The sequence below is a fragment of the Dactylosporangium sp. NPDC051484 genome (assembly GCF_040689395.1).
Lineage (GTDB): Bacteria > Actinomycetota > Actinomycetes > Mycobacteriales > Micromonosporaceae > Dactylosporangium.
Map to the genome: position 1 here is coordinate 1 of NZ_JBFAZX010000028.1, position 97,164 is coordinate 97,164.

At 71.4% G+C, this 97,164-nt stretch carries 83 protein-coding genes, 3 pseudogenes and 1 riboswitch; of the genes and pseudogenes, 29 read left to right on the forward strand and 57 right to left on the reverse strand.

The genetic code is table 11. The annotated features are described in order from the left end of the window. Positions 1–171: an integrase core domain-containing protein gene (locus tag AB0367_RS31170; RefSeq protein ID WP_366230128.1), complete on the forward strand. Its 171-nt coding sequence runs from the start codon at positions 1–3 to the stop codon at positions 169–171. Positions 172–205: 34 nt separating this feature from the next. Here the strand turns inward: AB0367_RS31170 and AB0367_RS31175 are convergent. Continuing rightward, positions 206–973, reverse strand: a pseudogene (locus AB0367_RS31175) (transposase); the annotation flags it as partial. Positions 974–1,343: 370 nt separating this feature from the next. Here AB0367_RS31175 and AB0367_RS31180 point away from each other — a divergent pair. The 4 genes and pseudogenes from AB0367_RS31180 to AB0367_RS31195 all read left to right on the forward strand — a co-directional run. Next, entirely contained in the window at positions 1,344–1,631 is a 288-nt protein-coding gene (locus AB0367_RS31180; protein ID WP_366230051.1) for a hypothetical protein, read from the forward strand. Next, the gene (locus AB0367_RS31185) at positions 1,628–1,822 is read left to right on the forward strand and encodes a hypothetical protein (protein ID WP_366230052.1); all 195 of its coding nucleotides are present in this window, start codon (positions 1,628–1,630) and stop codon (positions 1,820–1,822) included. The genes AB0367_RS31180 and AB0367_RS31185 overlap by 4 nt, the downstream gene beginning before the upstream one ends. After that, positions 1,819–1,944, forward strand: a pseudogene (locus AB0367_RS31190) (recombinase family protein); the annotation flags it as partial. The gene AB0367_RS31185 and the pseudogene AB0367_RS31190, both read left to right, overlap by 4 nt. Before the next feature lie 74 nt (positions 1,945–2,018). Beyond that, positions 2,019–2,219, forward strand: a pseudogene (locus AB0367_RS31195) (recombinase family protein); the annotation flags it as partial. 522 nt (positions 2,220–2,741) lie between these two features. Here AB0367_RS31195 and AB0367_RS31200 read toward each other — a convergent pair. The 5 genes from AB0367_RS31200 to AB0367_RS31220 form a co-directional block, all read right to left on the reverse strand. Then, entirely contained in the window at positions 2,742–3,905 is a 1,164-nt protein-coding gene (locus tag AB0367_RS31200) for a hypothetical protein (protein WP_366230053.1), read from the reverse strand. Next, positions 3,902–4,438 carry a SigE family RNA polymerase sigma factor gene (locus AB0367_RS31205; protein WP_366230054.1) on the reverse strand — a complete coding sequence of 179 codons (537 nt, stop codon included), beginning with the start codon at positions 4,436–4,438 and terminating at the stop codon, positions 3,902–3,904. Before AB0367_RS31205 ends, AB0367_RS31200 begins: the two co-directional genes overlap by 4 nt. Before the next feature lie 335 nt (positions 4,439–4,773). Continuing rightward, positions 4,774–5,397, reverse strand: a complete 624-nt coding sequence (locus tag AB0367_RS31210; protein WP_366230055.1) for a hypothetical protein — start codon at positions 5,395–5,397, stop codon at positions 4,774–4,776. Beyond that, positions 5,382–5,642: a hypothetical protein gene (locus AB0367_RS31215; RefSeq protein ID WP_366230056.1), complete on the reverse strand. Its 261-nt coding sequence runs from the start codon at positions 5,640–5,642 to the stop codon at positions 5,382–5,384. Before AB0367_RS31215 ends, AB0367_RS31210 begins: the two co-directional genes overlap by 16 nt. Positions 5,643–5,778: 136 nt before the next feature. Further along, positions 5,779–5,976 carry a hypothetical protein gene (locus AB0367_RS31220; protein WP_366230057.1) on the reverse strand — a complete coding sequence of 66 codons (198 nt, stop codon included), beginning with the start codon at positions 5,974–5,976 and terminating at the stop codon, positions 5,779–5,781. A gap of 23 nt (positions 5,977–5,999) precedes the next feature. On the opposite strand from AB0367_RS31220, the gene AB0367_RS31225 reads away from it, so the two are divergent. Beyond that, a complete protein-coding gene (locus AB0367_RS31225; protein ID WP_366230058.1) occupies positions 6,000–6,629 on the forward strand; it encodes a hypothetical protein in 630 nt (209 codons plus the stop codon). A gap of 353 nt (positions 6,630–6,982) precedes the next feature. Here the strand turns inward: AB0367_RS31225 and AB0367_RS31230 are convergent, their stop codons facing one another. Next, entirely contained in the window at positions 6,983–7,639 is a 657-nt protein-coding gene (locus tag AB0367_RS31230; protein ID WP_214408707.1) for a response regulator transcription factor, read from the reverse strand. Beyond that, entirely contained in the window at positions 7,627–8,910 is a 1,284-nt protein-coding gene (locus tag AB0367_RS31235) for a histidine kinase (RefSeq protein WP_366230059.1), read from the reverse strand. The genes AB0367_RS31230 and AB0367_RS31235 overlap by 13 nt, the downstream gene beginning before the upstream one ends. A 186-nt stretch (positions 8,911–9,096) precedes the next feature. Between AB0367_RS31235 and AB0367_RS31240 the strand changes: the two genes are divergently transcribed. The 3 genes from AB0367_RS31240 to AB0367_RS31250 all read left to right on the forward strand — a co-directional run bounded on the left by AB0367_RS31240 (position 9,097) and on the right by AB0367_RS31250 (position 11,035). Continuing rightward, positions 9,097–9,597: a hypothetical protein gene (locus AB0367_RS31240; RefSeq protein ID WP_366230060.1), complete on the forward strand. Its 501-nt coding sequence runs from the start codon at positions 9,097–9,099 to the stop codon at positions 9,595–9,597. Between the two features lie 61 nt (positions 9,598–9,658). Continuing rightward, positions 9,659–10,465, forward strand: a complete 807-nt coding sequence (locus tag AB0367_RS31245; RefSeq protein WP_366230061.1) for a methyltransferase domain-containing protein — start codon at positions 9,659–9,661, stop codon at positions 10,463–10,465. Between the two features lie 354 nt (positions 10,466–10,819). Then, positions 10,820–11,035: a hypothetical protein gene (locus AB0367_RS31250; protein ID WP_366230062.1), complete on the forward strand. Its 216-nt coding sequence runs from the start codon at positions 10,820–10,822 to the stop codon at positions 11,033–11,035. Between the two features lie 347 nt (positions 11,036–11,382). Here the strand turns inward: AB0367_RS31250 and AB0367_RS31255 are convergent, their stop codons facing one another. The 5 genes from AB0367_RS31255 to AB0367_RS31275 all read right to left on the reverse strand — a co-directional run bounded on the left by AB0367_RS31255 (position 11,383) and on the right by AB0367_RS31275 (position 15,681). Beyond that, positions 11,383–12,648 (reverse strand): RNA polymerase sigma factor, encoded by a 1,266-nt coding sequence (locus tag AB0367_RS31255; RefSeq protein WP_366230063.1) that lies wholly within the window; start codon positions 12,646–12,648, stop codon positions 11,383–11,385. Positions 12,649–12,650: 2 nt separating this feature from the next. After that, positions 12,651–13,073, reverse strand: coding sequence for a YciI family protein (locus AB0367_RS31260; protein ID WP_366230064.1), 423 nt, complete (start codon positions 13,071–13,073; stop codon positions 12,651–12,653). 50 nt (positions 13,074–13,123) lie between these two features. Continuing rightward, positions 13,124–13,465: a DUF1801 domain-containing protein gene (locus AB0367_RS31265; RefSeq protein WP_366230065.1), complete on the reverse strand. Its 342-nt coding sequence runs from the start codon at positions 13,463–13,465 to the stop codon at positions 13,124–13,126. Between the two features lie 78 nt (positions 13,466–13,543). Continuing rightward, positions 13,544–14,089, reverse strand: coding sequence for a dihydrofolate reductase family protein (locus tag AB0367_RS31270; protein ID WP_366230066.1), 546 nt, complete (start codon positions 14,087–14,089; stop codon positions 13,544–13,546). A gap of 644 nt (positions 14,090–14,733) precedes the next feature. Continuing rightward, positions 14,734–15,681, reverse strand: a complete 948-nt coding sequence (locus AB0367_RS31275) for a hypothetical protein (protein WP_366230067.1) — start codon at positions 15,679–15,681, stop codon at positions 14,734–14,736. 493 nt (positions 15,682–16,174) lie between these two features. On the opposite strand from AB0367_RS31275, the gene AB0367_RS31280 reads away from it, so the two are divergent. Next, on the forward strand, positions 16,175–16,321 hold the full coding sequence (locus AB0367_RS31280; protein ID WP_366230068.1) for an SGNH hydrolase domain-containing protein: 147 nt from the start codon (positions 16,175–16,177) through the stop codon (positions 16,319–16,321). A gap of 698 nt (positions 16,322–17,019) precedes the next feature. Here AB0367_RS31280 and AB0367_RS31285 read toward each other — a convergent pair. The 9 genes from AB0367_RS31285 to AB0367_RS31325 form a co-directional block, all read right to left on the reverse strand. Further along, on the reverse strand, positions 17,020–21,273 hold the full coding sequence (locus AB0367_RS31285; protein ID WP_366230069.1) for a choice-of-anchor D domain-containing protein: 4,254 nt from the start codon (positions 21,271–21,273) through the stop codon (positions 17,020–17,022). A gap of 123 nt (positions 21,274–21,396) precedes the next feature. After that, positions 21,397–22,932, reverse strand: coding sequence for a glycosyltransferase family 39 protein (locus tag AB0367_RS31290; RefSeq protein ID WP_366230070.1), 1,536 nt, complete (start codon positions 22,930–22,932; stop codon positions 21,397–21,399). Next, positions 22,929–23,939, reverse strand: coding sequence for a glycosyl hydrolase (locus tag AB0367_RS31295; RefSeq protein ID WP_366230071.1), 1,011 nt, complete (start codon positions 23,937–23,939; stop codon positions 22,929–22,931). The genes AB0367_RS31290 and AB0367_RS31295 overlap by 4 nt, the downstream gene beginning before the upstream one ends. Further along, positions 23,936–25,393: a cellulose synthase catalytic subunit gene (locus tag AB0367_RS31300; RefSeq protein WP_366230072.1), complete on the reverse strand. Its 1,458-nt coding sequence runs from the start codon at positions 25,391–25,393 to the stop codon at positions 23,936–23,938. Before AB0367_RS31300 ends, AB0367_RS31295 begins: the two co-directional genes overlap by 4 nt. A 361-nt stretch (positions 25,394–25,754) precedes the next feature. Then, positions 25,755–26,909, reverse strand: a complete 1,155-nt coding sequence (locus AB0367_RS31305; protein WP_366230073.1) for a glycosyl hydrolase — start codon at positions 26,907–26,909, stop codon at positions 25,755–25,757. Positions 26,910–27,093: 184 nt separating this feature from the next. Then, on the reverse strand, positions 27,094–28,068 hold the full coding sequence (locus AB0367_RS31310) for a carbohydrate ABC transporter permease (RefSeq protein ID WP_366230074.1): 975 nt from the start codon (positions 28,066–28,068) through the stop codon (positions 27,094–27,096). Continuing rightward, positions 28,065–29,063, reverse strand: a complete 999-nt coding sequence (locus AB0367_RS31315; RefSeq protein ID WP_366230075.1) for a sugar ABC transporter permease — start codon at positions 29,061–29,063, stop codon at positions 28,065–28,067. Before AB0367_RS31315 ends, AB0367_RS31310 begins: the two co-directional genes overlap by 4 nt. Positions 29,064–29,164: 101 nt before the next feature. Further along, a complete protein-coding gene (locus tag AB0367_RS31320; protein ID WP_366230076.1) occupies positions 29,165–30,562 on the reverse strand; it encodes an extracellular solute-binding protein in 1,398 nt (465 codons plus the stop codon). Positions 30,563–30,690: 128 nt separating this feature from the next. Next, on the reverse strand, positions 30,691–32,352 hold the full coding sequence (locus tag AB0367_RS31325; protein WP_366230129.1) for a glycoside hydrolase family 13 protein: 1,662 nt from the start codon (positions 32,350–32,352) through the stop codon (positions 30,691–30,693). Between the two features lie 612 nt (positions 32,353–32,964). Then, positions 32,965–33,091: riboswitch (TPP riboswitch) on the reverse strand. Between the two features lie 244 nt (positions 33,092–33,335). Between AB0367_RS31325 and AB0367_RS31330 the strand changes: the two genes are divergently transcribed. Further along, positions 33,336–33,578: a hypothetical protein gene (locus AB0367_RS31330; protein ID WP_366230077.1), complete on the forward strand. Its 243-nt coding sequence runs from the start codon at positions 33,336–33,338 to the stop codon at positions 33,576–33,578. Between the two features lie 38 nt (positions 33,579–33,616). Here AB0367_RS31330 and AB0367_RS31335 read toward each other — a convergent pair whose 3' ends face one another. Both AB0367_RS31335 and AB0367_RS31340 read right to left on the reverse strand, forming a co-directional pair. Continuing rightward, entirely contained in the window at positions 33,617–35,440 is a 1,824-nt protein-coding gene (locus AB0367_RS31335; protein WP_366230078.1) for a glycoside hydrolase family 15 protein, read from the reverse strand. 69 nt (positions 35,441–35,509) lie between these two features. After that, positions 35,510–35,941 (reverse strand): helix-turn-helix transcriptional regulator, encoded by a 432-nt coding sequence (locus AB0367_RS31340; RefSeq protein ID WP_366230079.1) that lies wholly within the window; start codon positions 35,939–35,941, stop codon positions 35,510–35,512. A 244-nt stretch (positions 35,942–36,185) separates the two neighbouring features. Here AB0367_RS31340 and AB0367_RS31345 point away from each other — a divergent pair, with 244 nt between their 5' ends. After that, the gene (locus tag AB0367_RS31345) at positions 36,186–36,449 is read left to right on the forward strand and encodes a hypothetical protein (protein WP_366230080.1); all 264 of its coding nucleotides are present in this window, start codon (positions 36,186–36,188) and stop codon (positions 36,447–36,449) included. A 25-nt stretch (positions 36,450–36,474) separates the two neighbouring features. On the opposite strand, the gene AB0367_RS31350 is transcribed toward AB0367_RS31345, so the two are convergent. Then, positions 36,475–37,293 (reverse strand): DNA-formamidopyrimidine glycosylase family protein, encoded by an 819-nt coding sequence (locus tag AB0367_RS31350; protein WP_366230081.1) that lies wholly within the window; start codon positions 37,291–37,293, stop codon positions 36,475–36,477. Positions 37,294–37,327: 34 nt separating this feature from the next. Here AB0367_RS31350 and hrpB point away from each other — a divergent pair, with 34 nt between their 5' ends. The 4 genes from hrpB (at position 37,328) to AB0367_RS31370 (ending at position 42,300) form a co-directional block, all read left to right on the forward strand. After that, entirely contained in the window at positions 37,328–39,646 is a 2,319-nt protein-coding gene (gene hrpB / locus AB0367_RS31355; protein WP_366230082.1) for an ATP-dependent helicase HrpB, read from the forward strand. Positions 39,647–39,725: 79 nt separating this feature from the next. After that, the gene (locus tag AB0367_RS31360) at positions 39,726–41,006 is read left to right on the forward strand and encodes a DUF1254 domain-containing protein (RefSeq protein WP_366230083.1); all 1,281 of its coding nucleotides are present in this window, start codon (positions 39,726–39,728) and stop codon (positions 41,004–41,006) included. A gap of 74 nt (positions 41,007–41,080) precedes the next feature. Further along, a complete protein-coding gene (locus AB0367_RS31365) occupies positions 41,081–41,656 on the forward strand; it encodes an NADAR family protein (RefSeq protein WP_366230084.1) in 576 nt (191 codons plus the stop codon). Next, on the forward strand, positions 41,653–42,300 hold the full coding sequence (locus AB0367_RS31370) for a hypothetical protein (RefSeq protein WP_366230085.1): 648 nt from the start codon (positions 41,653–41,655) through the stop codon (positions 42,298–42,300). Before AB0367_RS31365 ends, AB0367_RS31370 begins: the two co-directional genes overlap by 4 nt. Before the next feature lie 43 nt (positions 42,301–42,343). Here AB0367_RS31370 and AB0367_RS31375 read toward each other — a convergent pair whose 3' ends face one another. Next, positions 42,344–43,819, reverse strand: a complete 1,476-nt coding sequence (locus AB0367_RS31375) for an amino acid permease (RefSeq protein ID WP_366230086.1) — start codon at positions 43,817–43,819, stop codon at positions 42,344–42,346. Positions 43,820–43,924: 105 nt separating this feature from the next. Here AB0367_RS31375 and AB0367_RS31380 point away from each other — a divergent pair, with 105 nt between their 5' ends. Continuing rightward, complete coding sequence (locus tag AB0367_RS31380) at positions 43,925–45,232, forward strand: FAD/NAD(P)-binding protein (RefSeq protein WP_366230087.1); 1,308 nt, start codon at positions 43,925–43,927, stop codon at positions 45,230–45,232. Here AB0367_RS31380 and AB0367_RS31385 read toward each other — a convergent pair. Genes AB0367_RS31385 through AB0367_RS31400 form a run of 4 tightly spaced genes read right to left on the reverse strand, consistent with a single transcriptional unit; the run spans position 45,191 to position 48,993 of the window. Next, the gene (locus AB0367_RS31385) at positions 45,191–45,769 is read right to left on the reverse strand and encodes an ATP/GTP-binding protein (protein WP_366230088.1); all 579 of its coding nucleotides are present in this window, start codon (positions 45,767–45,769) and stop codon (positions 45,191–45,193) included. The two genes, AB0367_RS31380 and AB0367_RS31385, sit on opposite strands and share 42 nt — an antisense overlap. Then, positions 45,750–46,133 (reverse strand): DUF742 domain-containing protein, encoded by a 384-nt coding sequence (locus AB0367_RS31390; protein WP_366230130.1) that lies wholly within the window; start codon positions 46,131–46,133, stop codon positions 45,750–45,752. The genes AB0367_RS31385 and AB0367_RS31390 overlap by 20 nt, the downstream gene beginning before the upstream one ends. After that, entirely contained in the window at positions 46,120–46,542 is a 423-nt protein-coding gene (locus AB0367_RS31395; protein ID WP_366230089.1) for a roadblock/LC7 domain-containing protein, read from the reverse strand. The genes AB0367_RS31390 and AB0367_RS31395 overlap by 14 nt, the downstream gene beginning before the upstream one ends. Continuing rightward, complete coding sequence (locus AB0367_RS31400; protein ID WP_366230090.1) at positions 46,543–48,993, reverse strand: nitrate- and nitrite sensing domain-containing protein; 2,451 nt, start codon at positions 48,991–48,993, stop codon at positions 46,543–46,545. A gap of 167 nt (positions 48,994–49,160) precedes the next feature. Between AB0367_RS31400 and AB0367_RS31405 the strand changes: the two genes are divergently transcribed. After that, a complete protein-coding gene (locus AB0367_RS31405) occupies positions 49,161–49,553 on the forward strand; it encodes a hypothetical protein (protein WP_366230091.1) in 393 nt (130 codons plus the stop codon). Positions 49,554–49,581: 28 nt separating this feature from the next. Here AB0367_RS31405 and AB0367_RS31410 read toward each other — a convergent pair whose 3' ends face one another. Then, positions 49,582–50,589, reverse strand: a complete 1,008-nt coding sequence (locus AB0367_RS31410) for a PfkB family carbohydrate kinase (RefSeq protein WP_366230092.1) — start codon at positions 50,587–50,589, stop codon at positions 49,582–49,584. 67 nt (positions 50,590–50,656) lie between these two features. Here AB0367_RS31410 and AB0367_RS31415 point away from each other — a divergent pair, with 67 nt between their 5' ends. The 4 genes from AB0367_RS31415 to rpsT all read left to right on the forward strand — a co-directional run bounded on the left by AB0367_RS31415 (position 50,657) and on the right by rpsT (position 55,924). Further along, the gene (locus AB0367_RS31415; RefSeq protein ID WP_366230093.1) at positions 50,657–51,766 is read left to right on the forward strand and encodes an FAD-dependent oxidoreductase; all 1,110 of its coding nucleotides are present in this window, start codon (positions 50,657–50,659) and stop codon (positions 51,764–51,766) included. An 84-nt stretch (positions 51,767–51,850) separates the two neighbouring features. Then, a complete protein-coding gene (locus AB0367_RS31420; protein WP_366230094.1) occupies positions 51,851–54,268 on the forward strand; it encodes a PAS domain S-box protein in 2,418 nt (805 codons plus the stop codon). Positions 54,269–54,318: 50 nt separating this feature from the next. Further along, positions 54,319–55,539: an Ig-like domain-containing protein gene (locus AB0367_RS31425; RefSeq protein WP_366230095.1), complete on the forward strand. Its 1,221-nt coding sequence runs from the start codon at positions 54,319–54,321 to the stop codon at positions 55,537–55,539. 115 nt (positions 55,540–55,654) lie between these two features. Beyond that, complete coding sequence (gene rpsT / locus AB0367_RS31430; protein ID WP_366230096.1) at positions 55,655–55,924, forward strand: 30S ribosomal protein S20; 270 nt, start codon at positions 55,655–55,657, stop codon at positions 55,922–55,924. A 286-nt stretch (positions 55,925–56,210) separates the two neighbouring features. Here the strand turns inward: rpsT and AB0367_RS31435 are convergent, their stop codons facing one another. The 9 genes from AB0367_RS31435 to nadD form a co-directional block, all read right to left on the reverse strand. After that, the gene (locus AB0367_RS31435) at positions 56,211–57,491 is read right to left on the reverse strand and encodes a hypothetical protein (RefSeq protein WP_366230097.1); all 1,281 of its coding nucleotides are present in this window, start codon (positions 57,489–57,491) and stop codon (positions 56,211–56,213) included. Next, positions 57,488–58,465 (reverse strand): DNA polymerase III subunit delta, encoded by a 978-nt coding sequence (gene holA, locus AB0367_RS31440; protein ID WP_366230098.1) that lies wholly within the window; start codon positions 58,463–58,465, stop codon positions 57,488–57,490. The genes AB0367_RS31435 and holA overlap by 4 nt, the downstream gene beginning before the upstream one ends. Before the next feature lie 4 nt (positions 58,466–58,469). Beyond that, positions 58,470–61,073, reverse strand: a complete 2,604-nt coding sequence (locus AB0367_RS31445; protein ID WP_366230099.1) for a ComEC/Rec2 family competence protein — start codon at positions 61,071–61,073, stop codon at positions 58,470–58,472. Continuing rightward, positions 61,070–62,038, reverse strand: coding sequence for a ComEA family DNA-binding protein (locus tag AB0367_RS31450; RefSeq protein ID WP_366230100.1), 969 nt, complete (start codon positions 62,036–62,038; stop codon positions 61,070–61,072). The genes AB0367_RS31445 and AB0367_RS31450 overlap by 4 nt, the downstream gene beginning before the upstream one ends. A 105-nt stretch (positions 62,039–62,143) precedes the next feature. Next, positions 62,144–63,007 (reverse strand): DegV family protein, encoded by an 864-nt coding sequence (locus tag AB0367_RS31455; RefSeq protein WP_366230101.1) that lies wholly within the window; start codon positions 63,005–63,007, stop codon positions 62,144–62,146. 70 nt (positions 63,008–63,077) lie between these two features. Beyond that, complete coding sequence (locus tag AB0367_RS31460) at positions 63,078–63,497, reverse strand: hypothetical protein (protein WP_366230102.1); 420 nt, start codon at positions 63,495–63,497, stop codon at positions 63,078–63,080. A gap of 276 nt (positions 63,498–63,773) precedes the next feature. Beyond that, a complete protein-coding gene (locus AB0367_RS31465; protein WP_366230103.1) occupies positions 63,774–64,373 on the reverse strand; it encodes a histidine phosphatase family protein in 600 nt (199 codons plus the stop codon). A gap of 79 nt (positions 64,374–64,452) precedes the next feature. Then, the gene (rsfS, locus tag AB0367_RS31470; RefSeq protein ID WP_366230104.1) at positions 64,453–64,836 is read right to left on the reverse strand and encodes a ribosome silencing factor; all 384 of its coding nucleotides are present in this window, start codon (positions 64,834–64,836) and stop codon (positions 64,453–64,455) included. 80 nt (positions 64,837–64,916) lie between these two features. After that, positions 64,917–65,510 carry a nicotinate-nucleotide adenylyltransferase gene (gene nadD / locus AB0367_RS31475; RefSeq protein WP_366230105.1) on the reverse strand — a complete coding sequence of 198 codons (594 nt, stop codon included), beginning with the start codon at positions 65,508–65,510 and terminating at the stop codon, positions 64,917–64,919. A 136-nt stretch (positions 65,511–65,646) separates the two neighbouring features. On the opposite strand from nadD, the gene AB0367_RS31480 reads away from it, so the two are divergent. After that, complete coding sequence (locus tag AB0367_RS31480; protein WP_366230106.1) at positions 65,647–65,865, forward strand: DUF397 domain-containing protein; 219 nt, start codon at positions 65,647–65,649, stop codon at positions 65,863–65,865. Between the two features lie 23 nt (positions 65,866–65,888). Here AB0367_RS31480 and AB0367_RS31485 read toward each other — a convergent pair whose 3' ends face one another. The 11 genes from AB0367_RS31485 to AB0367_RS31535 all read right to left on the reverse strand — a co-directional run bounded on the left by AB0367_RS31485 (position 65,889) and on the right by AB0367_RS31535 (position 79,392). Further along, entirely contained in the window at positions 65,889–66,485 is a 597-nt protein-coding gene (locus AB0367_RS31485; protein ID WP_366230107.1) for a hypothetical protein, read from the reverse strand. Beyond that, complete coding sequence (locus AB0367_RS31490; RefSeq protein WP_366230108.1) at positions 66,485–66,655, reverse strand: hypothetical protein; 171 nt, start codon at positions 66,653–66,655, stop codon at positions 66,485–66,487. Before AB0367_RS31490 ends, AB0367_RS31485 begins: the two co-directional genes overlap by 1 nt. A 133-nt stretch (positions 66,656–66,788) precedes the next feature. Next, the gene (locus tag AB0367_RS31495; protein WP_366230109.1) at positions 66,789–67,946 is read right to left on the reverse strand and encodes a hypothetical protein; all 1,158 of its coding nucleotides are present in this window, start codon (positions 67,944–67,946) and stop codon (positions 66,789–66,791) included. Between the two features lie 255 nt (positions 67,947–68,201). Continuing rightward, the gene (gene obgE / locus AB0367_RS31500; RefSeq protein WP_366230110.1) at positions 68,202–69,653 is read right to left on the reverse strand and encodes a GTPase ObgE; all 1,452 of its coding nucleotides are present in this window, start codon (positions 69,651–69,653) and stop codon (positions 68,202–68,204) included. 92 nt (positions 69,654–69,745) lie between these two features. Next, positions 69,746–70,003 (reverse strand): 50S ribosomal protein L27, encoded by a 258-nt coding sequence (gene rpmA / locus AB0367_RS31505; protein ID WP_366230111.1) that lies wholly within the window; start codon positions 70,001–70,003, stop codon positions 69,746–69,748. Between the two features lie 11 nt (positions 70,004–70,014). Beyond that, the gene (rplU, locus tag AB0367_RS31510) at positions 70,015–70,329 is read right to left on the reverse strand and encodes a 50S ribosomal protein L21 (RefSeq protein WP_350556814.1); all 315 of its coding nucleotides are present in this window, start codon (positions 70,327–70,329) and stop codon (positions 70,015–70,017) included. A gap of 142 nt (positions 70,330–70,471) precedes the next feature. Continuing rightward, positions 70,472–73,342, reverse strand: a complete 2,871-nt coding sequence (locus tag AB0367_RS31515; protein WP_366230112.1) for an Rne/Rng family ribonuclease — start codon at positions 73,340–73,342, stop codon at positions 70,472–70,474. Positions 73,343–73,515: 173 nt separating this feature from the next. After that, a complete protein-coding gene (locus tag AB0367_RS31520) occupies positions 73,516–74,352 on the reverse strand; it encodes a TIGR03936 family radical SAM-associated protein (RefSeq protein WP_366230113.1) in 837 nt (278 codons plus the stop codon). Beyond that, positions 74,345–76,303, reverse strand: coding sequence for a TIGR03960 family B12-binding radical SAM protein (locus AB0367_RS31525; RefSeq protein WP_366230114.1), 1,959 nt, complete (start codon positions 76,301–76,303; stop codon positions 74,345–74,347). The genes AB0367_RS31520 and AB0367_RS31525 overlap by 8 nt, the downstream gene beginning before the upstream one ends. Before the next feature lie 15 nt (positions 76,304–76,318). After that, positions 76,319–78,664 (reverse strand): glycoside hydrolase family 65 protein, encoded by a 2,346-nt coding sequence (locus AB0367_RS31530; protein WP_366230115.1) that lies wholly within the window; start codon positions 78,662–78,664, stop codon positions 76,319–76,321. After that, a complete protein-coding gene (locus AB0367_RS31535; protein WP_366230116.1) occupies positions 78,661–79,392 on the reverse strand; it encodes a beta-phosphoglucomutase family hydrolase in 732 nt (243 codons plus the stop codon). The genes AB0367_RS31530 and AB0367_RS31535 overlap by 4 nt, the downstream gene beginning before the upstream one ends. A 66-nt stretch (positions 79,393–79,458) precedes the next feature. Here AB0367_RS31535 and AB0367_RS31540 point away from each other — a divergent pair, with 66 nt between their 5' ends. Then, positions 79,459–80,319 (forward strand): hypothetical protein, encoded by an 861-nt coding sequence (locus AB0367_RS31540; RefSeq protein ID WP_366230117.1) that lies wholly within the window; start codon positions 79,459–79,461, stop codon positions 80,317–80,319. A gap of 85 nt (positions 80,320–80,404) precedes the next feature. On the opposite strand, the gene AB0367_RS31545 is transcribed toward AB0367_RS31540, so the two are convergent. Then, positions 80,405–81,931, reverse strand: coding sequence for a glycosyl hydrolase family 18 protein (locus tag AB0367_RS31545; protein ID WP_366230118.1), 1,527 nt, complete (start codon positions 81,929–81,931; stop codon positions 80,405–80,407). 411 nt (positions 81,932–82,342) lie between these two features. Here AB0367_RS31545 and ileS point away from each other — a divergent pair, with 411 nt between their 5' ends. Both ileS and AB0367_RS31555 read left to right on the forward strand, forming a co-directional pair. After that, positions 82,343–85,471, forward strand: a complete 3,129-nt coding sequence (gene ileS, locus AB0367_RS31550) for an isoleucine--tRNA ligase (protein ID WP_366230119.1) — start codon at positions 82,343–82,345, stop codon at positions 85,469–85,471. A 276-nt stretch (positions 85,472–85,747) separates the two neighbouring features. Continuing rightward, positions 85,748–86,449, forward strand: coding sequence for a lysophospholipid acyltransferase family protein (locus AB0367_RS31555; RefSeq protein ID WP_366230120.1), 702 nt, complete (start codon positions 85,748–85,750; stop codon positions 86,447–86,449). A 19-nt stretch (positions 86,450–86,468) separates the two neighbouring features. Here AB0367_RS31555 and ndk read toward each other — a convergent pair whose 3' ends face one another. After that, positions 86,469–86,882 (reverse strand): nucleoside-diphosphate kinase, encoded by a 414-nt coding sequence (gene ndk / locus AB0367_RS31560; RefSeq protein WP_366230121.1) that lies wholly within the window; start codon positions 86,880–86,882, stop codon positions 86,469–86,471. Between the two features lie 135 nt (positions 86,883–87,017). On the opposite strand from ndk, the gene AB0367_RS31565 reads away from it, so the two are divergent. Then, entirely contained in the window at positions 87,018–89,540 is a 2,523-nt protein-coding gene (locus AB0367_RS31565; RefSeq protein ID WP_366230122.1) for a VOC family protein, read from the forward strand. Here the strand turns inward: AB0367_RS31565 and AB0367_RS31570 are convergent. The 4 genes from AB0367_RS31570 to AB0367_RS31585 all read right to left on the reverse strand — a co-directional run bounded on the left by AB0367_RS31570 (position 89,515) and on the right by AB0367_RS31585 (position 94,934). Then, positions 89,515–90,507: a YafY family protein gene (locus AB0367_RS31570; RefSeq protein WP_366230123.1), complete on the reverse strand. Its 993-nt coding sequence runs from the start codon at positions 90,505–90,507 to the stop codon at positions 89,515–89,517. The two genes, AB0367_RS31565 and AB0367_RS31570, sit on opposite strands and share 26 nt — an antisense overlap. Beyond that, the gene (locus AB0367_RS31575) at positions 90,507–90,863 is read right to left on the reverse strand and encodes a DUF4233 domain-containing protein (protein ID WP_366230124.1); all 357 of its coding nucleotides are present in this window, start codon (positions 90,861–90,863) and stop codon (positions 90,507–90,509) included. The genes AB0367_RS31570 and AB0367_RS31575 overlap by 1 nt, the downstream gene beginning before the upstream one ends. Further along, positions 90,860–92,128 carry a folylpolyglutamate synthase/dihydrofolate synthase family protein gene (locus tag AB0367_RS31580; protein ID WP_366230131.1) on the reverse strand — a complete coding sequence of 423 codons (1,269 nt, stop codon included), beginning with the start codon at positions 92,126–92,128 and terminating at the stop codon, positions 90,860–90,862. The genes AB0367_RS31575 and AB0367_RS31580 overlap by 4 nt, the downstream gene beginning before the upstream one ends. Before the next feature lie 187 nt (positions 92,129–92,315). Further along, on the reverse strand, positions 92,316–94,934 hold the full coding sequence (locus AB0367_RS31585) for a valine--tRNA ligase (RefSeq protein WP_366230125.1): 2,619 nt from the start codon (positions 94,932–94,934) through the stop codon (positions 92,316–92,318). Positions 94,935–95,310: 376 nt separating this feature from the next. Between AB0367_RS31585 and AB0367_RS31590 the strand changes: the two genes are divergently transcribed. Both AB0367_RS31590 and AB0367_RS31595 read left to right on the forward strand, forming a co-directional pair. Continuing rightward, the gene (locus AB0367_RS31590; RefSeq protein ID WP_366230126.1) at positions 95,311–95,973 is read left to right on the forward strand and encodes a hypothetical protein; all 663 of its coding nucleotides are present in this window, start codon (positions 95,311–95,313) and stop codon (positions 95,971–95,973) included. A 145-nt stretch (positions 95,974–96,118) separates the two neighbouring features. Further along, entirely contained in the window at positions 96,119–96,751 is a 633-nt protein-coding gene (locus tag AB0367_RS31595) for a hypothetical protein (protein ID WP_366230127.1), read from the forward strand. The last annotated feature ends 413 nt before the right edge of the window (positions 96,752–97,164 follow it).

Below are 97,164 nucleotides of genomic sequence, written 5' to 3' on the forward strand. Positions count from 1 at the left end.
CTGCAAGGCCGCCGCGCGTTCACCGACGAACGCGAAGCCCGGCTGACCGCGTTCCGCTGGCTGCACCGCTACAACACCGTCCGCCGCCACTCCCGGCTCGGACAGCAATCCCCGATCAACTACGAAAACAACATCCGAACAGCACCAGCTACGCTAGCGGCAGCCGCATAAACCCCGTGTCCAGGATCAGGGGTCAAGCCCCGGTGCCGCGGTAGCGCAGTTTGCGGCAGCGGCCTTTCGGGCCGATGAGCCAGGCGATGGAGCGTTCGACCATGGGCCGGTGGCGGCGGTAGGTGGTGGCCAGGGCGGGGTTGGTGGTCCAGTCCCGGCGGGCGGCGCGCAGCAGCGTGTCGTGCGGGTGCAGGGTGATCGACCGTCCGTCTTTGGCGGTGGTGCATTGCACGCGCAGTGGGCAGCCGCGGCAGCCGGCGCCGAACGTGGCGGTGCGTTTCGTGCTCAGCCGTCGGGTGAGCCCGCCCGGGCAGGTGACGGTGCCGGCCTGCTCGTCAACGGTGAAGTCGTCGATGGTGAACCCGCCGGGCACGGCCGGGCGCAGCGGGCCGGGTCTGATGATCGGAGTGTGGCCGGACGCGGCGAGGGCGGCGCGGGCGTCGCCGGTGCCGTAGGCGGTGTCACCGAGCACCTCCAACCCGCTGCTGTCGGTGGCGGTGTGGTGTTCGTGGTCCTGGTGGAGCAGGGCCAGGCCGATGACGGCCTCGTGGTTGGCCTCGCCGGCGGCCTCGGTCAGCGTTGCGCCGGTGAACAGGCCGGTGTCCGGTTCGATGATGACGTGGCCTTTGAACCCGTCCTGGCGGTGATGAACGGTTTTGTGCACGTGCCGGGCCTGCGGGTCGACGGTGGAGATCACCCGTTCCGGGGCGACCCGGCGGGCGATACGCCATCGGCCGTCGGTGCCGTCGGAACCCTCGGCCGGTTCGACGTCCTGCCCCGCGACCAACGCCAGCAGCGCCAGGACCTGCACGGCCGGCTCGGCCTCGCCACCGCCGTGGTCACCCTCGTGGCCACCATCCGCGCTTGCCCGCGCCCACGTCGTCGGCGCCGGCACCGCTAGATCGCCGAGGGTTGGCCGCGGAGCTGTCTATCCACGGCCAACCCCCGCACTCCGGGCCCACACCACACCGTGTCCACCGGCCCGCGTCACCCTGCGGGGTGGCAGCCGCCTCGGGGCGGGGCAGTGCGGCCGAGAAACATGGCGGACCAACCCCCGATCGGGCGATCTTGTGACAAATAGTCCTGTACGGGATCAGCCCGCTGACCTGGCGGCGCCTGGAGGGGATCCCGCCGCCACCACAACCGCCGAGTGCAGAGGACGTCGAACATCCGTGCACACGAGTTCGGACATCGACAGCCGGGTGACCGCGGCCCGGGATCAGCTGACTCGCGCGCAGAAAGACGGGAGCGCGGCCAGGATCGCCGCGGCCGCCCAGCGGCTTGCCGATCGCCGGAACGAGGCCGAGCAGCTCGCGGACGCCGGGATCGCGGAGATGCAGCACCTGATCGGCGGCGGGCTCGACAACACCGGCGCCCTGCTCGATCAGATGGGCCGGGTCACGGACGCCCAGGCCGCGGTGACCGACACCTTCCTTGACCGGCCGGCGGCCGGCTCGTGAGCGGGCGAGCGCCGTGGCGGGCGCGGATGATCGGCGACCTCGACCACGGCCGGGTGCCGCAGGGCGCGGTCCTGCTACTGGTCGCCGCCGGACACGAACCTGAGGACGCCGCCCGCCAGCGCGTCGCCGCGGCGACGGCGGGACAACTCCCGCTCGACCTCTCCACCGCGGCTCCGGGAGGACACCGATGACGGCCGCGATCGAGCCCACCGACTTGCTCGCCCCCGCCCCGGCCTTCCTCACGGAGATCCGGATCGGCTACGCCCGGGTCTCGACCGGCAGCCAGAAACTCGAGCGGCAGCTCGACGCGCTGCGCGTCGCCGGCTGCCGGCGCATCTTCGCCGAGAAGGAATCCGGCAAGGACACCGACCGGCCCGAGCTGGCCGCGTGCCTCGCGTTCGTCACCGCCGGCGACACCCCCTGGTCGTCCCCGCGCTCCACCGGCTCGGCTGGTCCCTGCAAGACCTCATCACCACCGTCGGCGGTCTGCGTTCCCAAGACGTCGGGTTCCGCAGCCTGCACGAGAGCCTCGACACCACCACACCGGGAGGGCGGCTCATCTTCCACGTCTTCGCCGCCCTGGCCGAGTTCATCCGCGAGCTGATCGTCTCCGGCGCCCACGAAGGCCTCGCCGCCGCCCGCGCCCGCGTCGGCGGCCGACCCAGCGTGATCAACCCGGAGATCAAGCGCGCCACCCGCGACATGCTGCCCAACCCCGAGGCCAGCGTCGCCTCGATCGCCAAACTGCTCGGCGTCAGCCCCGGCACGCTCTACAACCACATCCCGAGCTGCGCGAACTCCGCGCCGCTGGCCGGGCCCGGACCGCAGCGGTCACGGCATGATCCGGCTGCAGCCCGACCTGGTCGAGTACACCGGCTTCGGCTGGTTCCCCCGCACCAAGCCGACCAGCTGGCCAGACGGGCAGACCGACCCGCACCTGGGCCGGGCCCCTGGCCAAACTCGACACCCGCATCACCACCAGCGGCGACCCGGCCGGAGGGACACGCCATGCCGGCCGGTGACCCGGCGCGGCCGCCCGCGCCGCGCAGGAGCGCCGACGACCGCCATCAGCGGGTCGAGCAGTCTCGTCCGGTCAGCCACCGACGCACTTTAACCGCCTTTGCAGGTGTACCGCAGGAGCCCGCGATCGGTCCTGATGAGCAGGACGCTGCCGTCGTCGCTCAACCCCTCGGGCTGCTGCACCCTGGAGGTGCCCGGCAGCGGACCGACCCGGGTGCCGTCCCAGAGCTGCACGCCGGCCATCATTGAGAACAGCACCACTCGGCCGTCGCGGGTGACACCGGTAGCCGAGACGTATTCGCCCGGGATGCGCTCGACCGTGCCGTCGCGCAGGTTCCAGCGGGCGATCGCCATCTTCTCGGTGCCGACCAGGGTGCCGTCGGACAGAGTGCGCGAGCGGGCGAGAAAGTCGATCGTGCCGACCACCCACTCGCCGGTGATGTACACCGCGACGCCGCCGGGCATCCCGTCGGGCACAGGCAGCGGGCGGCCGTGCCCGTCGGCCGCCGACCACAGGTACGGCTGCTCGTAGCCGCCGATCGCGCCGGTGATCCGCCCGTCGTCGCTGATTCGTGCCGCCGTCGACGCCTTGCCCGACGGCGTGTCGAGCAGCACCGGCCGCAGCGGGTCGGAGAAACGCCAGAGCACGGCCCGCCGCTGGTTGCCGGCCAGGTTGACGACGCCGACGATGTCGCCGCCGACGTTGACCCCGCCCGCCTGGCCCGACACGGCGCCGGTCGGCAGCGGCAGCGTGGTGACGTGGCCGTCGCGCCACGAGATCGGCCGCTGCCGCTGCTCGAGATCCTGATAGCCGACGACGGTGCCCGCCGCGCTGACGGCGGTGGCAACGATGACGCTGGGCTGGGTGACGGTCCTGACCGCCGTGCCGTCCTTGAGCAGCGTGATGGTCTGGCCGGTCTGGTCGCCGACCGCGATCCACTGACCGGTCGGGTCCATCGCGATCGAGCTGGCGCCGTCGGCCCCCGTGACCTCGGCGCCGGTGCAAGTGACCGGGCCCGTCGAAGGACTGGGGCCGGGCATCGCCGGGGCCGGCTTCGGGCGCCGGTCGTCGCGGCTCACGGCGAGCGCGGTGCCGCCGGCCACGACCACCAGCACCGCGACCGCGGCGGCGACCGTCGTGACCGCCCGGCGGCGGCGCACCCGGGTGCGCCCGGCGTGCAGCACGCGGCCCGCGTCGAGGCGGGTCGCCGGGACCGGCTCGTCCACCAAGATCTGGAACGGGTTGTCGTTCACGCCACACCTTCCGGGATGTTCGCCAGGGTCACGTCGTCGCCGAGAGCCCGGCGCAGTGCCTTCAGACCGTTGGACGTCTGGCTCTTGACCGTGCCCTCGGACCGGCCGAGCAGCACGGCTACGTCGTGCACCGGCAGATCGCACAAAAAGCGCAGCACGAGCACGGTGCGCTGCCCGTCGGGCAGGTCGCGCAGCGCCTGGCGCAGCAGCATGCGCTGCTCGACCAGGGGAACGCCGGACGCGACCGGCACGTCGGGCGTCGCGTCCCACAGCCGCACCCGCGACCACCAGCGGCGCCGTTCGGTCAGGCACTGCCGGACCACCATGGTGTGCACGTAGGCGTCGAGGTTGTGCACGTCGTGCCGGCTCTTCCAGCGCAGGTAGAGGGTGGTCAGGGCGTTCTGCACCGCATCGTCGGCCCGGTCCCGGTCTCCCAGGAGCTGGTAGGCGATGCGGTGCAGGCGTGGGATCCGTGGACCCACGAACTGGGTGAACTCGTCGTCGGCGTCGTGGCGCACACGAGATAGATGCATGCCGGACACCGCCGGGTTGAGGCTGCGGTCAGGAATGTTTGGGCTGCTTCATCCACCACTCGGTGAACTCGCGGCACTGGCCGACCTCGTCGAGGCGGATCACCCAGAAGTTGAGGCAGACGCGACAAGCACACGGCGCGTCTGCTCCAGAGCCATGTCCTCGTCCCAAGCACTTCTGCCCGTTCCTGACGCGCACGACCACCGCCCTGGGCCGCACAAATGCCGTGCGGCGCGGGCGCTCCCGCGAAAGTTAGGGTGCATCAAGGGGATGGCCGGGCTGCGGCGTCGACTTCCTGATCGCCTCGCCTCGCTCCGACCCCACTTCGATACAGACTCTAACCACGTGCGACGGCGATGGTGGTGGCGCCGGCCAGCATGCTCGCCGCGAACGTGGCCGAGGCGAGCGCCGCGGCCGGACCCGCGCCGATGCGGGCCCGCGCGAGCGCCGCGACGTCGACGACCCGGTTGCCGCCCTGCCACGCTGCCGCGTCGTCGCCCAGGGTGAAGTGCAGGGCCTGCGGCGGCTGGGTGATGCGGATGCCGGTGATCTCCGAGGCGAACTGCACCAGGACGGTGTCGGCCGACAGCAGCACCGTGCGGACTGGCAGCGAGCCGTCCGGCGCGGTGATGCGCAGGTCCGGCCAGCCGGCCACGGCGTGGGAGCGCAGCAGGAACCCGCTGCGGCGCTGCGGCGCGCCCGGATGCAGCAGGTACGAGGCCCACGCCCCCGCGTGCGGGGCCAGGTCCGCGGCGAGCGTGGCGTCCATGCGCAGGTCTGCGGGGGTGACCCGGCCGAGGCTGAGCGCCCCGTCGAGCAGCGCGGCCATCCACCCCTCGGCGACGGAGAAGAACCGCAGGCTCTCCCCCGCGGCCTGGGCGGCGTCGGGCACGAGGTAGTTGAAGGGCACGCCCTCCAGGTCGGCGAGGCTGTCGAGCCACCCGGTCACGGCGTCGGGCACCGGGGGCAGGGTGGTGTCGCCGGACTTGCGGCGCTGGCGCGCAGCCGCTTCCAGCGGAACAGCGCCGCCGCGAACGGCTTGCTCTGCAGGGCCAGGAGCCGCCCGAGCTGCCAGGCCGCGGCCAGATGGGCCGGCAGGACGGCCACGGTGCCGGGCAGCGCCGGGCGCTCGCCGTCGGGCTTCGGGGCGAGCGGGCCGTCCCAGACGGTCACCACCGACTGCGCGAGCAGCCCGCACGACGGCAACTATCTGCAGGGTGTGCAGATGCTGTACGACGGCAGCGCCACGCTCGGGGCCGACGCAGGGCCTGCCGACCCAGACGAACGCCCTGACCGACGCCACGGGTACCACGCTGGCGTTGACGAAGCAGGGCCGCTCGACCTACGACCAGAACGGCCGGTTGCAGGACAGCTTCGACGCCCTCGAGCACAAGAGCATGACCCGCCACACCCCGAGCTCGGGCGGTCCGGTGACCACGACGACCGTGACCAACCCGCTCGGCCACGTCCAGAACACGACCGTCGAACCGGGCCACGGCACCGCGACGACCGTCGTGGACGCCGACAACCAGACCACCACTGCCCAGTACGACCTTCGACGGCATGCTGGGCCATCTACGGATCTGGGCCCGACGACTTGGCCTTCTCCGCGGACAGCGCAACCGAGCGATCGAGCAGGCGATCGCCAACCTTCGAAACCTCGCCGCGCACCCGGGTCACCACTTGACCACCCCGGTCGACGCGGCCGGAACGCTGAGCGATCTCACCGAGATCATCAACCACCTGTGGGGTGCGCCGACCCCGGGCGGCCGCCTGTACCCGGCTCCGATCCGACGTGAAGCCGTCGTGCTGGCGTGGAACGCGGCCAGCACGCGGCTCTACACCGCCCTCGCCGACACCCTGCCGACATGGGGAGATCCCGACGACGAGCCATTGCAGTGCGTTATCGTGCACGCTGTCTGCCGCCCCGGACATCACGTCCCCGACCCCGGCCTGCGTCAATTCGACTCCCGCTGCGAGGTAACCCAGTACCCGGCCGACCTGCTGTGGGGGCCGGGATCGATCTCCGACGCCGCCGCCTGGTATGCGGTACATCAACCAGGCCCCGACGAACGCGACTACCTCGACCGGACGTTCGTCGTCCGCCACGACGGCGCCGAGCTGCACCTCCCGATGCGGCCCGAGGTGGCGGCTGCTCTGCCCGCCACAGAACAGTCCGGTCAGTGGCCATAAGGACCGATCACCCAAACGACGCCTTCCATCACGCACGCAACCTCCTGGCCGGCGTCGACTGCGCTCCAGACGGGCCGTGCCCCAACTGCCACGCCGAGACCCTCCGCATCGACAGCTTCCAGCCGGTCATGTCGGCCGTCATTGATCCGGCTGTCCCTGCGCCACCGCCGCCCGCGGACGTCTCCACGCCGTGGGCCATTCCACGCTTCCGGACAATCACCTAGCGCAGGGTCAACGCATCACCACCATGCGAATCCCCGCAGCACGCCGGAGAAACGAGAAAACCGCAGGTGGGGGATCCACCTGCGGTTCTAGCCCCCGCGCCGCGGCGCGGGGGCCGGGCGCCTCACGCTTCACACGGTCGGCGACGCGCTCTCCAGGAATCGCAGCACGGCCAGGACCCGCCGGTGATCGCCCTCCGAGGCGGGCAGGTCGAGCTTGGTGAAGATGCTGTTGATGTGCTTGGCCACGGCACTCTCGCTGACCACGAGCTTCTCCGCGATCCCGGCGTTGGACCGCCCCTCGGCCATCAGCCCGAGCACCTCCCGCTCCCTCCCGGTGAGCCGGTCCAGCGGGGTGTTCTGCCGTCGCACCAGCAGCTGCGCCACCACCTCGGGGTCCAGCGCGGTGCCGCCCGCGGCCACCCGGCGCAGCGACTCCAGGAAGACGTCCACGTCCGCGACCCGGTCCTTGAGCAGGTAGCCGACGCCGGTGGTGCTCGTGGAGAGCAGGTCGGCGGCGTAGCGCTCCTCGACGTACTGGGACAGCACCATGATCGCCACCTCGGGCCACTGCCGCCGCACCACCAGGGCGGCGCGGATCCCCTCGTCGGTGAAGGTCGGCGGCATCCGCACGTCCGCGATCACCAGTTCCGGGCGGTGCCGCTCCACCGCGGCCAGCAGCCCGGCGGCGTCGTCCACCGCGGCGGCCACCTCGAAGCCGGTCGTCTCCAGCAGCTTGGTCAGCCCGGCGCGCAGCAGCACCGAGTCCTCGGCGATCACAGTTCGCACGGAAGCTCCACCATTATCGTGGTCGGCCCGCCGACCGGGCTGACTATCTCGAACCTGCCGTCCACCGAGGCCGCGCGCTGTGCCAGGCCGGTCAGCCCGGAGCCGCGGGCGGCGTCGGCGCCGCCGATCCCGTCGTCCGCGACGGACAGCCGCAGCAGGGCGCCGTCCAGCCACACGTCCACCCGGGCCGCGGACGCCTGGGCGTGCTTGGCCACGTTGGCCAGGGCCTCCGAGACCATGAAGTACGCCACCGCCTCGACCGTCGGCGGGACCCGCCGGGGCACGTCCACCGCCAACCGCACCGGGACCGGGGAGCGGGCCGCGATGCCGGAGAGCGCCGCGTCCAGGCCGCGGTCCTCGAGGACCACCGGGTGCAGGCCGCGGACGAGGTTGCGCAGCTCGCCCAGGGCCTCCTTGGCCTCCTCGTGCGCCTCGGCCAGTGCGGTCCGGGCGTCCTCGGGCAGGTCCTTCAGGGTCGACCGGGCCAGGCCCAGGTTCATCGCCAGGGACACCAGCCGCTGCTGGGCGCCGTCGTGCAGGTCGCGCTCGATCCGGCGGCGCTCGGCGTCGGCGGCGTCCACCACCGCGGCCCGGCTCTCGGTCAGGTCGGTCACCCGGCGGGCCAGCCGCTCCGCCCGGCTGGGGCCGAGTAGGCCGGTGGCGAACTTCAGATCCCAGCGCACCGAGGCCATGACCAGCCAGGGCGTGAGGTAGACCACTACCAGGCACACGAGCGCCCCCCAAAGCGCCAGGGACGTCGCCATGGACAGCCACTTCCAGTTCGGGCCGAAGGCGATCGCCGCGCCCAGCCAGCCGAAGCAGATGAGCCCGCAGACCCACATGGTGCCCGCGATCACGCCGACCAGGTTGGCCGCCGGTCCCGCGATCAGGTGGTAGCAGGCCTGCCGCCAGGTGCGCGGGTGGCGCAGCCGCGCGCGCATCCGCGAGAGGAACGGCGCGTCCGCGGACGCGGCGTCCCGGGCCGTGTGCGGGGCCCGGGGGATCTGGGCGCCCCGGATCTTGTAGTACGCGGACCGGCGCAGCGTCGTGAGCTGCGGGCCCAGCAGCACCGCCGCCAGCAGCGGGAGGAAGGCGCAGGCGAGGATCGACGGCAGGTAGATGGGGGCGAAGAACGCCCACGGCAGCCCGATCAGACCCAGCGGCAGCAGGCTCAGCGCCGAGGAGAGGATCACGAACCACAGGTCGCGCCACGCCCGCCCGCGCCAGGGCGCCAGCAGGAAGCGGCCGATCGGCGCCAGGACGGTGTCCATGGCCCCTACGGTATTCGGCCACGTGACCGGCGCTCCATGGCGCTGGCGCCCGCTTCGGCCTGTATCTGGCACCACCCCCGGAACGGAAAGCCACACTACTGATTCGCCGGGCCGCGGCGGCCAGAGTGGTGATCGTGCCCGGCGCACCACCAGACGCCGACGCCGGGCGGAGAGGGGACGACCGCCATGCTCGCCGTCACGGACCGCCTCGACCGCGACCCCGTCCTCGGCCGGATCGGGTCCGAGCCCGGGCCCCGGCCGGGGCGCGGGCGTCCGGACGCCCGCGCCGACCGCCCTGGCGGACGCCGGCCGAGCGCGCTCGGTGCCGCCTTCGTGCTGGCCGGGCTCGCGATGATCCCGTGGGTGTTCTACCTCTCGGTCACCCTGCCGGCCAGCGCGCGGGACGCGCACTGGCCGCTCGCCTGGGTCGGCCTGGACGGCTGCGAGGCGCTGGCGCTGTTCGCCACCGGTGGGTTCCTGCTGCGGCGGGACAACCGGTGCGTGCTGACCGCGGTCGGCAGCGCGGTGCTGCTGCTCGTGGACGCCTGGTTCGACGTCACCTCGGCGGCGCCCGGCCCGGACCTGGCCACTGCGATCGTCATGGCGGTCTTCGCCGAGATCCCGATCGCGCTGGTCTGCGCCGTGCTCGCTGCGCGCGTCCTGCGCACCCCGTTCCCGCGCGGCTGACCGGCCGCCGCGTATCCGTTCCGTCCGCGCCCTGTCGCGCGTCACCGAGAAGAGAAGACCGATGCCGCTCATCAGCCGTCCCTCGCGCAAGACCGTCCTCGCCGCCACCACCGGAGCCGCCGCCGTCGCTGCGGGTGCATGGTGGTTCAGCGACCGCGCACCGTATCCGTATTCACAGCGTCGCCTGTTGGATCTGGAGCTGCCCTTTCTGGGGCTGTCCGATCTGGACGCGGTGCTCCGTCCGCGGACGGGTGAACGGATGCTGGAACTCGGTCCGGGCACCGGTCTGCAGGCGCTGCACGTCGCGCCGCAGCTCGGTCCGGACGGGCGCCTGGACATCGTGGACGTGCAGCAGGAGATGCTCGACCACGTGATGCGCCGGGCGAAGGAGGAGGTGCAAGCGGGTAGGAACGCGGCGGCAGCGATCGTGCCGCACTGCTCGGACGCGCGGGAGCTGCCCTTCGACGACGGCGTGTTCGACGCCGTCTACCTGGTGACCGCGCTCGGGGAGATACCGGAGCCGGCCCGCATGCTCAGCGCGGCGGCGCGGGTGCTGAAGCCGGGCGGGCGGCTGGTGGTCGGCGAGTTCTTCGACCGGCATTGGATCCCGTTCGGGCGGCTGCACCGGCTGGCCAACGGGCAGGGGCTGCACCTCGCCGAGCGGCGCGGGCCGAGCCTGGCGTACCTGGCCCGGTTCCGGCCCTGCGGCCGCAGCGGTCTGAGCTTCGGAGCAGCCCCTAGGCCACCGTGCCCACCGGAGACGCGCCGAGGCCGCTCACCGCTACCTCGCGTGATCATTGGATTCCTAGTTAACGCGAACTTACCACCACTTCGGATACCACCTCAGGATCTCCTCCGCCGGTCTTGACTCTCTTTCGGGAGCCCACCGACTGAGACCACGCGCCCGCAGAAAGGCGAAAGGTAGAGCACCCAGCCCACAACAGCTGATAGCCTCCGGAGCCCCGCACGGGTCATGACAGGATGATAGGTCGGTTGATCAAGCAAGCGAGATACAGCGATGCAGGCGTACAGCAACCGACCGGACCGACCCCAACCCGGTCCTGCCCGTGATCGTTGCAGCGCAACGGGTCCGACGACACCGAACCCATCGCCGGGACTCCCGTGTTCGCGGGTCGAGTCCGCTTGCGGTTCGGGCACGACAGCGAACGCTCCGCGCTCGCGGACCTGAGCCGATCCGGTCTCGTGCGCTAAGGTGCTCGCTGTGATCCGGCAGACCATGGCGGCCTCTGTAGATACGGCAAACGAGGTCGAGGCGGCTGAGGCTTGGCTGAACGCCAACCGGGACGCTCTAACCTACGCCGAAGAGAAAGGTGGCTGCGGCTGCTGCGTCCGGGTGTGGAAATTGGAGGGACCTGCCGAGGTTCTGGCGACAATTCCCTACGAGGTCTCGGCCTCCTCCGCCTGGGATTCGGCCTAGCCTCCGCGGCGCGGGGCAAGGCAGGCCGAACGCTCGGACCCATCCCGACTGTCGCCCCTCGACTACTAAGACCGACTGCGCGAGAAGGGCCGACTCTCCGGCGTCTAGGACGACAGCAACGCTCCGAACAGCGACCATCGACCGCCAGCGGCCACAGACACCAGGAAGGTATGGGGGTATCACCCATGCCAGGTCGGCCTCAGCGCGTGCCTGGCGCCACTGGCGTGCCCGGTGCGCTGCCCGCAATGCCCCAGCTGGCCGGGCGGGTGTACTTGGTGCTGCGCGATGTCCGCATCGAGTTCGCCGCGGGTGTGGCTACGACCGACACTCGTCGTGAATCGTTGGAGTCAATGTGCGGTGTCGGCGGCCTTGCCGGCGAGGGCGTCGGCCATCCGCCTGCGGAGCAGTTGCCGCTCGTGGCGCGTCGGCGCGAGGTCGGCGGCGTGTTCGAGCTCTTCTGCGGCCTCGGCCGCCCGACCCAGGCGGATCAGGATGTCGGCGCGGACGGCGCCCAGCAGGTGGTAGCGGGCCAGGCGCTTGTCGTCCCGGATCGCGTCGATCGCCGCGAGGGCCGCCTCCGGCCCGTCCGCGTAGAGCAGCGCGACCGCACGGTTCAGGTCGACGATAGGTGAGGGGGCGACCTGGGCGAGTGCGTCGTACAACGCGACGACCCCGGCCCAGTCGGTCTCGGCGAAGGTCCTCGCGCGGGAGTGATGGGCGGCGATCGCGGCCTGGATGGCGTAGGGCCCGAGCGGCCGGCCGAGCTTGGCCGCGCGGTCGAGCATCGACAGCCCGTGGGCGATGAGTATGCGGTCCCAGCGCGACCGGTCCTGGTGGTCCAGCAGGACCGGTGTTCCGTCCGGCTCGGCGCGGGTGGCGAATCGTGACGCATGCAGCTCCATGAGCGCCAGCAGCCCGAACACCTCCGGCTCCGTCGGCAGCAGGCCCGCCAGCACCCGGCCCAGCCGCATCGCCTCCTGGGCCAGGTCGCGGCGGACCCAGCCGTCGCCGGAGGACGCGGAGTAGCCCTCGTTGAAGACGAGATAGACAACCTCGAGTACAGCGCCGACCCGGGCCGGCAGCGTGTCGGCGCCGGGTGGTTCGAACGGAACCTGCGCCTCGCTGAGGGTGCGTTTGGCCCGCGAGATCCGTTGGCCGAGCGTCGTCGAGGGAACGAGGAACGCCCGGGCGATCTCGTCGGTGCTGAGACCGCCGATGAGCCGCAGGGTCAGCGCGACCCGCGCCTCCCGGGGCAGGATCGGGTGACAAGCTATGAAGATCAGCGTAAGTACGTCGTCGGAGATCGGGTCGGGCAGGTCGTCGGCGACGTCGGGCGTGTACGGCTGCGCTTCCACCGCGATCAGTGCGGCCTTGCGACGGCCCGCTTCCTCGCGGCGCGCCCGGTCGATCGCCTTGTGCCGGGCCGTGGCCATCAGCCAGGCGCCGGGCCGGGGCGGGATGCCCTCGGCCGGCCACTGCTCCAGCGCGGCAACGAACGCCTCGGAGGCGAGGTCCTCGGCGACCCCCACGTCCCCGATCTGGCGGGCGAGGGTGGCGATCAGCCGGGGCGCCTCCATCCGCCAGAGCGCCTCGATCGTACGCCGCACGTCCATCGTCATCCGTCTTCCCGGGGCGCCGGGCTCTCCTCGTCGGCGCTGGCGGCGGCGAGAGTGGCATCGAAGTCTGCCATTTCATAGAACGGCCGGATCTCGAGCACCTGATCCGCGCCGTACCGCGGGTCATACGGACATCTCTTGGCCCACTCGACGGCCTCCTCCAGCGAGCGGACCTCCCAGATCCAGTAGCCGGCGATGAGCTCCTTCGACTCCGCGAACGGCCCGTCGACGACCGACGTCCCGGTCTCGGTGAAGACCACCTGTGCGCCCTTGGCGCTGGGCTGCAGTCCCTCGCCGCCGAGCATGATGCCGGCGTTGACCAGTTGCTCGTTGTACACCCTCATCTGCTCGAACATCTCCGCCGTCGGCGTGCCCTTCTCCTCGTCGGCGCCGGCGCCCTTCGTCATCACCAGAACTCGCATGTCGTCTCCTCCTGTCTCCGCGCTTCCGCCTGCTCCGCGTAACGCTAGCGCTACCGGGCGCTGGTCCTGGCCAGGACGTCGGCGAGAAGCTCGAAGTCGACCGCCTGCCCTTCAGTGATGTCAGCGGTCTTCCGGTCGCCGTTGCCCAACGACCGCAGAACGCCCTTGACGGGATCGATGCCGCTGGCATTGAAGATTAAGAATGAGATCTTGCCCCGCGCGACGTGGATCGCTGCCACGTGCCGACCGTCGCTGGCGAAGTGCGGCTTGCCGTACTCCAGCCGCTCCTCGACGTCCGGGACCGTCCGATGGACGAGCTGCCGAAGCTTCTCGCACACCTCCACCTGCCACGGCAGTCCCCGGTTGATGTAGGTCGTTACGTCGTCGTTCATGTCGATCTCCTCTGGTATCGGTCCTCGTCATCGTGCGGGCTAGTGCGTCACCGACACGCTCCGGTGCGACTCGTCAGATCAGCTGATCGAGCGGTAGGTGATCACGACCACGCCTTTGTCGAAAGTGGTGCAGTCGACGAGCTCCAGTGCGGTGGCGCTCTCCGGCCGGAACAAGGGCTCGCCGCTCCCCTTGATCACCGGGTAGATCCAGACCCGGTACTCGTCGAGCAGCCCCGCCGCGGCGAGCGCGTCGGTCAGGCGGCCAGTCCCCCAGACGAGGATGTCCCCGCCGTCCTGCTCCTTGAGTTGCGTGACCTCGGCGACGAGATCGTCCCCGGCGATGACCGTCGCGGGTCCCCATGCGGCGGTGTCCACCGGCCCGTTGGCGACCACGTACTTCGCGATGGAGTTGACGTGGTCGGCGTAGGGGTTGCCGCCCATGCTCGGCCACGCCTGCGCCATACCTTCGTAGGTCACCCGGCCGAGCAGCAGGGAGTCCGCCTTGAGAGTCATCGTGAACGCGTACTGCTGAGAGTGCTCATCCGAGTACTGGAACGTCCACTCGTGGGGGTTGTCGATGTAGCCGTCAAGGGTGGCGTAGGTCGAGGCGATGATCTTGCGCACGGAACTCTCCTGCGGGTGTCTGTCCGGGCTGGCCGGGGTCGCGGGGTTCGCTTCCGTACAGACTTCGAACAGGACAGGGCGGCTTCGACAACCGGCCGACAAGTTTTTTCAAGAGCTCTACGAGCCACCCCAGGACGGGGCCGACGGCGTACGGCCCCGTCCAGCCGCTGTCGTGGGATGTGCCGGAAGCGCTGCCTGCGGTACTCCGAGGCGCCGCTGGTCGCGGCGGACATCGTTCTGTGACGCGCCCCGGCAGGGAACCTGCGCTAGATCCCTGATTCGACCGGCCCCCTGCTGGGAAATCACGCCCCCGCTTACCCCCGAAAACCCGTCGTCGGGGTTGACCAAGGGCGACAAACGTTGACTAGCAGTTGGCGGCGTTCGCGCAGGTCAGTGGTAAGGCGTGACAACCAACGACAACCCCGAACCCGCGAGGGTGTGTAACTGCGAGTGGCCGAGGATGTCCATCACCACCCGAGGCGACACGCCACCGAACAGAAGCAGCGTGGCACGTGTGTGCCGGAGGTCATCGAACCGAATCGACCGGACCCCCGGCACGACTGATGAGTCGTTCGTACGTGGTACTGAGAGTGGGCGGGCCCTTTGGACACGGCAAAATCGGGACCGCCTTCGGCCGGCTCAGCTCACACGGGCAGGCGCAACCAGGCGGACTGGCGCTTGCCGCGGAAGACGGCCAGTGCGTTCAGCCCGGCGGTGCCGACGTGGTCTTCCCAGGGGTGCTCGGTGGCGTAGCCCCGCAGAAGCTTGAAGTGTCGGTTGGCGCGGCCGGGCTCGCGGGTCAGCATGAACCAGGCAGCCGCGTAGTTGTGGGCCAGGAACTCGTCCGGGGTCGCGCAGGGCCCGGTCGGCAGCCGCTCGGCCGCGCGATGACCCTCGGCACGCACGTCCGCGTCTCGGACGAAGCCGCGCCCCTCCCGCAGGAAACGCTGGTATTGGACGACGAAGAACAGCGCCGGCAGGGTCGAGCCGGCTGGGGCCGAGGTCAGCCATTTGCGGATGTGTTCGAGCGCCAGCTCCGTCGAGCCGCCCCACATCGGGCCCAGTGCGATGACCGCGTGCAGCTGGGAACCGAGGTGCTGCGGCGCCCGCGCCTCGAGCTCTTCGCGGCGGCGCAGCACCTCGTCGGTGTCGACCTGCTGGCCGCGCGCCATCATGAGCAGGTATGCCCAGGGCGCCGGGTCGCGCGGGTCGGCCTGCGCGGCCGCGCGGCAGTAGTTCTCGGCCTGGCCGAGGACGGCGATGAAGTCCCGCAGCCGCTGCTGCTGCGTATGGCCGGCCAGGTCGCCACCGCGGATCTCCCAGGCCCGGTCCACCTCGACGCCGCCGCGCACCGCGAGGGCTGTCGGGTTGCCCGGCTCGGCCCGCACCCAGTCGTCGAGGCCGGCGGGCACCGAGGCGCCGGTCCGCGCCGTCAACGTGCTTACCGCGACCCGTATCCGGTCGAGCCGGTCGTGCGCGCTCGTCAGCCCGGCGGTCAGCGCCGCCCCGAGCACCCGCAGGTCACCGCGCTTGGCGGCGTCGCGGACGGCCGCCAGTTCCGGGCGGCCATAGGTGATGTCAATACGAGCCATGGCGGTGCTCTCCAGACCTGGGGGGAGGTGGACGATACATAATCACCCATCGTCCGGCGAGGCCGAAGCCGGGTAGCGCGGCCTGCTGGCCACCCGAATCCGGTCGTGGGCGACGAACACTCCAACCCTGTTGATCATGACTCCTGCGTACCGGAAGGTCGGGTCGGTCAGCGCGTCACAGCGGCTGCGTGCCGCCGAACGGCGCGGCCAGTGTGGTGATCAGGGCGATCCGCGTTGCCCGAATTGTCCGGGTCAGTGCTTCGACGCGCTGGGCATCTCCCAGTCGCCGATGGTCTGGCCCGGACTGAGTCAATCGTGGACAGGATGGCTTCCAAGCGGTTGTACGTCGGGCAGATCACCGAGACCGGGGTCGTCCATGCGGTCAGGCGTCCAGTAGTGGCAGGCGCAGCGGGCCCTGGATGGCGTCGGCGGCGAGGATCACGCCGGCCGCTCCGGAGCTGAAGTCCATCGACATGCGCAGGTTGTGGTCGCCGTGCCCGACCCGACCGAGTGGTTCTGCACCGACACGCTGTGCCCGGCAATCATCGGCAACGCCCTGGTGTACCGCGACGGCAGCCACGTCACGACCAGCTACATCAAACTCCTGACGCCACTACTGACCGCAGCACTGACCGACTGATGACCGGTGAGATCCACTGCCGCAGGACGGCAAGCCCGCAACGCCGGCCGCGTGAATGGCAAGCTCGACGGTCCGGCTCGACGGCAGCCTCCCCACACAACGGTCTGCGATTTACACACCTTCCAGTCGCCATTGTCGATATTATCCGCGAAGCCGGCAGAGCGCGAACATCGCGAGCCAACGACAACCGCGAAGGCCGGTTCGGGGCCGAGACGTATTTATCGTGGCCAACTCTCGGAAGATTGCGAAAAACACCGTCACCGTGCCAAGCTGACTTCATATCGCTCGAATATGGGGGCCGACGCTTGACTTCCTTGCCCGGCAAGCGCTGGCTTCCGGCCGTTGCTTCTTTTGCCGCATGCGTGTCACTCATCTGGTTCGCCAGCCGATCCAGTGGCACTGAGGCCATCGTCCTGCTCGCCGCCGCGGCAATGCCCGCCGTTTTGGGCATCAGCCTGCTGTCACACAAGTAGTCGCGTGAGCAATGGCGAAGCTTATTTGAGTAAGGCGATTTCGCGTCTATGCCGTCGTCGCCGAACCTGGCGGCCGGCTTTGGGTGCCGCCCTGCGGCGAGTGGGCGCCGACGAAACAGCGCCGCGGCCCAGTTGACTCACCGGGCGCGCCGTGCCCTACGATACGGCGCGCCCGCCTGGAGTAGCGCAGAGACCCTATGGGCGGTGCTGCGGATACGTGGATATTCAGTAACGGATCGAAATGTTGCTCGCGGCATGAATATCGGTCATCCCGCCGGTGCCTCCGGAGAAACCGGCCAGCGCGTACGCCGGAATGCTGACCTTCGTGTTGAGTACCTGGGTGCCGTCGAGGCTCACCACCAGGTTGCCGTTCACCACGGAGACCTCCACAGCGTGTGTTCCGCTGCGCAGTAGCGGGATCGCCGTCGAGGAGGAGGCGTAGCTGATCGCTCCGCCGGCGGTACTTGTCGCGATGCCGATGAAGTTCGTCGAGTTGACGCCGGGCTGCGGGTACGTGACCAGTGTGACGGCGACCCCGGGTAGGGTCGCGAAGCCCAGGCCGCCGCCCTTGGTGCCGAGCGAGGTCGGGCTCGCCTGGGCGGCGTCGAGCAGCATGAACGTCATGCCGTCAGCGCCCGTGCCGCCGTTGAGCTGCGCGGTGAACTTCGCGTTGAGCCGGGCGGTCGGGATCGGCTGGCCGAAGATCGCCGTGCCGGCCTTGTTGACGTCGGCCGGGGTGAGCTGGAGCGAGCCACCGCTGATCGTGGCCGCGCCGTTGGCGGTCCAGCCGGCAGCCGGCGGGGACGGCACCAGTGAGGCACCAGCCACGATCTGCGCGCTGCTGACCGCGTGGACGTCGTTCATGCCGCCGTTGCCAGCCGTGAAGCCGGCGAGGGCGGTGGCCGGGAGCCCCGGCACGTCCTTCGTGAGCACGGTGTTCCCGTCGACTTTGAGCGTGATCGTGGTACCACTGATCGAAATATTGATGCTGTGCGTGCCGACCCGCAGTTGCGGTACCGACGTGGTGCTCGCCAGCAGGGTCATCGCGCCGCCGGCGGTACTTGTGCCGATGCCGACCCAGTTGTACGAGTTGACGCCGTACGCGGCGAACGTGTCGAAGACGACCGCCACGCCCGGCAGGCCCGCGAAGCCCAGGCCACTGCCCTTCGCGCCGACGCTGGCCGGACCGGCCGGCGCCTGCGCCGGATCGATGAGCGCGAAGGTCGCACCATCGGCGCCGCTGCCGCCGTTCATCCGCAGCGTGAACGCCGCCGTCATGCCGTCGGTGGCGATCGTCTGCGAGTAGAACGCCGAGCCGGCCTGCATGTTCGTCGCCGGCGTCAGAACTGCCTCGTTGCCGGCCATGGCGGCGCTGCCGTTGAAGATCCAGCCAGTACCGGGCTGCGGCAGCAGCGTGGTGCCCGACGAGATCGTCACGTTGCGCACCCAGTGCTCGTCGGCGGAGCCGCCGGTGGCGCCGGTGAACGCGGCGAGCACGCTGCCCGGCAGGCTGACCGCCGCCGACAGCACCTGGGTGCCGTCGATCGTCACGTCGACGTTGCCGGTGGTGGCCTTGACCACGACGTTGTGGGTGCCGGTACGCAGGGCCGGGATGTTCGTGGCCGTGGCCACGTAGGTCAGCTGACCGGCCACGGCGCCGGTCGTCAGGCCGATGAAGTTGTTCGAGGGGTCGTTGCCACCCTTGTAGGTATCGAGCGTGACCGCCACGCCGTTGAGGCCGCGGAAGCCCAGGCCACTGCCGGCCTGACCGAGGCTTGTCGCGGTCGCCGACGCCGCGTCGAGCATCGCGAACGTCATGCCGTCCGCGCCGCCACCGGGGCCGAGCTGCACCTGGAACGACGCCGTGAGCCCGGCCGAGGGCAGCGGCGTCGCGTAGACCGCGGAGCCGGCCTGGTTGGAGGTGGCCGGGGTGAGCGACAGGTCCGAACCGGACATCTTCGCCGAGCCGTTGAACACCCAGCCGCCGCCGAGCGACGGCAGCGGCGTGCCGCTGGGCGGGTTCGTCGAGGAGCCCGTGACCGGAACCGCGTGCGCGCCGTTGCCATCGTTGGAGCTGATTGTGTACACGTTGTTGTACGTGCCGGGCATGGAAGGCGCGAACGTCACCTGCACCTGGATGGTGTCCCCGGGCGCGAGCACCTGCCCCTCGGGCAGCGGCGTATTGACCACGTACGGCAGCGCGGGCGGCGCGGCCTTGGTGACCGTCACGGCCAGGTTGCCGGTGTTGGACACGGTGAGTGTCTTCGTCGCCGACAGGCCCACCGGGACGCTGCCGAAGTTCACCGACGCCGGCGTGATGGACAGCTGGGCGACGCCGACGACGGCCGTGGCCTGCAGCGCCATCGTCGCGGTGCCGTTGCCGCTGGTCACTGTGATTGACGACGTGTTCGTGCCGGCCGCCGTCGGCGTGTAGGTCACCGAGACCGCCACCGACTGGCCGGCGGCGACCGTCGCGCCAGCGGCAGGCAGACCGGTCACCGTGAACGGCCCGGACGGGCCGGTCACCGCGCTCACCGTCTCATCGGTGATGCCCGTGTTGGTAAAGCTGGCGCTGAGCGTCAGGTTGCCGCCGACCGGCGTCTCCTCGAACTGCAGCGTGGGCGGCGAAGCGGCCAGGCCCGGTTTGTACGCGTTGCCCTGCAACCCGGTCGGCAACAGCTGGTCCATGCCGCCGTCGATGAGGTTGAACGACAGCACGCCGGGCGTGGAGCCGGGCGCCGTCGGCGTGAAGGTCGCCGGGACGTCGATGCTCTCGCCGGCGGCCAGCGACAGGGGCAGCGCGGGCGGGGTCACCGCGAACGGCGCGGACGTGGTGATCGCGTTGATGGTGATCGGCCGGGTGGCGGTCACCTTCACCGTGGTAGTGCCGGTGGTACCGACGAGTGTCTGGGCGAACGTGTTCTGCGCCGTGGTGAGGGCTGCGGTGGTCGGCTGGCCGAAGCCGAAGACCTTGCCGTCGCGGGTGCCGACGTAGACGCGGCCGTTGGAGGTCGCCGGGGTGGCGAACTTCACCGCGGTACCGATGGGGAAGCAGCGCAGCAGCGGCAGCAACTGGTTGACCGGGATCGCGTTGTACGCGCACAGCTGCCCGTTGGCGCCGGTTGGTCCGTCGACCCGCTGGACCCACACGACCGCGGAGCCGGCGTTGGTGCCGTTCGAGGTGACGACCGGGGAGCCGGACGTGTAGCCGAAGGACTCCGTGGAGTTGCCGGCGAGGCTGAGCGCCGGCTTGCCAGAGCCGTCGACGCCGTACTTGAACGCGAGCATCGACTGCTGGTTCTGCACGATGTAGAGGTAGCCGCCCTCGCCGCCGTAGACGGCGGGCCTGCCCCACACGCCGCGGTACGGGCCACCGGTCTGCACGACGGCGTCGGTGCCGCCGGCGCCCTGCGCCTTGCCGCCGAGGTTGTCCCGGTTGAGAAGGAAGAATCGACCGTCCTTGCCCATCTGGAACATCAGGTTCGGGACGGCGGCCGTGCCGAAGTACTGCGACGGCAGCGCCACCGGCCCCCCCGAGCCGAGGTCCTGGTCGTTCTGGTCCAGCGTCGCCGCGTTGGTCGGGCTGAAGAAGTCCTTGGCGCTCAGCGTGCCGTCGGCGGCCACACCGAGCCGCACCACCGACTGGGAGAGCTGGTTCGGCGGGTTGGTGCCCGGTCCGTTCGGTGGCGTGATGCCGTTGCCGGTGGCCAGGAAGATCCGGTCGGCGCCGTCGGAGACGAGGCCGCTGCCGCTCTGCCAGATGCCCGCGCCCCGGCTTGTCGCGCCGGATTCGTCGGACCAGATGTTCATCGCCTTGGTGCCGGTGTTGACGCCGACCACCCAGCCGACGTACGTGCCGTAGTCGCACTGGGCACCGAAGGCCATGTAGACCACGCCGCCCAGCAGCAGCAGGCCGGGCCGCTGGTTCACGTCGTAGCCGACGAACGGGTGCGACGGATCGTTGCTCGGCGTGCCCGCGATCTTCACCGGCCACCCGGTGCGCTCGGCGCCGTTGGTGACATCGACGGCGTGCAGATACCAGTTCGGGTGCTGCGCGTCGGGGCCGTCATTGACCTTCGTGGTCAGGTAGTACGTCTGCGTCGCCGGGTCGAAGACGCCGGTCGAGGTGTTGCCGAGGTTCGGCGTCAAGTCGGCGCAGCCGGTCGTGCTCGCCGGCCAGGGCGCACCCAGGCTGCGGGACCACTTGGTCGCGCCGGTCACGGCGTCGAGGCCGTAGATGTAGTTGTTCTCGGTGCTCACCAGCACGGTGCTACCCACGACCAGCGGCTGCGCGTACACCTGGCCGTTGACCTGCGTCGAGAAGAGCTGGCCGAATCCGCTGCCGGTGACGGTCGCCGGCGGGAGGTTGGGCTCGGCCGAGTCCCAGCCGCTGCGGAGGCTGTCCTGCGAATTGGTGAAGACGTCCGCGGCGGCGTTGGACAGCTGGAAGCCGCCCAGTATTCCCGCGAGCAGGGTCATCGCGAGCGCGATCCGGAGGGGATTGCGGCTGGCGCGACGATGCCCACGCAGGCGATGCCGGCTGGCGGGCCGATAGGGCTGTTCGTGACTGGGCACGATGCTTCCTTCGATTCGCAGGGAGGGTTAGTGCGGGGACTTGCGAACCAATTCGACGACGCGGACCTTCTCGAACCGTTCCAGATGCTTGACCGTGAAGGCGCTTTGCAGCAGATTCGCCCGGCTCGGCGGCAGACCCTCGAACTGGTTGCCGATGTGACCGGTCTCGATGAGCCAGACCCGCTGCGTGTCGCCCAGGCAGGTGACCTGGTCCGCGCACTCGAGCGCGGTGAGCCAGCCGCGGTCGCGCGCCGCCTGGGCCAGGAACACGTCGCGCGGACGGGTCGCCGCGCTCTGGTTGCGGAACTGATAGTCGGTCGCCTTGCGGGCGAGGTCGGTGGGCCCGCCGAAGCCGTCGTTGAAGGCGACGCCGTCGCCGGGCTGGGCATGCTCGGCGATGTAGCGGGTGGCCGCGACGTAGCTGGGCTGGCCTTCGAGCGTGCTGGTGCGGATCGTGCGCTGGGCCGGGAGGCCGGCGAAGGCGAGCCCGGCGACGACTGCCAGGCCGACCGCGAGGCCGGCGGCGGTGGCGACCGGGCGGGCGACGAGCCGGCCGGAGTGGACGGCGCCGAACGCGACCAGCAGTGCGACCGCCGGCACCGTGAACAGGAAGTACCGGGCCATGAACAGGTGCAGCAGCGTGAACGTCGCGTAGCCGAACACCGGAGGCAGCACGGCCCAGATGACCAGCATGAACACGGCCGGTCGCCGCTGTGCGGCAAGCGCGGCGCCGAGCAGCAGGAACAGCACGACGACGGCGAGCATCGGCACGCCGCCGACCAACTCGGCGAAGACCTTGCGCACGGCGGTCCAGTCGCCCTTGATCCAGGAGATCTGGCCCGACTGGCCGCTGGCGAGCACCAGCAGCGGCAGCACGAACAGTGTCGACGTGCCCGTGACGGTCGTCCACTGCCAGCGCCGATCCGGCCCGCCGGCGGTACGCCAGACGTAGAAGAGGTGGCCTGCGAGCACCAGCAGCGCGACGAAATGCAGCCAGCCGACCGCGACGATGCTCGCGCCGTAGAGCCACCAGTGCCGCCGCGCCGGCCGCTCCAGCGCTCGAAGCAGCAGCCACGTCGCCAGCACAGCACCGCACGTCACCAGCGCGTATGAGCGGGCCTCCTGCGCGTATCGCGAGGTCACCGGCAGGGCCACGTAAACCAGCGCGGCAACGGCGCCGACGGCGCGGTCGAACAGCCGGCCGCCGAGCACGACGATGAGCGCGGCCGTTGCGGAAACGGCCAGCAGCGACAGGAACCTTAGCCCGGCCGGCGAGTCACCGGCGAAGACCATCCAGCCCCGGACCAGCAGGTAGTAGAAGCCGTGGACCAGGTCGATGTTGCCGATGAACATCCGGGCCTGGTGCGCCGACAGTGTGGCGCCGTGCCAGGTGGCGAACTCGTCGTTCCATAGGTCGCGCTTGCCTAGGTCGACGAAGCCGACCACGAAGGCGGCGGCTGCGCCGAGTAGTGCCAGCGCGGGCGTGACCCAGTCGCGCACGGCGCCGAGCGGTGTGGCGGGCCGGTCGGCGACGGATGCCGGCGGGTCCAGCGTCACGATCATTTGATCGTCCCGACATCGAAGCCGAACACGTCGGCGCCGGCCTGCTTCGCGAATGCGCGTTGTGAGGCCGAGTCGTCGAGCTTCCAGTCCTTGGTGGCGTTGAGGTTGAAGTACGCGCAACCGATGACGTCGGCGCTGTCGGCCACCGAGGTGAGCAGGTTCTCGATCTGGCCGGGTCGCGCCGTGCCGGGCTCCATGCCGGTCTCGACGATGAGGATGGGTTTCTTGGTGATCGCGCGCACCTCGGCGATCGTCGGCGCGAAGAGGTCGGTGTACGTCTTGGGGCCGTGCTGCGAGTAGTAGCCGTCGAGGCCCAACCAGTCCACGTAGTCGTCACCCGGATACAACGGGGCCAGCTTGACCTGTTTGAGATAGGTGACGACGTTGGGCGTCCAGGTCCACAGCACGTTGGTCGCCTGCTGCGCGACGAAGATGTCATGGACGTGCCGCCAGGCGGCGACGAACTGCGCGGGCGTCGTGCTCTTGGTGCCCCAGGTGTACCAGTTGCCGTTCATCTCGTGCCCGAAAGTCAGCGCGATCGGCAGGTTGAGCTTGCGCACCGCCTTAGCGAATGTCACGACGTACTGGTCGTACTTGCCCGCGGCGAGATCAGCCATCGGGACGCCCTTGGGTTCCCAGCGAATCATCGCCAGGCCGCCGTACTCGTACACCTTGCGCACCTCACTGGCCGCGAATCCGTCGTTGAAGCTCTCGAAAACGGCGACCAGGTTGGGCTTCTTGCCGATCTGCTTCGCGAACGAGTCGATCGCGGGAGTGTTGACTCCCCCATCCACGGTCACGCCGAGGTACTTCTTCGCGGGCCGCAGCAGCGGGGCGACATCGTAGGTCTTCGGCGGCTGGGATGCGCCCGGCTCGGCCTTTCCGGTCACCGTGGCGATGGACGGAGTGTCGGCCGGCACGTGGATGTCGACGGTATGCAGCACCGTCGCCTCGGCGAACGCGATCGCGCCGATCGCGACCAGCGCGACGAGGTGGCGCGTTCTCAAAGAACGACCTCGATGTCCTGCTCCGGATTGACCAGCACCGCCTGCAGCGCGATGGTCAGGAAGAACACCGCGCCGAAGAACGCCGGGACGAAGGGCAACGGGTCCTCGGAGGTCACCATCCGCCACGCCGCGAGGCCCGTCCACACGACCCCGATCCCGGTCGTCCAGTACTTCACGCCCAGCCACAGCCGGCGCGTCTTGCTCTTCTTGGCGGTGCCACCGGTGGGCTGCCAGCCCATGCTGCGCCCGCGGATCAGGTCCGTGATCGCGAACGCGTGCGCCCAGCCATAGACCATCTTCACCGTCCACGCCTCGAGCCCGTACGAGGCACGGTGCCACAGCGGGAAGACGACGAAGTTGTAGATGACGCTCGGCAGGATCAACAAGTAGTTGACGAAGCGGATCTCGTGGGCGAAGAGCGTCAGCATCAGCACCGGGATGACGGGGCCGACGAAGGTGAACAGCCCGGTGTGGAAGTAGTAGCAGAACCCGGAGATGTAGCTCAGCCGGGCGCGCGCGGACAGCTTCGTCGCCCAGAACTTGCGCGAGGTCAGCAGGCTCATCGAGCCGGCACACCAGCGGTACTGCTGGGTGAAGAACGAATCGACGTTGGTCGGGCACAGCCCTGCGGCGAGCACGACCGGGATGTATCGCAGCTGCCAGCCCTGCGTCCGCAGGTCGAACCCGGTGTGCACGTCCTCGGAGTGCTCGATGAGCGTGGAGCCGCCGATGGAGTCCAGCGCGGCGCGGCGGTAGATCGCGCAACTGCCGACGCAGATCGCGGCGCGGTGGGCCTGCCGGGACACCTGGACCGAGCGGTAGAAGAGTTCCTGGACCGCGCCAGCGCCCCGCTCGACCCAGCCTTGGCCCTTGTGCACCCGGAAGTACTGCGGCGACTGCACGATGCCTACGTCGGGTTCGGCGTCGAAGTACGGGAGCATCTGGTCGAGCATGTCCTTGCGCGGGCTGAAGTCCGCGTCGAGCACCAGGATGAAGTCCGACAGCGTGCGCTCGAAGGCGTAGCGCATGTTGCCGGCCTTCTTGAACCAGCCCCGGTTGGGCCGGCGCTGGTAGACGAAGCCGAAGGCGAGCGCCATCCGCTCCATGTCCTCGGTCGGCGAGTCGTCCAGCACGTAGACCGCGACCGAGCCGGGGTAATAGCGCGCCATCTCGCGGACGCACTCCCAGGTGTTGCGAAGCACGTGCGGCGGTTCACCGCAGACCGGCAGAAACATGTCGACCGTCGGATACCGCTGCGGCCGCCAGTTCTTCACCAGCTTCTCGTGGTCGGCCATCCGGAAGTTCGGCGTGAACGCGTTGACGATCAACGAGACGATGTAATAGACGATCGTGAAGACAAGAAGTGGCGCGAGCAGCCAGAGCCATGGCGAAAGGCGCATGAACAGCGTCTGGCTGTACACCAGCGCACCGAAGCTGACCAGGCTCGGGAGCATCAGCCACCCGAGGCCCCGCCTGCGGTAGAGCTTGAGCTCCTGGTCAGTGGGCGGTAGCGGAACCGTCGCGTAGGCGGGCCGGACCCCCTCCGTCGCGCCCTTTTGGCCACGCCGTCCGGCAGATGCCCTGCGTAGCTGGCCTGGGATACGGAATTCGGCAGTGGGATCAGCGACAACCACCGGATCGGCAGTGGCCGGCGCACCCAACTGGCTCGCACTCCGCACGTAAAGATCCGAAACCACTGCGTCGCTGCTCGATGCGCTAAGCGATGGCAAATTCACGAAATCACTATCCCCCGAATTGCCGCACCGAGCGTTGAGGTTCGGCGGCGCGACGCTCCCGAAGATAGGCCACGCTGTATCAGGATGTCAATGCGACATTTCTGGTAAATCGCCCATATCCGGCACTTCTCGGCGGCTGCCGCCTGTCCGCATCGCTACCGAAATCAGCGGAATCAGTTGATGCCACAAGCCGCCGAAAGCGCGCGGCGGCCAGCGGAAATACCGGCGGATCCAGGGCCATCCGGTGCTCGTTGAGGCCGCCACTCAACGGCGCCTCGGCTTCGAAGTACATGGCGAACGCCGGCCGGTTGGCCGGGTCGGCCAGGAACGCGAGCATACGCTCGATGAAGTACGGATTGTCGCCGCCGCCGTGACCGTCCGTACGCTCGGACAAGCCCCACTCGGGTATGACGGGGCGCTTGCCGTGCGCGGCGGCGTACCGCATCCAGTACCGCAGTCCCCTGCTGCCATCCAGGATGGTGCTCCACACGGCTTCGCGCACCGCGGCGCGCCGCTCGGCGCTCGTGTCCGCCGCCACCGGGTATGTGCCGCGCACCCATGACGTGTCGTAGACGTCGATGCCCACGAAATCGATGTAGCCATCACCCGGGTACGCCGGCTCCGCCGCGGAGAACTCCGTGCCGAGGACCGGGTTCCAGAGAAACGCGAAATGCTGTCCGTACACCGCTCGCATGGCGTCGACAACGTGCCGGAAGCACGCGACATAGGCGGATTCCTGGCCGGCGGAGGCCCAGCCGTACCAGTTTCCGTTGAACTCCCAGCCAGGTCGTACGACGGTATCGGCCAGCCGGTGCTCGACAAGATTGCGAGCGAGTGCGCTCCAGTGCCCGTCATAATCACCGGCAGCGCACTCCGACAGATTTCCCTGTGCTTTCGGGAACAACGGCACGGAATAGATCAGGCGGCGCCCGCTGTCCGCCCACGGCGCGAGCTGCCAGTCGCCGCCCTCGATGAGGGTCCAGGAGTCGGCCGGCGCGAAGTCGAGGGCGAACCGGGTGCGGACCCCCGACCATGCCTCCCAGTCCCGCAACCGTTCGACGCCCTTCGCGCCGGGCCCCGTGTACGCACCGACGAACGGCCACTTCGGGTCGACCCGCGTTGAGGAGGAGGCGGGGGGCGCGGGCACACTCGCGGCGATGCCGGGATACCGGCGCTTCTCGGCTCCGACCGTCACTGCGTAGGCCGCGACGGCACAAGCGATGGCGACCGCCAACGCCGCGGACAGTGTCACGACCGCCGGCGGCCGGCTCCGAGAGCTTGTATTCGACACGGACCTATGATTCCTGCGACCTGCGACAGCAAGCGCATCAGGTCGCTTCCCGGCAGTCCGGAACGGGGCAGGGGACGCCCGGCCCCGTGGACCCGGCGTCCCCAGGATCTGGCCAAGGGTCGTGAACTCAGCCCTTGACGGCGCCCCCCAGGCCAGCGCTCGAGAGGAACAGGCGCTGGAAGATGAGGAAGAACACGACCGGGATGAGCGTCGAGATCGCAAGGGACGCGAGGAACACGCCCAGATCTGTCTGCTGCGCGATCGCGGGCAGGCGCACCGACAGCGGCTGCTTGGCCTGGTCCTTGAGCACGAGCAGCGGCCAGAGGAAGTCCTTCCAGCTCGCGATGGCCGCGAACACCGACACGACGCCGAGGATCGGCTTGGACATCGGCAGGACGACCGACCAGAACAGCCGGAACGAACTGGCGCCGTCGACCTTGGCGGCCTCGAACACCTCACGCGGGAGGCTGTCGAAGAACCGCGTCACGATCACGACGTTGAACGCGCTTGCGCCAGACGGCAGCCACACGGCGAAGAAGCTGTTGATGAGCGACGTGCCCACAAGCGGCGGATTGAGGACCGTGAGGTACAGCGGCACGAGGAGCACGACGGCCGGCACGAACAGGGTCGCGATCACCAGAGCGTTGACAACCTTGGCCCAGGCGGGCCGCAGGACAGAAATGACGAAGCCGCCCGTGGTCGCGACGAGCAACTGCACGAACCAGGAGCCGGCGGCGAGCCAGATCGTGTTGAGGAAGTACCTGCTGATCTTGACGTCATTCCACGCCTCGGTGATGTTCTCCCAGCGCACACCGTGCGGGAAGACCGCCAGCGGCGTGCGGATGATGTCCTGCGTGGGAGTGATCGCGTACTTCGCGAGGAGCAGCATCGGCCCGATGCCGACCACCAGGAGCAGCACCAGCAGAGTCCCGTGCAGGATCTTCATGGTCACGTTGACGCGGGGGTTACGCCAGTCCTGCTCGGAGACGTAGCCGCGGCCGCCGTCGAACTGGGATGCCTTGCGCTTGCGGACCGGTCGCGCAGCCCTCGACGGGAAGGTCATGGTGGTCTTCTTCCCCTCGGGGATGTATTGGCCGGTCACTTCTTGCTCCAGCCGGACGTAAGCTTGAAGTACACCAGCGACAGGATCGCCAGGAACGCGGCGAGCATGACGGACAGGGCCGTCGCCGCCCCGTAGTTCCCGCCCAGGGACCGGCCGAATGCGTAGTCGTAGATCATCAGCAGGATCGTCAGCGTGGCGTTCGCCGGGCCGCCGCCGGTGAACAGGTAGGGCTCCAGGAACACCTGGACGGTACCGATGATCTGCAGGATGAACGTGATGAGCAGCACGCCGCGCAGCTGCGGCATGCTCACGTGCCACACCTTCCGCCAGATGCCGGCGCCGTCGACCTCAGCGGCGTCGTACAGCTCGTCCGGAACGCTGATGAGCGCGGCCAGGTAGATGATCACGGTCCCGCCGGCCGCGGCCCACGTCGCTTCGATGACGAGGGACGGCATGGCCAGGGACGGACTCGACAGCCAGGTGTACGGGCCGAGCCCGAACCAGTGCAGGATCGTGTTGAACACGCCGTCCGAGGAGCCGTCGTAGAAGAACTTCCACAGCAGGACGGCCACGACGGGCGGCACCACGACCGGGAGGTAGGCGAGCGCGGAGTACACGCCCTTGCGCCGCCGGACCGAGCTGATGAGCACCGCCGTCACCAGCGGGATCGGGAAGCCGATCACGAGGGCGAGTACCGCGAAGTACAAGGTGTTGAGGATCGCCGTGGGCAGGTCGGGATCGGTGAGCACGTACTCGAAGTTGCGCCAGCCGACCCACGTCGGCGTCCCGACGAGGTTGGTTTTCTGGAAGCTCATGATCACCGACCGCACGATCGGCCACCACGAGAAGACTCCGAAGATGACCAGGAGCGGCAGCGCGAATACGACCGAACTCAGCCCGCCGCGCTGGGCCCAGCTCACTGGGTCGCGCCGGCGAACCCGTCCCCGCCCGCCCCGGGGCCCGCCCGTCCCCGGCTTGTGGTTGCCACCGGCGGCGGCGTCGCCGGTCTGCCGCAGCGTGCCCGAAGCACTCACGGCACATCACTCCTCGTCCTGGTTTCGGGGGCAGAGCCCCCGGGGTGGGCCGCCGGTCTACCGGCGGCCCACACCTAGCGGGTTGTTGATGATGGTGAGTGTCAGCCCGCCGCGTCGATGGCGCGCTGCGCCTTCGCGTTGGCGTCGTTGAGCAGCTGGTCGATGTTGGCGTCCTTGTTCGTCAGGACGGCCTGCACCACCGTGTCGAGCGACTTGTAGACGTCCTGGGTGGCGATGGCCGGCTCGTTGACGAGCTTGGCGTCGAAGACCTTGCTGGTGAACGTGCTCATCTGGTCCAGCGGCACGTTGACGTAGGACTTGATCCACTCCTGGTACTGCTGGTACTGCTGCTGGGAGAAGATCGGCAGCTCGGGGGTGCCCACGGGCTGCTTGCTCGCCACCTGGGTCTCCGCGTCCTTCGACGCGGCCTCCTTGCTGGTGTACTTGCGCAGGTAGTGGAAGTCGATCCACTTGATCGCGGCGGCCTTGTCGTTGTTGCTGGCCTTGCTGGACACGGCGGCCATGGTGCCGCCACCGAGCACGCCCGAGTCACCACCGGAGAGCGGGATCATCGTCAGGCCGTACGTCTTCGGGTCGATGTTGTTGTTGCGCACCAGGCTCGTGTAGACGTCCTGGCCCGAGGTGTACATGCCGAGCTTGCCGGCCGCGAACGCCTGGTTGATGCCCGACCAGTCGTAGTCGAAGTTCGCGCCCATGGAGTTGTCGGTCCAGCGCAGGTCCTTCAGGAACTGCAGCGAGGCCTTGGTCGCGTCGTTGGTGAGCGTCGCCTTCTTGCCGTCCTCGACGCGCCCGCCGCGGGCGTAGGTGTCGACCGTCAGCTGCCAGCCGCCGGTGCCGTCCTTGGACATCTGGGCGAAGCCGGCCACGCCGGTCTTCTCCGCGATGGCCTTGGCCGAGGTGCGGACCTCGTCCCAGGTGGTCGGCGGCTTGTTCGGGTCAAGGCCGGCCTTGGTGAACAGGTCACGGTTGTAGTGCAGGCCGACCGCGTAGATGCTCTTCGCGGGAATGGCGTAGACGTGACTGTCCGGGCCCTGGCCGTACTGCAGCAGGTTCTTGTTGAAGTTCGCCCCGTACGACAGCTGGGCCAGGTACGACTGCATGTCGCTGATCTGCGCGTTCGCGATCAGCGTCTTCGCGTCGGTGAAGGGGATCTCGAACACCGTCGGCAGCGTGCCACCCGCGAGGTCGGCCGCGAACGTGGTGGCCTTCCACTCGTAGTCGTGCGTCTTGACCGTGATGTTCGGGTTTTCCTTCTGGAAGTCCGTCACCTCTTGCGCGAGTGCCTGCTGCGCCTCGGGCTTGGCACCGGGGAGCAGACCCACGACGTTGAGCGTGACCTTGGTGTTCGGGTCGAGCGTCGTCGAACTCGAGTCGGCGCCCTTGTTGCTGTCGTCGCTCGAGCCGCACGCGACGAGCGTGCTGCTGAGCGCGAGCGCACCCGCGATGGCGAACGCCATCGTGGTACGTGTGTACTTCATCGTCGCTCCTTGTTGGGGTGTGGAGGAATCCGACCCTGCATGGTGCTCATCGACGGGGATGTGCCCATGTGGACGGTGGTTCGGTTGTGGGTCGGATGGAGGGACTCGTTGGGGCGAGGAACTAGCCGTCAGAGCCGGAGCCAGACGGCGGTGTCCGTGGGCAGTCGGCCATCGGGGAGGTCCCCGCTGGCCAGAAGCACCGCGGAATGCTGTGGCAACGACACCGGCTCGGCGCCGAAGTTCACGACGCAGCCGATGTCGCCACGAGTGAAGGCGAGGACACTGCTGGCCGCGCCCGGAATGTCGAGCCAGGCGAACGGTCCGTCGCACAGCCCGGGTTCGCCGCGCCGCGTGGCGATGACCGCGCGGTACAGCGAGAGCATCGAGGCGGGGTCGACCGCCTGCACGTCGACGGCGTGGTTCCCCCACCAGCTGGGCAGGGGCAACCAGGGCTCGGCGGTGGTGCCCTCGGGTCGAGGGGCCGAGAACCCGTGAGCGTGGGCGGGGTCGCTCGTCCATGGCAGCGGAACGCGACAGCCGTCGCGTCCGGGGTCGACGCCGCCCGAGCGGAAGTGCATCGGGTCCTGGATGACCCCGAGCGGCAGATCCTCGTTCTCTGGCAGGCCGAGTTCGTCGCCCTGGTACAGGTAGAGGCAGCCCGGCAGGGCCGCGGTCAGCAGCGCCGCCGCGCGGGCCCGGCGGGTGCCGAGCTGACCGTCGGTCGGTGTACCGAAACGCTTGGCATCAAACGCGAACGACGTGTCTTCGCGTCCATAGCGGGTGACCGGTCGCGTGATGTCGTGGTTGGACAGGACCCACGTGGCGGGTGCGCCGACGAGCGCGTGCGCATAGAGCGTCGTCTCGATCGACTCGCGCAACTCCTTGGCGTTCCACGGCCTTACCATGAAATCGAAGTTGAACGCGGTGTGCATCTCGTCGGGCCGCAGGTAGTCCGCGAACCGAGGAATGTCCGGGAGCCAGATCTCGCCGACGAGGACGCGCGGCTCCTCATACGAGTCTGCGATCGCTCGCCAGCTCCGGTACACCTCGTGCAGCTCGTCCCGGTCCATGAACGGGTGCCCGCCGCGCGGCGGGTCGGCCGGGACCTCGGGCAGCTCCGGATCCTTGATCAACAGCGCGGCGGAGTCGATGCGGATGCCGGCGACGCCGCGGTCGAACCAGAAGCGCAGGATGTCCTCGTGCTCGCGGCGCACATCGGGGTGGTTCCAGTTCACGTCGGGCTGTTCGGGGGTGAACAGGTGCAGATACCACTCGCCGGGCGTGCCGTCCGGGTTCGTGGTGCGGGTCCACGTGCTGCCCTGGAAGCTCGACACCCATCGCGTGGGGATCTGCGAGCCGTCGTCACCCTTGCCCGGGTGGAACCAGAAACGCTCGCGCTCGGGCGAGCCGGATCCGGCCTTGAGCGCCGCCTTGAACCAGTCGTGCTGGTCGGAAATGTGGTTCGGGACGATGTCCAGGATGGTCCGCAGGCCCAGCGCGGCGGCCTCGGCGATGAGCGTCTCGGCTTCCTCGATGGTGCCGAAGGCGGGGTCGATCACCCGGTAGTCCGCGACGTCGTAGCCGCCGTCATCTAACGGGGAGAGATACCACGGCGTGAACCAGATCGCGTCGACGCCGAGGTCCTTCAGGTAGGCGAGGCGCGCGCGAACTCCCGCGAGATCCCCGGTGCCGTCGCCGTTCCCGTCCGCGAAGGAGCGCGGGTAGATCTGGTAGATGACAGCATTACGCCACCACGATGAGGGATGTGCCGCCGTCCCGCTCGGGCTCATGCTCACTTGCGGACTCCTTGTTGCCGAGCCTGCTGGGTCGGGGTGTGCCGTAGTAAACCTGCGATGCAGCGACGGTAGCTATTCGACAGCAACTGTGCAAGAACCAGACGGCCCTGTTACCGAAACGCGATCCGTGTTTGCGGAATCCGGCGGGGCACTTGCGCCGAAAACGTCGTCCACGCAGGTCACACAGCATGCTGATACTCGTGGAGACTGCCGCACGGGTGATCGCGTCCTCATACGTTCAGGCAGGCGAACTCGTCCGGGTCGGCGACCAGCACCGGCAACGGGTGCGGCGGGCAAGCGTTGGCGACGCCTTGGCGCGGACGCGCACCCAGCACTCCATGATCAAGTTCATGTGGGCCCAGGGACTCACAACGCGGCGGTTGGCATGCGGCGCCGGCCCAGGTGGCGGGGGCAAGTTCCGGCGATCGCGGGTCATGTCGCCGTGGCGGGGCGTGCCCGTGCCACGCGCGCGTGAGTTCGCGGCCGCGTTGATGCGATGCGGCGACACCGCAGACGATGAGCTGCGTGCTGTGGTCGCGGAGCAGGCGCCGAGCGTGGTAGCTACAGAGGCGCCCGCCGGGACCGGCGCGAAGAGGGCGCGATAAAAGACCTACGAGGCGGTTTCCCTTCGCCGGCATTGCCCGGATCAGGTAGTGGGGATCGCCGTTCAGCCTCTCGGTTGTTCAGCCTCTCAGCTCAACTGTCATCCAGTTGGGCTCTCCCGCACGTCTCGTAGGCCCACATCCCAAGTTACCCCCGTGGCCACGCGGCGCGGGGTGAGCCGCCGGGTGATCACGGGTGATCGCGTGGTGAGGACGCGCGGGGTGATCCGAGTTGAGGCGGGCATGACCGCCAGCAGGTATCCGCTGGTGCGGAAACCCGCAGCCGGAGAATCCCGCTGGCGCCGAGGTGGTCGCGGCCCGGTACGAGCGAACGTGGACTCAACGCCCACGCCCCCGTTGGACAGGTGGTCCACCATGACGACCCACACCGTTGACCCGGTCCTGTGCATGGCACTGTTCGTCTCCGACGCCCCCAAGTCGAGCGAACTCGACGACGCCGCGATTCGCGAGACCGTCGACCGCACGCTCGAACGACTCGGGCCCGACGAGTGCTACGCCCGCGCCGCGGAAGCGTTCGGCGACCGTCCCGAGACGGCGCTCGACCGGATCCAGTGGGCGCGCGAGCTGTGCACCCGTGCGATGCCGGCCGCCGTGTAGGCCGTCGCAACGTGGCCTGCTGGCACCGGGCGAACAGGTCAGCCGAGAGCCCGGTCGAGGTTGAACGCGGCGCTGATCAGCGCGAAGTGCGTGAAGGCCTGCGGGAAGTTGCCCTGTTGCTCACCGGTGCGGCCGATCTGCTCGGCGTACAGGCCGAGGTGGTTGGCGTAGGTCAGCATCTTCTCGAACGCCAGCCGCGCCTCGTCGAGCCGCCCGGCGCGGGTGAGGGCCTCGACGTACCAGAACGAGCAGATCGAGAAGGTGCCCTCCTCCCCGCGCAGGCCGTCCGGGCTGGCGGTGGGGTCGTAGCGGTACACCAGCGAGTCGGACACCAACTCCGCGGCGAGCGCGTCGAGGGTGGCGAGCCATTTCGGGTCGGTGGGCGCGATGAACTTGGTCAGGGGCATCATCAGGACGGCGGCGTCGAGGACGTCGTTGTCCTCCTGCTGGACGAACGCCCGCCGGGTGGTGGACCAGCCGCGACGCATGATCTGCCGGTAGATCGCGTCGCGGGCCCGGCCCCAGTGCGGGATGTCGGCGGGCAGGCCGCGGTGGTTGGCCATCCGCATGGCCCGTTCGATCGCCACCCAGCACATCAGCCTCGAGTACAGGAAGTTCCGGCGCCCGCCGCGCGTCTCCCAGATGCCTTCGTCCGGCTGGTCCCAGTTGTCACAGACCCAGTCCACCACGGCGGAGACCGCATCCCAGAGGTCGCTGGAGATGGGCTGTCCCCACTTGTCGTAGAGGTAGACCGAGTCGATGAGCGCGCCATAGATGTCGAGCTGGAGCTGGTCGGCGGCGGCGTTGCCGATGCGCACCGGGGCGGATCCCTGGTATCCGTCGAGGTGGTCCAGTTCGCGTTCGGGAAGTTGGGTACGGCCGTCGATGCCGTACATGATCTGCAGCGGGCCGGACGGACTGTCGGCCTGCCGGGTGATGCGATCGGCCAGAAACGTCATGAAGGCCGCGGCCTCGCCGGTGAAGCCCAGTCGCAGCAGCGCATAGGCGCAGAAGGCGGCGTCGCGGATCCACACGTACCGGTAGTCCCAGTTGCGCTCGCCGCCGATCCGCTCGGGCAGGCTGGTCGTCGGCGCGGCCACGATCGCGCCGGTCGGTGCGTAGGTGAGCAGCTTGAGGGTCAGCGCGGAACGGTGCACGGTCTCGCGCCACCGGCCGCGGTACCGGGAGGCGGACAGCCATCGCCGCCAGAACGCCACCGTGGCGTTGAACTCCTGCTCGGCCTCGGCGTGCGGGCACCCGCGGGGTTCGACGTCGTCGCCGACCCGGTCGAGCGCGAACACCGCTGACTCGCCCTCCAGGAGCTTGAACGTCGCCGTCGCGTCCAGGGCTTCGTGTTCGACCGGCACCGTGGCGGTCAGCGCGAGCGACAGGTCGGCGGACTCGAAGCGTGTCTGCCCGGCGTGCCACCGCACGGTGTGCGGCTGCCTGGCGTAGTCGAACCGGGGGGCCACCCGTGCCCGGAACGGGATCGCGCCGCGCACGCACAGGACACGCCGGATCAGCCGGTGGCGGCCCGCCTCGCCGGACTCGCCGGCGACCGGCATGAAGTCCTGGACCTCGCCGACGCCGTCCTCGGTGAAGAACCGGGTGATCAGCACGTTGGTGTCGGGGAAGTAGAACTGCTTGGTCCGCGCCGGCGCGTCGGCGGCCAGCTCGAACGACCCGCCCCGGTCGGCGTCGAGGATCGAGCCGAACACGCTCGGGGCGTCGAAGCGGGGACAGCAGTACCAGTCGATGGTGCCGTCGGTGCCCACCAGGGCCACGGTGCGCAGATCGCCGATCAGGCCGTGCTCGGCGATCGGCAGATAGCCGGATGCCGCCGGCTCTCGCCCGCCGTTCATACCTGGGTACTTCCCCGATTCGGGGGCCGCCTAACGAGCGGCCACCTGTTCCCGCGGCGTCCCGGCGGACTAGCCGGCCGGAGCGATCGTCCGATTCCGGATCGGTCGCATGACCTGCTTGGCGACGCACGCGGGGATGCCACCGGCGTGTTCGGCGGCCAGGCGGCGATACCTGCTCGGCGACATGCCGACCAGCTCGGAGAACCGCGTGCTGAAGGTGCCCAGTGACGAGCAGCCGACCGCGAAGCAGACCTCGGTGACCGACAGGTCGCCGCGTCGCAGCAGGGTCATGGCGCGCTCGATGCGCCGGGTCATGAGGTAGCTGTAGGGCGACTCGCCATAGGCGGCACGGAACTCCCGGCTCAGGTGTCCGGCCGAGAGATGGACGCCGCGCGCCAGCGCCTCGACGTCCAGCGGCTGCGCGTAGTCACGGTCGATCCGGTCGCGGACGCGGCGCAGCAGGGCGAGGTCGCGCAGGCGAGGGTCGGGTCTGCTGGTCACAGCTGACAGCCTGCCCTGAGAACCGCCTCGCCGCCTAGGGCGGCTAGGCCTTACGGGCATAAAAGTACCCATAAGGGGCGCTCCTGCCCCGAGGGTGATGCTTACCGAGGCGGGCATACCTGCCAGCAGGTATCCCCTGGTGCGGAAACCCGTAGCCGGAGAATCCCGCTGGCGCCGAGGTCGTGGTGCGACGGTACGAGAGACGGTGGAGTCAACACCCAGACCCGTTGAACAGGTGATCACGATGACGACCACGACTTGCCCGGTTGACCCGGTCCTGTGCATGGCTCTGTTCGTCTCCGACGCCCCCAAGTCGAGCGACCTCGACGACGCCACCATCCGCGAGACCGTCGACCGCACCCTCGAACGGCTCGGGCCCGACGAGTGCTACGCCCGCGCCGCCGAGGTGTTCGGCGACCACCCCGAGGTCGCGCTCGGCCGCATCCAGTGGGCGCGCGAGCTGTGCACCCGCGCCATGGCGCCGGCGCTCGCCGGCGCCGCCGCCTGACGGCCGCGCTCCACCTCGCCGATGCCTAGGACTGTTCGCGCGAACACCACCAGGTCGTCCGGCCGCCGACCGTGCCGCGCCGCATCGGCGCCCCGCACCTCGGACAGACGGCGTCGGCTCGCCGGGCCGGGACGACCGACAGCGCGTGGACGCCACCGCCGTCGAGGGCCGCGGCGACGGCGGCCCGCAGCCCGCGGTGGAGCCGGTCGACCTCCGCGCGTGACAGGCCGCCGACCGTCCGCGCCGGATTGACCTTGGCCAGCCAGAGCGTCTGATCGGCGAGCAGGTTGCCCACCCCGGCGACCGCCTCCTGGTCGAGCAGGCGAGCCTTGACCGGCGCCGTGCCCCGCGCCATCACCGCCCGGAACTGGGCCGGGGTGATCTCACCGGCATCCGGCCCCAGCCGTTCGACCGGTGGGTCGAGGCGCACGCGGCCGAGCCGCCGGGGATCCAGCAGCAGCAGGCTCGTGCCGTCCTCGAAACCGAGCGAGAACCGGGTGAACCGGTGATCTCCCTGTGCCCGCCCGCGCCGCCAGTAGTCACCGCCGTCCACCTCCAGCCCGTCCCCGCCGGCGAACACGACCTTGCCCGACATGCCGAGGTGGATGCCGAGAGCCGGGCCGGCCACCCGGGAGCCGCGCAGGCCCGAGGTCTCGCACCACATGCTCTTGCCGCGCCGGTTGGCCTCGGTCAGCCGCCGCCCCAGCAGGGCCGCGCGAATCTCGCCGGGCAGATGGGGGCGGCACACGTAGGTGTCCGCGTCGTCGACGTCAACGATGAGGCGCCCGAGCGCGTGCCGCCGCAGGACGGCGCGGGCCGACTCGACCTCGGGAAGCTCCGGCACCCTGGCGAGGTTAGCGCCCTGCGAGGATGTCCGCGTGGGAGAACCGGAGCTGCCCGTCGCCGCGGTGCTCGACCGGGTCGTCGGGGCCGTGGAGGCGGGTGCGGCGGTGCTCGTCGCGCCGCCCGGGACCGGGAAGACGACGCTCGTGCCGCTCGCGCTCGCCGACGGGCTCGACGGGCGGATCGTCGTGGCGGAGCCGCGGCGGATCGCGGCCCGGGCCGCGGCGCGGCGCATGGCCGAGCTGCGCGGCGAGCCGGTGGGCCAGACCGTCGGGTACTCCGTGCGCGGCGATCGCCGGGTCGGCCGCGACACCCGGGTCGAGGTGGTCACGACCGGGCTGCTGGTGCAGCGGCTGCTCGCGGACCCCGAGCTGCCCGGCGTCGGCGCGGTGATGATCGACGAGTGCCACGAGCGGCACCTGGACACCGACCTCGCGACCGCGTTCCTCATCGAGGCGCGGCAGACGATCCGGCCCGACCTCGGGCTGCTGGCCGCCTCGGCGACCGTCGACGTGCGGCGGTTCCGGGAGATCCTCGACGCCGCGGTGATCGAGGCCGACAGCCCGCCGTTCCCGCTCGAGGTGCGCTGGGCGCCGCCGCGCCGGCCGCACGTCGGGGCCGAGCCCGCGTTCCTCGACCATGTCGCGCAGACGATCAGGGCGGCCTGGCGGGAGACGGAGCACGACATCCTGGCGTTCCTGCCCGGCGTCGCGGAGATCGAGGGTGTACGCCGCCGAATCCCCGAGATCCCGACCGTTGCGCTGCACGGACGGCTCCCGGCGGCGACGCAGGACGAGGCGCTCACCCAGCGGGGCGGACGGCGGGTGATCGTGGCGAGCGCGGTGGCCGAGAGCAGCCTGACCGTCCCGGGCGTGCGGGTCGTGGTCGACGCCGGGCTCGCGCGGGTGCCGCGCACCGACCTCGCCCGCGGGCTCGGGTCGCTGGCGACCGTCCGGGTCTCCCGGGCCGGCGCCGCGCAGCGGGCCGGGCGCGCCGCGCGGGAGGGGGCCGGGGTGGTGTACAAGTGCTGGTCCCCGGCGGACGACGAGCGCCTCCCGGCACGGCCGGAGCCCGAGGTACGCACCGCCGAGCTGACCGGGTTCGCGCTGGCGCTGGCGTGCTGGGGGCGGCCCGACGGCACGGGGCTCGCGCTGCCGGACGCGCCGCCGGAGGCCGCGCTGCGGGTGGCCCGGGAGACGCTGCGGGCGCTCGGCGCGGTGGACGAGCGCCTCGATGTCACCGAGCGCGGGCGGCGCATCGCCCGGGTCGGGGCGCATCCGCGACTCGCCCGGGCGCTGCTGGACGGGGCGCCGATCGTCGGGGCGCGCAACGCCGCCGAGGTTGTGGCCGTGCTGGCGCAGGACGCCCTGCCGACCGACGACCTGGCCGCGGCACGACGGACCACTGACCGGTGGCGGGCGGAAGCCGGCCTGCTGTACCGCATGATCGAGAACCCGGTCGAGCGCGACACGAACGCGGACCGGGCGGCGGGCATCATCGCCGGCCTGGCATACCCGGAGCGCATCGCCCGGCGTCGCCGCGACGGCTACCTCATGGCCGGCGGCACCGAGGCCGAGCTCGCCGGCGGCTCGTCTCTGCAGGGCCATCAGTGGCTGGCGATCGCGGCCGCGGACCGGCCGGCGGGGCGCGTCAACGCACGCATCCGGCTCGCCGCCGCGATCGACGAGGACATCGCCCGCGAGGCCGGCGCGGCGCTGTTGTCCACCGCGGACGAGGCGAGCGCCACCGGGGTGCGGCGGGTCGAGCGGCTCGGCGCGATCGTGCTGTCGCAGCGGCAGATCGGCGCGGCGCCCGCGGAGCTGGCCGAGGCGGCCCGGCGGGAGCGGCTGCGGCGCGAGGGCGTGCCGTGGACCCCGCTGCGCCACCGCCTGGACTTCCTGCACCGCGCGGTTGGCGCGCCGTGGCCCGACGTGCGTGACGAGGCCGTCATCGAGTCTATGGCGGACGGCACGGACCTGCACACCGCGCTGCAGGCGCGGCTGCCGTGGCCGCAGGCGAAGGACCTGGACCTGCTGGCGCCGGAGCGGCTCGCGGTGCCGAGCGGGTCGGCGGTCCGGCTGGACTACGCCGACCCGGCGGGGCCGGTGCTCGCGGTCAAGGTGCAGGAGATGTTCGGGCTGGCGCGCACGCCGGAGGTCGGCGGCCGGCCGGTGCTGCTGCACCTGCTCTCCCCCGCCGGACGCCCGGTCGCCGTCACCCGCGACCTGGCGTCGTTCTGGCGCACCGGCTATCCGCAGGTGCGCGCGGAGCTACGCGGCCGCTATCCGCGTCATCCGTGGCCCGAGGACCCGACGACCGCACCGCCAACACGGCGGGCCAACCCGCGCCGCTGACCCAACACCCACCCCCGGCCTCACCCGATCGTCACCGGCCCGCACCGGACGCTGGAAGGCAGGACGAGGGAGGCTGCCTGTGAGAGACGACCTGCCCGCGCTGGCCGCCGAGGCGTACGGCTACGGCTATCCCCTGCTGCAGGACCTGCAAGCCGTCGGCACCGCATCCGTCTTCAACGCGTTCGTACACCAGCGGAGCGTTCCTGACACGCCCAACGCCAACCCCGACCTGCTGTACTCCATCGCCCAGCTCGACCTGTCCGGCGGCCCGCTGTGGCTGCGCGTGCCCGACACCGGCGGCCGCTACCACGTGGTCCAGTTCGTCGACGCGTGGACGGACAACTTCGCGTACGTCGGCAGCCGCACCACCCCCGACGAGGAGCGCGAGTTCCTGCTCGTGCCGCCCGGCTGGGCCGGCCGGGAGGCGCCCGCTGCCGAGGTCATCCGGGTGCCGACGATGATCACCACGCTGATCGCCCGCTTCGGCGTCGGGCCCGGCGTGCACGCCCTGCAGGACGCCCTCACCATCGACCGGATGTACCCCCGCGTGTCCCTGGACGGCCTGCCCCATCCGCAGGCCGGCGTGCCGGACGAGCTGATCTTCCTCGAGACGCTGCGGCGCAGCCTCGCCGCGTTTCCGCCCTCCCCCGCCGAGCGGCGCTTCCAGCGCCGGTTCGCGCCGCTGGGGCTGTTCGACGGCGGGAACTCGCCGTATCCGACCATGCCGCGCGAGCAGCGCGCCGCGATACGCGAGGGCCTCGATCGCGGCCGCGAGGCGCTCGAGGAGGCGGCCACGACCGAGCACGCCGCGCTGGTCAACGGCTGGACGAACGACCTGCACACGTTCGACTACAACCTCGACTACTTCGAGGTCGGCACCGTTGACGCCCCACAGTGGACGCTGCCGGACCGCGACACGGCGCACCACGTGCGCGCGGTCGCGGCCCGCACCCGGCTGTGGGGCCACCATGCGTACGAGGCCGTGGACCCCACCGTCCACAAGGACCGCGACGGCGTTCGGCTGGCCGGCGACCGCGCGTACACGCTGCGCCTAGACCCGCCGCCGCCGTCGGCCGGGGGCTGGTCCCTGGCGATGTACGACGGGCCGGGCTCCCGCCTCGTCCCCAACGAGCTGGACAAGCACTCGGTCGGTGCCGGCACGCCCGGCCTGCGCACCGACCCCGACGGCTCGGTCACGATCCTGATCCAGCACGACCGCCCGGACGATCCGGCGGCCCTGCCCAACTGGCTGCCCGCGCCGTGGGGCGAGTTCCACCCGGTACTGCGCGTCTACGCGCCCGCGGACGCGATCCTGCGCGACGAGTACCACCTGCCCCCACTCGTGGAAACCGTGCGGTGACGGGTGATCTTGCCCACCGCCGGGAGCAGTGATTCCCGACATAACCGGTGGCGAGGGTCGGGCAGACTCGCTGCATGTCCGCGCCACCGTCCTGCACCCCCGAGCTGCTCCGGCTCATCGAGTCTGGATCCCTCGTCAAGTACCTGCACTTCTGGGGCCATCGCCCGCGGCCCGACGGGACGATCGGGGCGAGCTGCCTGAGCCAGTGGTGGCCGGCCGCGTTCGAGGTGGACGGTGTCGGGTTCCGGTCCGCCGAGCACTACATGATGTGGCGCAAGGCCAAGCTCTTCGGCGACGACGCCATCGCCGCGCGGGTGCTGGACGTTTCGCATCCGAACGAGGCGAAGACCCTCGGCCGGCGCATCGCCGGGTTTGACGAGGAGACCTGGGCGCGGGAGCGGTTCGGCATCGTGGTCGCCGGCAGCATCGCGAAGTTCGCCGCCCACGACGACCTGCGCGCCTTCCTGCTCGGCACCGGCGACCGGGTGCTCGTCGAGGCCAGCCCGCTGGACCGGATCTGGGGCATCGGCCTGGCCGCCGGCGACGCGTCCGCGGACGAGCCCGCCCGCTGGCGCGGCCTCAACCTGCTCGGCTTCGCCCTCATGCGCGCCCGCTTCGAGCTGGCGGCACCGGGTCTGGCGCGCTCATGAGCGCCAGGGACGAGGTCGAGCCGCTGCCGGGATGGCTGGCCTGGCCGATCCGGGTGCTGGCGGTCATCTTCGTGGTGCCGTTCAAGCTGGCCTGGGACCTGCTCACGATCGTCATGCGCTTCCTCTGGCGATACGTCGGGGTTCCGATCTGGCGGTACGTGCTGTACCCGGTCCTGTACTACGGGCTGTGGGTGCCGATCCGCTGGATCACGGTGCACGTGCTGTGGCGGCCGCTGGTCTGGGTGGCCGAGCACATCCTGGCCCCGCTGTTCACGGCGCTATGGAACGGGCTGGTGTGGTTCGTCCGCGCGCTCGGCCCGTTCTGGCACCTGCTGGGCCGGGTGCTGCTGGAGATGGCGAAGGCGGTCGGCTGGGCGCTGAACCTGCTGTACCGCTACCTGCTGCGCCCGATCGGATACGTCCTCGCGTTCATCGGGATCTACGTCGTGGTCCCGGTGGCCAAGGCGGTCGCCTGGGCCTGGAACCACTCCGTGGTGCTGCTGTGGCGCTACCTCATCGTCATCCCGGTGTCCTGGGCCTGGCGGACGCTGGTGGTCCCGCCGGCCAGGTGGGTCCGCTCCGCGGTGCTCCGCCCGATCGCCGAGACCACCCGCCGTGTCCTCGCGACCCTGGGCCTGCGCTGACCGCTATCGGCCGGCAGGCACCAGCTCGACCCCAACGCGAGGGCTACGACGACGGCGTCGCCGACCGGTTCTGCGACCGCTCGGCGGCCAGGTTGGCCCGGCGCATGCCGTAGGAGAAGTACAGCACCAGCCCGGCCACCATCCAGACGAGGAACCGCGCCCAGGTGATCACGGGCAGGTTGAGCATCAGCCAGACGCTCGCCAGCACGCTCGCGGCGGGCAGCCACGGCACCAGCGGGGCGCGGAAGGCGCGGGGCAGGTCGGGATGGGTGCGGCGCAGCACCGCCACGCCGATCGAGACGACCGCGAACGCGAACAGCGTGCCGATGCTGGTCAGCTCGGACAACTCTGACAGTGGCACGAACGCGGCGAGCACCATCACGACCGCGCCGGTGATCGCGGACATCACCCACGGGGTGCCGTAGCGGGGGTGGACCTTCGCGAGCACCGGCGGCAGCAGCCCGTCGCGGGCCATCGCGAAGGAGACCCGGGCCTGGCCCAGCAGCAGCACCAGGATGACCGAGGTGATGCCGCAGACCGCGCCGAGGGAGATCAGGGCGGCCGCCCAGCCCTGCCCGGTCAGGTCGAAGGCCTTGGCCAGCGGTGCGGCGGTGTCCAGCTCGCCGTAGGGGACCATGCCGGTGACCACGAACGACACGGCCATGTACAGCACGCCGCAGATCACCAGCGAGCCGATGATGCCCCAGGGCACGTCGCGCTGCGGGCGGCGGGTCTCCTCGGCGGTGGTCGCCACGACGTCGAAGCCGATGTACGCGAAGAAGACGATCGACGCGGCCGCGACGACGCCGAACCAGCCGAAGTGCTGCGGCGTAATGCCGGCGAGCACCTGCAGCAGCGGCGCGTCGCCGCCGGACTCCTTCGCCGCGGGCCGTGCCGGCGGGACGAACGGGGTGTAGTTCGCCGCCTTGACGAAGAACAGGCCTAGGCCGATGACGAAGAGGACGACCGCCACCTTGATGATCACCAGCGCGCCGGTCACCCGGCCGGAGAGCTTGGCGCCGAGGATGGCCACGACGGTGAGCGCCACGACGATGAACGCGGCGCCGAGGTCGGGCCGGGCCAGGTCACCGGCGAGCCAGGTCGGCAGGTCGAAGAGCGCCTGCAGATACGCCGACCAGCCCCGCGACACCACGGCCGCGCCGAGCGCCAGCTCCAGGCAGAGGTCCCAGCCGATGATCCACGCGATGAACTGGCCGAGGGTGGCATAGGAGAAGGTGTACGCCGACCCCGCGACCGGCACCGTCGAGGCGAACTCCGCGTAGCACAGCGCCGCGAGCGTGCACACGACGCCGGCGAGCGCGAACGACAGCACAATCGCGGGCCCCGCGTTGCGCGCCGCCTGCTGCCCGGTGAGCACGAAGATGCCGGTGCCGATGATCACCCCGACGCCGAAGACGGTCAGGTCGAAGGCGGAGAGGTTCTTGCGGAGCCTGCGACCGGGCTCGTCGGTGTCCCGCATCGACTGCTCGATCGACTTGGTGCGAAAGAGGGACGACATGCCCCTCGACATGCCCGCAGGACCACCCTGCTACACGTCCGTGGCTTGTCGCAGTACCATTAAACCTATCTCTTAAATAGGATTTGAACCGAAGGGCGGTGAACGATGGGGCGGACGGGCACCACCGTCGTGGTAGGCGGCGGCTGTAGCGGGGCGCTGGCGGCGATCCACCTGCGCGACGACTCGGCGCGGGAAGTAGTGATCGTCGATCCGGCGCCGTCGCATGGACTCGGCCGCGGCGCGGCGTATCGCACCACGGACCTGGCTCACCTGCTCAACTCGCGCGCTGCGGCGATGAGCGCGCTCGCCGACGCCCCCGACGACTTCGTCGAATGGTGCCGCGAGCAGGAGCTTTCCATCGGCCCGGCGGACTTCGCGCCGCGCGCGGTCTACGGCGACTACGTGCACGACCGGCTGCGCCGGGTGCCGTTCGTCCACATGCGCGCGGTCGCGACCCGGGTGCGGCCGGACGGCGCGGTTCTGCTGCGCGGCGGCGGCGAGATCGCCGCCGACCAGGTCGTGCTGGCGCTCGGACACGGCGCGCCGGCCGGCCCGCTGGCGATCACCTCGGCGGTGCGGACCCACCCCTACTATGTGGGAAACCCGTGGACCCCGGGCGCGCTGGACCGGGTGCCGGGCGATCTGCCAGTGCTGCTGATCGGCACCGGCCTGACCGCGCTCGACGTCGCCCTCACCCTGCATGGACGGGGCCGGCGGGCGCCGTTGCTCGCCGTCTCGCGCCGCGGGCTGCTACCGCAGCCGCACCTGGAGCGTCAGCCGGCCGGGGACGCCGCGTTCGCCTATCACGGCACCGGGTTGGCCGGGCTGCTGCGCGCGGTGCGGGAGTATGCCGCGACCCAGCCGGACTGGCGCTCGGCCGTGGACGCGATCCGGCCACAGATCGACCACCTGTGGTGGCAGCTGTCGGTCGACGCCCGGGGCCGCTTCTTGCGCCACGTGGCCGCGTACTGGGAGGTGCACCGTCACCGCATGGCGCCGCCGGTCGCGGAGAAGATCCGCAGCCTGCGCGACAGCGGCGCGCTGACGGTCCGATCGGGCAAGATCCGCGCGATCCGCCGTGGCGAGCGCGGCTTCGTGGTCACCGTCGACGACGCGGCGATCCCGGTCGGCGCGATCGTGAACTGCACGGGCCCGGGCGGCGCGGCGACCGGCACGCTCGGGCGGGCGCTGCTCGACGACGGCCTGGCCCGGCGCGACGCCACCGGCATCGGCCTGGACGTGGACGGGCTGGGGCGGCTCATCGACCGTGACGGCGAGCCGGTCGAGAACCTCTTCGCGGTCGGGCCGACCCGCCGCGGGGCCTGGTGGGAGACGACCGCGGTGCCGGAGATCCGCGCCCAGGCGAGGGATCTAGGCCGCTACCTGCTTACGCGTCATCACGTGCTCAACTAACGCGATCAGCACGTCCTTGGCCGAACGGCGGTCGCGGGCGTCACAGAGCACGACCGGCACCTCCGGGTCGAGGTCCAGCGCCTTGGCGACCTGCTCGGAGTTGTGCTTCTGCACGCCGTCGAAGCAGTTCACGGCGACCAGGAAAGGGGTGTTGCGCCGCTCGAAATAGTCCACCGACGGGAAGCAGTCGTCCAGTCGCCGGGTGTCGGCCAGCACCACGGCGCCGAGCGCGCCCAGGGCCAGCTCATCCCACAGGAACCAGAACCGGTCCTGGCCCGGGGTACCGAAGAGGTAGAGGACGATGTCCTGGTTGATGCTGATCCGGCCGAAGTCCATCGCGACGGTCGTGGTCCGCTTGGCCTCGACGCCGTGCACGTCGTCGATGCCGACGCCGACGTTGGTGAGCACCTCCTCCGTCTGCAGGGGACGGATCTCGCTCACCGCGCTGACGAGCGTGGTCTTGCCGACGCCGAACCCGCCCGCGATGAGGATCTTCACCGCGAGGGGGACGTGACCGTCAGAGCGCTCGGAGGCCATTGACAACCGCCTTGAGGATGCGATCGTCGGGCCGCAGCGGCCCGACGGACTGGTCGTACTCCGGTTCGTGCATCTCGATCAGCCCCTGCTGGAGCAGGTCGCCCAGCAGAACGCGCACAACGCCGAGCGCGAGATCGAGATAAGAGGCGAGCTCGGCGACGGACACCGGCTCGTTGGTGCGCGCCAGGATCGCGCGCTGCTCGGGTAGCAGGTGCCGCTCGCCCGAGCCGTCGACCCTGCTCACAACGAACGCGACCAGGTCGAAGGCGCCGACGGCGGGCTTGGCGCGGCCGCCCGTCACGGCGTATGGACGCACCACCGGGCCGGCGTCGGAGTCCAGCCAGTCGTGTTCACCCTGCGGCATCATGCGAGACGCCCGGTCGTGACGGCGCGGTGAGGTACTGCCCGACCCTGGTCACCAGCATCGCCATCTCGTAGGCGATCACGCCGATGTCGGAGTCGGCGGCGCTGAGTACCGCTAAGCACGCACCCTGTCCCGCGGCGGTGACGAACAGGAACGCGTCGTCCATCTCCACGATGGTCTGACGGACGGCACCACCCTTGAACTGCCGCCCCGCGCTGCGCGCCAGGCTCTGAAACCCGGACGCCACGGCCGAGAGGTGCTCGGCGTCGTCGCGGCCGAGCCCGTTTGAAGCGCCCATGAGCAGCCCGTCGGCGGAGAGCACCACGGCGTGCTGCGCCGACTCGACCCGCTCGACGAGGTCGTCGAGAAGCCAGTCGAGTTTGCCGGTCCGGCTCGTGGAGTGCGTCACCTATTCGTCCCTTTCCGGTGTGTTCATGGCCGTGTCGTCGATCGGGGTCTGCCCGGCGTCGCGCCGGCCGCGGGTGAACCCGGCCTGCAGCGATGTCATCATGGCGCGGGTCTGCTCGGGCGAGCGCCCGCCGACCGTGGTGGTCGCGAACTGCGCCGCCGGGATGCCGTCCACGGTCAGCTCCTCTGCGGCCCGCTCGCGCAGCTGCGGCGCGAGGCTCGCCTGGCGGCGGCGGCGCGGCAGCCCGTCGTCGGTGAGCGCGGGCACCTTCGTCCGCGCGTCGTCCGGTTGCCGCTGCGCCGGGATGGCAGGCGGCGGCGCGGCCGCCGCCGGCACATCGACCGGCTCGGGGGTGACCGGCTCGGGGAGCACGACCGCATCGGAGACCACGATCGCGTCGGGAACGACCGACAGGTGCGGCGACCGTCCGGCGTCGGCGAGCGTCGGGCGCACCATGTCCGCGGGCTCCAGCTCCAGCACCGTCTCGGCGACCACCCGGTGCTCCTGCGCCGGCGTCGGCGCGGTGAGCTCGTGCGTCGCGCCGGTGATCAGGTGCGGCGGGACGAGCACGACCGAGGTGATGCCGCCGTATGCCGAGGCGCGCAGCGTGACCCGCACCCCGTGCCGCGCGGCGAGCAGCGCCACGACGAACAGGCCCAGCCGGGCGCTGTTGGCCGGGTCGAACTCCGGCGGATGCAGCAGCCGCTGGTTGGCCTCCTCGATCGCCCCGGGCGCCATGCCCAGGCCGCGGTCCTCGATCTCGATCGCGTATCCGTTCGGGACCAGCTGCCCGCTGATCTGCACCCGGGTGTGCGGCGGCGAGTAGGCGGTGGCGTTCTCGATGACCTCGGCGAGCAGGTGGATGACGTCGGCGACGGCGCGGCCGACCAGCGACGCCTCCGGCAGGGCGAGGAACCCGACCCGCGCGTAATCCTCCACCTCGGAGACCGCGCCCCGGATCACGTCGACCATCGGCACCGGGTTGCGCCAGCCCCGGCCGGGCGCGGCGCCGGCCAGGATGACCAGGTCCTCGGCGTGGCGGCGCATGCGCGTGGCGAGGTGGTCGACGCGGAAGAGGTCCTCCAGCTCCTCCGGGTCGGTGGTGCGCCGCTCCATGCGGTCCAGCAGGCCCAGCTGGCGGTGCAGCAGCGTCTGGCTGCGCCGCGCGATGTTGAGGAAGACCTCGTTGAGCCCCTGCCGCAGCTGGGCCTCGTGCGCCGCGGACTGCACGGCGGTGCGCTGCACGGCGCTGAACGCGTTGCCCACCTTGCCGATCTCGTCCGTGCCGTACTCCAGCGGGGGCGCCGCGGCCACGACGTCGACCTGCTCGCCCTTGCGCAGCCGGGCGACGAGCTCGGGCAGGCGCACGTCGGCGAGATCCTGCGCGTCCTGGCGCAGGCCGACGAGGCGGCGGATCAGCGATCGGCCGATCCGGATCGACAGCAGGATCGAGACCAGCACCGCGATGAGGCCGAGCACGCCTGCGGCGACCAGGCGCAGCACGATCGCCATGCCGACCGGGCCGGCCCCCGCCACGATCAGCTCGCCGAAGCGCAGGTCGAGGTGGCGCAGCTGCTCGAAGAGCTTGTCATAGGCCTCGCGCCAGGCGTTCACGTCGATCGGCAGCGCCGCGCCGGGCCGCGCGTCCGACATGATCTTGTTCTCGAGCTCCTGCACCTGCCGGTAGGAGACGCTGGCGGCGATCGGGTTCCAGAGCTCCAGGCCCTTGGCGGGCAGCTCGGCGACCGCATCGGCGTAGGCGAGGCGTTTGGCGCCGATGACCGCGATCAGGTCGGCCGACTCGGTCTTCTGGAACTTGCCGGCCGCCGCGGCACCGTTGATCAGCGCGTCTTCGCGGGAGAGCAGGTCACGGCCGCGGCTGGTGGCGATGTCCGTGCGGGCGTCGCGGTTGAGCTCGGTGTCGCTGATGCCGGGCAGGGCGTTGTACCAGCGGTAGATCGCGTCGATCGGCCGGTTGTACGCCTCCATCGCCTCGGCGCGGTCCTCCTGCCCGAGCGAAATGGCGGTGCGGTCGTTGGTGAGCTTGTCGAACGCGGCGATCACCTCCTGCAGCCGGCCGCGGGCCAACTCGGGGAGCGCGTCGCGCAGGCTGGAGTCGTCGGCGCGCTGGCGGAAGTCGGCAAGCACGCCGTCGACCTTGGCCCGCTGGTCGTTGAGCGCCGCGGTCTCGGGCCGGCCCTCCGGGCGCCCGGTGGCCAGGAACACCTGCGTCAGCTTGCGCTCGCGCTGCAGCTCGACGATCACGTTCTCGGAGGGCTTACCGCTCAGCGCGTAATACGTCTGGCTGTTGAACAGTTCCCCTGCGGCGCCGGCGGTCAGGGTCGTCGCGAACACCCACATGACCACGAGCGAGGCCAGCGGCGGCAGCAACAGCGTGATGATCTTCGTGCGGATCGACCAGGTGCGGATTCTCCACGAAGGACTCTTCATGCGGTCGGTTCCTCGGTGCGTCGCGGACAGAGGATGGCGCCTCGGGCATGATACGGACACCAAGCGCCGGAAGTCACCAGTAAGGTGGTTCGGGCTAGAAACCGGTCTCGTCCCCTATCTCGCCCTTTGCCCGGTGTGGGCGACCCGTCCCAGGGCAACCCGGCGGCATGCGGGTTGCACGTTGGGTGCTGGCGATCACGGCCTGGACCATCTGCGCGGTGGCGCTCAGCGCGTTCAGCCTCGGCCGGGTCAGCGCGGCCCGCGAAGCGCTGATCAAGGCCACGCGACCGGCGCCCGGTGTGAGCCCACCGGCCTCGCCGTCACCGTCCCCGGGCTCGCCGACGCTCCTGCGCACGCCCGGCGGCAACGTCATGGCCGGGTGTGACAAGGGCCAGGTGCGGGTGGTGTACCTCCGCCCGGCGGCCGGATTCCACATCGTGAGCGCGGACCGGGCGCCGGCGCCGCAGTCCCGCGTCACGTTCAAGACCGACGGCCGTGAGGTGCGGGTGGTCGTGACCTGCGCCGACGGCGAGCCGCACGCCGAGACCACGCTCGGCTAGCTCCTCGAGCAGCGGCATCCGCCGGGAATCAGTCGAGCTCCCGCTGCGGTACACCCAAGTTCTGCGGCACCACGGCCGTGCCGACGCCCCGGATCGCCATCGAGGCGCAGCGCTGCGCCACGTCCGCCGCCTCGGCCAGCCCGGCGCCGGCGAGCCGGGCCAGGACGAACCCGGCCAGATAGGCGCCACCGGCGCCGGCCGCGTGTGCGACGCGGGCCGGCGGCGCGGCGGTGGCGACCGTCTCGCCGTCGAGGCCCATGACGACCGATCCCTCCGCGTCGAGCGTCACCGCGACGACGGCCGCCCCGGTGTGCCGCAGCAACTGGCCGCGGTCTCGCTCCCGGTCGAACTCGGCGCTGGAGCCCTTGGCGGCTTGGCCCGGCTCGCGGCCCATCACCCGGCTCACCTCGTCCCGGTTCGGCGTCACCAGGTCGGGGCCGACCGCCGCCCACGGCGCGAGGTCGTGCGCGTCCACGGCGAGCAGCGGCATGTCGAGGCGGCGCGCGGCCAGCAGCGCGCGGACCTCTCGCCCGAGCGCGCCGATGCGGTGGTCACAGACGACGACCGCGTCCGGGCGCGGGTCGGTCCGCAGCGCCTCGTCGAGCCGGCGCACGAGCGTCTCGGCGGCGATCGGGCTCAGCGGGCCGGTGTCGCCGTCGTCGAAGCGGACCAGGACGTAGCCGTCGGCGACCACGCGCCGCTTGGTGACCGTGCGCCGGCCGACCGCGGTCACCAGGCGGTCGGCCACGCCGCTGTCCCATACGCAGGTGCGCAGGCGGGCGCCGGCGTCGTCGTCGCCGACCGCGCCGATCAGGGTGGCCCGCGCACCGAGGGCGGCGAAGTTCGCCGCGGTGTTCGCCGCGCCGCCGCACACCTCGCGGGTGGTGTCGAGCGCGATCACGGGCACCGGGGCCTCGCGGCTCAACCGGGTGGGGGTACCACAAAGCCAGCCGTCCAGCAGCGCGTCCCCGACGACGAGCACCGAAGCGTCGCGCCAGCCGTCGGCCAGCGCGGCGAAGTTGCCTGAGGTTTGCACCGGCCGCCGGTACCCTGCTCGGCGCGCTTCATTCCCTGCGACAATCGGGGGTATCGAACGCGCAGACGTGGCGATCATCGGCGGGGGCATCGCCGGCCTGGCCCTCGCCGCCGAGCTCGCCGAGCTGGATGGCCGGTTGGTCGAGCGGTCAGGCGGCGCCCGGCCGCAGTCGCGCATCGTGCTACTCGAGCGGGAGAACCAGTTCGCGTATCACACGACGGGCCGCTCCATCGCGGCCTTCGCCGAGAGCCTCGGCAGCCCGCAGACTCGCGCCGTCACCCGCGCGTCGCGCACGATCCTCGACGCGCTCGGCGCCGAGTCGGGCGCGCCGCTGCTGCGCACCCGGCCGGTCGTGTGGGTCGCCGACGAGGAGCACCTCGACCGCCTCAACCGGCTGCTGACGGGCAACCCGGCGCTGCGGGCGGTCGACCCGGCTGCCGCGCGGACCCTGTGCCCCGTGCTGCGCGAATCGGCGGCGGCCCGGGCCGCGGTCGAGCGCACCGCCCAGGACGTCGACGTGGACGCGCTGCAGCGGCAGTACCGCGACCGCGCCACCGCCGCCGGCGCCGTCCTGCGCACCGCGATCGGTCTCGAGGCCGGCACCCGCGAGCCGGACGGCTGGCGGCTGGCCACCGACCGCGGCGAGCTGCGCGCCGGCCGAGTCGTGAACGCGGCCGGCCCGTGGGCCGACGCCGTGGCCGGCCGCCTCGGCGCGGCCCCGGCCGGCCTGACCAACCTGCGCCGTACCGTGGCGATCGTCTCGGCCGAGAGCATCAGCCCGGCCTGGCCCCTCGTCATGGACGTGGGCGAAGGCTTCTACTTCCGTCCCGAGCACGGTGGCCTGCTGGTCTCCCCCGCCGATGAGACCCCGTCCCCACCGACCGATGCCGTGGCCGTGCCCCGGGACGTCGGCCTGGCGGTGGAGCGCGCGACGACCGCCACCACGCTGCACCCGCAGCGGGTCCGCACCAGCTGGGCGGGCCTGCGCACCTTCGCACCCGACCGCGACCCGATCGTCGGCCCGGACCCGCGGCACGAGGGGCTCTACTGGTTCGCGGCCCTGGGCGGCACCGGCATCCAGACGGCCCCCGCCCTGGCGAGGCTGGCTGCCGCGCAGCTGCTCGACGAGCCGTACGAGATCCCCGGCCTGCGGCTAGAGGCACTGCTGCCCCGCTGAGCGCCACCCAACTGCGGCTTTAGCAGCGTTTTGCACCTTTTCGCGGGTACGATCGGTATCACGTTCTTGCGGGTTGGGGGTGGTATGCCGCAACTCGACACCGGCGTGCTCACGCACCCTGAGCGGCTCCGCGCCCTGCGCCGCGCGCGTCTGCTGCTGACCTCGTCACCGGCCCCGGTCGACGGCCTGGTCCGGCTCGCCGCGCGCTCGGTGGCCGCCCCCGTCGGCCTGCTCACCCTCGTCGACGACGAGCGCATCCACGTCGTCGGCCGGCACGGCCTGCCGCCGGACCTCGACCGGGTGGGCGCCGAGCCGGCGACGAGCTCGTTCTGCCAGTCCGTGGCCAGCGAGGACAGCCCGCTGGTCGTCCGCGACGCCCGTAAGGACCCGATGCTGCGCGACCTCGGTGTGGTGCCCGGCCGGAACATCATGGCGTACCTCGGCCAGCCCGTCCACGACGTCAGCGGCCATGCGCTCGGTGCGGTCTGTGTCACCGACTCGGTGCCGCGGCACTGGACCGACGACGACATCGCCGCGATCGCCGAGTGCGCGGGCCTGCTAGAGGTCCTGCTCGCCGCCGAGACGTCCCGCGAGGACATCGCGCTGGCCGCGGCCGAGACCGACGCTGTGCTGGAGACCGCGCTGGAGGCGTCCGTCTCGATCGAGCTGAGCGGCGAGATCACCCGCTGGAACCGGGCCGCCGAGCGCACCTTCGGCTGGTCCGCCGAGGAGGCGATCGGCCAGCACGTGCACGAGCTGATCATCCCCGAGCGGTTCCACGCCGCGCACCGCGCCGGGCTGGCCCGGCTGGCCCACGGCTGCCCGCCGCGCCTGATCGACCAGCGGCTGCGGCTGTACGCCGTGCACCGCTGCGGCACCGAGTTCCCCATCGAGCTGACGCTCAACGTCGTCGACAGCCCGCGGGGCCGGCACGCCCACGCCTTCATCTACGACATCAGCGAGCGGGTCATCGCCGAGCGGCAGCTCGCCCACGAGCGGCACTTCCTCAGTGTCCTGCTCGACAACCTCGACGCGGGCGTGGTCGCCTGCGACGAGCGCGGCCGGCTGATCCTGTTCAACCAGGCCATGCGCGAGATCACCGGCCACGACGCGAACTTCTCGACCGCCGAGGCGTGGACCGGGGAGCGCGGCGCGACCGGCGGCGGCACGATCCTCGGCGAGGAGATGCCGCTGACGCGGGCGTTCCACGGTGAGCACATCCGCGACGATGAGTTCGTCATCCACCCGCCGGACCGCCCGCGCCGCTCGTTCACGGTCAACGCCCAGCCGATCCGCGACTGCGACGGCACCCGGCTGGGCGCGGTCGCGGCCCTGCACGAGGTCACCGAGCGGCACCGGGCGCGACGGCTGCTGGAGTGCGAGCTCACCGTGTCGCGCATCCTGGAGAACGCGGCCACGATCGAGGAGGCCGGCCCGGAACTGCTCGAGACCGTGGCCCGCACGCTGCACTGGCCGCACGCCGAGATGTGGCTGGTCGACCAGGTCGGCAACGCGCCGCGCAACGCGGCGATGTGGACCGAGCCGGGCTACGAGATCCCGCCGTCCGACCTGCTCGCCCCGGGCAAGGGTCTCTCGGGCCTCTCGGGCCTGGCCTCGGAGGCCTCGCAGACCGGGCAGCCCACCTGGGTGCCGGACATCCGCGCGGTCGGCAGCCGGCTCCACGTGCCGTCGCTGGCCGAGCACGGGCTGCGGGCCGGGCTGGTGGTGCCGATCCGCGACGGCACCGGGGTCACGGGCACGCTGAGCTTCTTCGGCGACGCCGCCGAGCGGCCGGAGCAGTCCCTCATGGCGCTGCTCTCCGGCATCGCCTCGCACGTCGGGCAGTTTCTGCGGCGCCGCCGGGCCGAGGACCTCGCCAAGCGGCTGGCCCGCGCGAAAGCCGAGTTCATCGCGTTGGTCGGCCACGAGCTGCGCACGCCGCTGACGTCCATCTCGTCGTACGCCGAGCTGCTGCTGCGCGACCACGACGACGAGACCACCCGCACCCGGTCGCTGGCCGACATCGCCCGCGACGCGGAGAACCTGCGCGCGATCATCGACGACCTGCTCGACCTGGCCGGCCTGGAGAGCGGCTACGTGACGATGCGCGAGCGCCCGCTCGACTTCGCCGCCGTGGTGCGCGAGGTCGCCGACGCCAACGCGCAGGCGGCCTGGGAGAGGGATCTCGACATCTGCGTCCGGCTGCCCGGCGGCGCCGCGCCCGTGTCCGGCGACCTGCCCCGGCTGCGCAAGGTCGTCGACCAACTGGTCACCAACGCGGTCACGTTCACCCCGGCGAGCGGCCGGGTGGAGATCCGCCTCGACAGCGACGCGGCCGGCGTGACGCTGCGGGTGGGCGACCAAGGCGGGCCCGACGCCGGCCTCGGCCTGGCGATCAGCCGCACGGTCGTGGAGCGGCACGGCGGCACGATCACCGTCACCGACCACGGCGACAAGCCCGGCACGACGATTGTGGTGCGCCTCCCCGCGTACCGCCCCTGACTTGTGTCCTTGGAACCGTCGGGCAAGCTGGATGCATGCGCGTTCGATGGATGACATTGCTCCTGGTGAGCGGGCTGGGACTCAGCGCGTGCTCCGGCTCCGGCACGGCATGGAAGAGCCCCGGCGGCGACGGCTCGAAGGCACCCTCCTCCGCCGTGCACATCACGTCGCCGGCGGACGGGGCGAAGGACGTCCCGACCGCGCTTGACCTCGTCTTCTCGGCCCCGTCCTCGGCGACGGTGACGCTGAAGGACGACTCCGGCGCGGCGATCAGCGGTTCGCCCGCGCCTGCGTCCTCCGTCACCGCCTCGTCCTCCGCCTCGTCCGCCGCTTCGGCTGCCGCTTCGTCGTCCCCAGCGGCGGACAGCGTTCGGTGGATTCCCGATAAACAGCTCAAATGGGGCACCGACTACACCGCCACCGTCACCGCGGGCGGCGCCACCAGCAGCGTGAAGTTCACCACCATGACCAAGCCCACGAGCACGACACGGGTGATCAGCCAGGTCGGCGACAAACAGGTCGTCGGCGTGGGCATGCCGATGATCCTGCAGTTCGGGATGGACATCCCGAAGGACAAGCGGGCCGAGGTACAGCGGCGGCTCTTCATGTCCTCCGACCCGCCGCAGGAGGGCGTCTGGAACTGGTTCAGCTCCAAGGAGATCCACTACCGCCCGAAGGAGTACTGGCAGGCGGGCACGAAGCTGACCCTGCGCGCGGCGCTCGGGGGCGTCTCGTTCGGCGGGCAGCCCGGCAAGGAGACGTACGGCGAGAGGGACCTCACCGTCGACGCCACCGTCGGCAAGCGGCTCATCATGGAGGTCGACAACGCCACCAAGCAGATGACCGTGACCGAGGACGGCGTGCTGCTCAAGACCATGCCCGTGAGCCTGGGCAAGCCGAGCAGCCCGTCCGACAGCGGCAACTTCATCGTGATGGTCAAGAACGAGTGGGAGTGGTTCGACTCCTCCACCTACGGCGTGCCGGTGGACTCTCCCGGCGGCTACCGCACGAAGGTCCAGTTCCCACAGCGCATCACGTGGAGCGGGCAGTACATCCACGCCGCCCCGTGGTCCGTCCCCGACCAGGGCAAGCGCAACGTCTCGCACGGCTGCGTGAACGTCTCGCTGGAGCTGGCCCAGTGGCTCTACGGCGTCACGCACATCGGCGACCCGGTCATCGTGAAGGGGACCGAGGAGCGCGTGAAGTACGGCGACGGCTGGACCGACTGGGAGCTGCCATGGGAGCAGTACGTCAAGGGCAGCGCTCTCTAGAGCCCAGTTTTGGCTGGCCGAGGGGGACCTGGTAGCCTGATTTATCGCGCACGGTGACGCGTCGTTGTTCCATGCGCCAAGAAACCCAACCGAGCTATCAAGACGAGGCTGTCGCGTGGCGAACATCAAATCCCAGATCAAGCGCAACCGGCAGAACGAGAAGCGCCGCCTGCGCAACAAGTCGGTCAAGTCGTCGCTGAAGACGGCCATCCGCAAGTTCCACGAGGCGAGCGCCGCCGGCGACAACGAGACGGCCACCGCGCTGCTTCGTGACGCGTCCCGCAAGCTGGACAAGGCCGCCAGCAAGGGCGTCATCCACAAGAACCAGGCCGCCAACCGCAAGTCGGCGATCACCAAAAAGCTGAGCGCGCTGACCTCTGCCTGACGGCTCCGCCGCCAGCGCTGCCACACTGCGAAAAGCGCCGCCCACCCAGGTGGAGCGGCGCTTTCGCTGTGCTCACGACCCGGCCGCCGACCTTGCGGCCTCGCCGCCGTCGCTGCGGGCTTTCGTCGTGCCCGCCGCCGTCGCGGCCGGTTCAAATTCGCGAGTTGGCCCGCTTCGGTTCCCTCCCGGGGCACAGGCAAAAGTGACCTTGGAAGATCCCGGCGAGGGTGCTTCCAAGGTCACAGCACCGGCACTCGCATGCCGGATGAAGTTCTGACTACTCCCGTCAGGCGAATCGGCCCTGGTTCAGGCCGCCCGTACGCTGGCGGGCCAGGTCCTCGTCCGAGCGCCGCTGCCGCTCCGCGTGCCGCCCGGTCGCGAAGTGGCTCGACGTGACGTTGTCGGTGTCGTCCGAGCGGCGCCGACCCCGGGGCTGCTGGTGCCACGCGTGCCGGCCGTCGGACTCACGGCTCTGCGGGCGCCCCTCCCCGTCCCCGGTGTGCCCGTCGTCGAACCAGCGGTGCTCGCTGCCAGCGGTGTCCTCGTACCAGCCGTGATCCCTCACCGCTCCGTCGAAGCGCCCGTAGCCGCCCGCGGCGTCGTCGTAACGTCCGTAACCGTCGGCGTGCTCCTCCGCCGTGCGGTACGCCTCATCGTGTGCCGCCTGCTCGTGGCTCGCCTGGCCGAACACCGGCCGTGTGCCGGCGTGCTCGCCCGTGTGACGGGGCGCGACGCTCTCCCAGCCGTACGGGTCCCACGAGGGCGGCGTGCCGTACGGCGAACGGGCGCTCCCCCACGCCGCCTGGTCCGCCCACCCGGTCTCGTCGGCCCAGTTCGCCTGTGCGGTGGCGCCCGCCGCCTCGGTGCTCCACGCGGCCGAGTCGCCCCAGCCGCCGGTCTCGCCTCGCCAGTCCGCCTGGGCGTCGGGCGCGGCCGGGCGGGCCGGTTCGGCGCCGTGCCCGGCCCACGGGTCCTGGGCGGGCTGGCCGCTCCAGCCCGACGGGTGCAGGGGGCGCGACCGCTGGAACCCGTGCGCGTCGATGTCCGTCCACTCGTCCCCGGCCGCGCCGACCGGCTCCTCGGCCGCCGGGGCGGGGACGGCCGGGGGCGCGTCCGAGGCCGCCGGGATGGAGACCTTGACGATGCCGACCTTCTTGCGCTGCGACGGCGGCTCGACGCGAGCGATCTCTGCGCGGTCCAGCGCGGTCGCGGTACGCCGGGAAACCGATGGTGCCTCGCCGGTTCGGGCATCCGGATCCAGCCTGATGGCCGACGCTCGATCGGATGAATCACGCTCGGCAGCCCGGACCTGGACACGGGCCTGAACGTGCGCCGGGCGCCAGTCGCCGACCACCGTGTCGTTGACCTTCACCATGATCGCCACGACGGCCGGCAGGACCGCCACCCCCCACCAGTTGACCAGCTCGGCGAGGGCCAGCAGCACCCCGACGGCGATCATGCACTCGAACAGCAGGAAACTCACGAACCCGTCCACGTGCAGGTGCCGAAGCCGCAGCACACGGACGTACAGCGGTGCCTGGTGCGCAATCCCGTTGCTCGTCGTCATCGTCCTATTCCTCCACCGCGCGCAGCGACCACTGCGAACACCGCCCGTTCGAGCGCGTAACCGCGGTCATCAGCTCCACCCTTCACGGCGGCATTGCACTGCGCAGCCGCCCGCATGGCATCAACGAGCGCCTCGGCCGTCCAGCCACGGGCTTGGCGCTGCGCGCGTTCGACCTTCCACGGAGGCATTCCCAAACTCCCGGCGAGCTGGTATGCGCTGCCCTTCCCGGCGGCGGCGACTCGGGCGACGGTACGGACCCCATCGGCGATGGCGTCGGCGATCGGCACCGGGTCGACGCCGACGTGCAGGGCCCACCGCAGCGCCTCCAGCGCACCGGCCACGTCGCCGACCATCACCGCGTCGGCGACCGTGAAGCCGGAGACCTCGGCGCGACCCTTGTAGTACTGCGCGATGGTCTTCGCGTCGATCCGACCCGCGGTATCGGCCATGAGCTGCGAGCAGGCGGCGACGATCTCCCGCAGGTCGTTGCCGACGGCCGCGAGCAGCGCCTCGGCCGCGTCCTCGCCGATCTTGCCGCCCTGCCGCCGGATCTCGTTGCGCACGAAGTCGACGCGCTCGCGGTGCTTGGTGATCTTCACGGCCGGCACGACATCGGCGCCGGCGGACTTGAGGCCGTCGGCGAGTGCCTTGCCCTTGGCCCCGCCGGCGTGCGTGACCACGAGCACGACGTCGTCCTCAGGGTTGCCCGCATACGCGACCAGCGCCGCCGACACGTCCTTCTTCCCGTCCTGCCCGTTGTGCACGACGAGCACCCGCCGCCCGCCGAACAGCGAAGGGCTCAGCATCTCGGCCAGCTCCCCCGCGACGAGCTCGCCGCCGGGTCGCTGGCGCACCTCAGTGTCCGGGTCTTCGGCCCGGGCGGCGGCAATGGTCTCGGCGACGGCGCGGGCGACGAGCAGCTCCTCGTCGCCGATCACCAGGCGAAGGCGGGGAAGGTTGGACACGCCAGCCATCGTGTCACGCCTTGCGGACCGCGACCGCCAGGCGACCATCGCCGTCGCGCAGCACGGCCAGGTCACCCTGCAGGTCGGTGCGCAGCACCCGCGCCCCGCCCCGCTCGAGCCGAGCCAGCAGCACCGGGCTGGGATGCCCGTAGTCGTTGCCGACCCCCACGCTGACCAGCGCGATCCGGGGGACCACGGCCTCCAGGAACCCCTCGTCTTGGAAAGCCGACCCGTGATGGGCGACCTTCAACACATCCGCCCGCAACAGCCCCGGATCGTCCGCGGCGCGCAGGCTGAGCTGCTCCTCGGTCTCCGCGTCGCCGGTGAGCAGCAGCCGGAACCCATCCGTCGCCACGGCCAGCACCAGCGAGTTGTTGTTCGGATCCGATCGCGTGCCCGTCATGGGTCGGACGGGGCCGAGGACCGCGATGCGGACCGGGCCGACGTCCAGCACCGCACCGGCCGGCCCGGCCACCCTGGGCAGGCCGCGCCCGAGCACGGCGGCCCGGCCGGCCGCGGGCTCGGCGAAGTCCGGGGCGAGCAGGGCGTCCACCCGCCGCCCGCGCAGCACCCCGTCGAGGCCGCCGATGTGGTCGGCGTGGAAGTGGCTGAGCACGAGCAGCGGTACCCGCCGAACGCCGAGTCTGCGCAGGCACCCGTCCACCGCGTCCGGGTCCGGTCCGGCGTCGACGACCACGGCCGCGCCTGGCCCCGCCGCCACGGCGAGCGCGTCGCCCTGCCCGACGTCGCAGGCCACGACCAGCCACCCCGACGGCGGCCAGCCCGCGGCGAGCAGGCGCACCGGCGCGGCGCCGAGCGCGGCCGCTACGGCCGTGACGAGCGCCCAGCGGCGTATGACCGGCCGCCCGGCCGCGAACAGCATCGCGGCGACCAGCACGCCCAGCAGCAGCCCGCCCCCGGCCCCGCCGGGCCACGGCAGCAGCCCGGCCGGCACGTCCGCGCCACGATGGGCGACGAAGACCAGCCAGCGGGCCGGCCACGACGCGAGCCAGGCCGCGAAGGCCGCGGCGGACGGGGCGAGCGGCGACAGTACCGCCGCGAAAATGCCCAGGATCGTGGCCGGCGCGACCACGGGCTCCGCGAGCAGGTTGGCCGGGACGGTGGTCAGGCTGACGCTCGCCGAGATCGCCGCGATGACCGGCGCGCACGCGGCCTGCGCCGCGGCCGGGACGGCGAGCGCCTCGGCGGCCACCCGCGGCCAGCCCCGCGCCCGCAGCGCCTCGGTCCACCGCGGCGCGATCAGCACCAGCCCGCCGGTGGCCAGCACCGACAGCGCGAACCCGGCGTCCACCGCCAGTTCCGGATCGACCACGACGAGCGCGAGCACCCCGGCCGCGAGCGACGGCACCGCGGCCCGCGGCCGCCCGAGCGCCAGCGCCACGAGTGCCAGCCCGCCCATCGCCGCCGCGCGCAGCACGCTGGGCGACGGCCGCACCAGCACCACGAACCCGGCCAGCGCCAGCACGCACACCACGGCGGCGACCCGCGGCCCGGCCCGGCACCACCGAACGACCGCGAGCATCAACCCCACGACAATCGCCAGGTTGGCCCCCGACACGGCGGTCAGGTGCGTCAGCCCGGTCGTCTTGAAGTCGTCCGCCAGCGCCGGATCGAGCCGGCTGGTGTCGCCGACCACGAGCCCCGGCAGCAGCCCGCCCGGCTCCGCCGGCAGGCCGAGGCAGGCCCGCTGCAGCCCGGTCCGCAGCGTCCCCGCAGCCCGCTGTACGAATGGTGCGCCCCCGGCGAGCGCGGGCGCCCCGGCGACCGAGACGAGCGCGGCGCGCAGGTCACCACCGTCCGCCGGCGCCAGCCGCCCGTCGGCCTCGGCCGCCTGCCCCGGTAGCAGCCCGAGCCAACCACGGTCGCCGGCGAGCACGAGCACCCGCGCGGAGACCGCGATCCGCGCGCCGTCGGCGGTCGACACCCAATCCAGCTCGGCCGGCACGACGACGGTGGCGTCCCGCCCGACGCGCGCCCGCCCGAGCCGCGGGTCGTCGGTGATCCGCAGCCCTACCCGCACCGTGGCGTGCCGCGCGGCGAGCCCGCGCAGTGGCTCCGCGTCACGCTCCCCGACCCGCGCCGCGGTGGCTGCCGCGCCGCACGCGAGCCCGGCCGCGACCGCCGCGACAATCCATCTGGTACCGCGAATGCCCCGCCCGACCGCCCAGCCCCACCGCGGCTCGGAGATCGGCCCGGAACGCAGCCCGGCATGGGTGCCACGCCCGTCCACCGGTCCCCGTCGCGGCCCGGTATGGGTGCCACGCCCGTCCGCCGGGACCCGTCGCGGCCCGGGGGTCGGCCCGGAACGCAGCCCGGTATGGGTGCCACGCCCGTCCGCCGGGACCCGTCGCGGCCCGGCGGTCGGCCCGGAACGCAGCCCGGCATGGGTGCCACGCCCGTCCGCCGGGACCCGTCGCGGCCCGGGGACGGGTCCCGGCCGCCGCCCGGCGCGGGTCGTCGCCGCGGGCCAGGCCACGGCCACGAGCAGGGCCACCCCCGCGATCGCCCAGCCGGCCCCGGCCGGGACGAACAGCGCCGCGATCGCCGCGAACCAGCAGCCCAGCGCCGCCCCGGCGAGCCGCATGTCCGCGCTCACACCGTCACGCGGTCCTTGAGCTGCTGGAACTTCGCGTTTCCGATCCCCTCGACCTGCCGCAGGTCGGTCACCGCCCGAAACCCGCCGTGCCGGTCGCGGAACTCGACGATCCGCTGCGCGAGCACCTCCCCGATGCCCGGCAGCGTCTGCAGCTCGGCCACGGTCGCGGTGTTGAGGTTGACCGGCCCCGTGCGGCCCGCCCCGCCCGCGCCGCCGGTGTTCACGCCACCCACCGCCCCCGGCGGCGGCGTCACCCCGATCGCGATCATCTCCCCGTCGACGAGCTTGCGGGCGAGGTTGACCCCGGTGAGATCGACGCCCGGCACCACCCCGCCGGCCGCCTCGATCGCGTCCGCCACCCGCGATCCCGCGGGCAGCCGCACCAGCCCCGGACGATGCACCCGCCCGGCGACCGAGACGACGAGCATCGCGGGCGCGCTGGACGTTGCGGCGACCGGCGGCGCCGAGCTGACCTGCGGCACCGGGGTGACCCGGGGCCGCGACCACCACACGAGCCCGGCCGAGATGCACACCACCAGCCCGGCCACCACCAGCAGGACCCGCACCCCGCGCCGGCCGGGATCGAACGCCGCGAACGCCGACCGGCGCCTCGGCTCCAAGACCTCCTCGAACGCCGGCCGCCGCCCCGGCTCGAACGCCTCCTCGAACCCGGCCCGCCCGCCCTGTCCGCCAGCCTCGAGTTCGTCGCCCCGCCGTTGCTCTTTCGCCGGTCTTCGCCGTCCGCGGAACGTCCGGTCCCACGGATAGGCCGTCTCCGCGTCCTCCGGCCATTCCCACGATCCGGCCGCCGCACTCGGCGACGTCTCCCGCGAGCCGGCCGCCGCACCCTCCGGCGTCGCATCCGATATTTCCGAAACATCGGGTTCGTCGGGTGGCAGGGCCGTCACGCGAGCCAGGCGGGTCGAGGCCGTCGAGCCGTCGTCGTAGTCGTCTGAGCGCCACATGACCCGGCAGGTTAGGCCGGACGCGGGGTGTCGCGCTCGGCCCGGACGCCGAATCTGTGGATAACCGGCCGCTTGTGGATAACCCCCGAAACGACGGTTGATCTGTTATGCGACCCGGTGGACCACCACGGCGACCATGCCCGGCCCGACGTGGGCGCCGACCACCGCACCGACCTCCGTCAGATACGCCCCGCGCAGCCGCTCGCCCAGCCGCTCCTTGAGCGTTGTCAGCAGCGCGTCGGCGCGATCCGGGGCGGCAAGGTGGTGCACCGCGATGTCCGCGTCCGCGTCGCCGGCGGCCTCGACGGCGATGTCGACGAGGCGGGCGAGCGCGCGACTCGCGGTGCGGACCTTTTCCCGCACCACCACGCCCTCCTCGGTGGTGTGCAGGATCGGCTTCACCGACAGCGCAGTCCCCAGCAGCGCCGAGGCCGCGCCGATCCGGCCGCCCCGGCGGAGGAACTCGAGCGTGTCGACATAGAAGAGGGTGGTGGTACGCGCCACCGCGTCCACCGCCGCCTGCCGGACCTCCGCGAGCGTCCCGCCGGCCGCGGCGGCATCGGCGGCGGCCAGCGCCGGGAAGCCGAGCCCCATCCCGGTCGACCGCGTGTCGATGACCTCGACCTTGCCGTCGAACTCGGCGGCGGCGAGCATGGCGGCGTCGTACGTCCCCGAGAGCCGCGCCGACAGGTGAACCGACAGCACCGCGTCCGCGCCGGAGTCGAGCAGTTCGCGGTACACCTGAGCAAACGCCTCGGGGGACGGCCTGGACGTAGTCACGGCGACCCGCCGGGCGTTCAGCGCCTCGGCGACCGCGGCGGAGTCGATGTCGACGGTCTCCAGGCCGGGAACGCCGTTGACGACCACGGCCAGCGGCACGACGGTGAGTTGCCCGCCGGTGGCGGGCAGCGGTGGCAGATATGCGGTCGAGTCGGTGACCACGGAGACGGCGGAATGTTGGCCGGTCATGACCGCACCGTAGCCGATTCCGGCCCATCCCGGCCCCCCAGAGCCGTGCCGTCTCAGCGCCGCCTCACCCTCAGTGCTCGATCCTGGTCACCTGGAACGGCGTGCCCTGCTGGCAGGTGGTCATCATGTCGGGCTGCGGCGTACCGTACACGGTCACCTGCGCCCCGCTCTTCAGCGCCGCCCGGTCGCCGCCGACGAGCAGATACGTCTTGGAGTCGGTGGCGAGCAGCACGCAGCCGGGCTCGACGCCGTCCTTGATCGTGCCGCGGAGGGCCATGGCCGACCCGGACGGCATTGGATCACCGGGCCGGATCGACGCCCCGGCGGAGGGCGGCGCCGAGGACGGCGGGACGACGGACGGAGCGATGACGGACGGAGGCGGGGCGGTGACCGGCTTCGACGAACCGGACGAACCGGACGAGCCGCACCCGGCCAGCCCACCCAGCCCGATCCCGGCGAGTACGAACAACGCGACGAACCGAACTCTCATGATCCTCTGACGCTAGCGCCCCGCCCCGGGTTCCGCTGCCCCAGCCCAAGATCCGGCCGGCACCCCGTCACCCACCGTGCGCAGAGGACACGCTCGCCATGATCACGGAGCGCTCGTGTACTCCCTGGTACACGAGCGCTCCGTGATCATGGCGAGCCCGACATCCGAGCGGCAAGCGCGGGCCGGCGGCAAGCGCGGGCCGGCGGCAACCGCGCGGGCCGGCGGCAAGCGCGGGCCGGCGGCAACCGCGCGGGCCGCAAGCCCGGCGGGCGGCGATCAGGGCACGTTGTGGGCCTGCAGCGTCCAGCCGCGCACCGGGTCGTGGCGCAGGTGGGTGGCGTGGCAGTTGTGCAGCGCCCCCAGCGTCGATACCAGGTCCATCGGCCAGCCGAGCAGTGCGACCGTCGCGTATCGGGCCGCCGCGCCGTGCGTCGCGGCCACGATCACCGCGTCGGGGGCGGCCACGTCGACCGCCTCCTGCAGCGCCGCGACCATCCGCTTCGCCACCGCGTCGATCTCCTCGACGCCGGCGTCGCCGACCTCCTCGCCCCGGCGCCAGCGGGCGAACGACTCCGGCCAGCGCTGCGTCACCTCGGGGTGGGTGTGGCCCTCCCATTGGCCGAAGGTCCGCTCGCGCAGCCGTGAATCATGCGTCACCGGCAGCCCCGACACCTCGGCCAGCGCCGCCGCCGTGGTGGCCGCCCGCGTGAGGTCACTTGCGACGAGCGCCGTCGGACCGAGGGCGGCCAGGCGCGGCGCGCTTTCTCGGGCCTGCTCGACCCCGACCGCGGACAGGGGCGTGTCGGTCTGCCCCTGAATCCGCCCTGCCGCGTTCCACTCCGTCTGCCCGTGCCGCCAGAGGATGAGCAGCGTCACGCCGCCACCCCCGGCAGGACACACGAATACGCGGCCGGACATGGCATCACGCCACGCGGACGCACAACCAAACGCAGCGTCATGCGGACGCGGGCAGGTCGCGGTCGACGAACTCGATCTGCGGACAGTCCTTCCACAGCCGGTCGAGGGCGTAGAACTCCCGCTCCTCGGTGTGCTGCACGTGCACGACGATGTCGGCGTAGTCCAGCAGCACCCACCGCCCGCCGCGCTCGCCCTCACGGCGCACCGGCTTGGCCTTCTCTGGCAGCTGGACGAGGCGCTCCTCGATCGCGTCCACGATCGAGAGCACCTGGCGCTCGTTCGGCGCGGAGGCGAGCAGGAACGCGTCGGTGATGACCAGCTGGTCGGCCACGTCGAGGATGACGATGTCTTCGGCCTTCTTGTCGGCGGCCGCCTGTGCAGCGGTGAGCGCCAGCTCGCGGGCACGCTCAGTGGCGGGCACCGGACTCCTTTCGTTGGACCTTCCCGGCCAGGTTCACCGGGCTGGTTCCAGCCTCTCACGCGGGTACGACATTTCGCTCCTCAGTTGTTGCCGACTTTTCGGTACAAACCACGCTTTGCGATGTACTGCACCACGCCATCCGGTACCAGATACCAGACCGGCTTGCCCTCCTCGACCCTCCGCCGGCAGTCCGTGGACGAGATCGCCATCGCCGGGACCCGCACCAGGCTCGCCTTGTCGGGCGGAAGGTGCTCCGCGTTGAGCTCGAAGCCCGGCCGCGTCACGCCCACGAAGTGCGCCAGCTCGAAGAGGTCGGCGGCGTCCTTCCACGAAAGGATCTTGCCGAGCGCGTCCGCCCCGGTGATGAAGAACAACTCGGCGCCGGCGCCGTAGAAGGTCCGCAGGTCTCGCAGCGTGTCCACGGTGTACGTCGGCCCGCCGCGGTCGATGTCCACCCGGCTGACCGTGAACCGCGGGTTGGAGGCGGTGGCGATGACGGTCATCAGGTATCGGTCCTCGGCCGGGCTGACCGCGACCTCGCTCTTCTGCCAGGGCTGCCCGGTCGGGACGAAGACCACCTCGTCGAGACCGAACAGGTCGGCCACCTCGCTGGCCGCCACGAGGTGGCCGTGGTGAATCGGGTCGAACGTCCCGCCCATGATGCCCACGCGCATCACCGCATCGTAGTGATCAGGGAGACCTCCGGCGTACACCCCCGTCCACCGGCGCCGCGGCGGCGATCACCGTGCGTCACTCGACCGGGCGTGCCGTGCGCCGTCTTCGCCGGGCGGTAGCGGTAGCGTGACGCCCATGACGCCGTCCCACCCCAAAGGCGAGTTCGACCGGTCGCGTGCCGTCTGGCACTCGGCCCCCGGCGACAGTCACAGCAGCCGCGTCGAAGTGGCGTTCGTCGACGATCTGATCGGACTGCGCAACGGCGCCGACCCGGACAGCCCCGTCCTGGTGTTCACCGAGGCCGAGTGGGTAGCGTTCGTGGCGGGCGCCAAGGACGGCGAGTTCGACATCTGACGCCCGCCCGAACTCCTGCCGCTTCAGCAGAGCAGCGCCCGCAGCGGTGCCATGCGTTCCAGCCGCGGCCGCAGCTCGCGCACCCGCAGGGTCAGCGTCACCGCCTCCATGGTCGCCTCGTCGTCGAGCGGCGCGTAGCCCCGCCGCGCCGCCAGCCGCTGCGCGACCTCGGTCCAGTCGTACACGGGCCGCCGCGGGTGCGGATGGACGGGCTCGGGAAGATCCCAGGACCGCACCACCCCCGCGGGCCGCTCCAGCCGCTCGCCGATCGTCTCCAGCGTGACGATCGGATCGTCGGCGACCGCCGCCGCGACGGCGAGCCCGGCCCCGTCGAGATCGCGCACCCCCGACACGACCGCGTCGATCAGCGTCGGCGCCACCCGGTCGAAGGCGACCCAGGCGACCCGTCCGCCGGGATCCGCCGGCGCGAGGCCGCCCGGCAGCCCGTCGAACGCGCGCGGCGCCCGGCCCTCGGCCGGTGACGACCCGGCGGCCCCGGGCGGGGCGTAGGACGGCGGCAGCACCTCCACGCACGCGTCGTCGGCCCGGTCGAACAGCGCGTCCGCCGCGGACTCGGCCGGCTCGCCCACGATCAGTAGCCGGAACTGCCGCAGTCGCATCACAGCCCCCGCCCGCACGCCCGGTGCCGGTGCGTGAACGCGTCGATCCGCCGCGCCACGCGCTCGGCCGGCAGCCCGCGCGGCACGTCCGCCGGCACGCCGAGCCAGCCCCGGCACACCGGGCACTCCAGCCGCAGCCAGGCCCGTTCCTCGTCGATGTTCCGATGCACAGGTTCCTCCCCCCGTCGATCCCTTCCCGGGAACCAGCCAACACCAGAAAACGCCGCTTGGGAGGGGCCAGCGGGGACCCGTCGCCGACACCGTTGGCAACGAAGAAAGACCGGTGTATAAGCGAAAAAGACCTCACCAGCGGACGGCGCGCTCCCGCAGGTAGCCCAGCGAGGCCGGCGACGGCGACGGCACCACACCGAAGCGGGCCGGCCGGTAGTCGATCTCCTCGATCAGCAGATCGGCCTCGGCAAGCAGTGCCCACGGCACCTGGAAGACCCGCTCGCCCGGCACGGACACGCCCACCAGATCCACGGCGGGCAGCAGCGTCGGCGTGCCGACCGCCCAGGTGGCCGTCGTGAGCGCCGACCCGTCCGGCCGGGCGGCCAGGGCGGCCTCGGCCAGCCGCTGGTCGCCCAGCGTCCGCCGCTGGTGCTCGGCGACGTCCACCGCGAGCCGGCTGGCGGCCCGGGCCGCGGCCGGGTAGGCGGGATGCCCGCGATCCGGCCGGAACGGCACGACCCGCCCCTCGTCGTCGGTGGTGTACGCCATCGGCGACAGGGGCCGCGGGGTGCGCTCGTACTCGTCGGACGCGAGCTCGTACAGCTGCTCGACCAGGCGCGGCTCGTCGGCGCACACGAGCAGCATCAGCGTGCTGGGCAGGAAGGCGACCGCCCGCCCGCCGACCTGCTCGTCGAGCTCGGCCAGCCAGCCGTCGAGCAGGACCCACGAGACCAGCTGCTCGCCGCCGTAGTCGGGCACGTGCAGTACCGAAGGCCCGAAGAATCCCGCCGAGGCGGGCAGCTCCGCGCGGGCCAGCGTGCGGTGATGGGCCGCGGCGAAGATCTCCTCCGCGCTCACCCCCCACCGCGCCGGGCTGTCGATGTCCAGCGGCACCTCGCCGGCGAGGACAACCTCGTCGAGGTGCGGCAGCGCCGGCCGGCGCAGCGTGCGGGTGCCCCGGGCGGCGTGGCGCAGGGCGAGACGCAGGTCGGGCAGCGCCTCGGCGAACGTCGCCGGCTGTGCGGGCGGGGTGAGGCTGTGCGCCACGAACTCCCGCACGAACTGTTTGCGGTCGCTGGGACTTCGGTGGCCGCGCTGGTACTGCGTGAAGGCCTTCGACAGGAAGAGCGTGCTGTACGCGTCCTGGCCGCATTCGCACACGATGGCGAACTGGTTCGGGCGGAATTCGGCGTCGGTGAATCCGAGTCTGCGCAGCTCGGCCAGGACCTGGTCGGCGAAGCGCTCCCGTGGTGAACGGGTCGGTCGGGTCAGCCGCTCGAGGATGCCCACCGACCAGACACTAGCCTCAGGTGAGCTCGGACGCGATGGGCTCGGGACCAATCACAAGTTTTTCGTAGCACAGGCCGAGCGGGCTGTGTACAAACGGCCCATGCGAAGAAATCGGTCGATAACCGGCAGATCCGCACAATCGGATGGAGCCGGGCCGTCGAGCGCCGGCGTGACCAGATGGCGGGCGGCCGGGTCCACCGCGTACACATGGCTTTCCCGGCCACCATCCGACCTGCTGGTCGACGAGCGCGACGGTTAAAAGTCCTCGTCGTCGTCGCTCGTGGATGAGACTTCCAGCTCCTCGTAGGGCCTGCGGCGGGCGGCACGCATGGCCTTGCGCTCGGCCGCGCCGACGCGCTTGGCCGAATCCTCCAGGCGATAGTCGGTGCCCCGGTTGCCGGGGACGAACTCCTCCTCGACGAAGAGGTTCGGCTGCCAATCGAATTCACGAACGCCAATGCGAACCGGATCGCCGGGCTGCGCGCCGGCCTTCTTCAGCGCCGCCTCGACGCCGAGCCGGGCGAGCCGGTCGGCGAGGTAACCGACGGCCTCGTCGTTGTCGAAGTTCGTCTGGCGCACCCAGCGCTCCGGCGCGCCGCCGCGCACCACGTACACGCCCTCGGCGTCGCGCTGGATGGTGAACCCGCTGTCGTCGACCGCGGTCGGGCGCAGCACGATCCGGGTGCGCTCCGGCGTCGGCGCGGCCAGCCGGTGCTGCTTGACCAGCTCGAACAGGGCGAAGATGAACTCGCGCAGGCCCTCGTGGCTGACGGCGCTGACCTGATGCACCGCGTAGCCGCGCGCCTCCAGCTCGGGGCGCACGATGTCGGCGAGGTCACGGCCGTCGGGCACGTCGATCTTGTTGAGCACGACGAGCCGCGGCCGGTCCTCCAGCCCGCCATAGGCGACGAGCTCCGCCTCGATGGCGTCGATGTCGGAGAGCGGGTCGCGCTCGGTCTCCAGCGCGGCCGTGTCGACGACGTGGACGAGCACCGCGGTGCGCTCGATGTGCCGGAGGAACTCCAGGCCCAGGCCCTTGCCGGTGGCGGCGCCCGAGATGAGCCCGGGCACGTCGGCGACGGTGAACGTGTCGTCGCCGGCCTGCACCACGCCCAGGTTGGGCACCAGGGTCGTGAACGGGTAGTCGGCGATCTTCGGCCGGGCCGCCGAGATGGCCGCGATCAGCGACGACTTGCCGGCCGACGGGAAGCCGACCAGGCCCACGTCGGCGACGCTCTTGAGCTCGAGCACCACGTCGAGGTTCTCGCCGGGCTCGCCGAGTTCGGCGAAGCCGGGCGCCTTGCGGCGCGTGCTGGCCAGGGACGCGTTGCCACGCCCGCCGCGGCCGCCGCGGGCCAGCTCGAACTGGGTTCCGACGCCGACCAGGTCGGCGAGGATCTCGCCGTCGGGGGTCTGCACGACGGTGCCGTCGGGCACCCGCAGCGCGAGCGTCTCGCCGTTGGCGCCGTCGCGGTGGTTTCCGGCCCCGCCGTTGCCGTTGCGGGCCTTCTGGTGCGGGTGGAAGTGGAAGTCCAGCAGCGTATGCACGCCGGGGTCGACGATCAGCGTGACGCTGCCGCCGTGGCCGCCGTCGCCGCCGTCCGGCCCGCCGAACGGCTTGAACTTCTCCCGATGGATCGACACACAACCGTGACCGCCGTCGCCGGCCCTCACGTGCAGCACGGCCCGGTCAACGAACGAGGTCACCGCGAACTCCCCATCAAGCAACTACACAGCGGAAACAGCAACGGCGGGCCGGAGGCTCGCATGCCCCCTGCCCGCCGCGCTTACGAACGAACTCAGCCCTCGGCCAGCGTGATGCTGACCGTCTTGCGGCCGCGCTTGGTGCCGAAGGTCACGTGACCGGCGGCGAGCGCGAACAGCGTGTCGTCGCCACCGCGGCCGACGAGGTCGCCCGGGTGGAACTTGGTGCCGCGCTGGCGAATGATGATCTCGCCGGCGTTGACCAGCTGGCCGCCGAACCGCTTCACGCCGAGCCGCTGGGCGGCGGAGTCGCGCCCGTTCCGCGAGCTGGACGCACCCTTTTTGTGTGCCATCGCGCTTAGCCCTACTTCCCGGTGGAGATGCCGGTGACCTTCACCTGGGTCAGCGGCTGACGGTGACCCTGGCGCTTGTGGTAGCCGGTCTTGTTCTTGAACTTGTGGATCCGGATCTTCGGACCCTTGGTGTGCGCGACGACCTCAGCGGTCACTGCAGCGCTGGCAAGCGCGGCCACATCGGTGATGAGATCCTCGCCGTCGACAAGCAGGACAGCGGAGAGCGTCAGCGCATCGCCCGGCTCGCCCGCGAGCTTCTCGACCTCGATCACATCGCCCTCGGCGACCTTGTACTGCTTGCCGCCGGTCTTGACGATCGCGTACATGGGACGCGGACTCCTGTCGTAGCTACTGGCGGGCTGGTTCGGGCTGCCGCCTCCGCCGGAATCCCGGCAGAGGCACGCGAAAGACCCTGCGCACGAAAGTGCGCTTTAGAGAGCGTACGCCATGGCCGGCGTACTCCCCAAATCAGGGGCGGGTCCGGCGGCGGATGCCACCCCGGCGAGTCCGGCGCCGGGCGCCGTTGCCCGCGGACTCGTCCTCGTCGTCCTCGACGTTGTCAGGGTCGTCCTCGGAGGCGATGGGCGTGTACTCCGCCTCCTCCTGGACGTCCTCGACCACGTGCGGGGCCTCGAAGGCCCCACCGGCGCTCTCCTCCTCCGCCGGGGCCTCCTCGACCACCGCGGTGGCGCCGCGGCGGCCGCGCCGCCGGCTGCGCGGAGCGGGCACGTCGGCCTCCTCGACGCCGGTGGTGACGCCGGCCCCCCTCGACGAGTCCCCAGCGGTGGCCGAGGCGACCTTCGCCACCGCCTGGCCGTGTCCGCCGGCGCCGCCACCACGCTTCTCCGGGATCGGCTCGGTGTGGATGATCAGGCCGCGGCCCTTGCAGACCTCGCAGGTCTCGCTGAACGCCTCGAGCAGGCCCTGACCGACCCGCTTGCGGGTCATCTGCACCAGGCCGAGCGACGTGATCTCGGTGACCTGGTGCTTGGTCCGGTCCCGGCCCAGGCACTCGGTCAGCCGGCGCAGCACCAGCTCGCGGTTGGACTCGAGCACCATGTCGATGAAGTCGATCACAATGATGCCGCCGAGGTCGCGCAGGCGCAGCTGGTGGACGATCTCCTCGGCCGCCTCAAGGTTGTTGCGGGTGACCGTCTCTTCAAGGTTGCCGCCGGCGCCGGTGTACTTGCCGGTGTTGACGTCGATCACGGTCATCGCCTCGGTGCGGTCGATGACCAGGCTGCCGCCCGAGGGCAGGAACACCCGCCGGTCGAGCGCCTTGATCAACTGCTCGTCGATGCGCAGGTCGCCGAAGACGTCGCCGGTGCCGGTGTAGCGGCGCACCCGGTCGACGAGGTCCGGTGAGACATGCGACAGGTAGGGCTCGACCGAGTCGTAGGCGTCGTTGCCTTGGATGACCAGCTCGCGGAAGTCCTCGTTGAACAGGTCCCGGACGACCCGGACGACCAGCTCGGGCTCCTCGTAGAGCAGCGCCGGGGCGCTGCTGCCGGAGGACTTGTCCTGGATGGCCTCCCACTGCGCCTGCAGACGCTTGACGTCGCGCGCCAGGTCGTCCTCGGAGGCGCCCTCGGCCGCGGTACGCACGATCACGCCGGCGCCGTCGGGGACCAGGTTCTTGAGCACGTCGCGCAGGCGCTTGCGCTCGACGTCGGACAGCTTGCGGCTGATGCCGGAGGCGTTGCCGTGCGGCACGTAGACCAGGTGCCGCCCGGACAGCGCGATGTGGCTGGTCAGGCGGGCGCCCTTGGTGCCGATCGGGTCCTTGGTGACCTGCACGAGCACGGAGTCGCCGGACTTCAGCGCCTGCTCGATGGTGCGCGTGCGCCCCTCCAGGCCGGTGGCGTCCCAGTTGACCTCACCGGCGTAGAGCACCGCGTTGCGGCCCCGGCCGATGTCGACGAACGCCGCCTCCATGCTGGGCAGCACGTTCTGCACCCGGCCGAGGTAGACGTTGCCGACCATCGAGCTCGACGTCGCCCGGGTGACGTAGTGCTCCACGAGCACCTTGTCCTCGAGCACGGCGATCTGGGTGCGGTCGTTCTTCTGCCGGATGACCATCGTGCGGTCGACGGCCTCGCGGCGGGCCAGGAACTCCGACTCGCTCAGGATCGGCGGGCGCGTGCGGCGCTGCTCGCGGCCGTCCCGGCGGCGCTGGCGCTTGGCCTCCAGCCGGGTCGAGCCGGAGACGCCCTGCACCTCGTCGCGGTCGCGGGTGACGGTGCGCGGCTCACGGATCTTCACGACCACGTGCGGGTCGTCGCCGGCCTCGGCGTCGGCCGAGCCCTTCCGGCGGCGGCGGCGCCGGCGGCGGGTCAGCCCCTCGCCGTCGTCTTCGCCTTCCTCGTCGGCGGACGCCTCCGCCTCCTCGTCCGCGGCCTCCGCCTCGGCTTCGGTGTCGGCCTCCGCCTCGGCCTCGTCCAGCTCCTCGCCGGCGGGGCCCCGGCCACGGCCACGGCCACGGCGGCCACGGCGGCGACGACGGCGGGCGCCGGCCTCGAAGCCCTCGTCGTCGTCCTCGTCCTCGTCGGCCTCCGCCTCGTCGGCCTCCGCCTCGTCGGTCTCGGCCTCGTCGACCTCGGCCGGGGCCTCGACGGCCACGTCGAGCGGTGCCTCCGTGAAGACCTCCTCGGCGGCGGTCCGGCTACGGCGCCGGCGACGGGCGCGGCCGACCGGCTCCTCCTCGGCGGGCTCCTCCTCCTCGGCCAAGTCCGCGCGCTCGGCCCGGGCGGGTGCGGCCTGCTCGCTCGGCGACATGAACAGCAGCTGGACGGGGGCAGCGCGGCGGCCCCGGCGGGCCGGCGGCTCCTCGACGACCAGCGGCTCGAGCTCCTCCGGCGTTTCGGCGACCTCCTCGGGCTCCTCCGTGGGGAGCTCCTCGGCGACCGGCTCCTGTGCCGCCGGCTCGACGACGAGCGGCTCCTGCACGACCGGTTCCTCGACGGGCGGCTCTTCGGCGGGCGGCGCCTCGACGACCTTCGCGCGGGTGCGGCGGGCCCGGGTGGCCTTGACCGGGGCGGGTGGCGCCTCGATCGGCAGCTCCTGCTGCCCGGACTCGCCCGATTCGGCTGGTTCGACCGGTTCGGCGCTCGCCGTCGCCTTCCGCCTCCGGCGAGTGGTGGCGGGGGCGGTCTCAGGCGCGGCGCTGACCTCTGCCGCGGCCTCGGTCTGGGCCTCGGCCGGGGGCTCCTCGGCGGCAGCCTTCGTTGCCCGGCGGCGCGTGCGCCGGACGGGGGCGGTGCTCTCTGCCTCGCTGGCTGCGGCAGCAGCCACCGGCTCCGCGCCGGTGGTGTCGCCGCTCGCCGACTCGTTGTCGAACATGCGGACGTTCTCCAGTTCTGGCGCTCCCGGGCGCGTAGCAACGCAGCCACACGGGGGCACCGCATATATGTTGTGCCGGCGGAGGTTTCCGCTCGCGCGGACGATCCGCCGAAAGTCTGCCAACCTCGCGCCCGGGCGACCGGCGCTCCGCCACCTGGCGGATCACCCGTCGTCTACAACGACGAAGTCCCCACGACGGCCACCGGCCGATCCCCAACGCCAGCCTGGGCGAGCGGATCGACGAGGTCGCCCTGCTCGGTCAGCATTCCCTGAGCCAGTCGGGTCGCACGGGGCGGTACCGGCGGCTCCAGGTCGGCTACAACGCGCAGACCGGACAGCACATCGTCGGGTCGCACGGTCGGGGTTACCTGCCGCACGACAAGGTCGAGTATCGCACACGGTGCGTCGGTGACCTCGGAAGGTATGTCACCGGCGACGGAATCCGACAGTTCTTCGCGCCCGGGACCGCCGCCTGAGCAGGCCAGCCGCACCACTGCGGCACGCGTGTCGAAGGTTCGCCGGCCCTGCTTGGTGAGGCGCTCGACGAGCACCTCGGGCGTGTCGAGGAACGTGCGCACGGCGGCGGCGGCGTCGTGCGCGGCGATTCCGGGCAGCTCGATCCGCCAGCTCGACGCGTCGATGAGGTCGGCCAGGCTGCCGCCGCCGTTGAGCGGCGACTCGACCGCCTCGATCACGTCCAGGCCAGGCGAGAGGGCCGCGTCGAGCGCCACCCGCAGTTGCGCCGGGTCGACCACCGCTCGCAGGCCGATCTCCAGATACTCCGCCTCGCTGGCCACCCCGGTCGGCGCGGCCGAGGCGTAGGAGACCTTCGGGTGCGGCGTGAACCCCTGCGAGTACGCGATCGGCACGTTGGCCCGCAGCAGCGCCCGCTCGAACGCGCGGGCGAAGTCGCGGTGGGAGGTGAAGCGCAGGGGGCCGCGTTTGGCATACCGCAGCCGGATGCGCTGGACGACGGGCTCCTGGTTGCTCTCCGGCTGACGCTTAGGCATGCGGCACCCCTTCCGGAATCCGCAGCCCGGCGACCGGCGTGAGCGGGAGCAGCTTGCGGCCGGTCGGCCCGATCTGGATCTCGGTGTCCTGGCTGGGGCAGACGCCGCAGTCGAAGCACGGCGTCCAGCGGCAGTCGTCCTGCTCGTAGCCGGTCAGCGCGTCCTGCCAGTCCTGCCAGAGCCAGTCCTTGTCCAGCCCCGAGTCCAGGTGGTCCCAGGGCAGGACCTCGTTCTGCCCGCGCTCGCGGGTGGTGTACCAGGCCAGGTCGACACCGAACGCGGGCAGGACCTCGGCGGACGCGTCGACCCAGCGCTGGAACGAGAAGTGCTCCGACCAGCCGTCGAACCGGCCGCCGTTCTCCCAGACCCGGCGGATCACCGCGCCGATGCGCCGGTCGCCGCGGCTGAGCAGGCCCTCGACCTGGGAGGGCTCGCCGTCGTGGTACCGGTATCCGATCGCCTTGCCCAGCGACCGGTCCGAGTTGATGGCCTCCTTGAGCGCCTTGAGCCGCCGGTCGATGACCTCCGGCTCGGCCATCGGCGTCCACTGGAACGGGGTGTGCGGCTTGGGCACGAACCCACCGATCGACACCGTGCAGCGGATGTCCCGCGACCCGGTGGCGGCCCGGCCGGCCTTGATCACCTCGTGCGCGAGCTTGGCGATCTGCAGCACGTCGTCGTCGGTCTCGGTGGGCAGGCCGCACATGAAGTACAGCTTCACCTGGCGCCAGCCGTTGGTGTACGCCGTGACGACGGTGCGGATCAGGTCCTCCTCGGTGACCATCTTGTTGATCACCTGGCGGATCCGCTCCGATCCGCCCTCGGGCGCGAAGGTGAGGCCGGTGCGCCGCCCGTTGCGGGAGAGCTCCTGGGCGAGCGTCACGTTGAACGCGTCGACCCGGGTCGAGGGCAGCGACAGCGAGACGTTCGTCCCCTCGTACTGCTGCGCGAGCCCCGAGCACAGGTCGCCGATCTCGGAGTGGTCGGCCGAGGACAGCGACAGCAGCCCCACCTCGTGGAAGCCGGAGAACTCCAGCCCCTCCTTGACCATCTGCCCCACGGTCGTGATGCTGCGCTCCCGCACCGGCCGCGTGATCATCCCGGCCTGGCAGAAGCGGCAGCCACGGGTACACCCGCGGAAGATCTCCACCGCGTAGCGCTCGTGAACCGTCTCGGCCAGCGGGACCAGCGGCCTCTTGGGATAGGGCCACGCGTCGAGGTCCATCGTGGTGCGCTTGTGCACCCGGAACGGCACGTCGGCGCGGTTGGGCACGACCCGCTGGATGCGCCCGTCGGGCAGGTAGTCGACGTCGTAGAAGCGCGGCACATACACCGACTCGGTGCGGGCCAGTCGCAGCAGCAGCTCGTCGCGGCCGCCGGGCTCACCCTCGGCCTTCCACTGCCGGACGATCCCGGTGATCTCCAGGACCGCCTCCTCGCCGTCGCCGAGCACGGCGGCGTCGATGAAGTCGGCGATCGGCTCCGGGTTGAACGCCGCGTGGCCGCCGGCGACCACGATCGGGTGCCGCTCGTCCCGCTCGCGCGCCTCCAGCGGGATGCCGGCTAGGTCGAGCATGGTGAGCAGGTTGGTGTAGCCCAGCTCGGTCGAGAACGACACGCCGAACAGGTCGAACGCGCCGACCGGCCGGTGCGCGTCCACGGTGAACTGCGGCACACCCTCCTCACGCATGAGCCGCTCGAGGTCGGGCCAGACCGCGTAGGTGCGCTCGGCGAGCACGTCGGGCTGCTCGTTGAGCACCTCGTAGAGGATCTGCACGCCCTGGTTGGGCAGGCCGACCTCGTAGGCGTCGGGGTAGGACAGCGCCCAGCGCACGGTGACGGCGTCCCAGTCCTTCACGACCGCGCCGAGCTCACCGCCGACATACTGGATCGGTTTGCTGATCCGTGGCAGCAGTTGCTCGAGTCTCGGGAAGACGCTCGTCACACTCACGGATAACCAGGGTACCTATCCCTCCCGCTTCCGCCGACCCGGCGCCCGGCCGCTCGGCTGCGACGGGGCCGGGGTCCCCGGGTGCGGCGCGGGAATGCGCAGCGTGACCGGCTCTCCGGCGCGGACGGTGACCTGGTCGCCGTGGTGGCGCAGGGTGACCTCGCCCCCATCGACGGCGTAGGTCGCGTGGCCGTGCTCGACCGTGACGCGCAGCACCTCGCCGCGGACGGTGACCGCGAAGCGCAGCCGCTTGAGCTGGCCCGGCAGCCGCGGCACGAACGACAGCTCACCGCCGTAGTCGCGCATGCCGCCGAAGCCGTCCACGATCGCCAGCCAGGTGCCCGCCAGCGACGCCATGTGCAGCCCGTCGCCGACGTTGTGCTGCAGGTCGTAGAGGTCGACGAAGGCGGCCTCGCCGAGGTAGTCGTAGGCGAGATCGGTGTGCCCGACCTCGGCCGCCATCACCGCCTGCGTGCACGCCGACAGCGAGGAGTCACGAACGGTGCGCTCGTCGTAGTAGTGGAAGTTGCGGGCCTTCTCCTCCGGCGTGAACGCGTCGCCGCGCAAGTGCATCGCCAGCACCAGGTCGGCCTGCTTGACCACCTGGCGGCGGTAGAGGTCGAAGTAGGGGTAGTGCAGCAGCAGCGGATAGTTCTCCGGCGGGGTGTTCGCGAAGTCCCACTCCTGGTGCTGCGTGAAGTTGATCGCCTGCTGGTGCACGCCCAGCTCCCGGTCGTAGGGCAGGTGCACCCGCGCCGCCGCGTCCCGCCACGAGGAGATCTCCTCGTCGTCGACCCCGAACGTGCGGGCGAGGTCCGGGTGCCGCTCGGCGGCCTCGGCGGCCGAGTGCAGGTTGAGCTGCGCCATCAGGTTCGTGTAGATGTTGTCGTCCGAGATCGCGCTGTACTCGTCCGGGCCGGTCACCCCGTCGATGTGGAACACGCCGTGCCGGTCGTGGTGGCCGAGCGAGCGCCACAGCCGGGCGGTCTCGACCAGCAGCTCCAGCCCCGCCTCGGCCTCGAAGCGGAGGTCGCCGGTGGCCTGCACGTAGCGGACCACGGCCGCGGCGATGTCGGCGTTGACGTGGAAGCCCGCGGTGCCGGCCGGCCAATACGCCGAGCACTCCTGCCCGCGGATGGTGCGCCAGGGGAAGGCGGCGCCCTTCAGGCCGAGCTGCCGGGCCCGGTCGCGGGCCAGGTCGAGCGTGTCGTGCCGCCAGCGCAGCCCGTCGCGGGCCACCTGGGGATGGGTGTACGTCAGGACCGGCAGCACGAAGCTCTCGGTGTCCCAGAAGACGTGGCCGTCGTAGCCGCGCCCGGTCAGCCCCTTCGCGGCGATCGGCCGGGCCTCGGAGCGCGCGCCCGCCTGCATGAGGTGGAACAGCGCGAAGCGCACCGCCTGCTGGATCTCCGCGTCGCCGTCGACCTCGACGTCGGCCTGGCTCCAGAACTGGTCGAGGTACTTGCGCTGCGATTTGACCAGCCCTTCCCAACCGCCCAGCCGGGCGCCGGCGATCGCGCCGTGCACCTGGTCGCGGATCGCCTGCCGGGAGCGCTGGCTGGACCAGCCGTAGGCGAGGTACTTCACGATCCGCAGCCGCTGCCCGGGCCGCAGCTGGCAGGCGAACGTGGTGCGGGCCCAGTCGTCGGTGGTCTCGGTCTGCGAGTTCACCGGTACGGGCGCGTCGACCTCGTGGTCCATCTCGGCGCCGAGGCGCAGGCCACTCGCGTTGGTGCGGTGCAGCAGCTGGGCGTTGAGGTCGCGGGCGTAGTGCCCCTCGGCGACCAGCGCGTGCCCGAGCGCCGCCGCGACCCGCGGGTCCTTGCTCGGCGCCGGCACGTCCTCGTTAGCCACCAGCTCGGACTGCACGATGATCCGGGCCGGCCGGTCGAGGGGCTCGACCTCGTACAGGAAGGCGGCGACCGAGCGCTGCTCCAGCGAGACCAGCCGGGTCGTGCGCAGCTTGATCCGCTGCCCCGCGGGCGAGGACCACTCCACGTCGCGCCGCAGCGTGCCGGCCCGCAGGTCGAGCACCCGCTGGTGGGAGTGCAGGTTGCCGTATCGCACGTCGAACGGCTCGTCGTCGACCAGCAGCCGGAACACCTTGCCGTTGGTGACGTTGAGGATCGACTGCCCCTCCTCCGGGAAGCCGTATCCGGCCTCGGCATAGGGCAGCGGCCGCTCCTCGTAGAAGGAGTTGAGGTAGGTGCCGGGCAGGCCGAACGGCTCGCCCTCGTCCAGGTTGCCCCGCAGCCCGATGTGCCCGTTGGACAGGGCGAACAGCGACTCGGTCTGGGCCAGGTCGCCGAGGTCGAGGCGGGGCTCGCGCAGCGCCCACGGCTCCACCGGGAAGGCGGTCATGACTCCTCCTCGAGCAGCTTCCCCAGATCCGGTACCACCACGTCGGCGCCGCTGCGCCGCAGGCCCTCGGTGTGCTCGCCGCCGAGCCGGTCGACGCCCACGACGAAGAACCCACCGGCCCGTCCCGCCGCTACCCCGGCCAGCGCGTCCTCGAACACCGCCGCGTGGGCGGGCTCGACGCCCAGCTCGCGGGCCGCTTCCAGGAACGTGTCCGGAGCCGGCTTGCCGCTGAGCCCGCGCTCGCGGATCGTCACCCCGTCGACCTGGACCTCCAGCAGGCCGGCCAGCCCGGTCGAGGTGATCACCTGCAGCGTGTTGGCACTCGAGCTCACCACCGCGCGGCGCAGCCCGGCCCGCTGGGCCCGCTGCAGGTATGTCACCGAGGACGGGTACGGCTTGAGCCCGCCCTGGCGCAGCAGCTCCAGCAGCAGGTCGTTCTTGCGGTTGCCCAGGCCGTTGACGGTGTGCGCGTCCGGCGGGTCGTCCGGCGTCCCCTCCGGGAGTGAGATGCCGCGCGATTCGAGGAAGTCGCGGACGCCCGCCGCGCGGGGCTTGCCGTCCACGTAGTCGTTGTAGTCGTGAACCGGGTCGAACTCCCGCAGGCCCCTGGCCCGGAGGAACTCATTGAACGTCGCGGTCCAGGCCTTGTTGTGGATGACCGCCGTCGGGGTCAGCACACCGTCGAGATCGAACAGGCACGCGCTCACGTGATCCGGTAGACCCAGCACGTATGCGACCGTATCCTCGCTGGGCGAACTCCGCCCGGCATGCGCGCGGTGGTTAGCCTTCCAGGTGTGACGCAACCGCCGGACGAGTCGCCCACCCAGCGGCAACCGGCCTCCCCGACGTGGGTCGGCTCCGCCTCCGTGCCGGCCGGCGGCTCCCGCCGGCGCCGGCAATGGGAGGACACCCTCGACCTGCCCTCCGCGCCGCGCACCCTGGACCTGCCGGTGCCTCCCGCGCAGCCGCAGCCCCAGCCGCCGCTACAGCCCCAGCCACAACCCCAGATCCGGTACGTCCCGGTCGTGCCGCCCGGATATGGTCCGCTACCACCCGGCTACCGCCCGGGGCCGTTTCCGCCGCCCCAGTACCGCCGAAGGCGGCGCAAGTGGCCGTGGGTGATGCTGGCCCTGTTCGCGCTGTGCGCGGGCTGCTGTGGCGGCGGCTACGCCTGGGCCCGCCCGTGGTGGGTGCAATACCCGGCCAGCGTGCGCGTCGATGCCACCGTGCCCGGCCTGACCAGGCTGAACGACGCCGCGTCGACGAAGGCCGCCGAGCAGTTGCGGACCTCGCTGGCCTCCGAGCACCTGGACGAGTCCGGCTTCACGGCCGTCTACCAGGACGACAAGGACAGCCGGCAGCGGGTGCTGCTCTTCGGCGCGACGCGGTTCATCACGAACCCGTCGCGGGACCTGGACGCGAGCCTGCGCAAACTCGGGCAGAAGATCCAGGTCCAGGACGTGCGCGAGGTCGACCCGGGGATGGCCGGCGGCGAGCAGCGCTGCGCCGCGTCGCGCTACAACGGCCGCGCCGCCACCGTCTGCGGCTGGGCCGACCACGGCGTGATCGCCATCGCCGTCTTCACCGGCAAGTCCCTGGATGCCGCGTCGACCTCGACGCAGAACCTCCGCGCCGCGATCGTCACCCGGCACTGAGCACCCGGGGAAGGAAGAGTGCGGGAAGACCGGGAGCTGGGTACACCCGATCTCCCCGCACTCTGTTGGTGGAGGAAAGTTCTGGTTACGGCAGCGTGGCCAGGCGTGGGGCGACCGTCTTGGCGAAGTTGTTGCCGTTCTTGACGTCCCAGTTGATCGACCAGGTCATCGCGCCGCGGATGCCCGGGTACGTGTGCGGCGGCTTGAAGGTGCCGCAGTTCGTGCCCAGGGCCAGGCACTCCAGCGCCTGGTTGACGACCGACGGGGAGACCACGCCGCCGCCCGCCGCGCCGGCGCTGGCCGGCAGGCCGAGGGCCACCTGGTCGGGGCGCAGCCCGTTCTCCAGCTGGATGCAGGCCAGGGCGGTGATGAAGTTGACCGTGCCCTGCGAGTACGCCTGCATCTGGTCGCAGCCGAGCATGCTGCCGGAGTTGTAGTACTGCGTGTGGACGACCGTCAGGATGTCCTTGATGTTGAGCGCCAGCGCGAAGTAGCCGCTGCCCGTGGACTGCATGTCGATCGTCTGCGGCGCCATCGTGATGATGAGGTTCGCGCCGGCCTTGGCCCGCAGCGAGCGCAGGGCCTGCGCCATGTACGTCGGGTTCAGGCCGTTCTCGAAGTCGATGTCGATGCCGTCGAAGCCGTACGCCTGCATGATCGACCAGGCGTTGTTGGCGAAGTTGGTCGCGGCGTTGGCATCGCCGACGCTCACGCTGCCGGTCTCGCCGCCGACGGACAGGATGACCTTCTTGCCACGCGAGTGCAGCGTGGCGACGTCGGCCTTGAAGTCGGCGTCGGAGTAGCCGCCCAGCGCGTTGGACAGGCCCGAGTCGACGCTGAACGCCAGCCCGCCGGGGGTGGAGGTGGCGGTGGCGAACGCGACGGCGATGAGGTCGTACTCGTTCGGCACGTCCCGCAGCCGCAGCGGCGTGGCCGGGTTGGTGAAGTCCTGCCAGTACCCGGTCAGGAAGTGCTTCGGCAGCGGGCCAGGGGGCGTCGAGGGCGACGTCGAGGGCGAGCTTGATGGCGAGGACGAGGGCGACTTGGAGGGGGACGCGGACGCCGAGGGCGACGCCGACCGCGAGGGCGACGCCGACGGGCTCGTGGGCCCGGTCGTGGTCGGGTTGCCGCCGGGGCCGCCCAGCGAGAAGTCGTCGGCCGTGTACGCCGGCTGGCCGTACCAGCCGTGCACGTAGACGACGGCCGAGGTCTGGCTCGCGCCCGTGGTGAACGAGACGGTGAGCTGGGAGTACGCGCCGCCGGTGCCCGGCGTCCAGGTGCTCGCGTCGACCCCGCCGGTGACGCCGACGAAGACGTAGGAGCCGTTGACGTAACCCGAGAGGGTGTACTTCGTGTTGGGCTGCACGGAGACGGTCTGGGAGCACTGCGCGGTGGTGCCGCCGGGCGTGCCCGCCAGCTTGTACGTGCCCGAGCGCGCGGCGCCGGAGGTGACCGACGCGGACTCGCAGGTCCAGCCGGACGTGGAGCCGGTCTCAAAGCCCGGGTTCGTGAGCAACTCCGCGGCGGAAGCGGGCATGGCGAGCACGACCCCGGCGAGGGTCAGTGCCGCCGCGCCGGCACCCGCGAGCAGGGTGACATGGCGTGGACGCATGGATCGCTCCAGGTGGGGGGCTCTGGATAGGGCGACGTCGATGGGCGTCAACGTCGTCCTCCACGGTCCACGCACCGGAATTTAATGTCAAGGTTTCTTTACTATTTATTATGGCGGCACCGAAACCCGGTTCGGGCCTGACCAGCGGCCGCGCTATCCTCATGTGCACAGGCGTCGACCCGGCCATCACCGGCGAGCCTCCGGAAGAACGGCCGGCTGGCCAAGATCAAAAAGGCCGGCCTACTAGACCCGGACGGGTCCGGCCCGTGACAGCCGGCCAACGAGCGGCCGCCGGGCGCACCACCCGACGGCAAGCGGGGTGGTACCGCGGATCGGGCGACCGGTTCGTCCCCGTGTGGAGTCGAGACAGATGCGTCGAGACAACCGACCACACGAGGAGAGCGACCACCGATGGCCTACCCGATGCACCGCTCCGGCGCCTCCGGGGTGCCTGCCAGCCCCAACCTGCCCGAGGTCGAGCGCGAGGTCCTGGACTACTGGTCCGGCGACGAGACGTTCGTGGCCTCCGTGGAGCAGCGCCCGGCCGGCGACAGCGGGTCGAACGAGTTCGTCTTCTACGACGGGCCCCCGTTCGCCAACGGCCTGCCCCACTACGGGCACCTGCTGACCGGCTACGCGAAGGACGTCGTCCCGCGGTACAAGAGCATGAAGGGCTTCCGCGTCGAGCGCCGCTTCGGCTGGGACTGCCACGGCCTGCCCGCCGAGGTCGAGGCGGAGAAGCAGCTGGGCATCACCACGAAGGCCGAGATCCTGCAGCTTGGCGTCGACAAGTTCAACGCGGCCACCAAGGAGTCGGTGCTGCGCTACACCAGCGAGTGGGAGCGCTACGTCACCCGCCAGGCGCGCTGGGTCGACTTCACCAACGACTACAAGACGCTCGACCTGGACTACATGGAAAGCGTCATGTGGGCCTTCAAGACCCTGCACGACAAGGGCCTGGTCTACGAGGGCTTCCGGGTCCTGGCCTACTGCTGGCGGTGTGAGACCCCGCTGTCCAACACCGAGCTGCGCATGGACGATGACGTCTACCGCGACCGGCAGGACCCCGCGCTGACCGTGGCGTTCCGGCTGGAGACCGGCGAGAAGATCCTGGTCTGGACCACCACGCCGTGGACCCTGCCGTCCAACCTGGCGATCGCGGTCGGCCCCGAGATCGAGTACGCGGTGTTCGAGGAGGAGGGCGCCCGCTACATCCTCGCCGACTCGCGGGTGGGCGCCTACGAGAAGGAGCTGGCCGCCGCGACCCGCGTGGGCACGGTGCTCGGCTCGGAGCTCGTCGGCCGGCGGTACACCCCCCTCTTCGACTTCCTCGCGGACACGCCGAACGCCTTCCAGGTCATCGGCGCGGACTTCGTCACGACCGAGGACGGCACCGGCGTGGTCCACATGGCGCCGGCCTTCGGCGAGGACGACCAGAACGCGTGCGCGACGGTCGGCATCCCGACGGTGGTGACCGTCGACGAGCACACCCGGTTCACCTCGCTGGTGCCGCCGTACCAGGGGCTTCAGGTCTTCGAGGCCAACAAGCCGGTCATCCGCGACCTCAAGGCCGCCGGCGCGGTGGTGCGCCACGACACCTACACGCACTCGTACCCGCACTGCTGGCGCTGCGACACCCCGCTGGTCTACAAGGCGGTCTCGTCGTGGTTCGTCGCGGTGTCGACCTTCCGCGACCGGATGGTGGAGCTCAACCAGCAGATCACCTGGACGCCGGAGCACATCAAGGACGGCTCGTTCGGCAAGTGGCTGGCCAACGCCCGCGACTGGTCGATCAGCCGGAACCGGTTCTGGGGCTCGCCGATCCCGGTGTGGAAGTCGGACGATCCGCAGTACCCGCGCGTGGACGTCTACGGCTCGCTGGACGAGCTCGAGCGCGACTTCGGGGTGCGCCCGGCCGACCTGCACCGGCCCGAGATCGACAACCTGACCCGGCCCAACCCGGACGACCCGACCGGGCAGTCCGTCATGCGCCGGGTGCCGGAGGTGCTGGACTGCTGGTTCGAGTCCGGCTCGATGCCCTTCGCGCAGGTGCACTACCCGTTCGAGAACGCCGACTGGTTCGAGCACCACTACCCGGGCGACTTCATCGTGGAGTACATCGGCCAGACCCGCGGCTGGTTCTACACCATGCACGTGCTGGCCACGGCCCTGTTCGACCGCCCGGCGTTCAACAACTGCGTCAGCCACGGCATCCTGCTCGGCGAGGACGGGCGCAAGATGTCCAAGAGCCTGCGCAACTACCCGGACGTGTACCGGGTGTTCGACGATTACGGCTCGGACGCGATGCGCTGGTTCCTGGTCTCCTCGCCGGTGCTGCGCGGCGGCGACATGCCGGTCACCGAGAACGGCATCCGCGACGCGGTCCGGCAGGTCCTGCTGCCGCTGTGGAACGTGTGGTACTTCTTCTCGCTCTACGCCAACGCCGACGGTTACACGGCGCGGCGGCGCACCGACAGCGCCGACCTGCTGGACCGCTACGTGCTGGCCAAGACGGGCGAGCTGGTGTCCACCGTCGAGCGGCAGCTGGACGCCTACGACCTGTCCGGGGCCTGCGCCACGGTGCGCTCCTACCTCGACGCGCTGACCAACTGGTACGTGCGCCGCTCGCGGGACCGCTTCTGGTCCGGCAGCGCTAGTCCTACAGGCACTGACGCGTTCGACACGCTGTTCACGGTGCTGTCGACGCTGACGCAGGTCGTCGCGCCGCTCGCGCCGCTGACCGCGGAGGAGATCTACCGCGGCCTGACCGGCGAGCGGTCGGTGCACCTGACCGACTGGCCGTCGGCGGAGCAGTTCCCGGCCGACCACGAGCTGGTGGCGAACATGGACGCGGTGCGCGACGTGTGCTCGGCGGCGCTGTCGCTGCGCAAGGCCCGCGGCCTTCGGGTGCGGCTGCCGCTGTCGGTGCTGACGGTGGCCACGCCCAGCGCGGCGGCGCTGCGGCCCTTCGCCGCGCTCGTCGCCGACGAGGTCAACGTCAAGCGGGTCGACTTCACCGATGACGTGGCCGCGCACTGCACGCGGGTGCTGACCCTGGTGCCGCGGGTGCTCGGACCGCGCCTCGGCAAGGAGGTCCAGCAGGTCATCAAGGCCGTCAAGGCCGGTGACTGGGGCCTGACCGGCAGCGCCGTGGTGGCCGGCGGGGTGGAACTGCAGGATGGCGAGTACGAGCTCAAGCTCGTCGCCGCCGACCCGACGCAGTCCGCGCCGCTGCCCGGCGGCGACGGCGTGGTCGTGCTCGACAGCACGGTGACGCCGGAGCTGGCGGCCGAGGGCCGGGCCCGCGACCTGGTCCGGGTGGTGCAGCAGGCGCGCCGCGACGCCGACCTCAACGTGTCGGACCGGATCGTCGTCGTGATCGACGGCCCGCCCGCGGTCGCCGACGCGCTGCAGGCGCACGCGGCGTTCGTGGCCGGCGAGACCCTGGCCGACTCCGTCTCGCTCGGCTCGGCCCCGGACGGCTTCGCCGGGGAGATCGGCGAGGGCGAGGCCGTGCGCGTCGAGGTCCGCAAGGTCTAGCGCCGGTCCAGCTCGCCGGTCGGCATGACGACCACCATCGCAGGACCGCCTCCACCGCGCCGCAGTTCCGGTACCGGTGGGGGCGGTCCTGCGCGCTCATCCTCGTCGCGTCGTAACCCTCGCGGGGGTCGCCGCTAACCCTCGGGTGATCTCGCCGCTCCAGGCGGTGTAGCCCTCGGGTGGTATTGCCCACCTTGAGAGCTCCCCGGCCATCCCCGCCCAACTCGGCCGTTAGAGTGTGCGGGCAGCGTCGAGGTCCAACCTGGTGGAGGGCATTTGTCCGCGCTCTATGCGGTCGGCAAGATGGCGATCGCACCCCTGGCTCGACTGTTCTGGCACCCCAGGATCATCGGACTGGACAACGTCCCGAAGACCGGCCCGGCGATCCTCGCGAGCAACCACCAGTCGGTCCTCGACTCGGTGATCATGGGCGCGCTCGCCCCGCGCAACGTGTACTTCCTCGCCAAGGATCAGTACTTTCTGGGCCCCGGCATCAAGGGCGCGGCACTGCGCAACATCATGTATGGGCTGAACCAGATCCCGGTCGACCGCTCCGGCGGCCGCGCCAGCCTCATGGCGCTGGACGCCGCGCTGCCGGTGCTGCGCGCCGGGCACGTGCTGGGCATCTTCCCGGAGGGCACCCGCTCCACCGACGGCCGGCTGTATCGCGGCCGCCCGGGCGTGGCCAAGCTGGCCCTCGACGCGCCCGCCCCGATCATCCCGATCGGCCTGATGGGCTTCGACAAGGTCATGCCGGTCGGCGCGTCGCTGCCGAAGCTGGGCCCGAAGGTCGAGGTGCGCGTTGGCGAGCCGCTCGACCTGAGCCAGTGGCAGGGCGGTGGAGAGGTCGACAGCCGGGCGCTGCGCGAGGTGACCCTCAAGCTCATGAACGCGATCCAGCAGCTCACCGGGCAGGAGTACGTTGGCCGCTACGCCCCCAAGCGCCCCGACCAGCTGCCAGACCCCGCAACCGACTGAAGCCCGCGGCCGGACAGCGCTAGAGCGCCAGCTCCGGGAACCAGAGCGAGATCTCGCGCTTCGCGCTCTCCGGCGAGTCGGAGGCGTGGACCAGGTTTTCGCGGTTGGACAGCGACAGGTCGCCGCGGATGCTGCCCGGCACGGCCTTGCGGCCGTCGGTGGCCCCGATCAGGAGGCGTACCACCGTGATGGCCTCGTCGCCGGAGACGATCAACGACACGAGGCTGCCGCCCGTCATGAAGTCGCGCAGCGGCGGGTAGAAGTCGCGCTCGACGTGCTCGGCGTAGTGCTGGTCGGCCAGCGCGACGTCCATCGTGCGCAGGGCCAGCGCCTCGATGGCCAGGCCCTTGCGCTCGAACCGGCCGATGATCTCACCCACCAGGCCGCGGCGGACGGCATCGGGCTTGATGAGAACGAGCGTGCGCTCCGACACGAGACTCCTCCAGGTTTCGCGGTACTGCCGCGAAGCCTACCCAGCGTCACCACACACGCCCCCTCAGGGTGCCGGAGGCTTCCGTTTCAGCGATGATCGGGCATAGCCTGATGTCAGTCGTCTGGGGAGGTCGACTTGCCGTCCAGCAACCGCGCGTCATCGTCCAGCGGCCGGAACCTGGTCATCGCACTGCTGATCCTGATCGGCGCTTTCCTGGCCTTCTGGGGCCTGGGTGAGTCAGAACCGCTGATGATCGGGCTCGGCGTGGTCATCGCCGCGGCCGGGCCCATCATGATCATGGTGCTGAACTCGCGCAGCAAGGTCCGCATGTACCTTCAGGCCACCGCCGTCGTCGAGGGCATCACGCCGCGGCCGTCGGGCGGCGGCACCACCGGCCGCGGGCGCCTCAAGCTGACCGTCACCACGACCGGCATCCGCGGCACCTCGGTGACCGGCACCGACCCGGCCATCCCGCTGGACAAGTGGCCCGAGCCGGGCGCCGTGCTGCCGGTCCGCATCCTCAAGGGCACCCCGCGCAAGTTCACGGTGCTCTGGGACCGCGTGCAGACCCATCAGGAGGTCGTCCTCGCGGAGCACCAGCGGGCCGGCGGCTCGGCCGACGACGACCACGGCTACACCCTCGACGGCGACGACTACGGCCCGGCGTCCGAGGACGCGTACGGCAACCGGTTCCCGGGCGACGACACGCCCACGCTGACCAACCTCCCGCCGATCGACGCGGGCATCGACGAGCCGGTGGGAGCCCGGTCCGGGACCCGCGCCGGCACCGCGGTGGCCGACCCGGTCGTGGTCCCCGCCGAGCAGATCCCGGACGCGGCCCGCCGCTCGGCCCGCCCAAGCGCCCCGACGGCCGGGCCCGGCCGGCCCCGTCAAGCGGTCACCGACCCCGCGCACCACCCGGCCGAGCCGCTCGGCGCCGCGGCCACCGCGGTCGCCTTCGCAGAGTCCCCGGCTGCTTCCCCGTCGGCCCCCACGGCCGCCTCCCCGGCGGCTCAGGCCGATGTCGACGCGCACCAGACCGACCCGGGCACGACGGTGAACGCGGTCGCCACGCCCGCGGCGAGCCCGGGTGCGGCCCCGACGGTCTCCACCACGGAAGACGCCGAGGAGCAGGCGAAGGCGGAAACCGCCGACGCGGTCGAGGTCGTCACGGAGGCGAAGACGGGCGAGCCGGCCGAGGTTGCCGCAGAGCCGAAGCCCGGCGGCGCGGCCGAGGCTGCCGCGGACGAGGAGAACGCGAGCGACGCGGGCCCGACGACGACCGAGGGCCCGGATCGCGTGGCGGCGCCCGTGGCGTTCTTCGGCACCGGCGCGGGGCAGACCGTCATCGGCGATGAGGACGAGCCGATCATCATGCGGCTGCGGTCGACGCCCCGGCCCGGTGGCCCGCACCGCCGGCCCAGCCCGCATCCGCGCTCGGGCGCGCACGACCGGACCCGCCGCCCCCGCACGGACCGCGCCCGCCCCGGGGGCGAGCCGCCCGCCATCCCGGCCACCGACCCGGCTACCGCGTACGGGCGCGCGACCGAAGAGATCACCGATGGTCACGACCTGATCGGCACGGTCGCGGCCCCGGAGGAGTACACGATTCCGGAGGGCGGCTCCCTGATCGCCGCGACGGAGGTGGACCCCTGGGCCGCGTGGCAGACGGTGGCGCCCGGCGCGTCGCGGACACCGCCGGCCGAGGCCGCGCAGAGCCCTGTCCCGGCCGCGTCGCACTCCGAGCGGGAGACGGATCAGCCACCGTCCCGCATCGCCCGGCTCGACCAGCCGCCGCTCCCGGCGGTCATCGAGGGCGAGGCCGCCCAGGAGGCGCTGCCCGCCGCCGAGGAGCCCACGGCGCGGACGCTCGAGCCGGTGATCGCCGAAGCGGAGGTCCTCGAACCTGAGACGGCCGAGTCCGAGATCCTCGAACCCGAGACGGTCGAGGCGGAGGTCCTCGAACCGGAGACGACCGGGACCGGGGCCACCGAGCCGGAGAGGGTCGAGGCGGAGATCATCGAGCCGAAGCGGCCCACGGGATCCGCCTGGTCGATGAACGGGCGGGCGCCGGTCGGCGCGGGCCTGTACAGCGCGCCGCCGATCCTGCGGACGCCCAGCACCCGGGCCGCGGATCTGGACGACGAGGACGAGGCGGTGACGCCCAACCCGTACGCGACCGAGCACTACCTGCCGCCCGAGGACCAACTGGAGGAGCAGCCGCTCAGCGAGGGCGCGGTCGCCGAGTTCCTGGCCACCGCGCCGCGGCAGCAGGCCATGCCCCTGGACGGGGTCAACGGGGTGAGCGTCACGCTCATCGTGTCCGACCTGCAGCGCTCCCGCCGGTTCTATCGCGACACGCTCGGGCTGACCGAGGTGGACAGCGGGGAGACGAGCGTGGTGCTGGAGACCGGGTCGGCGCGGGTCGTGCTGCGGCGGGTCGCGGACATGCCGCCGGTCGACCGCCGCGTGGTGCACCTCAACCTCGACGTCCCCGACGTGTACGAGGCCTACGAGCGCCTCCGCGAGCAGGGGGTCGACTTCGTGCACCGCCCCCGAGTGGTACCGCAGGGCGAACAGCTGGAGCTGTGCTCGGCCACGTTCCGCGACCCGGACGGCCACGCCATCGCCCTCACGCGCTGGGAGCTGCGTCGCTAGGGGTGTCGTAGCGCCGGAGCGTCTCCTCGGCCGTGGCGCGCATCAGCTCGCGCAGCTCCGGCGGCTCGAGCACCTCCACGTCGGGCCCGAACCGGCCCAGGTCGATCCGCGTGTGCTCGAACGACTCGATCGGCATCACCACGCGCAGCCAGCCGTCGCCGTCGGGCTCGCCGGTCTCGCGCAGCGCACGCTCCGCGACCGGCCCGAGCATCCACCACATGCGCGCGGCGCGCGGCGCCAGCCGTACCGTGGCGAAACCGCCGCTGTAGAGCGTCTGCTGCAACCGGTCGGACCATTCCAGCCAGTACCGCCGCAGATCGAAGTCGGCGGGGCGCTCGAAGGCCTCGTCGCGCACGGCGATCTCGTCGATGCGGGAGATCCGGTAGCCGTTGACGCGCGATCGGCCGCGCGCGATGAGATACCAGGCGGTGCCCTTGAGCACCAGCCCGAGCGGGTCGAGCGTGCGCTCCACGGAGGTCTGGTCCCATTTGCGGTACCGGATGTCGATCCGGCGCTGCTCCCAGACCGCCGTCGCGACGGCGTCGAGGTGGGGCGGGGCCTCCGGGTCGCGGAACCATCCGGGCGCGTCGACGTGGACGCGTTGCTGGATGCGCCCCGCCATCGAGCGCTGCTCGGCCGGCAGCGAGGCGAGCAGCTTGAGCCGCGCCGCCTCCAGCGTCGGCCCGAGCCCGAGGTCGCCCGCGGTCGCGCCGCTGCCGGCGAGGAACAGTGCGGCGGCCTCGTCGGTGGTGAGGCCGGTGAGGCTGGTCCGGTAGCCGTCGAGGAGCTGGAAGCCGCCGGCCGGGCCGCGGTCGGCGTAGACGGGCACCCCGGAGGCGGACAGCGCCTCGATGTCGCGGTACACCGTGCGGACGGACACCTCGAGCTCGTCCGCGATCTGCTGCGCGGTGAGCCGGCCCCGAGTCTGCAACAGCAGCAGCGTCGACAGGAGCCGGCTCGCCCGCATCAGTCGGGCTTGTTCGAAAAGACGGACCGGCGCACGTAGAGCACGTAGAGCCAGGCGGGGCCGAACACGATCCCGAGGGCGAGCAGCGACCAGTGCAGGAAGCCGCCGGCGAGCAGGACGACCTGCACGACAAGCCCGGCGATCCAGGCCCACGAGTGCTTCAGCAGCCCGCAGAGTCCGAAGCACACGACGGCGAGGACGGCGCACACCCAGATCGCGGCGGTCGTGTCGCCGTGGCCGAGCTTGGCCAGCGGCAGCAGCGCCAGCAGCAGCACGACGCCCTCGACCACGAGCCCGGCGGCCCCGACGCCGCGGACCGCGGCCCCGGGGTTCTTCAGTCCGGCCGGCGAGCTCATCGCTTCAGCAGCCCGCGGGCGTCGGCGACGGTCACGACCGAGCCGGTGATGAGGACGCCGATGGTGCCGGGCACCGCGTTGTCGGATTCGGCCAGCGTGACCGCGGCTTCGATGGCGCTTGGCAGGTCCGGCACCACGTGCACCCGGTCGGGGCCGAACAGCTCCTCGGCGAGCGCGCCGAGCTGCGCGACCGGCATCGCCCGCGGCGAGCTGTTGCGGGTCACCACGACGCTCTCGGTGATCGGCTCCAGCAGCTCCAGCATGCCCTCGACGTCCTTGTCGGCGAGCGCCGCGACGACCGCGACAAGCCCGCTGAACGCGAACTCCTCGGTCAGCGCCCGGACCGTGGCGGCCATGCCGTGCGCGTTGTGCGCGGCGTCGATCAGGATCGGCGGCGAATTGCGGATGCGCTCCAGCCGGCCGGGCGACGTGACGCGGGCGAACCCGTCGCGGACCGCCTCGGCGTTGAGCACCCGCTCGGCGCCCGCGCCCAGAAACGCCTCGACCGCGGCGAGCGCGATCGCCGCGTTCTGCGCCTGGTGCTCGCCGTGCAGCGGCAGGAAGATGCCCTCGTACACCCCGGACAGGCCCTGCAGCGTCAGCACCTGCCCGCCGACGGCGAGGTCGCGGTTCACGACGCCGAATTCGCGCCCCTCGCGGGCGAGCGTCGCGCCGACCTCGGCGCAGCGCTCCAGGATCGGGCGCATCGCCTCCTCCGGCTGCAGCGCGCAGATCAGCGTCGTGCCCTTGTGCACGATGCCGGCCTTGGCCCAGGCGATCTCCTCCAGCGTGTCGCCCAGCCACTCGGTGTGGTCCAGCCCGATCGGCGTGATGACCGTCGTGTGCGCCTGCAGCACGTTGGTGGAGTCGTCCGCGCCGCCGAGGCCGACCTCGACCACGGCCACGTCGACGGGCGCGTCGGCGAACGCGGCGAACGCCATCGCGGTGGTCATGTCGAAGTACGTCAGGGGCTGGTCGCTGCGCGCGTCGAGGAACTGCGCCAGCGGCGCCACCTCCTCGTACACCTCGACGAACTTCTCCTCGCTGATCGGCTCGCCCTCGATGCTGATCCGCTCGGTGATGCTCTGCAGGTGCGGGCTGGTGTATCGGCCGGTGCGCAGCCCGTGCGCGCGCAGCAGCGCGTCGATCATCCTGGCCGTGGACGTCTTGCCGTTGGTGCCGGTCAGGTGGATCGCCGGGTATGCCCGCTGGGGGCTGCCGAGCGAGTCGAGCAGCCCCTCGATCCGCCCCAGGTCGAACACCATGCGGGTGAACCCGCGGGCGTTCAGCTCCTGGTCGATCTCCGAAAATGTCGTCACGCCGACTCCTCGCTTCGCTCGGCGGCGGCGTATAAGGACTGAGCCTCCTGGTGACCGGCCCCAACACCCAGTCTGGCTCGGTAAGGCTTCGCGCTGCCCGACCCAGACCAGGCGCCGCTTCGCTCCGGACCGGTCACAGCGCTTCCAGCTGGGTGGAGATGCGGGCCAGGTCGGCCTCGGCGGCCTCGAGTCGCTGGCGGATCTTCGCCACCACCTGCTCGGGGGCCTTCCCGGTGAAGGCCGGGTTGCCGAGCTTGCCCCGGCACTGCTCGGCCTCCTTCTCCGCCCCGGCCAGGTCCTTGGTCAGCCGCGCCCGCTCGGCGGCGACGTCGATCGCGCCGCGCGTGTCGAGCTCCACGGTGACCCCGACGCCGACGGCCAGCTTCGCCGTGGCCGCGAAGTCCTTGCCGGCCGGGTCCAGCCGGGCCAGCGAGCGGATCAGGCCCTCGTGCGCGGCCAGGCCGGCCGCTTCGAGCCCCTCAAGCCGCGCGACGACCCGCTGCGCCGGCTTCAGGCCCTGGTCGGCGCGGAACCGCCGGACCTCGGTGACGACCCGCTGGAGGTTGTCCACCTCGCGCTCGGCGGCGTCGTCGGTGAGCTCCTTGTCCGCGACCGGCCAGTCCGCGCGGACCACGGTCGGTCGACCGGTGAGCGTCGTCCACAGCTCCTCGGTCACGAACGGCATGATCGGGTGCAGCAGCCGCTGCAGGCTCTCCAGCACGTGGCCGAGCACCCGCCGGGTGCGCGCCTTAGCCTCGGCGTCGTCGCCGGTGAGCACCGGCTTGGTCAGCTCCAGGTACCAGTCGCAGACGTCATCCCACGCGAAGTGGTACAGCGTGTCGCAAACCTTCGCCAGCTCGAAAGACTCGAACTGCTGGTCGACCTCGCCGATGACGTGCTGCAGCCGGGACAGGATCCACCGGTCGACGGTGCTGAGCCCCTCGGTGGGCAGCTCGCCCTCGACCGTGGCGCCGCCCGCCAGCCCGTATCGCGTGGCGTTCCACAGCTTGTTGGCGAAGTTCCGCGCGCCCTGGACCCACTCCTCGCTCACCGGCACGTCGGCGCCCGGGTTGGCGCCGCGCAGCAGGGTGAACCGGGTGGCGTCGGCGCCGAAGCGCTCGATCCAGTCCAGCGGGTCGACGACGTTGCCGAAGGACTTCGACATCTTCTTGCCGTACTGGTCGCGGACCATGCCGTGCAGCATGACCACGTCGAACGGCTGCCGGCCGCCCATCGCGTAGAGGCCGAACATCATCATCCGAGCGACCCAGAAGAACAGGATGTCGTACCCCGTGACGAGCACGCTGGTCGGATAGAACTTCGCCAGTTCGGGCGTCTCGTCGGGCCAGCCGAGCGTGGAGAACGGCCACAGCGCCGAGCTGAACCAGGTGTCGAGCACGTCGGCGTCCTGCACCCAGCCCTCGCCGGCGGGCGCCTCGTCGTCCGGACCGACGCACACGACCTCGCCGTTCGGCCCGTACCACACGGGGATCCGGTGCCCCCACCACAGCTGCCGCGAGATGCACCAGTCATGCATGTTGTCGACCCAGCCGAAGTACCGCTTGGTGAGCTCCGGCGGCTCGACCCTGACCCGCCCGTCGCGCACCGCGTCGCCGGCGGCCCGGGCCAACGGCTCGGTCCGCACGAACCACTGCAACGACAGCCGCGGCTCGACGGTGGTGTTGCACCGCTGGCAGTGCCCGACGGCGTGGACATACGGCCGCTTCTCGGCCACGATGCGCCCCTCGGCCCGCAGCGCGGCCACGACCGCCGGCCGGGCCTCGAAGCGGTCCAGGCCCAGGAACGGCCCGTGCACCGTGATCACGCCGCGCTCGTCCATCATGGTGAGGCTCGGCAGATCGTGCCGCTGGCCAATCTCGAAGTCGTTGGGGTCGTGCGCCGGGGTCACCTTGACCGCACCCGTGCCGAACGCCGGGTCGACGTGCTCGTCCGCGACGATCGGGATCCGCCGGCCGGTGAGCGGCAGCTCGACCTCGGTGCCGATCAGGTGCTTGTAGCGCTCGTCATCGGGGTGCACCGCCACCGCGGTGTCGCCCAGCATCGTCTCGGCCCGGGTGGTCGCCACGACGATCGCGTCGTCGCCGTCGCCGTAGCGGATCGAGACGAGCTCGCCCTCGTCGTCGGAGTGCTCGACCTCGATGTCGCTCAGCGCCGTCAGGCACCGCGGGCACCAGTTGATGATCCGCTCGGCCCGGTAGATGAGCCCGTCGTCGAAGAGCCGCTTGAAGATGGTGAGCACGGCCCGGGACAGGCCCTCGTCCATCGTGAACCGCTCGCGGCTCCAGTCCACGGAGTCGCCGAGCCGGGTCATCTGCCCGAGGATCTTGCCGCCGGACTCCGCCTTCCACTGCCACACGCGCTCGACGAACGCCTCGCGCCCGAGGTCGTGCCGCGACACTCCGTCGCCGGCCAGCTGGCGCTCGACCACGTTCTGCGTGGCGATGCCGGCGTGGTCCATGCCGGGCAGCCAGAGGGTCTCGAACCCCTGCATGCGCTTACGACGGATCACAGCGTCCTGGACGGAGTGGTCGAGGGCGTGGCCGATGTGCAGCGACCCGGTGACGTTCGGCGGCGGCAATACGATCGCGAACGGCGGCTTGTCGCTGGACGAGTCCGCCTTGAACAGACCGTCGGCTACCCATTGCTCATACCGCCGCTGCTCGACCTCACCAGGGGCATACTGAGCCGAGAGCGCTGGGGTTGCCTGCGCCGCGCGTGGAGTATCCGTCACACGCAAAGTCTAGAACTGTCGCATAGGGGGTCTACGCTCGCCATTGCCCCTTACCTCAGGAGACTGATCGACGGTGACCTACCCGCCGCAAAACCCGGATGACGAGCCGCGCTCGGAGCCGTTCCGACCCGTGTCGTACGACCTTGCTCCGGAGTTCGGCACACCCCCGCCGGCGAACAATGCGGGCCCCTACCCCGGCGCTGGCCAGGCCCTGCCGCCCGTCGCAGGCCAGCCCGTCTCAGGCCAACCCGTCTCAGCCCAGCCCGGCTACCCCGTTTCGGGCCAGCCCGCCTATCCCGCGTCCGGCGTTGCGGGACAGCCCGCCTACCAGGTGCCCGGTCAGCCCGGTTACCCGTCGGGTCAGCCCGGTTACCCGGTGTCTGCACAGCCCAGTGCCTACCAGCAGCCCGCCTACCAGCAGCCGCCCGCCTACCCGCCGCCCGCGCCCCCGAAGAAGGGCAAGGGCCTGAAGATCACCCTGGGCGTGGTCGGTGGTCTGTTCCTCGTCTGTGCCGTCGCCGCCTGCGCGCTGTTCTATCCCTTCTTCACCGAGGGCACCTCGCGCGTGTCCGCCCCCGCCACGCTGCCGGGCAACCTCACCAAACAGACCGGCGACTCGTCGCAGAGCCTCGCTGACTCGCTCGAGTCCAGCCTGCGCAAGGACGTCTCGGGCATCGAGGACGTCGCTGTCGGCGTCTACACCTCGGGTGACAACGATCTGCAGCACGGCGTCGTCGTGGCCGCCGCGACGGGGTCGTTCCTCTTCCCGGGCTCACAGGTCGACGACGCGTTCTCGGGCTTCGACTCCAGCGGCTCTGGTTCTTCTCTGGGCACCCCGAGGACATATGACGCCGGCAAGCTGGGCGGCACCGTCAAGTGCGCCGACGGCACGAGTTCTTCAGGGGCGTTCGACAAGTTCGCCATGTGCGTGTGGGCCGACCACGGCAGCGTGGGCCTGGTCCTGTTCTTCGACCGCGGCGCCGCCGAGTCCGCGTCACTGTTCATCCAGATCCGCGAGAAAGTCCAGACCCGCCACTGATCCTTTCCACAGGGACGCCCCTTCGCAGGGGCCGCCGCACCGCCGCGGCCAGCCCCTTGCCGGGCGACCCCGGGCCGAGCTGGGGGAACGCGGTGGTCGGCGCCTGCGCGGCGGGCGCGCGAGATTCGCTTGCTACAGTGCGCCGATGGTCGACCCCGACGGCGCTCCCGCCGGCCTGTACACCGACGACGAGGACCCCCGGGAGGCCCCCTCCGGCCGCCTCCCACTCAAGCGCATCGCCATCGCCGGCATCTCCATCGCGGCCGCGGCCGTGCTGGTCTCCGGCGTGATCTACGGCCCGACGGTCGTTCGCGTGCTGGGTCAGAGCGACACCACGATCGACTCCCCGGACAAGGTCGGCGCCTTCACGCTGGACACCAGCGACGGCGCCAAGGACACCGCCGAGTACATCCGGGACGCCATCGCCACGAAGGTCAGCCTCGACACGAGCCACGGCCTCATCTACCGCGACGGGAAGACCGACGCGATCCTGGTCGCCGGCACCGCCCGCATCTGGAAGCCGGACAACACCCTCGACTCGGCGTTCGGCGTGTTGACCGACGACAACGGCGGCGTGCGCGACGTTCGTGACGTCGACGCCGGCCCGCTGGGCGGCACGATGCGCTGCGGCGTCACAAAGGTCGACGACGCGGACCTGTCGGTGTGCGGCTGGGCCGACAATGGCTCGCTCGGCGTGGCGCTCTTCTCGAACCGCTCGGCCGCCGACTCGGCGAAGTCGCTGCTGGAGCTGCGCACCGCCGTCGAACACCGCGCCTGACAATCGCGCGTTCCACTCGGCATCACCGGCGGCGTGACCGTCTGCCGGTGATGCCCAGCAATCCGCCCACCGTTCCGGCCAGGTTGACCCTTCAACGTTGGCCAGCGGCCGGCAGGTCCCCGCACGCGCTCATCCGTGCCGGCTTGGCCAGCCGCACACGTCGGCCCGTGGACGCTCGCGTGCGCGCTCCTCATCGGCACACGCCCACGCCGAACCAGCGGCCAAGCCCATGCTGAAAACGCGCTAGCCCCGCATTCGGCCCGCTGCCCAATGCCCGCGTGCGCGATCCGTCCGGCAAGAGGGTGTTTCGGGATCCGGCCCTAGAAACGCTTCAGGGGCCCACCGAAACGGTGGACCCCTGAGCGAATGATTGTTCGGCGGCGTCCTACTCTCCCACACTCTCTCGGGTGCAG

Bases quoted from the DNA above. Each gene is read 5' to 3' on its own strand.
- AB0367_RS31205 (WP_366230054.1), bottom strand. From the start codon at position 4,438: ATGCATCTATCTCGTGTGCGCCACGACGCCGACGACGAGTTCACCCAG.
- AB0367_RS31225 (WP_366230058.1), top strand. From the start codon at position 6,000: ATGCTGGGCCATCTACGGATCTGGGCCCGACGACTTGGCCTTCTCCGC.
- AB0367_RS31235 (WP_366230059.1), bottom strand. From the start codon at position 8,910: ATGGACACCGTCCTGGCGCCGATCGGCCGCTTCCTGCTGGCGCCCTGG.
- AB0367_RS31240 (WP_366230060.1), top strand. From the start codon at position 9,097: ATGCTCGCCGTCACGGACCGCCTCGACCGCGACCCCGTCCTCGGCCGG.
- AB0367_RS31245 (WP_366230061.1), top strand. From the start codon at position 9,659: ATGCCGCTCATCAGCCGTCCCTCGCGCAAGACCGTCCTCGCCGCCACC.
- AB0367_RS31255 (WP_366230063.1), bottom strand. From the start codon at position 12,648: ATGGACGTGCGGCGTACGATCGAGGCGCTCTGGCGGATGGAGGCGCCC.
- AB0367_RS31260 (WP_366230064.1), bottom strand. From the start codon at position 13,073: ATGCGAGTTCTGGTGATGACGAAGGGCGCCGGCGCCGACGAGGAGAAG.
- AB0367_RS31265 (WP_366230065.1), bottom strand. From the start codon at position 13,465: ATGAACGACGACGTAACGACCTACATCAACCGGGGACTGCCGTGGCAG.
- AB0367_RS31275 (WP_366230067.1), bottom strand. From the start codon at position 15,681: ATGGCTCGTATTGACATCACCTATGGCCGCCCGGAACTGGCGGCCGTC.
- AB0367_RS31285 (WP_366230069.1), bottom strand. From the start codon at position 21,273: ATGACCCTGCTCGCGGGAATACTGGGCGGCTTCCAGCTGTCCAACGCC.
- AB0367_RS31290 (WP_366230070.1), bottom strand. From the start codon at position 22,932: ATGATCGTGACGCTGGACCCGCCGGCATCCGTCGCCGACCGGCCCGCC.
- AB0367_RS31300 (WP_366230072.1), bottom strand. From the start codon at position 25,393: ATGCTCCCGAGCCTGGTCAGCTTCGGTGCGCTGGTGTACAGCCAGACG.
- AB0367_RS31320 (WP_366230076.1), bottom strand. From the start codon at position 30,562: ATGAAGTACACACGTACCACGATGGCGTTCGCCATCGCGGGTGCGCTC.
- AB0367_RS31325 (WP_366230129.1), bottom strand. From the start codon at position 32,352: ATGAGCCCGAGCGGGACGGCGGCACATCCCTCATCGTGGTGGCGTAAT.
- AB0367_RS31330 (WP_366230077.1), top strand. From the start codon at position 33,336: ATGACGACCCACACCGTTGACCCGGTCCTGTGCATGGCACTGTTCGTC.
- AB0367_RS31335 (WP_366230078.1), bottom strand. From the start codon at position 35,440: ATGAACGGCGGGCGAGAGCCGGCGGCATCCGGCTATCTGCCGATCGCC.
- AB0367_RS31345 (WP_366230080.1), top strand. From the start codon at position 36,186: ATGACGACCACGACTTGCCCGGTTGACCCGGTCCTGTGCATGGCTCTG.
- AB0367_RS31365 (WP_366230084.1), top strand. From the start codon at position 41,081: ATGTCCGCGCCACCGTCCTGCACCCCCGAGCTGCTCCGGCTCATCGAG.
- AB0367_RS31370 (WP_366230085.1), top strand. From the start codon at position 41,653: ATGAGCGCCAGGGACGAGGTCGAGCCGCTGCCGGGATGGCTGGCCTGG.
- AB0367_RS31375 (WP_366230086.1), bottom strand. From the start codon at position 43,819: ATGTCGTCCCTCTTTCGCACCAAGTCGATCGAGCAGTCGATGCGGGAC.
- AB0367_RS31380 (WP_366230087.1), top strand. From the start codon at position 43,925: ATGGGGCGGACGGGCACCACCGTCGTGGTAGGCGGCGGCTGTAGCGGG.
- AB0367_RS31385 (WP_366230088.1), bottom strand. From the start codon at position 45,769: ATGGCCTCCGAGCGCTCTGACGGTCACGTCCCCCTCGCGGTGAAGATC.
- AB0367_RS31390 (WP_366230130.1), bottom strand. From the start codon at position 46,133: ATGCCGCAGGGTGAACACGACTGGCTGGACTCCGACGCCGGCCCGGTG.
- AB0367_RS31400 (WP_366230090.1), bottom strand. From the start codon at position 48,993: ATGAAGAGTCCTTCGTGGAGAATCCGCACCTGGTCGATCCGCACGAAG.
- AB0367_RS31405 (WP_366230091.1), top strand. From the start codon at position 49,161: ATGCGGGTTGCACGTTGGGTGCTGGCGATCACGGCCTGGACCATCTGC.
- AB0367_RS31420 (WP_366230094.1), top strand. From the start codon at position 51,851: ATGCCGCAACTCGACACCGGCGTGCTCACGCACCCTGAGCGGCTCCGC.
- AB0367_RS31425 (WP_366230095.1), top strand. From the start codon at position 54,319: ATGACATTGCTCCTGGTGAGCGGGCTGGGACTCAGCGCGTGCTCCGGC.
- AB0367_RS31435 (WP_366230097.1), bottom strand. From the start codon at position 57,491: ATGACGACGAGCAACGGGATTGCGCACCAGGCACCGCTGTACGTCCGT.
- holA (WP_366230098.1), bottom strand. From the start codon at position 58,465: ATGGCTGGCGTGTCCAACCTTCCCCGCCTTCGCCTGGTGATCGGCGAC.
- AB0367_RS31450 (WP_366230100.1), bottom strand. From the start codon at position 62,038: ATGTGGCGCTCAGACGACTACGACGACGGCTCGACGGCCTCGACCCGC.
- AB0367_RS31455 (WP_366230101.1), bottom strand. From the start codon at position 63,007: ATGACCGGCCAACATTCCGCCGTCTCCGTGGTCACCGACTCGACCGCA.
- AB0367_RS31460 (WP_366230102.1), bottom strand. From the start codon at position 63,497: ATGAGAGTTCGGTTCGTCGCGTTGTTCGTACTCGCCGGGATCGGGCTG.
- nadD (WP_366230105.1), bottom strand. From the start codon at position 65,510: ATGCGCGTGGGCATCATGGGCGGGACGTTCGACCCGATTCACCACGGC.
- AB0367_RS31480 (WP_366230106.1), top strand. From the start codon at position 65,647: ATGACGCCGTCCCACCCCAAAGGCGAGTTCGACCGGTCGCGTGCCGTC.
- AB0367_RS31485 (WP_366230107.1), bottom strand. From the start codon at position 66,485: ATGCGACTGCGGCAGTTCCGGCTACTGATCGTGGGCGAGCCGGCCGAG.
- rpmA (WP_366230111.1), bottom strand. From the start codon at position 70,003: ATGGCACACAAAAAGGGTGCGTCCAGCTCGCGGAACGGGCGCGACTCC.
- rplU (WP_350556814.1), bottom strand. From the start codon at position 70,329: ATGTACGCGATCGTCAAGACCGGCGGCAAGCAGTACAAGGTCGCCGAG.
- AB0367_RS31515 (WP_366230112.1), bottom strand. From the start codon at position 73,342: ATGTTCGACAACGAGTCGGCGAGCGGCGACACCACCGGCGCGGAGCCG.
- AB0367_RS31520 (WP_366230113.1), bottom strand. From the start codon at position 74,352: ATGCCTAAGCGTCAGCCGGAGAGCAACCAGGAGCCCGTCGTCCAGCGC.
- AB0367_RS31530 (WP_366230115.1), bottom strand. From the start codon at position 78,664: ATGACCGCCTTCCCGGTGGAGCCGTGGGCGCTGCGCGAGCCCCGCCTC.
- AB0367_RS31545 (WP_366230118.1), bottom strand. From the start codon at position 81,931: ATGCGTCCACGCCATGTCACCCTGCTCGCGGGTGCCGGCGCGGCGGCA.
- ileS (WP_366230119.1), top strand. From the start codon at position 82,343: ATGGCCTACCCGATGCACCGCTCCGGCGCCTCCGGGGTGCCTGCCAGC.
- AB0367_RS31570 (WP_366230123.1), bottom strand. From the start codon at position 90,507: ATGCGGGCGAGCCGGCTCCTGTCGACGCTGCTGCTGTTGCAGACTCGG.
- AB0367_RS31575 (WP_366230124.1), bottom strand. From the start codon at position 90,863: ATGAGCTCGCCGGCCGGACTGAAGAACCCCGGGGCCGCGGTCCGCGGC.
- AB0367_RS31580 (WP_366230131.1), bottom strand. From the start codon at position 92,128: ATGGTGTTCGACCTGGGGCGGATCGAGGGGCTGCTCGACTCGCTCGGC.
- AB0367_RS31595 (WP_366230127.1), top strand. From the start codon at position 96,119: ATGGTCGACCCCGACGGCGCTCCCGCCGGCCTGTACACCGACGACGAG.